Origin of the sequence: Ignavibacterium sp. (assembly GCA_032027145.1) — a bacterium.
GTDB lineage: Bacteria > Bacteroidota > Ignavibacteria > Ignavibacteriales > Ignavibacteriaceae > IGN3.
In genome coordinates, this window is sequence record JAVSMP010000001.1 from 346,029 (window position 1) to 461,371 (window position 115,343).

92 protein-coding genes and 1 tRNA gene (2 of these 93 cut by a window edge) are annotated in these 115,343 nt (G+C 33.7%); 56 read left to right on the forward strand and 37 right to left on the reverse strand.

All coding sequences use genetic code 11. The annotated features are described in order from the left end of the window. The 10 genes from ppdK to tpiA all read right to left on the reverse strand — a co-directional run. A protein-coding gene (ppdK, locus tag ROY99_01310; protein MDT3694996.1) for a pyruvate, phosphate dikinase crosses the window boundary here: on the reverse strand, positions 1-1,952 show its 5' portion. Its footprint begins 880 nt before the window's first position; the window shows 1,952 of its 2,832 coding nt (coding positions 1-1,952); its start codon is at positions 1,950-1,952; its stop codon lies beyond the left edge, outside the window. A 31-nt stretch (positions 1,953-1,983) separates the two neighbouring features. Further along, positions 1,984-3,039, reverse strand: coding sequence for a tetraacyldisaccharide 4'-kinase (gene lpxK / locus ROY99_01315; GenBank protein ID MDT3694997.1), 1,056 nt, complete (start codon positions 3,037-3,039; stop codon positions 1,984-1,986). Positions 3,040-3,043: 4 nt separating this feature from the next. Continuing rightward, positions 3,044-3,700, reverse strand: coding sequence for a lysophospholipid acyltransferase family protein (locus ROY99_01320; GenBank protein MDT3694998.1), 657 nt, complete (start codon positions 3,698-3,700; stop codon positions 3,044-3,046). Next, complete coding sequence (gene lpxB / locus ROY99_01325) at positions 3,681-4,832, reverse strand: lipid-A-disaccharide synthase (GenBank protein MDT3694999.1); 1,152 nt, start codon at positions 4,830-4,832, stop codon at positions 3,681-3,683. Before lpxB ends, ROY99_01320 begins: the two co-directional genes overlap by 20 nt. Then, complete coding sequence (locus ROY99_01330) at positions 4,832-5,431, reverse strand: isoprenylcysteine carboxylmethyltransferase family protein (GenBank protein MDT3695000.1); 600 nt, start codon at positions 5,429-5,431, stop codon at positions 4,832-4,834. The genes lpxB and ROY99_01330 overlap by 1 nt, the downstream gene beginning before the upstream one ends. Before the next feature lie 3 nt (positions 5,432-5,434). Beyond that, positions 5,435-6,157, reverse strand: a complete 723-nt coding sequence (locus ROY99_01335; protein MDT3695001.1) for an MtnX-like HAD-IB family phosphatase — start codon at positions 6,155-6,157, stop codon at positions 5,435-5,437. Continuing rightward, positions 6,157-8,085: a T9SS type A sorting domain-containing protein gene (locus ROY99_01340; protein MDT3695002.1), complete on the reverse strand. Its 1,929-nt coding sequence runs from the start codon at positions 8,083-8,085 to the stop codon at positions 6,157-6,159. Before ROY99_01340 ends, ROY99_01335 begins: the two co-directional genes overlap by 1 nt. Before the next feature lie 55 nt (positions 8,086-8,140). After that, complete coding sequence (gene smc, locus ROY99_01345) at positions 8,141-11,737, reverse strand: chromosome segregation protein SMC (GenBank protein ID MDT3695003.1); 3,597 nt, start codon at positions 11,735-11,737, stop codon at positions 8,141-8,143. Positions 11,738-11,742: 5 nt separating this feature from the next. Next, positions 11,743-14,340, reverse strand: a complete 2,598-nt coding sequence (locus ROY99_01350) for a glycoside hydrolase family 2 TIM barrel-domain containing protein (GenBank protein MDT3695004.1) — start codon at positions 14,338-14,340, stop codon at positions 11,743-11,745. A 280-nt stretch (positions 14,341-14,620) separates the two neighbouring features. Continuing rightward, a complete protein-coding gene (gene tpiA / locus ROY99_01355; GenBank protein ID MDT3695005.1) occupies positions 14,621-15,376 on the reverse strand; it encodes a triose-phosphate isomerase in 756 nt (251 codons plus the stop codon). Positions 15,377-15,667: 291 nt separating this feature from the next. On the opposite strand from tpiA, the gene queC reads away from it, so the two are divergent. The 4 genes from queC (at position 15,668) to murI (ending at position 20,610) form a co-directional block, all read left to right on the forward strand. Then, positions 15,668-16,360, forward strand: a complete 693-nt coding sequence (queC, locus tag ROY99_01360) for a 7-cyano-7-deazaguanine synthase QueC (GenBank protein MDT3695006.1) — start codon at positions 15,668-15,670, stop codon at positions 16,358-16,360. A 298-nt stretch (positions 16,361-16,658) separates the two neighbouring features. Then, positions 16,659-17,126 (forward strand): preQ(1) synthase, encoded by a 468-nt coding sequence (gene queF / locus ROY99_01365; protein MDT3695007.1) that lies wholly within the window; start codon positions 16,659-16,661, stop codon positions 17,124-17,126. Positions 17,127-17,138: 12 nt separating this feature from the next. Next, positions 17,139-19,712: an HD domain-containing protein gene (locus ROY99_01370; protein MDT3695008.1), complete on the forward strand. Its 2,574-nt coding sequence runs from the start codon at positions 17,139-17,141 to the stop codon at positions 19,710-19,712. A 73-nt stretch (positions 19,713-19,785) separates the two neighbouring features. Beyond that, on the forward strand, positions 19,786-20,610 hold the full coding sequence (murI, locus tag ROY99_01375) for a glutamate racemase (GenBank protein MDT3695009.1): 825 nt from the start codon (positions 19,786-19,788) through the stop codon (positions 20,608-20,610). 83 nt (positions 20,611-20,693) lie between these two features. Here murI and ROY99_01380 read toward each other — a convergent pair whose 3' ends face one another. After that, the gene (locus ROY99_01380) at positions 20,694-21,665 is read right to left on the reverse strand and encodes an asparaginase (protein MDT3695010.1); all 972 of its coding nucleotides are present in this window, start codon (positions 21,663-21,665) and stop codon (positions 20,694-20,696) included. Positions 21,666-21,815: 150 nt separating this feature from the next. On the opposite strand from ROY99_01380, the gene ROY99_01385 reads away from it, so the two are divergent. Together ROY99_01385 and ROY99_01390 are read left to right on the forward strand one after the other, a co-directional pair. Continuing rightward, the gene (locus ROY99_01385; GenBank protein MDT3695011.1) at positions 21,816-22,358 is read left to right on the forward strand and encodes a NifU family protein; all 543 of its coding nucleotides are present in this window, start codon (positions 21,816-21,818) and stop codon (positions 22,356-22,358) included. A gap of 62 nt (positions 22,359-22,420) precedes the next feature. Beyond that, a complete protein-coding gene (locus ROY99_01390) occupies positions 22,421-22,924 on the forward strand; it encodes a methylated-DNA--[protein]-cysteine S-methyltransferase (protein MDT3695012.1) in 504 nt (167 codons plus the stop codon). 3 nt (positions 22,925-22,927) lie between these two features. On the opposite strand, the gene ROY99_01395 is transcribed toward ROY99_01390, so the two are convergent. After that, positions 22,928-23,092, reverse strand: a complete 165-nt coding sequence (locus ROY99_01395) for a hypothetical protein (GenBank protein ID MDT3695013.1) — start codon at positions 23,090-23,092, stop codon at positions 22,928-22,930. Between the two features lie 145 nt (positions 23,093-23,237). Here ROY99_01395 and ROY99_01400 point away from each other — a divergent pair, with 145 nt between their 5' ends. The 3 genes from ROY99_01400 (at position 23,238) to ROY99_01410 (ending at position 26,531) form a co-directional block, all read left to right on the forward strand. Beyond that, positions 23,238-24,731 carry an aldo/keto reductase gene (locus tag ROY99_01400; GenBank protein ID MDT3695014.1) on the forward strand — a complete coding sequence of 498 codons (1,494 nt, stop codon included), beginning with the start codon at positions 23,238-23,240 and terminating at the stop codon, positions 24,729-24,731. 136 nt (positions 24,732-24,867) lie between these two features. Beyond that, complete coding sequence (gene plsY / locus ROY99_01405) at positions 24,868-25,527, forward strand: glycerol-3-phosphate 1-O-acyltransferase PlsY (GenBank protein ID MDT3695015.1); 660 nt, start codon at positions 24,868-24,870, stop codon at positions 25,525-25,527. A gap of 2 nt (positions 25,528-25,529) precedes the next feature. Then, positions 25,530-26,531, forward strand: coding sequence for an NAD(P)H-dependent glycerol-3-phosphate dehydrogenase (locus ROY99_01410; protein MDT3695016.1), 1,002 nt, complete (start codon positions 25,530-25,532; stop codon positions 26,529-26,531). Between the two features lie 42 nt (positions 26,532-26,573). On the opposite strand, the gene ROY99_01415 is transcribed toward ROY99_01410, so the two are convergent. Both ROY99_01415 and ROY99_01420 read right to left on the reverse strand, forming a co-directional pair. Further along, the gene (locus ROY99_01415) at positions 26,574-26,954 is read right to left on the reverse strand and encodes a GxxExxY protein (GenBank protein ID MDT3695017.1); all 381 of its coding nucleotides are present in this window, start codon (positions 26,952-26,954) and stop codon (positions 26,574-26,576) included. Positions 26,955-27,024: 70 nt separating this feature from the next. Beyond that, positions 27,025-28,401, reverse strand: a complete 1,377-nt coding sequence (locus ROY99_01420; protein MDT3695018.1) for a deoxyguanosinetriphosphate triphosphohydrolase — start codon at positions 28,399-28,401, stop codon at positions 27,025-27,027. Between the two features lie 265 nt (positions 28,402-28,666). Between ROY99_01420 and ROY99_01425 the strand changes: the two genes are divergently transcribed. After that, positions 28,667-32,281 (forward strand): C25 family cysteine peptidase, encoded by a 3,615-nt coding sequence (locus ROY99_01425; protein ID MDT3695019.1) that lies wholly within the window; start codon positions 28,667-28,669, stop codon positions 32,279-32,281. A 67-nt stretch (positions 32,282-32,348) separates the two neighbouring features. On the opposite strand, the gene ROY99_01430 is transcribed toward ROY99_01425, so the two are convergent. Then, a complete protein-coding gene (locus ROY99_01430; protein ID MDT3695020.1) occupies positions 32,349-33,092 on the reverse strand; it encodes a methyltransferase domain-containing protein in 744 nt (247 codons plus the stop codon). Between the two features lie 309 nt (positions 33,093-33,401). On the opposite strand from ROY99_01430, the gene ROY99_01435 reads away from it, so the two are divergent. From ROY99_01435 to ROY99_01455, 5 genes are all read left to right on the forward strand, one after another. Next, positions 33,402-33,782: a response regulator gene (locus tag ROY99_01435; GenBank protein MDT3695021.1), complete on the forward strand. Its 381-nt coding sequence runs from the start codon at positions 33,402-33,404 to the stop codon at positions 33,780-33,782. A gap of 5 nt (positions 33,783-33,787) precedes the next feature. After that, a complete protein-coding gene (nuoE, locus tag ROY99_01440) occupies positions 33,788-34,261 on the forward strand; it encodes an NADH-quinone oxidoreductase subunit NuoE (GenBank protein MDT3695022.1) in 474 nt (157 codons plus the stop codon). A gap of 9 nt (positions 34,262-34,270) precedes the next feature. Continuing rightward, a complete protein-coding gene (locus ROY99_01445; protein MDT3695023.1) occupies positions 34,271-35,506 on the forward strand; it encodes an NADH-ubiquinone oxidoreductase-F iron-sulfur binding region domain-containing protein in 1,236 nt (411 codons plus the stop codon). Next, positions 35,506-37,413, forward strand: coding sequence for an NADH-dependent [FeFe] hydrogenase, group A6 (locus tag ROY99_01450; protein MDT3695024.1), 1,908 nt, complete (start codon positions 35,506-35,508; stop codon positions 37,411-37,413). Before ROY99_01445 ends, ROY99_01450 begins: the two co-directional genes overlap by 1 nt. 78 nt (positions 37,414-37,491) lie before the next feature. Beyond that, positions 37,492-38,880 (forward strand): HAMP domain-containing sensor histidine kinase, encoded by a 1,389-nt coding sequence (locus ROY99_01455; GenBank protein MDT3695025.1) that lies wholly within the window; start codon positions 37,492-37,494, stop codon positions 38,878-38,880. 57 nt (positions 38,881-38,937) lie between these two features. On the opposite strand, the gene ROY99_01460 is transcribed toward ROY99_01455, so the two are convergent. Together ROY99_01460 and ROY99_01465 are read right to left on the reverse strand one after the other, a co-directional pair. Further along, positions 38,938-39,063, reverse strand: coding sequence for a hypothetical protein (locus tag ROY99_01460; GenBank protein ID MDT3695026.1), 126 nt, complete (start codon positions 39,061-39,063; stop codon positions 38,938-38,940). 39 nt (positions 39,064-39,102) lie between these two features. Then, positions 39,103-39,456 (reverse strand): amidohydrolase family protein, encoded by a 354-nt coding sequence (locus ROY99_01465; GenBank protein ID MDT3695027.1) that lies wholly within the window; start codon positions 39,454-39,456, stop codon positions 39,103-39,105. Between the two features lie 429 nt (positions 39,457-39,885). On the opposite strand from ROY99_01465, the gene ROY99_01470 reads away from it, so the two are divergent. The 5 genes from ROY99_01470 to ROY99_01490 all read left to right on the forward strand — a co-directional run bounded on the left by ROY99_01470 (position 39,886) and on the right by ROY99_01490 (position 47,514). Then, positions 39,886-40,515 (forward strand): hypothetical protein, encoded by a 630-nt coding sequence (locus ROY99_01470; GenBank protein ID MDT3695028.1) that lies wholly within the window; start codon positions 39,886-39,888, stop codon positions 40,513-40,515. Between the two features lie 241 nt (positions 40,516-40,756). Then, on the forward strand, positions 40,757-41,965 hold the full coding sequence (locus tag ROY99_01475; protein ID MDT3695029.1) for a T9SS type A sorting domain-containing protein: 1,209 nt from the start codon (positions 40,757-40,759) through the stop codon (positions 41,963-41,965). Positions 41,966-42,468: 503 nt separating this feature from the next. Next, complete coding sequence (locus ROY99_01480; protein MDT3695030.1) at positions 42,469-44,007, forward strand: PQQ-binding-like beta-propeller repeat protein; 1,539 nt, start codon at positions 42,469-42,471, stop codon at positions 44,005-44,007. A 534-nt stretch (positions 44,008-44,541) separates the two neighbouring features. Further along, positions 44,542-46,047 carry a PQQ-binding-like beta-propeller repeat protein gene (locus ROY99_01485; protein MDT3695031.1) on the forward strand — a complete coding sequence of 502 codons (1,506 nt, stop codon included), beginning with the start codon at positions 44,542-44,544 and terminating at the stop codon, positions 46,045-46,047. A gap of 972 nt (positions 46,048-47,019) precedes the next feature. Continuing rightward, positions 47,020-47,514 carry a hypothetical protein gene (locus ROY99_01490; GenBank protein MDT3695032.1) on the forward strand — a complete coding sequence of 165 codons (495 nt, stop codon included), beginning with the start codon at positions 47,020-47,022 and terminating at the stop codon, positions 47,512-47,514. Positions 47,515-47,575: 61 nt separating this feature from the next. Here ROY99_01490 and pncA read toward each other — a convergent pair whose 3' ends face one another. Together pncA and ROY99_01500 are read right to left on the reverse strand one after the other, a co-directional pair. Then, positions 47,576-48,196 carry a bifunctional nicotinamidase/pyrazinamidase gene (pncA, locus tag ROY99_01495; GenBank protein MDT3695033.1) on the reverse strand — a complete coding sequence of 207 codons (621 nt, stop codon included), beginning with the start codon at positions 48,194-48,196 and terminating at the stop codon, positions 47,576-47,578. 1 nt (position 48,197) lies between these two features. Then, the gene (locus ROY99_01500; protein MDT3695034.1) at positions 48,198-49,619 is read right to left on the reverse strand and encodes a nicotinate phosphoribosyltransferase; all 1,422 of its coding nucleotides are present in this window, start codon (positions 49,617-49,619) and stop codon (positions 48,198-48,200) included. 331 nt (positions 49,620-49,950) lie between these two features. Between ROY99_01500 and ROY99_01505 the strand changes: the two genes are divergently transcribed. The 10 genes from ROY99_01505 to ROY99_01550 all read left to right on the forward strand — a co-directional run bounded on the left by ROY99_01505 (position 49,951) and on the right by ROY99_01550 (position 59,066). Then, positions 49,951-50,277 (forward strand): ferredoxin family protein, encoded by a 327-nt coding sequence (locus ROY99_01505; protein ID MDT3695035.1) that lies wholly within the window; start codon positions 49,951-49,953, stop codon positions 50,275-50,277. A 25-nt stretch (positions 50,278-50,302) separates the two neighbouring features. Further along, entirely contained in the window at positions 50,303-51,403 is a 1,101-nt protein-coding gene (locus ROY99_01510; protein ID MDT3695036.1) for a 3-methyl-2-oxobutanoate dehydrogenase subunit VorB, read from the forward strand. A gap of 213 nt (positions 51,404-51,616) precedes the next feature. Continuing rightward, a complete protein-coding gene (locus ROY99_01515) occupies positions 51,617-52,393 on the forward strand; it encodes a thiamine pyrophosphate-dependent enzyme (protein ID MDT3695037.1) in 777 nt (258 codons plus the stop codon). A gap of 26 nt (positions 52,394-52,419) precedes the next feature. After that, on the forward strand, positions 52,420-52,983 hold the full coding sequence (locus ROY99_01520) for a 2-oxoacid:acceptor oxidoreductase family protein (GenBank protein MDT3695038.1): 564 nt from the start codon (positions 52,420-52,422) through the stop codon (positions 52,981-52,983). 25 nt (positions 52,984-53,008) lie between these two features. Beyond that, on the forward strand, positions 53,009-53,278 hold the full coding sequence (locus ROY99_01525; protein MDT3695039.1) for a hypothetical protein: 270 nt from the start codon (positions 53,009-53,011) through the stop codon (positions 53,276-53,278). A gap of 166 nt (positions 53,279-53,444) precedes the next feature. Continuing rightward, positions 53,445-53,517 (forward strand) — tRNA-Met (locus tag ROY99_01530). 165 nt (positions 53,518-53,682) lie between these two features. After that, positions 53,683-53,883 (forward strand): hypothetical protein, encoded by a 201-nt coding sequence (locus ROY99_01535; protein MDT3695040.1) that lies wholly within the window; start codon positions 53,683-53,685, stop codon positions 53,881-53,883. A gap of 317 nt (positions 53,884-54,200) precedes the next feature. Continuing rightward, positions 54,201-56,279, forward strand: coding sequence for an FG-GAP-like repeat-containing protein (locus ROY99_01540; GenBank protein MDT3695041.1), 2,079 nt, complete (start codon positions 54,201-54,203; stop codon positions 56,277-56,279). Between the two features lie 224 nt (positions 56,280-56,503). After that, positions 56,504-58,510, forward strand: coding sequence for a T9SS type A sorting domain-containing protein (locus tag ROY99_01545; protein MDT3695042.1), 2,007 nt, complete (start codon positions 56,504-56,506; stop codon positions 58,508-58,510). 346 nt (positions 58,511-58,856) lie between these two features. Continuing rightward, complete coding sequence (locus ROY99_01550) at positions 58,857-59,066, forward strand: helix-turn-helix domain-containing protein (GenBank protein MDT3695043.1); 210 nt, start codon at positions 58,857-58,859, stop codon at positions 59,064-59,066. Here ROY99_01550 and ROY99_01555 read toward each other — a convergent pair whose 3' ends face one another. Next, on the reverse strand, positions 59,067-59,456 hold the full coding sequence (locus ROY99_01555; protein ID MDT3695044.1) for a hypothetical protein: 390 nt from the start codon (positions 59,454-59,456) through the stop codon (positions 59,067-59,069). 157 nt (positions 59,457-59,613) lie between these two features. Between ROY99_01555 and ROY99_01560 the strand changes: the two genes are divergently transcribed. Then, positions 59,614-61,089: a DUF2779 domain-containing protein gene (locus ROY99_01560; protein ID MDT3695045.1), complete on the forward strand. Its 1,476-nt coding sequence runs from the start codon at positions 59,614-59,616 to the stop codon at positions 61,087-61,089. Positions 61,090-61,095: 6 nt separating this feature from the next. Here ROY99_01560 and ROY99_01565 read toward each other — a convergent pair whose 3' ends face one another. Together ROY99_01565 and ROY99_01570 are read right to left on the reverse strand one after the other, a co-directional pair. After that, positions 61,096-61,953, reverse strand: a complete 858-nt coding sequence (locus ROY99_01565) for a prolyl oligopeptidase family serine peptidase (protein ID MDT3695046.1) — start codon at positions 61,951-61,953, stop codon at positions 61,096-61,098. Continuing rightward, positions 61,950-62,603, reverse strand: a complete 654-nt coding sequence (locus tag ROY99_01570) for a glycosyltransferase family A protein (GenBank protein ID MDT3695047.1) — start codon at positions 62,601-62,603, stop codon at positions 61,950-61,952. Before ROY99_01570 ends, ROY99_01565 begins: the two co-directional genes overlap by 4 nt. 134 nt (positions 62,604-62,737) lie before the next feature. Between ROY99_01570 and ROY99_01575 the strand changes: the two genes are divergently transcribed. Next, positions 62,738-63,304, forward strand: coding sequence for a DUF192 domain-containing protein (locus ROY99_01575; protein ID MDT3695048.1), 567 nt, complete (start codon positions 62,738-62,740; stop codon positions 63,302-63,304). Positions 63,305-63,348: 44 nt separating this feature from the next. On the opposite strand, the gene ROY99_01580 is transcribed toward ROY99_01575, so the two are convergent. Together ROY99_01580 and ROY99_01585 are read right to left on the reverse strand one after the other, a co-directional pair. After that, complete coding sequence (locus ROY99_01580; protein ID MDT3695049.1) at positions 63,349-63,933, reverse strand: D-sedoheptulose 7-phosphate isomerase; 585 nt, start codon at positions 63,931-63,933, stop codon at positions 63,349-63,351. Between the two features lie 107 nt (positions 63,934-64,040). Next, the gene (locus tag ROY99_01585) at positions 64,041-64,799 is read right to left on the reverse strand and encodes a geranylgeranylglyceryl/heptaprenylglyceryl phosphate synthase (GenBank protein MDT3695050.1); all 759 of its coding nucleotides are present in this window, start codon (positions 64,797-64,799) and stop codon (positions 64,041-64,043) included. Positions 64,800-65,073: 274 nt separating this feature from the next. On the opposite strand from ROY99_01585, the gene ROY99_01590 reads away from it, so the two are divergent. From ROY99_01590 to ROY99_01610, 5 genes are read left to right on the forward strand one after another with little or no spacing between them, the layout of a single operon-like run. Further along, a complete protein-coding gene (locus ROY99_01590; protein MDT3695051.1) occupies positions 65,074-65,886 on the forward strand; it encodes a DUF3108 domain-containing protein in 813 nt (270 codons plus the stop codon). Positions 65,887-65,917: 31 nt separating this feature from the next. After that, entirely contained in the window at positions 65,918-66,856 is a 939-nt protein-coding gene (locus ROY99_01595) for a phosphatase PAP2 family protein (GenBank protein MDT3695052.1), read from the forward strand. Positions 66,857-66,868: 12 nt separating this feature from the next. Continuing rightward, the gene (locus ROY99_01600) at positions 66,869-67,873 is read left to right on the forward strand and encodes an NAD-dependent epimerase/dehydratase family protein (GenBank protein MDT3695053.1); all 1,005 of its coding nucleotides are present in this window, start codon (positions 66,869-66,871) and stop codon (positions 67,871-67,873) included. A 2-nt stretch (positions 67,874-67,875) separates the two neighbouring features. Beyond that, complete coding sequence (locus ROY99_01605) at positions 67,876-68,610, forward strand: CPBP family intramembrane glutamic endopeptidase (GenBank protein ID MDT3695054.1); 735 nt, start codon at positions 67,876-67,878, stop codon at positions 68,608-68,610. Continuing rightward, the gene (locus tag ROY99_01610) at positions 68,607-69,587 is read left to right on the forward strand and encodes an NAD(P)-dependent oxidoreductase (GenBank protein ID MDT3695055.1); all 981 of its coding nucleotides are present in this window, start codon (positions 68,607-68,609) and stop codon (positions 69,585-69,587) included. The genes ROY99_01605 and ROY99_01610 overlap by 4 nt, the downstream gene beginning before the upstream one ends. A 459-nt stretch (positions 69,588-70,046) precedes the next feature. Here ROY99_01610 and ROY99_01615 read toward each other — a convergent pair whose 3' ends face one another. The 3 genes from ROY99_01615 to ROY99_01625 form a co-directional block, all read right to left on the reverse strand. After that, positions 70,047-70,574 (reverse strand): NUDIX hydrolase, encoded by a 528-nt coding sequence (locus tag ROY99_01615; protein ID MDT3695056.1) that lies wholly within the window; start codon positions 70,572-70,574, stop codon positions 70,047-70,049. A 99-nt stretch (positions 70,575-70,673) separates the two neighbouring features. Further along, a complete protein-coding gene (locus tag ROY99_01620; GenBank protein MDT3695057.1) occupies positions 70,674-71,090 on the reverse strand; it encodes a YkvA family protein in 417 nt (138 codons plus the stop codon). A 2-nt stretch (positions 71,091-71,092) separates the two neighbouring features. Then, positions 71,093-73,123 (reverse strand): S9 family peptidase, encoded by a 2,031-nt coding sequence (locus tag ROY99_01625; GenBank protein MDT3695058.1) that lies wholly within the window; start codon positions 73,121-73,123, stop codon positions 71,093-71,095. A gap of 136 nt (positions 73,124-73,259) precedes the next feature. Between ROY99_01625 and ROY99_01630 the strand changes: the two genes are divergently transcribed. Both ROY99_01630 and rlmD read left to right on the forward strand, forming a co-directional pair. Then, entirely contained in the window at positions 73,260-73,973 is a 714-nt protein-coding gene (locus ROY99_01630; protein ID MDT3695059.1) for a methyltransferase domain-containing protein, read from the forward strand. Positions 73,974-74,112: 139 nt separating this feature from the next. Then, a complete protein-coding gene (gene rlmD / locus ROY99_01635; protein MDT3695060.1) occupies positions 74,113-75,564 on the forward strand; it encodes a 23S rRNA (uracil(1939)-C(5))-methyltransferase RlmD in 1,452 nt (483 codons plus the stop codon). Positions 75,565-75,636: 72 nt separating this feature from the next. Here the strand turns inward: rlmD and rsmI are convergent, their stop codons facing one another. Then, on the reverse strand, positions 75,637-76,311 hold the full coding sequence (rsmI, locus tag ROY99_01640; protein ID MDT3695061.1) for a 16S rRNA (cytidine(1402)-2'-O)-methyltransferase: 675 nt from the start codon (positions 76,309-76,311) through the stop codon (positions 75,637-75,639). Positions 76,312-76,614: 303 nt separating this feature from the next. Here rsmI and ROY99_01645 point away from each other — a divergent pair, with 303 nt between their 5' ends. The 9 genes from ROY99_01645 (at position 76,615) to ROY99_01685 (ending at position 91,304) form a co-directional block, all read left to right on the forward strand. Next, a complete protein-coding gene (locus ROY99_01645; protein MDT3695062.1) occupies positions 76,615-79,431 on the forward strand; it encodes a S8 family serine peptidase in 2,817 nt (938 codons plus the stop codon). A 14-nt stretch (positions 79,432-79,445) separates the two neighbouring features. After that, on the forward strand, positions 79,446-81,431 hold the full coding sequence (locus ROY99_01650) for an oligopeptide transporter, OPT family (protein MDT3695063.1): 1,986 nt from the start codon (positions 79,446-79,448) through the stop codon (positions 81,429-81,431). Between the two features lie 72 nt (positions 81,432-81,503). Next, a complete protein-coding gene (locus ROY99_01655; GenBank protein MDT3695064.1) occupies positions 81,504-82,760 on the forward strand; it encodes a M14 family zinc carboxypeptidase in 1,257 nt (418 codons plus the stop codon). 132 nt (positions 82,761-82,892) lie between these two features. After that, positions 82,893-84,596 carry a DNA repair protein RecN gene (recN, locus tag ROY99_01660; protein MDT3695065.1) on the forward strand — a complete coding sequence of 568 codons (1,704 nt, stop codon included), beginning with the start codon at positions 82,893-82,895 and terminating at the stop codon, positions 84,594-84,596. A 67-nt stretch (positions 84,597-84,663) separates the two neighbouring features. After that, entirely contained in the window at positions 84,664-85,560 is an 897-nt protein-coding gene (locus ROY99_01665; GenBank protein MDT3695066.1) for a DUF6588 family protein, read from the forward strand. An 11-nt stretch (positions 85,561-85,571) separates the two neighbouring features. Then, positions 85,572-86,117 (forward strand): hypothetical protein, encoded by a 546-nt coding sequence (locus ROY99_01670; GenBank protein ID MDT3695067.1) that lies wholly within the window; start codon positions 85,572-85,574, stop codon positions 86,115-86,117. Between the two features lie 68 nt (positions 86,118-86,185). After that, positions 86,186-87,313 carry a radical SAM family heme chaperone HemW gene (gene hemW, locus ROY99_01675; protein MDT3695068.1) on the forward strand — a complete coding sequence of 376 codons (1,128 nt, stop codon included), beginning with the start codon at positions 86,186-86,188 and terminating at the stop codon, positions 87,311-87,313. 43 nt (positions 87,314-87,356) lie between these two features. After that, a complete protein-coding gene (locus ROY99_01680; GenBank protein ID MDT3695069.1) occupies positions 87,357-88,580 on the forward strand; it encodes a dicarboxylate/amino acid:cation symporter in 1,224 nt (407 codons plus the stop codon). Positions 88,581-88,625: 45 nt separating this feature from the next. Then, complete coding sequence (locus tag ROY99_01685; GenBank protein MDT3695070.1) at positions 88,626-91,304, forward strand: M14 family zinc carboxypeptidase; 2,679 nt, start codon at positions 88,626-88,628, stop codon at positions 91,302-91,304. A gap of 70 nt (positions 91,305-91,374) precedes the next feature. Here the strand turns inward: ROY99_01685 and ROY99_01690 are convergent, their stop codons facing one another. Then, positions 91,375-96,402: an alpha-2-macroglobulin family protein gene (locus tag ROY99_01690; protein ID MDT3695071.1), complete on the reverse strand. Its 5,028-nt coding sequence runs from the start codon at positions 96,400-96,402 to the stop codon at positions 91,375-91,377. 259 nt (positions 96,403-96,661) lie between these two features. On the opposite strand from ROY99_01690, the gene ROY99_01695 reads away from it, so the two are divergent. Together ROY99_01695 and ROY99_01700 are read left to right on the forward strand one after the other, a co-directional pair. After that, positions 96,662-97,147 carry a septal ring lytic transglycosylase RlpA family protein gene (locus ROY99_01695; GenBank protein MDT3695072.1) on the forward strand — a complete coding sequence of 162 codons (486 nt, stop codon included), beginning with the start codon at positions 96,662-96,664 and terminating at the stop codon, positions 97,145-97,147. A 170-nt stretch (positions 97,148-97,317) separates the two neighbouring features. Next, on the forward strand, positions 97,318-98,367 hold the full coding sequence (locus ROY99_01700; GenBank protein MDT3695073.1) for a class I fructose-bisphosphate aldolase: 1,050 nt from the start codon (positions 97,318-97,320) through the stop codon (positions 98,365-98,367). Positions 98,368-98,487: 120 nt separating this feature from the next. Here the strand turns inward: ROY99_01700 and ROY99_01705 are convergent, their stop codons facing one another. After that, positions 98,488-98,841, reverse strand: a complete 354-nt coding sequence (locus tag ROY99_01705; GenBank protein ID MDT3695074.1) for a cytochrome c — start codon at positions 98,839-98,841, stop codon at positions 98,488-98,490. Positions 98,842-98,951: 110 nt separating this feature from the next. Next, a complete protein-coding gene (locus ROY99_01710) occupies positions 98,952-99,683 on the reverse strand; it encodes an SIMPL domain-containing protein (protein ID MDT3695075.1) in 732 nt (243 codons plus the stop codon). Between the two features lie 145 nt (positions 99,684-99,828). Here ROY99_01710 and ROY99_01715 point away from each other — a divergent pair, with 145 nt between their 5' ends. The 3 genes from ROY99_01715 to ROY99_01725 all read left to right on the forward strand — a co-directional run bounded on the left by ROY99_01715 (position 99,829) and on the right by ROY99_01725 (position 103,687). Then, positions 99,829-101,904, forward strand: a complete 2,076-nt coding sequence (locus ROY99_01715; GenBank protein ID MDT3695076.1) for a thioredoxin domain-containing protein — start codon at positions 99,829-99,831, stop codon at positions 101,902-101,904. 83 nt (positions 101,905-101,987) lie between these two features. After that, a complete protein-coding gene (locus tag ROY99_01720) occupies positions 101,988-103,550 on the forward strand; it encodes an RNA polymerase sigma factor (protein ID MDT3695077.1) in 1,563 nt (520 codons plus the stop codon). Then, positions 103,547-103,687: a hypothetical protein gene (locus ROY99_01725; protein ID MDT3695078.1), complete on the forward strand. Its 141-nt coding sequence runs from the start codon at positions 103,547-103,549 to the stop codon at positions 103,685-103,687. The genes ROY99_01720 and ROY99_01725 overlap by 4 nt, the downstream gene beginning before the upstream one ends. Before the next feature lie 48 nt (positions 103,688-103,735). On the opposite strand, the gene lpdA is transcribed toward ROY99_01725, so the two are convergent. The 3 genes from lpdA to aceE form a co-directional block, all read right to left on the reverse strand. Further along, complete coding sequence (gene lpdA, locus ROY99_01730) at positions 103,736-105,151, reverse strand: dihydrolipoyl dehydrogenase (protein MDT3695079.1); 1,416 nt, start codon at positions 105,149-105,151, stop codon at positions 103,736-103,738. 67 nt (positions 105,152-105,218) lie between these two features. Beyond that, positions 105,219-106,880, reverse strand: a complete 1,662-nt coding sequence (locus tag ROY99_01735) for a dihydrolipoyllysine-residue acetyltransferase (GenBank protein ID MDT3695080.1) — start codon at positions 106,878-106,880, stop codon at positions 105,219-105,221. A 264-nt stretch (positions 106,881-107,144) separates the two neighbouring features. After that, on the reverse strand, positions 107,145-109,817 hold the full coding sequence (gene aceE / locus ROY99_01740; GenBank protein MDT3695081.1) for a pyruvate dehydrogenase (acetyl-transferring), homodimeric type: 2,673 nt from the start codon (positions 109,815-109,817) through the stop codon (positions 107,145-107,147). Positions 109,818-110,379: 562 nt separating this feature from the next. Between aceE and ROY99_01745 the strand changes: the two genes are divergently transcribed. The 3 genes from ROY99_01745 (at position 110,380) to ROY99_01755 (ending at position 112,632) form a co-directional block, all read left to right on the forward strand. Beyond that, a complete protein-coding gene (locus ROY99_01745) occupies positions 110,380-111,012 on the forward strand; it encodes an NUDIX hydrolase (GenBank protein ID MDT3695082.1) in 633 nt (210 codons plus the stop codon). Positions 111,013-111,014: 2 nt separating this feature from the next. After that, positions 111,015-111,371: a hypothetical protein gene (locus tag ROY99_01750; GenBank protein ID MDT3695083.1), complete on the forward strand. Its 357-nt coding sequence runs from the start codon at positions 111,015-111,017 to the stop codon at positions 111,369-111,371. 301 nt (positions 111,372-111,672) lie between these two features. Then, a complete protein-coding gene (locus ROY99_01755; GenBank protein MDT3695084.1) occupies positions 111,673-112,632 on the forward strand; it encodes a tetratricopeptide repeat protein in 960 nt (319 codons plus the stop codon). A gap of 132 nt (positions 112,633-112,764) precedes the next feature. On the opposite strand, the gene ROY99_01760 is transcribed toward ROY99_01755, so the two are convergent. The 3 genes from ROY99_01760 to ROY99_01770 form a co-directional block, all read right to left on the reverse strand. Next, the gene (locus tag ROY99_01760) at positions 112,765-113,145 is read right to left on the reverse strand and encodes a hypothetical protein (GenBank protein MDT3695085.1); all 381 of its coding nucleotides are present in this window, start codon (positions 113,143-113,145) and stop codon (positions 112,765-112,767) included. 245 nt (positions 113,146-113,390) lie between these two features. Beyond that, positions 113,391-114,785, reverse strand: a complete 1,395-nt coding sequence (locus ROY99_01765) for an undecaprenyl-phosphate glucose phosphotransferase (protein MDT3695086.1) — start codon at positions 114,783-114,785, stop codon at positions 113,391-113,393. Continuing rightward, positions 114,782-115,343: the end of a glycosyltransferase gene (locus ROY99_01770; protein MDT3695087.1), read on the reverse strand. It continues 569 nt past the right edge of the window; the window shows 562 of its 1,131 coding nt (coding positions 570-1,131); the start codon falls outside the window, past its right edge; the stop codon is at positions 114,782-114,784. The genes ROY99_01765 and ROY99_01770 overlap by 4 nt, the downstream gene beginning before the upstream one ends.

Genomic DNA, 115,343 nt, shown 5'->3' on the forward strand with positions numbered 1-115,343 from the left:
AGCGTTCTGAATGTAACCGCAAATCCATCCATTGCTTCCAATGTTTCTTTAACATCCTTTTTAACAAACGGAAAAAGCTCATTCAGAGCGTTTATTCTTTCCTGTTGAGTATTTGAATGAATCATCTTACGAAGATTAAACAATGGTTCTTCAGAATTTTTACCATAGAACATGTGCTCTGTTCTGAAAAGACCGATACCTTCTGCACCAAAAGCTCTTGCTCTTAAAGCATCTTCTGGTGTCTCTGCATTTGTTCTGACTTTTAATTTTCTTACAGAATCACACAATTTCATAAATGCCTGAAAGTCTGGATTTTCTTCTGCAGATTTTTTCATTGGTAACTCACCCGAATAAACAGTACCTTTAGTTCCGTTCAAGGTAAGCCAATCACCTTCTTTAACTGTAATTCCATTAACCTGAAAAGAACGCTCTTCATAATTGATTTTAATTCCACCGGCACCAACGATACAGCATTTGCCCCATCCACGTGCAACTAAAGCAGCATGTGAAGTCATTCCACCGCGTGCAGTTAAAATAGCTTGAGCAGCTCTCATTCCTTCTATGTCTTCAGGGTTAGTTTCATCTCTAACGAGAATAACTTTCTTCCCATCTCTTGCCCAGGCAACGGCATCATTTGCTGAGAACACAACTTGTCCTGCAGCACCACCGGGCCCTGCTGGTAATCCTTTAGTAATTGGTTTTGTATTCAATTCAACTGAAGGATCAATAATCGGATGTAACAATTCATCCAACTGAGAAGGTTGAACCCTCATTATAGCTTCTTCTTTGGTGATAAGTTTTTCTCTATACATATCAAGAGCCATTTTTACTGCAGCCGGTCCGTTTCTCTTTCCAACACGACATTGCAGCATATAAAGTTTATCTTCCTGTATTGTAAATTCAATATCAAGCATATCACGATAATGCTTCTCTAATTTCTTTTGCATACCGTGAAGCTGTTTGTAAGTATCGGGCATTCCGGTTTCAAGTGATTGTAAATGGGCTGTATGTTCACTCTTTCCAACTTCATTTATTGGATTTGGAGTTCTGATACCAGCTACAACATCTTCACCTTGAGCATTTGTTAGCCACTCGCCATAAAAATAATTTTCACCAGTTGCAGGATTACGCGTAAAAGCAACACCGGTAGCAGATGTTTCGCCCATATTACCAAAAACCATTGATTGAACATTTACTGCTGTACCCCAATCATCCGGGATTCCTTCAATTCTTCTGTAAGATATTGCACGTTTACCCATCCAGCTTTGAAATACTGCAGAGATAGCTCCCCAGATTTGATCCATAGGATCTTCGGGGAATGGTCTGCCAAGAACTTCCTGAACTTTTGCTTTATAGATTTCTATCAATTCTTTTAAATCATCAGCAGTAAGATCTGTATCTGCAAGAACACCGCGGTCTTCTTTCATTTTGTGCAGTTCTTTTTCTAACTGTTGTCTTACTCCTTTACCTTCTTCAGTTTCGATACCGGCAGCTTTTTCCATAACAACATCAGAATACATTTGTATTAATCTGCGGTGTGAATCATAAACAAATCTTGGATTACCTGTTTTCTTTATCAACGCTTCCCGTGTTTGATTGTTCAGTCCGACATTAAGAATTGTTTCCATCATTCCCGGCATTGAAGCGCGTGCACCGGAGCGCACAGACAGCAAAAGTGGATTTTCAAGATCGCCAAATTTAGCACCCATTAGTTTTTCAACTTTAACAAGAGCTTCTTTAACTTGTTTATCCAATTCCTTTGGATATTTTTTATTGTTTTTATAATAAGCAGTACATACTTCGGTAGTTATTGTAAATCCTGCCGGAACAGGAAGACCGATATTAACCATCTCAGCAAGGTTTGCACCTTTACCACCTAACAAAGCTTTCATTTCAGCTTTACCTTCTGCTTTTTTACCTCCGAAGAAGTAAACATATTTTTTTTGAGCCATATTATCCTTTCCTCCGTTATAAGTTTTCTTTTTACGAAGCATTGTTTATTTTATTAATTAAATAGTGTTTGAATGATTCTTCATCATCCACTCTTAAATTTATTTTCAAATAAAAAATTTCAACATCATCCAATTCCCGTTTAAATCTGGAAAGCTTTACTGCATCTTTTTCTGTTGTTACAACAGAGTGGGAATTAGTTGAATAAAATTGTTTCCTTATTTTCTGAACTTCCTTAACAGTATAATTTTTATGATCGCTGAATATTAATCTGTTTTTTGTATTTACATGAACCTGTTCAAGTATATCAAGGAAGGATTGCGGATTTGCAATTCCGGAAACAACAAGACTATCTTGTCCTTTAAACTCTTCCAGAGAATACTCATCCTTTTTCATTACATCAACAAAGCTGATTGCTTTATAAAATGCAGTAAAAAGTTTTTTGTCCTCAAAATATTTTTTAAGGCTCTGATTTAATTCTTCCTGATCAAAAAACTTTCTGTTAAGCACTATAGCATCTGCTCTTTTTAATGAATCAAAGCTCTCTCTCAGATCACCAAGAGGTAAAAGATTATGAGTAAGAGCTGACTTATGATTAAGAAAATTCTGATCAACAACAACAAGATCAACATCACGGAAAATCCATCTGTGCTGAAATGCATCATCAAGAATAATCGTATCCACGTTAGTTTCCTTAATTAATCTTCTTACTCCTTTAACCCTTTTTTCTGAAACAGCCGCAGGTACCCTGCATTCCATTACAGTCTGCAATATCTCATCTCCGCAAATTTCAACCGGAGTTAATATCTCCTTTCCATCGGAGACTAATTTATAACCTTTTGACTTTCTTCCGTATCCGCGGCTTACCACTCCAACTTTGTAACCGGAATCCTTTAACAATCCTGCTATGTATATAACAAGAGGAGTTTTACCGGATCCGCCTATTGTAATATTTCCGACAGATATAACTTTTGCATCAACTTTTACAGATTTAAAAACAGAATTATCAAAGAACAAATTTCTAATTTTTATCAGTCCGCTGTATAAAAATACAAACGGTGAAAGCAGTATTTTTAATAACTTTATCAAACTCTTAAAATTTTTCAGCTTCAAGCTGAAGTTCATTTAATTTTTTTTCACACTCTTCAATAATTGTTGAAGTTTCATCGTAGCTTAATTTTTCATCAACATAAACTGGATCTGAGTACACTACATTTATTTTCGTAAATGGATTCGGAACCTGAAATTTATCCCAGCTATTTAACTTTCTTTTTGATTTGATTCCAACTCCCATCAACACAACCGGTACACCACTCTTTTTAGCAGTTATAACTGCTCCTGCTTTAAACTTATGAATCGGTCCTCTTGGACCATCTGGTGTAATAGCAATTGAATAACCATTTTTTGCATGATCCACCATAATACCCAAAGCTACATCTCCACCTTTACTACTGCTGCCTCGTACAACTTTGTACTTCCAGTGTTTTAATTGCTTAGCCAGCAAATCACCATCTTTACTTTTACTTGTTAGCGCAGCAAATCCATCATTTTTATGTAAGAACCAGGAAAGCAGCATTGTATCATGCCAAAACGCTAAAACATAATTCTGTTTTTGCTTTCTTAAACTATCTACACACTTCTTATTCTTATAGCTTACCTTTAATGTTTTGCACAATGCATCTAAACTATGTGTTAGAATCAGACTGCCTAAAAATCGCAGTGCATTTTGTTTAACTTGCTTTGTGTTCATTGATCATCGAATAAATACTTTTTGCTGCATTTCTTGGAGCATTTTTTTCACCAAGAATTTCCTTAATTCTTCCCAATCTTGTTTTAATATTTTCGTATAAATCCTCATCTGACAAAATATTTTTAGCTTCGTCATATATCTTATCAGCATTTGCGTTACTCTGAATTAATTCCGGTACAACCTGTTCATCCAAAATTATGTTAGTCATACCGATATTACTGATCTTAACCAGGGTTTTACCAATTATATATGTAAGCCAGCTTGTTTTGTAAACAATAACCATTGGCAGCTGCATCAATCCGGCTTCAAGTGTTGATGTACCGGATTTTATTATTCCGAATTTTGAATGCTTTAATAAATCATAAGTATGGTTTTTTATCACTTTAAAATTCTTCAGTCCAGTTAAATCATAAAAAATATTTTCATTAAGATTTTCTGCACAAGCCACTACAATCTGCATATCCAAATCATCAGAGATTTTTTCGGCTGCTTTTAAAGTTTCCGGAAAAATACTTTTTACTTCCTGTTTACGGCTTCCGGCTAAAATCAGTAAAATGTCCTTTGCAGGATCAAGATTAAATTTATTATAGAGCAGGTTTCTGGAAATAAAGTCATAATTATTAATCTCTTCAATCAATGGATGACCGACATATTCACACTGAACATTTTTTTCTTTAAAAAACTTTTCTTCAAAAGGAAATACAACCAGAACTTTGTCAAAATATTTTTTAATTTTTTTTACTCGTCCTTTACCCCATGCCCAAACCTGTGGAGTAATGTAATATGTGAGTTTAAGTTCAGGTAAAAGAGTTTTAATTTTTTTAGCGATACTAAGATTGAAGCCCGGGTAATCAATTAAGATAACGTAACTAATTTTCCTTCTTTTAACTTCATCCAGCAATCTTGCCTGAATCTTTTTTATAAATGACAGATGTTTGATTACTTCAACAAAACCTAAAAACGCCATCTTATCAATGTGATAGATCAGTTCCATTCCTTCAGCCTGCATTTTACTGCCGCCAATTCCAAATATTTTCAAAGAACTATCCAGTTTCTTTAACTCACGTATTAACGATGCACCGTGAAGATCGCCTGATGCTTCTCCAGCAATAATTAAGACGTTGTTACTCATTACAATAAATTATTATAACTTAAATACGATTTAATAACAATTAATAAAGCTGCTATTCCAAAAGCCTGCAGCGATCTTGTTTCAGATTTTAATCCTTTTGATAAAATAAACTCCGGTTGAGTTACTGAATTATTTTTATAAGGAGTAAACCTCCATCCAAATCTTGGAACATTTTTAAGATAATCCTGATAATCATCTTTAAACTTGGTTATTAAAAAATTTTCTTCTTCTTTAACAATCAGATAATATTGAAAATAAAAAAATACTGCGGCAATTATTTGTAAATACGGAAATAATGCCATAGACATAATTCCAATTCCAAGATAGATCAAAATATTACCCACATAAAGTGGATTACGAACATGAGCAAACGGACCGCTGATAACAAGAAAAGTTCCGCCAACACCGGCACCGGTTGTTCTAGTTTCACTGCCTGCCCAGCTTACTCCCCAAAGTCTGATTGCCTCTCCAGACAAAGCAATCACAAATCCAACAATAAAGCTGACTATTGAAGCATCGGCATAAATCAGCATAAGAATTAAAAATGGAATGGGGGTGTAACTTCTGTACTTAAATATTTTTGCTGCTATATTACTCATTTTTTATTCCGCTAAATAAGCTGACTTTCGTTTTAATTGAGCCTGATGTCTTTTTCTTAAATTTTTCTTATTCATTAACTCAACAAGTTTATTTTGAACATCATCGAAACTGTTGAACGGATAAAAGCTTATTCTCTCCATTGAGCAAAACCGTGCAAGATCTTTTTTAGCAAAAATAAAATCGCAGTATTGTGCAGCTTCTTTATCGGAGTTTCCATCGCCGATATAAACAGTATAATCTTCATCACTGCTGTGATTTATTATATGATTTCTTTTACAGTTTGCGCTTGTAGGCGAATCTGCATCATAATGCGGATATCCGGCTGATAAGCGTCCATTTCTTTCAATCTTAAGATTGTTTGAATAATATTTTAATCCTTTTAATCTGTACTTTTCAAACATTTTATCTATATAAAAATCAAAACCATCACTTAACACAATCATCTCAAGATCATTCTTATTACAAAATTCTGTAAACGTGATAAACGTTTTATCTATCTCCATTGTATTTACAAAATCAATAAGTTCATTCAGATCAACAGTACCGGCACTATCACACAACTCATCCCAACATTGTTTGGACGAAATTTTATCTTCCAACAGATTAGTTATGATCTCATCTACCTTTCGGGCATCTCCAAATTTATTAAAAATTGCCTCACCAATATCCTGCAGAGTAATGGTGCCGTCAAAATCGGCAAATATTTTTATCTCACGCTTCTTCATTAATCAGTAATGATCATTTTTTTTACATCAATAAATTTACCTGCTTTTAGCTTGTAGAAATAAACACCAGCGGGTAAATCTTCTGCTTTAAAAGTAATTTCATTTTTACCTGCTTTACATTCAACTCCTTCAACCTTTTTTATAGCTTCAATGTTGCTGTTAAAAAATTCAAAAGTTACTTCTTCACTTTCAGGTAAATAAAAATTTATAGTTGTACTGTCTGAAAATGGATTTGGAGAATTTTGTCCAAGCACTATCACTTCCGAATCACTGAAATAATTCACACATTCGATATTAGAATAGCGCGGTTTATTATTAATAATTTTTTGTATTACTTTATAATAAAGTGCACCGCTTTTATCGGGTTTATCAAAGAACTCATAATAGTTATTAGAAGATTGGTTTATCTTCTTTAATGAAGAAATCAATTCCCATTGGTCATCAGCAGCTTCTTCAATGTCTGATCTATAAATATCATAAACTACATCACTGTTTTCATTTGCAGCATACCAGCTAAGCTTAACTGAATCATCAATTACTTCTGCATTAAATCCAATCATTTGTGAAGCATAGGTACCTGTACTATAAATTCTCTGCCCATAAATTTCATTTTCCTTATTCAGCGTTCCTTTGAAAACAGCAATCGCACCGCCTTCGCCGTCAGAAATAAGATTTAAATAACTATTTTCTATCTCTTTTGACGATGAGATAGTTACACCTAAAGAATCCCAAAGTAAATTACCTTGCGCATCAACTTTTTGAATAAAGAGATTCGTGGCTGATGAGTTGGATTTTTTATCTATCCATGCTAAAATTATACTTCCTTTTTGATTGTGAACAATTCTTTGTCCGAACTGATTTCCTTTAATATCAATAATACGTTTTCCATTGCTGCCCCAAAGTCTTTTTCCATTTAGATCAAATCTTTGAATATAAACATCCTTAGATTTTTCAAATTCATTAGTCCAGCTGACAACAACAGTTGAATCAATAAATGCAAACTGAGGATTCGTCTGACTTCCGGCTTTGTGTGTTAATGATATACCCTCACTTCCCCAAAGTAATGTGCCGTTTGCAGAAATTAAATTCTGATAGATAATCTTATTTGTCCCCTGATAAGTATATGCCGTATAAATTCCATTACCAAGTTTTCCGACAGTATAATTAATAACACTGTTATTCTCTTTTGAGATGTTCAATGGTTTGTTTCCCCATTTTCTTGAACCAGTTGAATCAATGTACTGAGAGAAAAGCATCATTTTATTTTTTTGACTTTCAAGCCAGAAAATGTATTTACCGCCTTTATTATCCGGAATTATTTCTGTATCAGTTATCCTGTTTCCGGAATTATATAAACTACCCTTAAGCGAATCACTTAAAAATTTTCCATTTACATCCAGCGACTGATATTTTACAGTGTATTTTGCGGGAGAAGTATTTGTTTTACTGACATAACCAACATGTATATTACCTTTTTTATCAACACAAAGAGAATAACCTGATTTTTCCAATTTGGTTTCGGTTAACTGAATGCCTTCATTTTTCCAAAGTCTTAAACCAGTTTTGCTAAGTTTTTGGATGTATAATTCTGAATTATTTTTTTCTTTACCACTCCATAAGACAAGTGCATTGCCAAACGGTCCAACAACTGCAATTGGATTTTCTTTCACACCGCCTCTTGTGGAAATCGCTTTACCATCACCCCTGAAACGTACTTCACCTTGTTTATCAAATCTTATGTAGTAAATATCTTTATTATAAACACCCTTTTTATCTTCCCAAAAAACATATCCTCCGCCTTCTAAATCGCTGTAAGCAGTTATGTTTACAGGATCAACCGGACCAATAACAAGTTTGGTATTAGCTGAAGGATCGTTTACCCATTGAGCGTTAATATTCCCTGGAAAAACTAATAATAATGCTGACACTATGAGAAAAAGGGAAATATGTAAAGTATGATTCTTCAATAAATCTCAACACAAATTAATTATTCACAAAATCCAGATCTTCATTAAATTTTACACTTACTAATTTTGAAACGCCTTCTTCCTGCATCGTAACACCATACAATGCACTTGCTGCTTCCATTGTTCTTTTATTATGTGTTACTACTATAAACTGTGTGTTCTCACTAAACTCGTTAAGTATCCTCGTAAAGCGATCTATATTTGCATCGTCAAGCGGCGCATCAATCTCATCAAGAATACAAAACGGACTTGGTTTTACAAGATAGATTGCAAACAACAAAGCAATTGCAGTTAATGTTTTTTCTCCGCCGGATAAAAGTTCAATTGATGTTGGTCTTTTACCCTTTGGTTTTGCGATTATCTCTATCTTCGCTTCCAGCGGATCAGCATTCTCTTCAATTTTTAAATCAGCCTCATCTCCAGGATCAAACAATGTTCTAAAGATGTTTATAAAGTGACTTCTAATTTTTTCAAATGTTTCAGAAAATTGTGCCTGAGCTGTATTGTTAATCTCTTCAATTGTTTTAATCACATCTTTTTCAGATTCAATCAGATCATCTCTCTGCTTATGAAGAAATTCAAGTCTCTCCTTTTCTTCTTCAAATTCAGAATGAGCGACAAGGTTAATCGGACCCAGATTTTTTATTTTACTTTTTAACTCTGATACTTCATCAGCCCTTTGCTTAAAATCAAAAGATGATAAATCATCGAAATCTTTTTGTTCAAGAGTTAAAGAGTAATTTTCTTTTATATGATCAATCAGATTAGCACTTTTAATATTCAATTCCCTGATGGTTATATCCATATTATGAATAGTTTCAGAAACTGCTTCGCGCTCTTTGCGTAAAACACGCAATGATGACTCTTTACTGTTTACTTCCTCTCTTAATGTTTGATATCTTAATTCAACTTCGCCCAATTGGTTATTAAGAGTTGATTTTACAGATTCAAGTCCAGTCAGATTATGCTGTAAGTTTTCGAGTTCAGAACTAATCTTTTCAGTTTCAACTGAAACTGATTCAATATCTTCTTTTCTTTTAGTAATTGAGTTTGTAATTGATAGAATAGATTCGTCTGCACGTTTAATTGCATTTTCAGTATTTCGTTTTTCTCCAACTAATCTTTCGATATTAACGCTAAGTTCGTTTCTTCGGTTTAATATCTGATTATAATCTCTTTCAAATTCCTTGTATTCATTCTCAAGAGTTTGTCTTTTTCTCTCCTCAGAATCACGTAAAGCAATTTCTGTATTCAACAGTGATTCAAGTTTTATCTTCTTATTATCCAAAAGATTGGATTCGGCAGCGTGTTCTTTAATTTCACTCTGAATTTTTTCTATTTCATCTTCAGCTTTTTTCTTTTCAAATTCAAATTGTGCAAGTTGTTTTTCAACATTCGAAAGATCATTTACAAGAAGTCTTCCCTGTTCAGATAATATCTTCAGATCAATTGCATTAAGCAGATTTTCTTTATCAGTTATTGCCTTTTGAACTGAAATTAATTCAGATTCGTGTTTAGGAAATTCAATTGAAAGGCTTTCCAAAAACTGCTTTCTTCCAAACAATGAATCATCCGGTCTAGGTGCTGAGCCTGCTTCTACAACTCCATCTTTAGATACAAAATCTCCGTTTAGAGTAGCAAAACTAAATGACGGATAACGGGAAAATAAAGCAAAGGCTGTATCAAGATTTTTTACAATACAAATATTTTTGAGAATCTTTTTGAAAAATGGCATCCACTTTTCATTCGCTTTAATCGAATCGTCAGCCCATACAACAAATCCGGATTCACGTTCAAGTTTCTTCGCTTTCCTTTTGTCAGAAAATCGCTGAAGCTTATTGATCAAACCTTTTCCATTCAGTTCATCAAAGTGAGGATAATAAAATGAAGCTTTACCGATTTTATTATTATTTAAATATTCAATTCCTTTTTTTAATTCTTCCAAAGATTCTACAAGCACGTTATTCAGATTATTTTTAAGGGCGGCTTCAATAGCAAAGCGGTGTCTTTCATCAGAATCACCAATATCTGCAAGAATCATACTTCCATTTTTTGACCAGCTTTTATTATCAAGTAAAGCTTTAGCCCCTTTTGAAACTCCCTCAAGATTATCAATAAGATTCTGAATGAATACGATTTTATCTTTAATTGATTTTATCAGGCTTCGTTTTTCAAGTTCGAGTTCTTTCAGTTTAGCAATCTGCTGTTCAAGATTCTCTTTTTCTTTTTGTTGAATTAAGTATTCAGTTTCTGCCTGAGAAATCTTTTTTTGAATCTCATCTTTTTCACCCCCTAATTCTTCTATAAATCCAACTGTTTTGGCAATTGTATTTGTTAATACCTGAATCTTATCATTCAGTTTTTTGATATTAACCTGTTTGGATTCAAGTATAGCAATTGTATTCCGAAGTTCGTTTTCTCTTCCGGTAATTTCTTTAAACTTTTCAAGCAGCAGATCAGACTGTTCTTTGAGTACATTTTTTTTCTGTTCTAAAAATCCTAACTGCACTTCAACATTGTGATCGAGTGTCTTCTTTTCCTGTTCATTTTGAATAATCTGTTCGGCAGTATCTGCAATTGTTGTGCTTCCTTTTTCAATTATTGTCTTAGCTCTTTCTAACTGAGTATTTAATTCCTCAAGCTCAGATAAAAACCGTGCTTTGTTTTTAGCTAAAGAATTTTTCCGCTCGTTATTTAATGAAATAGAGTTTTGAACATTAAATATCTTTTCTGTCTGAAGTGTAATTTCGTTTCTTTTTTCTTTAAGCTCACTTTCTATGGAAATGAGTTTTTGACTGGCATCATTAATTTCATCTTCAATTTTTGAAATCTCAGATTCAAACTGAATTTTCTTTTTAAAGTTCTCATCCTTTGAAGCTTTTGATTCATTAATTCTGAGATTAAACAAAGCAAGCTCTCTTTCAGAAAGATCAACTTCTGATTCCCTGAGCTGAGAGGTTAAAACATTATGCTTATCTGCACGTTTTGCCTGTCTTTCCAGCGACGAAACTTTTCTTTCAACCTCCGACACAATATCATTAACACGCATAAGGTCTGCTTTTACATCATCAAGTTTTCGCAGTGCCAATCTTCTTCTTAATTTATACTTGTTAACGCCGGCGGCTTCTTCAAACATCGTCCTGCGTTCTTCTGCTTTGTTACTAAGAATTGTTTCAACCATTTTTAATTCTATAACAGAATACGCATTAGCTCCGATTCCTGTATCCATAAAAAGATTTGTAATATCTTTTAAACGGCAGATATTTTTATTCAGAAGATACTCGCTTTCGCCGGACCTGAAAATTCTTCTGGTAATAGTAACATCTGTGTATTCGGTTGGAAGTATTCCTTTTGTATTCTCAATAGTTAACGAAACTTCTGCCATACCCATTGGTTTGCGGCTGGCAGTACCATTGAAAATAACATTTTCCATTTTATCGCTTCTGAGAGTAGAACTTTTTTGTTCACCAAGACACCATCGCAATGCATCTACAACATTAGTCTTTCCACAGCCATTAGGACCAACAATAGACGTTACTCCATGATTAAAACTAATCTGAGTTTTTTGCGCAAAAGATTTGAATCCAAATATTTCAAGTTTTGATAAATACAATAATCTTATCCAAATATATTAAACTGTTTTAATGCCAGTCTTAAATACTGAAACACCGAGTTATTAACTTCGAAATAAATAAAGATAATTAATTTAATTAACGCAATTGTAAGCAGTCCATAAAAGTAGATGCCGCCGGCATTAATATCGAATATAACTGAGACACCCTTTAATAAACGATAGAGCATCCAAAATGAAAATAAAATCAAAAATATATAGATATAAATATTTCCTGCGCCTGCATTAAGTAATCTGTATAGGACAATACCAAGCGGAATTAATAGAACTGCCGGAAGCAACGACCATACAATTGTAAAGAAAACACTTGAGAGATAAACTTTTGTTCTTACAAAAAAGGATGATGCAGTTATTACTATTGTTAACAAAAACATAACACTAACTGAAATAACAAATAACCATATCAATGCTTTAACCGGATTCCATGCAAGATAGCTTACTCCCGCAATCAAATCAGCACTTCCAAAAGAAAGTATAATTCTTTCAAATAAAATATTGTTCCTTACATAATAAAATAAATTCGCAAATATTAAAGATATTACCAATGAAATTACTGCTCCTAAAAACAACGAATGATATGCGGAAATTATTCTTTGATCGCGAACATCCGCAAAAAAATTATACGGACGAAGAAGTGCGCGGGAAGCATCATCTCTGAATTTTCTTCCAGAGTTAACAAGTACACCCATCAATAAGGCAAGCACTAATCCGGTTATAATAAATATCATTGGTGCGTCATCTTTTTCGCTGCCTATTGGGATTGTAACCTTTTCAGCATTTTTCATTCGTGCTGAAAGTATCTTAAATGCAAGCCTTTCCTGATTTCTGTCTTCGCTGATCAGCCCAATGTTGTAAACATTTTCTGTATTATATCCTGAAACTATTGAACGGTAATCCCCCCTGATATCATACATTGTGTTTACAAAAAATCCGCTAAGATTATTTTCTTCATAAAAACTAAACATATCATCAAAAAATTTAGCCTGGGCTTCATACGAAAATTTATTTACATAACCATCTGTCTGCCCGATATTTACAATATAGGTTGCTTCGCCAATAAATAATTTACCACTACCAACTGATGTTTTAAGATTTTCAACTTCATCCTGAACATCATTTGGCTGCTTGTTGAGCAGTTCAATTCCGTAGATATCAAGATCATTTATTTCCTGATAACCAAAGTCAAAGAATGAAGCATAAGTAATAATATTTCTATTTTTCTTTACCTGTCCGGTTAAATTTGAGAGCAAAGAACGATGCTTGTCAGAGCTAAAAAGATAACCTGATCCAAAACCGATTCCGGCAATAACAGAACTGCTGCTATAAGCAGAAAGCAGTCCTGATAAATAGTTTTTACTTCTTTCAACAAAATTTTGTGATGCTGCCAGATCCTCTGGTAAATTGGATATTGGCAGTTCAACAAATGCTAATAGTCCAAGATTCTCGCATAGTCTTAAATAATATGGATGAGGAAGTTCGCGTGAAAATCTTACAGCATTAAATCCTGCCTGCTTAATTAAAGTAAGATCGCTTTCCATTCTTTCGTAAGAAGAAAGACTTCCGTATTGAAAATCCGATGCAGAATAAGTAACACCATACAGATGAAAATCTTTTCCGTTTAGAATAAAATTATTTTCAGATAATTGAAGATTGTAAAGCGCCACGCTCTTATCGCTTCTGTCCACTAATTTGTCACCCTGCCATAATTCCAATCTTACAATGTAACTAACAGGATTATCGGGTGACCATAAAACCGGCGAAGCAATTGTCAGATTGTTTTTAATTTCTATTCGTTTACTTGGGTCTAATCGAAAAGCATTTTGTTCAGAAGTTACAATAGTTATTCCATCTTTAGAGAGAATCTGTGCCTTTAATACAAAATCAGATTTTGAACCAAGTGAATCAGGTATCTTTCTGAACTCTTTATTATCAATTACCGTTTGTATGGAAATAAGTGCTTTATTGTTTTTAGTATCAATATCTTTTTTGAAATTAAAATCAGTTATACTGACATTTGGTGTCAGGTGCAGATATACATCTCTAATAATACCGCCTAAATTCTTAGGGAACAGAAATCTTTGCTTTAATGGAATTGTATTCAATGCATCAAGTGCGTAAAACAATTTTACTGAAATAATGTTTGCTTTATCAGACTTTAAAAGATCTCTTGGTATCGGAAGCGAGAAAGGAAACTCACCACCGGGATGACGGTAAATGATCGCATTATTTACAGAAATATCAGCAGAGTAATTAAGTCCAAAAAAGTTTAGTGAAATTTTGTGATTGTTTATTTGTTCGCTTGTTAAATCAAAACTCTTTTCAAAAACAAATTCACCTTTCCCTTCAAATACAGAAGGGATAGTAATCTTAACTTTTTCTTCTTTCTTATCATCAGCAGTATAAACCTTCCATATTCCATTTAATGAAATAATGTCTCTTGAACTGGATATATCAAATAAAAACTGATCGGAAGAATTAAGTTTATAATTTGGAAGATCTCTGAAAATAACCTGTGAAAAAGCTAAATGAGAAAAAACAGTTGCGAATATAAACAGATAATAAAATACACTTTTGTGGAAAATCATTCTTTGCTACAAAACTCCTCAAAAAATAAGTTACAAATATAACCTCAAAACGAAGGGATTGCAATGAAAGGAAGGCTTGATTTGAGCAAAAAATCGTGCATTTTAATATTGGAAAATGCTTAATAAAGCTCTTAATCTAAAAAAAATTTCATCTAAAACTCGCTTGTCTTAAAACGATTTTTCGTTATTAAACATTTACAAAGATTTAAATAAAGAACAATGATAACTTCTAATTGATTATGTAAAATTTAATAATTGCATTTTAGCAAATAAGAAATCTTTAAGTGCTTTTTATTATTCCCATAAACGAATCAGCTCTTAAGCAGGCACCGCCAACTAAAGCACCGTCAATATCCTTTTGTGAAAGAAGTTCCTTTGCATTTTCTGGTTTTACGCTTCCGCCATATTGAATTGTTACATCATTTGCTGTTTCTAAGGAGTAATCAATCTGAATTAAATCACGGATAAATTCATGAACTTCCTGAGCTTGAGATGGTGTAGCGGTCTTTCCGGTTCCAATTGCCCACACAGGTTCGTAAGCAATGATAATATTTTTCATATCATCTTCAGTTACACCTTGTAATCCGGTTAAAATCTGTCTTTTAATAATATCATTTGTTATTCCGGTTTCACGCTCACTCAGTAGTTCTCCCACACAAAAAATTGGCTTTAATCCAGCTGAGAGTGCTTTCCTAATTTTTTTATTCATTACTTCATCACTTTCTTCAAATATTGTTCTGCGTTCTGAATGACCAAGAATCACATATTCACATCCAACTGATTTTAACATTGAAGCAGATACTTCACCGGTAAATGCGCCGCTGTCTTCAAAATACATATTTTGGGCACCAAGTTTTATCATAGTTCCCTTTATAAGTTTTGATGATTCTGAAAGTGAAGTGAAAGGTGGACATATAATTACATCACAGTTTGGTTTTTCATTTTGCAATAGACTTATTAATTCAGCAATCAATTTTTCTGATTGAACTAAATCATTATTCATTTTCCAGTTGCCAGCTATTACATTTTTGCGCATTGCTTCCTCTGATTTTTTAATAAAGAATATATGCAAAATTAAGCAAGAATTAGTTTGATTAAAATATTATCCATTTTTGAAACCACTAAAAGGCTTGTTTAAATATGAATGTCTTTTTTACAAAAGAGCATATAATAGTTTTTCTTGATCTTGAAGATGCCAGAATAAATTCAGTGTAATTTTTGCACTTAACAAATAACAAAAAGTTACTCACAAAGCTTACACGGAATCAAAATCTTTTGTTCATTTTTCGTATTTTGTGATTAAAGTTTTCATTAATAAATATTTAAAATGCACACTGATAATAAAGATACTGCGGTTATTGCTGTAAGCGGAGGTATGGATAGTTGTGTAACTGCTGCAATTGCAAATATGGAATTTAATCTTGCTTTTGCACACATTAATTACGGACAGCGAACTGAAAAAAGAGAATTAAAAGCCTTTAATCAAATTGCGGATCATTACCGTGTTAAAGAAAGGTTAATAATTGATTTAACACATTTAGCAAAAATCGGCGGTTCATCTCTTACTGATAAAAATATATCAATACCCAAAGCAGATTTGAATAATAAAAGTATTCCTACTTCTTATGTGCCGTTTAGAAATGCAAACATACTATCTGCCTGTGTCAGCTGGGCAGAAGTTTTAAATGCAAAAGCTGTTTTTATCGGTGCTGTTTATGAGGATTCCTCGGGCTATCCGGACTGTACACCTGATTTTTTTTCTGCTTATAATAAAATGGTTGACCTTGGAACAAAACCAGAGACAAGTATAAAGATTACTACTCCGATTATTAATTTATCCAAGTCTGAAATCGTTAAAAAAGGTATTGAACTTGATGCTCCCTTACATTTAACATGGAGTTGTTATCAAAACGAAGATGAAGCGTGCGGTGTTTGTGATAGTTGTGCATTACGTTTACGTGGTTTTCAGCAGTCAGGATTTGAAGATCCGATAAAATATAAAATCAGACCAAAGTATTGATTAGAATGAATAAAACTTCAAAAATATATTTAGGAGATGCGAGAGCAAATTGACTTATCTTTCAAGAAATTTAAGAATCTTTAATTAGAATTTTCAAATATGAAAAATGAAAAAACATGAATTATTTTTCAGTTTAGATATAAGAGATATTTAGGGAATCGCTGACCAAGATCTGGAAAGAGAACTAAAAAGAAGAACTTAAAAAAAGTAATTGATATAGTTCCCCCATATATTAAATGGGATGAAGTTATCAGTTTTGCATTTATGTAATTACAACTACCAACAAATGACGAATTAATTGAAAAAGAAGAAAGAAATCAAGAAACCAATGAACAACAAAACAAAAATCTTAGAAACATTTGAAAACAAATATCCAGACAGAGATTATAAAGTTAAACACATTGCACCTGAGTTTACTTCTCTCTGCCCTAAAACCGGACAGCCGGATTTTGCAACAATAACACTTGAATATATACCCGGTAATCTTTGTGTGGAATTAAAATCATATAAATTTTATCTCCAATCTTACCGGAATGAAGGTATTTTTTTTGAAAGTGTTACCAATAAAATTCTTGATGATCTTGTTGAAGTGCTGCAGCCAAGATGGATGAAAATTACTGCTAACTTTCATACCCGCGGCGGTATTTCTTCGGTAATTGAAGCAGATTATGAAGATGAAGATTATTGGTACGAGGATGACTTTGATGAGGATGAGGATGATGATTTTGAAGATGGTGATTATAAAGATGATTTTCTTAAAAATTAAAATTTATTTTTTATGCCGCAGCTTTCCGAAATAAAAAAAGAATTTATAAATCAGCGGGATAAACTCTTTTCATCCTTTAATGCCCGATCTGATGCTTTCATCTTCAGCAAAAATTATAGCTTGCTTATTGAAAATGCTGTCAGAAAAATATTGGATGGAAAAACAATTCCTTTTGCTTTAGCTTCAGCCGGAAGTTTTAGCAGACGCGAGCTTTCTCCTTTTTCTGATATTGATCTTATGATTATTTCAGATTCAATTGAAAAAGACAATGAAGAAATAAAATCTTTTATAACCAACCTTTGGGATAGCGGCATAGAATCTTCCCATACAGTGCGTGATGTTTCAGATATTGAGAAATATCTTACAACTGATCTTCATACTTTTACTCAGTTTTTTGAAACACGATTAATTTCAGGCAATGTAGATTTATATAACTTTTGGAATACTACACTGCTTAACTCAATAAGCGATGATTCAAAAAGAATTCTTATTACAAATTATATTGAAGATATAAACCGGCGTCATCAGAAATACGGCTCATCACAAAAAATACTCGAGCCAAATGTTAAAATGTCAGCAGGCGGCTTGCGGGATTTTCAGTCAATCGAATGGATGATGATGATAAGCAGTAAACGCTTGTTAAATTCACAATACGAACAGACACAGGCTGAGATTTTTATTGATTACTTAAAAGAAAATAATCTTGCTATACCTGCAGAATGTAAAAGACTTTTAGAAAGTTATAAATATGTTTTAATGATCAGACATCTTTTGCATTTAACTACAAAAATCAAAACTGATAGATTCGAATTTTCTGATCAGATAAAGCTTGCAGCGCTTTTTGGTTTCTCTGAATCTGAACTGATGCTGTTTATGAAAAATTATTTTAGTGCAGCTAATATTATTTTTAGAGTATCGCATACATTAATCAAAAAATATAAAGTTCAGTATGTTAACCCTGTGCCGGATTCACTTTCATACGATCTTGACTCTGACTTTTATATTAAAAATAAGGTTATCTATCTTAAGAAAGAAGAAGAACCTACTTTGTCAGATATATTCCGGGTGTTTTATTACCGAGTTCGTTACAATGCTGGTTTTGATGATCATCTTAGGACAAAAATAATGGAGGCTGTGGAAAATGCTGAAGAAAACAATTGGCTGCAGCCAGATTCATCAGTTTTTTTCAGAGAGATACTTAAGTTTTCCAGACACGTCGGCTCAACACTTGCAATCATGAATGAACTTGGTGTTCTTGGTACCTTCCTACCTGAATTTGGAGAGCTGAACGGTTTTATGCAGCACGGTGTTTATCACTGCTACACTGCTGACGAACATACAATAATGGCAATTAAAAACCTGGAAAAATTAGCTAATGATAATTCACTGCTCGGCAGGATTTATAATTCAATAAAAGATAAAGAGATACTTAACTTAGCTTTGCTTTTTCATGATATTGCAAAACCGATTGATATTTCAGGACACGAAATAATCGGTGCCGAAATGGCTTCATCAATTATGATAAAGCTTGGTTATGAAGAAAATGAAATTGATACTGTCTGTTTCCTTGTTAAAAACCATATTGCAATGGAACAAGTAGCTTTCAGAAGAAATTTAAATGACCCAGAAACACTTGATTCCTTTGCAGCTAAATTCAATACAGTTGAAGAACTTGATTTACTTTACCTTATTACTTATGCTGATCTTTCAGCTGTTAATTCTGTAGTCTGGACTTCCTGGAAGGCGGAATTACTTTCTGAACTTTACAGTAAAAGTAAAAGAATGATTCAGGATAAAATATCCGGTGAAGAGCTTCTTTATTCAACAATTTATTCCACCCCTAAAGATATTTCCAAACATTCTGATAAGATCACTGAAGACCACGTTCAAGATCATATTGATTCTTTGCACGATGATATGGGATATGTAAACCATTTTACTGACGAAGAAATTGCTCTGCATACAGAAGAAATATTACGAGGAGACAGTGTTTCTGTTTTATTTAAAGATCTTGATGACTTTACAAATGTAACTGTAATTACAAAAGATTTCCCATCTCTTCTTTCAAAGCTTTGCGGTGTGCTTGCAATTAACGATGCTAACATTCACTCAGCAAAGATATTTACACGTAAAGACGGAATTGTAATTGATACATTTCTTGTTACTGATTTCAGAACCCACAAACATATTGATACCAATAAATACGAAAAGATAAAGGAAGATTTCTACTCTGTAATAAATGGTTTTTTAGAGCTTCATCAAGAGGTTGCTAAATTAAAAACACGATGGTGGAGAATTGAGAACAAGTTATTCAAACGAAGCGGGCAGATTAAAATCAATTTTGAGAAACATGACCGTTATACAATTATTGATATTCACTCACCTGACAGATTGGGTTTTTTATATCATATCACAAATAAAATGAATCAACTTGGACTGATAATTTACTATGCAAAAATCTCTACAAAAGGCGATGATATTGTGGATTCATTTTATGTGCTTGACAGAAACGGACATAAAGTATCGCAGAATGATTATCAATTTATAATTTCAGAATTAACTGATACAATTACACAAATTTTGTAGCTCATTATTCTTATCGTAAATCTTAAAAGTTTATTATTAAAACTTAAAAACTAAAGGCACAATTTTGAATTTTATGGAAAAGGAAAAACCTATCGGTGTATTTGATTCCGGTATCGGCGGTTTAACTGTGGTAAAAAGATTATCATCAGTGCTGCCGAAAGAAAGTATTGTTTATTTTGGTGATACCGCACGTGTGCCTTACGGTTCAAAATCAAATTCAACTGTTATTGATTACTCAATCCAGAATACTAATTTTTTACTAAGTAAAAATGTTAAGGCTGTTGTTGTTGCGTGCAATACTGCCTCATCAATTGCAATTCCTTCATTAAAAGAAAAATTTGATGTTCCGGTTATTGGCGTAATTCTGCCGGGCGCTGATATGGCAGTAGGCGAAACAAAAAACGGAAAGATCGGAGTTATCGGAACACGAGCAACAATATCAAATCAGGCTTATTCAAAGGCAATAAAAGAAATTGATGATCAAATTAAGGTTTACGAAAAAGCTTGTCCTTTGTTTGTACCGATTGCAGAAGAAGGCTGGATACATCACAAAGCCACTTATAATATAGCAGAAGAATATTTGGCAGAATTAAAAGCAAAAGATATTGATACGTTAGTACTCGGATGTACGCATTATCCAATTCTTGCCGATGTAATTCAGGATGTAATTGGTAAAGATGTTAAACTGATTGATTCGGGTATTGCCACTGCAGAAGTTGTGAGAAACGAAATAAACAGAATAGGATTTGAAACTAATTCTGCTGTTCCGGGAAATCTTGATTTATATGTGAGTGATATTCCAACAACATTTAAACAAGTTGCTGAATTATTTTTAGGCAAACAGATCAATGAAGTAGTTAAGGTTGATATAGAAGAATTGCTTAAGACTAAAACTTAATTCACTTGCAAAATATGTGACTGAGTGATCTGCTGAGTTAAAAGATTGCCTTACTCCAAAAGATTTGTTTGCAATAAACTTTTTTATTCAAAATACTTTTTTATCTCATCATATTTATTTGTTAAACCAAGAACGATCATAAGTTTAATTCTGGCTTTCTGACCATTCAGATAATCAGAGAAAATAACTCCAAGATCATGAAGATGTTTTCCTGCACCGGGATAACTGTAAATATCATCTGTTTCGCCTGCAGGGCATCGGGATGTCAGAACAATTGGGATCTTTTTTTCAACTGCGTATTTTATTCCTTCGAAGGCAGGCGGTGGAACATTGCCTACTCCGAGCGCTTCAACAACAATTCCATCAACACTGCTGTCAGCAGAAAATTTAAAAAACTTTTCATCCATTCCCGCATAAACAGTCAGCAAATCTACATTAGAATTTATCTTTTGTGTTTCAATTGTTTCAAGCCTTCTGGGTAAACGGTTAAATATTACCCTTCCATTCTGAACAAAACCAAGAGTACCAAAGTCAAGACTTTTAAAGGACTCGACTGAATCAGAATAAATTTTTGTTACTTCACTGGCAGCATTTATTTCACCATTCAGACAGACAAGTACACCAAGATTTTTTGAATTATCATTCATACAAATAGTTAAAGCATCAATTAAATTTTTTGGTCCGTCCCAATCCGGTTCAGAGCTGTTCTTCATCGCTCCGATAACAACAATTGGCACTTCTGTTTTAATAGTTAAATCTAAAAAGTAAGCAGTCTCTTCAAGTGTATCTGTTCCGTGTGTTACAATTACACCATCATATTTATCTGCTTTAAGTTTTGTATTTATTTTTTTTGACAGGTCTAACATTAATTCCGGTGTAACATGCGGACCGGGATATTTTCCAAAATCAAAGCATTCAATTTCCGCCAATAATTTTGCTTCGGGAATCATCGCGAGCAGTTCGTTTCCGGAATACTTTGGGACTGCACCACCGGTTTTTTCATCAATCATCATAGAAAAAGTCCCGCCGGTAAATACAACTAATATTTTTTTCATAAAATTCTCAAAATTTTCTTCTAAAAATAGCCTTAGTAAAACATTATAAAAAGAATTCTTTGTGAAATGTGATAACAGAATTAAACTGACTTGAAGAGTTTTAATTTAAAGGTTATTTTTCCGGTGAGATTTAATTAGAAAGGAACAACTATGTTAATGGTTCAAGATGTTGATTTAACTCCAAACCCTCATGCATTAAAATTTATATTGAATGAAAAACTATTAGATCGTGAAACCCGTCAATATGCAGATAAAGAATCTGCACAAAACGATCCATTTGCAACAGGTATTTTTGAAATCCCAGGTGTGGTTTCTGTTTTTTATATGGATAGATTTGTAACAATTGAAAAATCACCTGAAAATAATTGGGGACAAATACAAAGACCTTTCATTAATTTCTTGAAAACATTTGACAAAAATCTGATTCCTGCCGAGCAGGAAGTAAATGTCAGCAATGAAGAATCAAATGAATTGTTAAAGCAAATAAATATTTTACTAGATCAAAAAGTAAGACCTGCATTAGCCGGAGATGGCGGTGGTTTAGAAGTTTTAGGATTAGACGGTTATACAGTTATGATTCGTTATCAGGGTGCCTGCGGCAGCTGCCCGAGTGCTATCAGCGGAACCTTAATGGCAATCGAAGGATTACTTAAGCGTGATATAAACCCTGCAATAAATGTAATTCCGGCTTAATGAAATTTTCCTAAGAAATTTCAGGCTGCTTGATGCAGCCTTTTTTTATCTCAAGGATTAAAATGAATAAAACATATTATTCTGAAGAAACAATCGGCGGAATAAAAATAATTGTTTTGGTATCAAGAAAAGGAATAAAAAAACTATCCCTCAATCCGAAAGAAAATATTCCTGAATTATCTTCTTCAACAAAGCTGCATAACGATGATCCGTATTTATTCGGAGCATTTAACCAATTAAGAGAATACTTTTCAGGCGAAAGAAAAAAATTTAACCTCCCACTTGATTTGGAAGGAACAGAATTTCAAAATAAAGTTTGGAAAGAATTACAAAAAATTCCTTATGGAAAAACTATTTCTTATAAAACTCTTTCAGAAAAAATTGGTAATGTAAAAGCAATCCGTGCAGTAGGTAAAGCAAACGGACAAAATCCTGTTGCCATAATTATTCCTTGTCATCGTGTAATTGGAAGTAACGGAAGTTTAACCGGTTATGCAGGCGGGCTGGATATAAAAGAAAAACTCCTTCTATTGGAAGGAGTAATAAGTCCGGATTTGTTTGAATAAAGATTATTTAATGTCTGTTACTTTACTAACATCATTAAGCTTCACAAATTTTTCATTAAACTTGTAAGCACCGCCATTTGTCTTTACGCTTTTAATAACCTTTACAGTAACACTTTCAACTTTTTTCTTGCCCTTAGCTTTATCAGAAAAGGTTTGTTGTTTTGCCATTTTATTTTCCTGTTATTTTAATTTCTAATTTCGGGCTGTAAATATATAGCAATAATGCTTTAAAGAAAAGGTTTAATATATTTCTAAATCTTGAGAATCTTACATTTTTCCTTAGTTTTGAACATAACTTTTCAATCTTTGCATAATGGCTACAGTTGAAGGAACAAAAAAATATATTATTGAATATCCGGAAATAAAATCCAAAGTATTGGGTAAAACAGGGTTAACAGTTTCGATATGCGGGTTCGGCGGATACAGAATTGATAACGAAGTATTACAGCACAAAAATGCTTTAGAGCTTGCACTTACTTCGGGAATTAACTTAGTTGACACTTCATCAAATTATTCTGATGGCGGAAGTGAAATCCTTGTTGGAAAAGTTTTAAACAGGCTTGTATTAGAAAATATAATTGATTTAGGAAATATTGTTGTTGTTTCTAAAGGCGGATATTTACAAGGCTCAAATCTTAAGCTTGCAATAGATAGAGAACTATCGGGTAAGCCATTTAATGAAGTAGTTAAGTGTGGGCAGGATCTTTGGCATTGTATCAGTCCGGATTTTCTTGAAAATCAGATCACGCTTTCTTTGCAAAGATTAAACCTTAAGAAGATTGATGTTTATCTGCTTCACAATCCTGAATACTTTTTAACATACTCGATCATTTCAGATTCAAACAGAAGAGAGCGGGAATTTTATAGAAGAATTAAATCTGCATTTATCCATCTTGAAAAAGAAGTTGATAACGGAAGGATTTCATATTTCGGAATTTCATCAAACACTTTTGCCGAGAAACAATCAAAGCAAAACTTTATTTCACTTGAAAGGGTTGTTGAGATTGCAAATGAAATTTCTGATAATAATCATTTTGCTGTTGTACAGTTCCCAATGAATTTAATTGAAAATGGCGGGTTGAATATTTTAAATCAGGAAAATCAATCTAAGACTTTTTTAGATACAGCTGCTGAAAATAATTTAGGAGTGCTGGTTAATCGTCCATTAAATGCAATCAATAAAAATAAACTTATCAGATTAGCAGATTATTCTGTAACTGAAGACCGAAATGAACAAGAAATTTTCAATTTGATAGATGATTTAAACAAACAAGAAAATCTGATTATAGAAAAGTATATCAACTATATTGGATTAAGTGTAAGCGGGAAAAAAAATCTTATTGATTGTATTTCTGTTTCAAACATCTTAAAAACAAATTACAAAAACTTTGATGATCCCGGAAAATTCAGAGAAATTAAAACAACTTATTTGATACCGCGTGCTAATTATGCAATAAATGAAATCGGCAGAAATTATTCAAATGATGAAAATATTTTACGTGCACTAAGGAATTATGCTGTAACAACCAACATTTTGCTGGACTCAATATTCAGCAATCTGGCTAAGAATAAAAACAAAGAAAATCTCATTTTTCATAAAGCAATAGATAAATTTGCCAATATTGAGCAGCAAAAATTGTCTTTATCTCAAAAAGCTATATTATTAATTAATAGTGTACCTCAGGTTACAAGTACATTAGTCGGGATGAAAAGCGTTAATTATGTTGAAGATGTGAAAAAATCGATAAAATGTGAATATCTGGAAAAATACTCCGATTACTGGCATAATAATGGTTCAATTATTTAACAAATAAATGAATCTTACGATAATTATAAATATCTAACGCGGGAAAGATGAATTTTTTTATAAATATCAATTGTTTCTTTTCGTTGATTCTTTATTAAATATTGTTTAGGTTTTGCATCAACTTTAAGGTTTATTAATGTTTTTATTAGCAACAATCATAATTCTTTCTTACTTAGTTGGCTCTATACCAACAAGTTTAATTATTAGTAAATATTTTCATGGGATTGATATACGTGAACATGGCAGCGGTAATGCCGGCGGTACAAATGTTATGCGTGTGCTGGGCTGGAAGAAAGGATTATTAGTTATTATTCTTGATGCTCTTAAAGGAGCAGTTGCTGTAGTAATTGTTGCAAGATTACATTATGGCGGATTACCATTTCAAAACGTTTCTCCATTTGATGATTTTACTTTAGTTCAGATCATTGCTGGTATTGCTGCAGTTATCGGACATATCTGGACTGTTTTTGCAGGCTTCCGCGGTGGAAAAGGAATTGCTACTGCTCTGGGTATGTTATTAATGATCATCACTGTTGATATGCTTATAGCAGTTGGAATATTTATTCTTGTAGTTTCAATATCAAGATATGTTTCTTTGGGTTCTATTATAGCTGCATTATCAGTTCCGCTTACTCTAATATTCAGAGAAAATATTTTACACGATCACATTCAAAGTTATGGCACATTGCTTCCTTTTGTTGCCGGTGTTGCTTTACTTGTAGTATTTACACATAGAAAAAATGTTGTTCGTTTATTTAACGGAACAGAAAACAAATTAAGTTTTAAGAAAAAGTAATAATGAAAATTACGGTGCTTGGTGCAGGCGGCTGGGGAACTACACTTGGTATTCTTCTACACTATAACGGTCATCAGGTTACACTTTGGGAATACAAAAAAAATTACGTTAAGGAACTAATTAAAAAAAGAATCAACTCTCTTTACCTTCCCGGTGTGTCTATCCCTGAAGAGATTATAATCACCCATGATCTTGAAGATTCAATCCATCAAAAAAATATTATAGTTCTTGCAGTGCCTTCACAGTTTCTTCGTTCTGTTGTTGAACAGATTAAGTATTCTGAAATTAAAAATTCCATTCTTGTAAGTGTTTCAAAAGGTATCGAGAATAAACATCTAATGACAATGTCTCAAATGTTAAAAGATGTTCATCCTCAGTTAAACAAAAATCAAATTGGTGTTCTTTCCGGGCCCTCGCATGCTGAAGAAGTAAGCAGAAGAATCCCAACTGCGGTTGTTGCTGCATCAGTTGATCATGATACTTCCAAATCTATTCAAGCAGCATTTATGAATTCTTATTTCAGAGTATATTCATCTACTGATATTCTTGGTGTTGAGCTTGGCGGTGCATTTAAAAATGTAATTGCAATCGGTGCGGGAATAATTGACGGTGCCGGCTTTGGTGATAATACAAAGGCTGCAATAATGACCCGCGGTGTTGCTGAGATCTCTCGACTTGGTTTAGCAATGGGGGCAAAACCTGAAACTTTTGCCGGACTTTCAGGAATTGGCGATCTTATAGTTACTTGTATGAGCAAACATAGCCGCAATCGCTATGTTGGTGAACAAATTGGTAAGGGTAAAACTCTTAAAGAAGTTTTAAAAAGTATGGATATGGTTGCTGAAGGCGTTGAGACAAGCCGGTCTGCTTCTAAACTTGCTGATAAACATAAAATTGAAGTCCCTATTACTACAGAAGTTTATAAGATATTGTTTGAAGATAAAGACCCGGTAAAAGCAACAACCGATCTTATGACCCGCGATATGAAAACCGAAAGACATTAACACAAAATTCAATAGAACACGGATAGCGCAGATTACGCTGGTTCACACGGATTTTCGATCATTTGAAAATACTTTTCTCTTAAATTCTGCTTTCTTTCCAAAATTTAATAATAGACCGACTTCAAGATTTGTTGCTTTTAGATAATTGATCAGTTGAGCTTCATGTTCTTCACATAAACTTTCAGCAGCTTTTAATTCTACTATTACTAAATCTTCGACTATTAAATCTGCAAAGTAATCACCAACCTCAAACTCATTATAAAACACTTTGACATTTTTCTGCTGATCAACTTTTAGATTTGCTCGCCTAAGTTCAATCTTTAAAGCATTTTCATAAACCTTTTCTAAGAATCCATAACCAAGAGAATTATAAACTTTATAATAAGCTTCAATAATTTTCTTTGTAATATTTTCGTGCAGCATATAAATCCTCCTGTTTTTAATCTGTGCAAACCCGCGCAATCTGTGTCATCCGCGTTCTATTGCGATTCAGTTACTCTGTTACCCGACCACCCGGTAAAGAAATCCCTTTTATTTTCCGATAGATCGAAACAGCATAAGAATCTGTCATTCCTGAAATAAAATCAATTATGCGTAAAAGCCTCTGATAAAGTTCGGGATATTTTTTTTCTCCATAGAAAAATCTTTTGGGAACGAGATTTATTATTGCTCTATATTTTGGAGTAAGATTATGATTGGAATATTCATTATAGCCAGTGATAAAAGTATCGAGCAAACCGCCAAGAACTTCATATCCGGCAGCTTCACGTTCAACAACACTTCTATGCCTGTAAATTTTTGCAACAGAAGCTTTCTCAATTTTCTTAAGAGTATTTGATTTTGAAATTACTGTTACAAGCTCTTTCTTAAATTTTCCTGTAAGAATATCTTTTTCATTTTCCATAAAAGCCTCTGCAACAAGACTTACAAGATCACTAATAGCTTTTGCCCGCAGATAACCAACCTTTTCATTATCATCTCTCTTTTTGTAGCCTGATAAATCACTCTGATGAATTAATGGCAAAAGTAAATTTTCTGTTTCTTTAAAAGATAATAATCCCAGACGGAAGCCATCTTCAAGATCCATAATGCTGTAGCAAATATCATCAGCAGCTTCGACAAGAAAAGAAAGCGGATGACGATGCCATAAAAAATTTTCGTTTCTTTCAGGTTTTCCCAAACCAGTTTTCTCAGCAACGTGTTTAAATATTTCTTTTTCAGACTGGAAGAAACCAAACTTCTTGTAAATATTTTTATGTCCATTCCCATATTTAATTTCAAGATCTGTTAAAGATTCTTTTGGGTATTTATTTAATGCAGATAAAGTTGCATAGGTTAACTGTAATCCACCATCTACATCCTGGTTTTGTAACTTTGTAATTATTCTAAATCCCTGTGCATTTCCTTCAAAGCGAATCAGATCGTTCCATTTTTTCTCATCATTAATTTCTTCTTTAAACTTTTTACCATTTCCATTCTTGAAGTATTCAGAGATTGCATCTTCACCTGAATGACCAAATGGCGGATTACCAATATCGTGAGCAAGACATGCTGCCGCTACAATTTCTCCAAAATGGAATTGTGTAAAATCTTTTTTCAGTTTTGGATGTTTAGCAATTATTCTTTCTCCGACAAGATTGCCAAGCGATCTTCCAACAACTGATACCTCAAGACTGTGGGTTAATCTTGTATGAACAAAATCACTTTCCGGTAAAGGGAAAACCTGAGTTTTATCCTGCAATCTCCTGAAAGCAGGAGAAAAAACTATTCGATCAAAATCTTTTTGAAACTGACTGCGTCCATCTTTTTTTGATTGCTGATTTTTGTCAATGCCAAGACGGTCATCTGTTAAGAGTAATTTCCAATCCAAAGTAAATTCCTTTAATTAGTTATTTCAAAGCTAACTAAAATTACAAAAAAAATATGGAGGAGTATCTTATATTTATAAGAAATAGTTCTTTCTTGTTTTCATAATCAGATTCTCAAATAAATTGAGTTTGTTATTACAAAAAAAATCTAATTATATCTGTTAGTTAAGTAATCATTTTTAATATAATTTTACATATCATATTTTTAATTAATTAACTCACCTCAAACAGGGATTATTTTAACTCACTTAAAGCAGGGGCTTTATTATGAAACATTATTTTGGTTTTGTGTTTGTTGTATTACTTTCTGCAGCATTTTTTAACACAACACTTTTTGCTCAACCAGAGGGAATCTCAATCGTTAAAACTAATAACGGTTATAAGGTAAACTTTTCTTTAATGCCATTTGAATACAATCAGGTATTTGGTAATGGTAAAGAGTTTTTAGATATAAAAATTTCAGGTTATGGGGTTACTCCAGATGTTGGTTTACCGGCTTTACCATTAATATCTTTTAATTTGTTTATAGGTGATAATGAAAAATCACCTTCTGTCCGCATACTAAGTCAGGATATTAAAACTATCACTTTAGATAAACAAATTTATCCTAAACAAATGCCTTGGGAAAAGAACAAATCACTTGATGACAGACCTTTTACTATTAACCAGTCTTATTATAATTCAAGAGGTATTGAAAGACAGTTAGTTAGTTTATCCGAACCTTTTAATATTGGCGGTGTTTCCGGAATTATGATAACGATTTATCCCTTTAACTATAATCCAAAGGATAATGAACTTGCAATAACTTCATCAGGTACCTTTGAAATCATTTTAAACGATCCTGTTGAAACTGAAGCTAAGAAATCAGACTCATTCAATGACTTTCTAAAAGGCATATTTGTTAACTACCAGCCACAGCAAAGTATAAAGTCAATGAGAATGCTTATTATTACTGCACCGACATTTGAATCGGGGTTATCTTCATTTGTAACACATAAAGGTTCGCAGGGTTTTACTATTGATCTTTTTAATACAACTGCAACCGGAACAACTACAACTGCCATTAAAACTTTTATTCAGAACAGATACGATGATCCGGCAACAAGACCGGAGTTTGTTATTCTGATCGGAGATGTTCAGCACATTCCATCCTGGATTGGAAGCGGAACGGGAAGTCCGAATACTGATCTTAATTATGTACAGCTTGCAGGCGGTGATAAATTTGCTGATGCTTTTATCGGAAGATTTTCTGTTACAACTTTGCAGGAATTACAAAACGCACTTAATAAATCCATTTATATGGAAACTTATATCTCAACATTGCCTAAAAAAAATATCTGGATGGCATCAACTGATAATTATCAGTACTCTGAAGGAACACACAATTATTGTATCAACACTCATTTTCAGCCAAACAACTGGGTAAATCTGAAACTCTACACAGTTACTTACAACGCTACTACTCAACAATTGATTAATGCTTTAAATGATAATCAGCGGTTTGCAGTTTATTCAGGGCATGGAGCAGAAACATACTGGGCTGATGGTCCGCAATTAACGCAATCACAAGTTAGAGCATTAACCAATACAGGTATGTATCCATTTATTTACTCATTCTCTTGCGTTACCGGCTCTTATCAGATATCTGAAAGTTTTGGTGAAACCTGGATAAGAGCCGCAAACGGCGGATCAGGTTTTTATGGCTCATCTGTAAACTCCTATTGGGATGAAGATGATATACTTGAAAGAAGATTATTCGATGCGATGTTTATTGATGACATTACCCGTATTACTCCTATGTTTGATCAGGCAAAAATATATCTTGCAAATTATTACGGCGGTGTTACAGGAATGGTGTTAAGATATCTAGAAATGTATAACCTGATGGGCGATCCTTCTTTACCTGTTGTTAGACAGATTCCGCCTGATACAACTCCGCCTGATCAGATTACAGATTTATCTGTTGGTGATGCAACCTCAAATTCACTGTCATTAAACTGGACTGCTCCTTATGATTCGACTTTTAATGGAGTTACCTCTTATGATCTGAGATTTTCAACTAATCCGATTACTAATGATGATGATTTTAATAATGCTGAACAAAGAATATTAACTGGTGTTTCAGATACAGCCGGCACACCAAGATCATTTGTAATTGATGGATTAAATTTTAACACAACTTATTACTTTGCTGCAAAAGCAATGGATATGTGGAACAACAAATCAATTATGTCCAATGTGCCAACCGGTGTCACTCTATATACTCCGCTTGCATCAGTCAGTGCTGATTCAATACATTGTACTGCAATACCAAACACAACCTTTACAGAATATCTTGTGTTGTCAAATGCATCCTCACAAAATTCAACACTTGATTATTTGATTGAATTAAAAAACAATACTTTCCCGGATAATGTAATTGTAACTTTAACAGGTGTTAATGATCGCTTCGAAAACCAGATTAAATCAATAAAAGATTTTCCAAATGATCTGCCGGGATTAAGTTTTGAAGGTTTCGGTGGTCCCGATGCGTTTGGCTACAAATGGATTGACAGTAATGAACCTAACGGACCAGAATATATTTGGAACGATATCTCTACTACAGGGACATTAGTAACAAACTGGACTGCAACCAGTACTTTTAACCCGAAAGATGAAGGTTATGCAGGACCTTTTCCATTAGGCTTTAACTTTAAATTTTATGGAAATATTAAAACTCAGATATATGTCAGTTCAAATGGAGTAATATTATTTTCACCAATAACGTCTAACATCTATACAAATGCTACAATCCCAAGTACCGCAGTACCAAATGAATTTATCGCACCATTCTGGGATGATCTTGACGGTGTATCTTCCGGTACGGTTCATTATAAACAAGACGGCAACAGATTTATAGTGCAGTTTACCGGCTGGCACAGATATTCCAATCAGGGGTCTTTAACATTTCAGGTAGTTCTCTACTCAAGCGGTAAGATAATGGTTTACTATAACAATATGAGCGGAACACTAAACTCTGCAACAGTTGGAATTGAAAATGCTGCAGGCAATGATGGATTGATGGTTGCCTATAATGCTAATTATGTTGCAAATAATTTGGCACTTCAGTTTTCAGCAGAACCTGAATGGTTGGTGTTGAACAATTATTCAGGAACAATTTACGCGGGTAACTCAGTAAATATCGGACTGATGATAAATACTGAAGACCTTGAATTGGGTGAGTATTCAATGGATATAGAAATCAGCACTAATGATCCTGCAAATCAAATAATTGTTGTTCCTGTTTCAATGACAGTGCAGAATGAGGTTCCTGTAGAACTCTTATCCTTTATAGCAGAAATAAAAGATGAGAATGTTTTGTTTAACTGGAGCACGGCAACTGAAACAAATAATTCGGGATTTGAAATTCAAAAGATTAAGCCGGAAGACAAAAGCAAAAACTTTGATTGGCTGAAAGTTGGTTTTGTTGAGGGAAAAGGTACATCAACAGAAAAAACAGTTTACTCGTTTAAAGAAAACAATGTTACTCCGGGTTTATATGCTTACCGCTTAAAGCAAATTGATTTTGATGGTTCTTTCAAATACAGTAATGAGATTGAGGTAGAAGTATCAACTCCAAAAGAATTTGTACTGTACCAGAATTTTCCAAATCCATTTAATCCGGGAACAACAATTAAATTTGCCTTGCCAGTTAAAACAAACTTAAGTTTAAATATTTACAATACCATTGGTGAAGAAGTTGCAGAAATATTTAACGGTGAGATGGAAGAAGGCTATCATGAAATTATTTTTAATGCATCATACTTATCATCAGGAGTATATTTTTATCAATTAAAAGCCGGAGACTTTGTTCAGACTCGTAAGATGCTTTTAGCAAAATAGAATTGCTGCACTGATTTTATCGAAATATAAGTATATGTAATTTAAGGTACGGAAAAACCGTACCTTTTTATTTTTCTGCATATATAACCAGATCATTTGAAACTCTTGAATCAAATAAACTCTTATCTAATCCGCCAAACAATTGTATTTTATTAAAACCCGTTTTCTTAAACAACTGCTTTAATTCTTTTGATTTATATGGAAATATTTTTGTTGATATTAATTCCTTATCAAGAGTTTTATCCGCATTAAATTTTAAGATGTTAAAAGTTAAATCATTATTCCCAAAATCGTAGAACCGGATAAAGTATTCGTTATCCTTTTTTGTGATGTTTACTATTCGTTCTTTTCCTTTTAAAATCTTTTCGTAATTGAGAACCTGAATCAAAATTCTTCCATCAGCTTTCAGCATTTTATAAAATTTACCAAATGATTTTTCCAATTGATCCGGATTAATATTAGCAATTGTATTTCCAAGAGAAACAATTAAATCAAATTTGTTGAAAAAACTTTTTGGAATGTTTGCTGCAGAATAATTAAAGAACTGAATTTGTGCATTTGTCTTTTTACAATTCTCTTTTGCGGAATTTATCATCTCAATTGAAGGATCAAATGCAGTAACACAAAGCCCTGTTTGAGCCAGTGAAATCGAATCAACACCTGTCCCGCATCCAATATCTGCAGCTTGTTTTATTTTATCATCTATAAAGTTTACTAAAAGTGTTTTTCGTTTCTGTAATGCAGAATTAAAATCTATCATCTTATCGTAATAGACTGAAGCTGAGCTGTAAAAAAGATTATTTATTTTCATAACAGAATTATAATACAAATACGTTTTAACAATATGTTGTCAAATACCAATATTTAATCTTAAGTTCGCTTAGTATTTGTCATCATTTTTTGTTTAGCAAAAGCTAATAAACAGCATATCTTATTTGAGAAGTTATTGTTCTTAGTTATAAGAAAATTACAATACTAAAATATTTAATTCCCGCACTAATTAAATAAAAATAATTATTTACTATAAAGTAATATGGCATTTAATATGTTAATTGAGTAATGCATTATTTATTTACTAATTAACTATATCTTCCATCAATTTATCTGTAGGGGATAAACAATGGCCAAAATAGCAATAATAGACGACGATCCTGATATTGTTGATGCCAGTAGTTTGGTATTAACATCAAAAGGATACGATGTCATCACAGCATCAAATCCAACTGATGGTTATAAAATCGTTATGGAACAAAACCCGGATTTAATAATTCTGGATGTAATGATGATTGAACCTGATGATGGATTTTTCTTAGCTCAAAAGTTCCGTAAAATGAATGTTGACACACCAATAATTATGTACACATCTGTATCAAAATCATTGGGAATGGAATTCGGAGCCAGCGAAATGGTGCCTGTTGATGATTTCGTAGAAAAACCAATATCACCTGAAACATTGGTTGATAAAGTAGAAAAACTTTTAGCAATCCATTTAAAGGAGTAGAGTAAATGCTTGTAGTTGAAAAAAATGCTCTCTCCGAAGAGATAGAGGGCTATGTAAATAAATACGGAAATGACCGGTCATCTCTTATGCCTGTGCTTCAGGCAATCCAAAGAAAGCACAGCTATATTAATGATTTTGCACAGCAGGAAGTTGCAAGATTGCTTGATATTCATCCTGTCGAAGTTTTTAGTGTGATATCTTTTTATTCCTTTCTTCATTCTAAACCAACCGGTAGAAATATTGTAAGATTGTGCCAGACTATATCCTGCGATATGGCTAACAAATCAAAAATTGTTCAGGCAATTGAACGCGAACTGGGAATAAAATTTGGTGAAACAACCAAGGATAACAGAATAACACTTGAGTTTACAAACTGTATTGGTATGTGCGATCAGGGACCAGCTATGATAGTTAATGATCGTGTTTATACAAAACTTGATCCCGAAAAAGCTGTCAATATTCTTAATGAAATAAAGTAGGGAGAAAAAATGAAAACACAATTAGAAAATAGTATTATAAAAACTGAAAGAACCGGTCCTGTTCTGTTTTCTTCTTATAAAAAAGGAGAAGCAGTAAAAAAAGCAGTTAAACAAAAAAGAGAAGATATTCTTTTTGAAATAAAAGATTCAGGTTTAAAAGGAAGAGGCGGTGCCGGTTTTCCAACCTCTACTAAATGGATGTTAACAGCTGCTGCCAAAGCAGATAAAAAATTTATTGTATGTAATGCTGATGAAGGAGAACCGGGAACTTTTAAAGACCGGGTTCTTTTAATGGAATATCCTCAATTAGTTTTTGAAGGAATGGTAATCTGCGGATATACCATCGGTGCAAAAACAGGAATAGTATATCTTCGTGCTGAGTATGAATATCTGCTTGAACAGTTAGAAAACTATCTGGCAAATATGAGAGAAGATAATTTGTTAGGTGAAGGCATACTTGGAACAGATTTTTCTTTCGATATCTCTATAAGATTAGGATCTGGTGCTTATGTATGCGGTGAAGAAACTGCACTTATAGAATCACTTGAAGGACACAGAGGTGAACCGCGTAACAGACCTCCCTTCCCTGTTAATACTGGTTATATGGGTTATCCGACCTCTGTAAATAATGTCGAAACTCTTGCAGCTGTACCTCATATTATTACAAAAGGCGGAAGCTGGTTTAAGAAATTCGGAACAGATAAATCAACCGGTTCAAAATTATTTTCAGTATCAGGTGATTGTGAAAAACCCGGTGTATATGAACTTCCCTGGGGAACATCAATAAATGAACTACTTGAAATTGTAAACGCAAGAAACACAAAAGCAGTTCAGGTAGGTGGTGCTTCAGGTATTTGTATCCCAAAATCACAATTTGATCGTAAACTTGGTTATGAAGATATCCCAACCGGCGGCTCTGTAATTGTATTTAATGAATCAAGAAATATGCTGCATGTTCTTAAAAACTTTATGGAGTTTTTTGTGGAAGAATCCTGCGGGCAGTGTACTCCTTGCAGAATCGGAAATATAAAGCTCCTTGAAGGAGTAGAAATGATCGAGCGCGGTGAGTTTACATTTAAATATATCAATACACTTAAAGAGCTGGGAAAAACCATGCAAGTTGCTTCTAAGTGCGGATTAGGACAATCAAGCCCTAATTCTTTTCTCTCAATACTTGAAAATTTCAAAGATGAAATCTTTCACATAACAGGAAATAATGGATACAATGGAAAGGCAGGTAAGTGATGAAAGAAAAATTAAGAGCACCAAAATCTCAACAGCCGCTTGTAGTTGAAAAACCAGCATTAGAAGATGGAATCGGAAGCAAGGTTACAGTTGAAATTAATGAAAAGAAAGTACAGGTTTTTTTCGGACAAACAATACTTGATGCATGTAAAGAAAATCAGATCCACGTTCCGACTCTTTGCCATCATCCCGATCTTTGTATTGCAGGCAATTGCAGAATATGCGTAGTAGAAGTTGAAGGAATGAGAACTCTTCAGACAGCCTGCTCATTTCCGATAACTGCTCCGATTAAAATTAAAACATCAAGCCCGATGGTTCGTAAAGCAAGAAGACACATAATTGATCTTTTACTTAGCGAACACTATGGTGAATGTTACTCTTGTGTTAGAAATAATAACTGCGAACTTCAGACACTTGCCAAAGAATACGGGGTTGATTCATATACTTTTGGTCATGTTCAGAAACCTGTTTTTGAAATGGACCTTTCATCTTATTCTGTTGTCCGCGATATGAACAAATGCGTTAATTGCAGAAGATGCGTAAGAACCTGTATTGATTTACAGGAAGTTGGAGTTCTTGAAGCAATTGACCGCGGCGATAAAACACATATCGGTACATTTTTAGAAAAACCGTTAGCAGATGTTATTTGTATTAATTGTGGTCAATGTATAAACCGCTGTCCAACCGGTGCGCTAAGAGCAAATGATCCATCCGATGTTATTTGGAATGCCATTGACGATCCTACAAAGCATGTTGTTATTCAAACAGCACCATCACCGCGTGCTGCAATAGGAGAAGTGTTTGGTCTTGAACCGGGTAAATCTTTTACCGGCGAACTTAACACAGCTTTGCGCCGTATCGGTTTTGATGTTGTATTTGATACAAACTTTACTGCGGATTTAACTATCATTGAAGAAGGTACAGAATTAATATTAAGACTTTACAAAGCATTAGTTAAAAAAGAACAAACGGCTCTTCCGCAATTTACTTCTTGTTCACCCGGCTGGGTAAAATATCTTGAGCATTTTTATCCAGAGTACATTGATAATTTAAGCTCTGCAAAATCGCCTCAGCAAATGTTTGGCGCATTGATTAAAACTTTTTACGCACAGAAAAAGGGAATTGATCCAAAAGATATTGTATCTGTTGCGTTAATGCCTTGTGCAGCTAAAAAGTTTGAATGCAACCGCCCTGAAATGGTGGATTCGGGTTATAAGGATGTTGATTTCGGATTAACAACACGCGAACTTGGACAAATGATTCAGGAAGCAGGAATATATTTGCCTGAAATGCCTAAATCAAATTTTGATGATCCGTTTGGAGAAGCTTCAGGCGCTGGTTTAATTTTTGGTGCAACCGGCGGTGTTATGGAAGCTGCACTTCGAACAGTTATCGAACTGATAACCGGCAATAAAGTTGAAGATGTATTTGCAAATGCAGATATAACTCCGGTCCGCGGGTTTGAGGGAATTAAATATGCTGAAATACCAATAACAGAAGTTGGTCCTGTTCCTAAAATTTTGCAGCATTTGGTACCTGATTGGAATTGGCTGAAAGGAGCAACATTAAAAATTGCAGTTGCACACGGTACCGCAAATGCAAAGAAAATTATGGATGATATTAAAGCCGGCGGTAAATTCAGCGAATGTCATTTTATTGAATTTATGGCTTGCCCCGGCGGCTGTATTGGCGGCGGCGGTCAACCGATTCCTACTGATGAAGAGATCAGAAAAATGCGTGCAAAGGCAATCTATGATGAAGATAATTCACTGCCTGTAAGAAAATCTCACGAAAACAGACACGTTGCAGAAATTTATGATATCTTTTTAACCGATGGACCTTGCGGGCATATTTCACATAAGCTTCTTCATACACATTATATAAAAAGGGGCAAATACATAGCATAATTTCTTTTGTTAAATTGGCAGATGCTCATAATTGACATCTGCCTTTTTTATTTTTACATAGAATAATAAGAGACTGCAATGTTTAATCTTGTTCCACTCTGGGCAAAACACTACGAAGAATTCTGGTTAACAATACGAAAGAGAAATCTTTGGTTTATCAAACTGCGCTACGGTGCCGTAGCAATGCTGCTTTTCTTTATTATCTTTCCCAAATATTTTTTGGGTATCGTGCTTGATGCCAAACAACAAACTGCTTTATTAATCATTACGTTTTCAATCCTTATTTACAATTTTATTTTTCATTACTTAAGACAATTTCTTAAACACGATGCCGACAAATTTAATCCGCTCCATCTTTCTGTTCTTCAAATGATTTCGGATTTGTTAGCACTGATGCTTGTTGTGTATTTTACCGGAAGTGTTGAATCCCCTCTTCTGTTATTTTTTGTTATACATATGATAGTTGGAAGTTTGATTTTACCGGGGTTTGTTGTTTATAGCTTTGCTGTAATTATTGTATTGTCATTCTGGGGAATAACAGTCGGAGAGTATTACTCTATTATATCTCACAATCACATTGCCGGTTTTTTATCATATCCGCTTCATCAGCAGTTTAATTATGTGCTGGCAATAAATGCGAGTTTTGCTTTTCTGATTTTTATAATCGTCCTTATTGCAAACAAGATGGCTAATCAGTTGTATGTCCGCGAACAACAGCTGCTTGAATCAATTGATAAAATAAACGCTGCAGAAAAAGAGAAGCAGAAATATATTTCCGGAATTGTTCACGAGATCAAAACTCCGCTGGCTGCAGTTCATTCATATCTTGACCTTGTTCTTCAGAAATTTTTGGGTCCGCTTGATGAAGTTGTTGAAGAGAAACTTGTGCGGGCAAGAAGAAGATCTGAAGAAGCAATTGAACTTATCAATAATGTGCTGAAGATTTCAAAATTAAGATTAGAAGACTCCTTCAACAAAGAAGAAGTTGATATTGCATCAATACTGGCAAAGGCAATTAAAGTTGCAAAAGTTAATGCAGATGCAAAAGGAGTTAAGCTGACTTTAAATAACAAACGCAAGGGCAAACATAAAATTGAGGGAGACCCGTTTCTTTTGCAGATTGCACTATCAAACATTATTAGCAATGCAATTAAATACAATAATATGGATGGACTTGTTGAAATCAATGTTGAGGAAGAGAGTGCAAATCTGATAATTAAAGTTTGCGATAACGGAATTGGAATACCTAAACAAGATCTGCAGAAAATATTTACAGATTTTTATCGGGCAAGCAACACAAAACAATTTAATGTAGAAGGCTCTGGTTTAGGGTTATCTGTTGTTAAACAAATTGTAGAAAGACACAACGGCACTATTGATATTCAAAGTCCATCGCATCTTTCTACAAACAAATATCCCGGAACTTGTGTTAAAATTACTCTGCCTTTTTTAAAGCAGCAGTCTTAACAGGTTTTTTATCTTTAGGAATTTTCAGATCAATTAGTTTTGAAGAAACACCCTTTATCAAAGAAACTTTTCTTGCAAGCTCATCCATTTTTTTCTTTCTCCTGCAAGCTCAAGTGCTTTTGAATTTGCAAGACCAACGTGTCCGTCAATCCTGCTTACAAACACAGGAGTATTTTCAGACACAGGATCGATCAATTCTTTTGTCGGAAGAGATTTATCCTGTCAGAGTTCGTGGTCACATCTTCCTCCGGTTATCCAGGTTGAAATGGGAAGACTTCTTTTTATAATGTATGATTGAATTATTTCAGCAAACTCTTCCTTGCTGAGTGCAGGACGAAGATTTATCCCGAGCAAATAATTTCCGCCTGAGATAAAATGAAGATGACTATCATTAAAACCCGGCAGCAATAATTTACCTTCAAGATCAATCACTTCTGTATCAGCATCAATAAATTTTCTTGCTTCACTTGCTGAACCAACAAATTTTATCTCATTTTTCTCCGCTACAACTGCCTCTGAGTAAGGCTGCTTTTCGTTAACAGTAAATATTTTTCCGTTGATGAATGCTTTTTTCATTGTTTGTGACCAAATTTTAAAATTACAGAATTGCAGGATTACAAAATTGAAAATTATTAATAGGAAAAGTTTTCGGGATACACTTTGCATAATAAACCTTCATTGTTTGATACTGTGCAAATATAAAAATTATCCGCCTAAGGCGGAGAAGATGAGCGAATGCTTGCTAATTAACGATTGATTTTCAATTGTACCTGTTTTAAGTTTGAAATAAGTTTTTATTTCGATGGTTTTTGTAAGAACATTAAAAACAGTTATGGGTGTAAAAAGTCCGATAGATAACTTAATTTAGATTGGGTTTATAGCAAGCATAGAAATGAGTTTTTACAAAGTAAATAAACAATTTGCCGGTAGATATCATTCCAATAAATGATAAACACTGGCGGGTTAATTAATAGTTAGCCCTCAATAAATAAATGTGAGGTTTTTATGTATAAATTAATAATAGTATTCTCATTTATTTTAGTTAATTCTTCTTTTGCACAATTATCTATAAGTCTTTCTGCTGGAATAGACCCTAAAGAAATATCACTTTACGGTCATACAGCAACTAATGGATATAATGCTTACTGGAATAATGGGATTTCAATTGGAGCAAATATTGATTATTCAATTTCAGAAAAGTTTATAATCTCTGGACTATTTCATTATTCTAATTATAGCTTTGATAAATATGCAAATACCGGTGTTAGTTTTCCTGAAATTATTTTTCTCTATGCTGAAGGAGAAAACACAAAATTATGGCGAACATCAATTGAAGCTAAATATTTTCCTTTCCCTCAAAACAGATTCAAGTTTTTTATACTTTCCGGTCTCGGTGTAGTCGTTGAAGATTTGGGTACAATCAAAACGCAATACTTAAATATGATGCAAGGAAGTAATGTTACATACATCAGAGATTCACAAGTAAAAAATACATTTGTTCATTCACTTGGATTAGGTGTCAGAGCGGATATTTTATCGAATTTATTTTTAGATGTTTCTGGTTTGTACTATTCAAATTATAGTGAAAGATTCCAAACATTTTTTGGCGCAAGCCTTGGTTACAAATTGTTCTAGTCGTAAGGGCTAACCGGCCAATCAACCCGACCGCCTTTTCGCATTCGGTTATTCTAAAATCCTTGGGCTGGTTATTCCGTTTTAAGTTTGTTGTTCAATGTAGTTCTATTAATTAACATTGTTGCAAACTGCACTTGCAAAGAAAGATAAGTGCAGTTTGCTAAATTTTTGGCTTTGTCTTTTTAATCTGTATTGCTGTTATGGGCGGCGGGTTATTGGCAATGCCGTTAGGCATTTCATTATGAAATTAAAGTTATTCATAGTGTTGATTTTCATTTTATCCTTCCGCAGTAGTATTCTATATTCACAAACCTGGGAAAGAATTTATGAATACGAATTCACAGGTCATATTTACGGTCTTCAGTTCGATTCATTTGGGAATTTTTATGTTGCTTCAGATAGTGGTTTACTCTGCTCAACTGACAGAGGAGTGAACTGGAAAAATTTATATCCTACCATTGGTTTTAATACATACGTTTCTAATGTTTTACCACTTGGTAAGAATGAATTGCTTATCAGTTGTACTGATGGAATACTATATACAAATGATGGTGGACTTGCTTGGAGCGGAGATTCTTCAAACATCGGAATAGATTTTTTAGTTATGGATAAAGATGAAAATATATATGCTGGTTGGGTTGCTGTTCATAAATCAACTGACAAGGGCAAAAGCTGGAGCAAATTAAAAGATAGCCTATACATATGGTCATTTTATATTACTTCAGAAGGCAATATGCTCGCGGGTACTCATTGTGGTATATTTTTGTCAGAGGATAACGGTTACAATTGGACAAGAACCGGATATTTTGATTGTGGAGACATAACATATATTAAAGGTACAACGAATGATGAAATAATTTTCATCGTTGGTGCGGATAGATTTCGAGGTATTCGTTATAGCACTGATGGCGGATATAATTGGAAATATGTAAGTAATTCAGATACTATTAGATGGGGAGCATCCATAATTCCAATAAATGATAATGAGGTTTACTTTGGTTCACAGTTTTATGGTGTATTTAAATATAATATCCAGGATTCCAGTTTAACAGGCGTTAATGACGGTTTAGAATTTGGTGTTTCAGCAATGGCATATGACAGTCTTGGTTATTTGTATGTAGCCTCCGATGGAATTTACAGATCAAAAAACACACTTGACTCGGCTAAATATTTAAGGAATAGTGTTTATAATTATTCACTCGCACAAAATTATCCGAACCCATTTAATTCAATTACAACGATTGAATATAGTTTAGAATTTCCCGGGCAAGTTTATATCACAATATTCAATCTTCTTGGCGAAAATGTTGGTGAGATATTGAATGAATTTAAAACCAAAGGTAACTATCAAGTTGTCTTTAATGCTAGCAGATTAGCAAGTGGAATTTATTTTTATCAAATGAGAGTAGACGATTTCACACAAGTAAAAAAGATGATTTTGTTACGTTAAATGCCTAACCCGCCAATCAAGCCGAACGCTTCATTGGGTCTTAACATTGGCAGTTTAAAATGGTTAAGTTTTTTAAATCATTGTTCTTAGTTATTAACATTATCAGTTAATCAATTTATTGTAGTCGTAAACCGTTCAGCGCCGCTTATCGGCAACGGCGTTAGGCATTTGGCTTAACGGCGATGCGCCAATGTTTAGCTCTAATTTGTAAAGCGTTACCAAATTAAAATTAGGAGCAATCTGAAAAAGTTACAATCAGGTTATTTGATATTTTAGGAAGGGAAGTTGCAGAACTTGTAAATGAGCAAAAAGAAGAGGGGACATATACAATTAAATTTGAAGCAATAAATTTAACGAGTGGAATTTATTTTTATCAGTTAATAGCAGGCAAATACTCTGAAACAAGAAAATTAATGTTACAAAAGTAATCGTTTCTGTTAACGAAAGATTATCCCGAATCCGGGATAATCTTTCAATTATTTACTTTAGAGTTAGGAAGAATTATGATAAAAAAAATAATGATTATACTTTTATTAACAGCATTAAATTATGCTCAACAACAAACTGATATACCCTGGCCAACACTTGCAAATACCGATTGGCCGATGATAAAACACGACCCACAGTTTACAGGCAGATCACCATACAAAGGACCACAAACACCAACCGTTATTTGGACAAAAGATCTGGAAGATGGTATTTTTTCAGGTCCTGTAATTGGGGATGAAGGATATTTATATTTTGGTACTTACTATGACTACCCCATAATTCAAGCATTTTCAGATTATTTCTATTGTTACGACTCTGCTGGAAATTATGTTTGGGAATATAATCTTGGTAGAAATCGTCCACCTCAATCAGGAATTTTAATAGATTCAAGCAATACAATATACTTTGGTTCTCTTGACAAATATTTATATGCACTAAATCCGGACGGAACACTTAAATGGGAGTTTGAAACATCTGCACCTATAGTTGAATTAGCGATTCCAAATATTGATTTACAAGGCAACGTTTATATAACAAATGGATTAGGGCGATTGTATTCTATAAAACATAATGGCACTTTAAACTGGGATACAACTTATGAAAATGGTTTTTTTCAAAAATCACCTGTGTTCTCACCTGATGGGAATACTATATATATAGCAGGAAGAGATTCAAACCTATTCGCATTAAATCTTGATGGAAGCTTAAAATGGAAATTTAGCTGCGGAAATATTATAAAGGCACCTTTAGTTGATACGTATGGGAACATTTTCTTCTCAACTCTCTCTGGGGATTATTATTTTTATTCAATCTTTTCAAGTGGTCAATTAAGATGGAAAAAAAATGATATTTATTTTACTACTAGAACTGTTCCTACGATAGACAAAGAAGGAAATATTTATACTATGGCAATTGATACTGCTTGCTGTCCTTATTATCCAGCATTAGCATCATTCACTAATACTGGTGAATTCAGGTGGAAATATCTTTTGGATGATGAAGAAAGTGATGATTTCTGGCAACCACTCATTTGTGATTCAGAAGGAACTGTCTATGTCGGTTCTACATTTGGATATAATTATTATGCTATCTCAAGTGATGGAACACTTAAATGGCAGTTGCCTTTGGAATTCAATAGCCAACAAGTTGATAACACTGGAGCAATAAGTAAGGATGGTACACTTTATCTTGGTGTCCATAATATCTCTCTAGTTACAAATCAAACTAGGACATTAATAGCTATTAAAGATACGGGGGCTGTATCAGTTTATGAAAATAATATTATAATTAAAGACTACTCACTTTCACAAAATTATCCTAATCCATTTAACCCGACTACAACAATATCATATCAAATAAAGAAGGGAGGATTAGTTCAACTTAAAGTTTATGACGTATTGGGAAAAGAAGTTGCAACATTAGTGAAAGAAGAACAAACACAAGGTAATCACTCAGTTAAATTTAATGGCAGTAATTTACCAAGCGGAATGTATGTATATTCTTTAAGAGTAAATGGAATCATTGAAAATAAAAAGATGATTTTGCTGAGATGAGGAAGTAAGTATAACCCGCCAATCAAGCGGACGCCGTATTCGCATTTGGCATTTTTGTAATTATTGGCTTTGTAGTTCCGTGTAAAGTTTCTTGTTCAAAGTTGTTCTGTCAAATAATTTTTTTAATAAATAAAGAGTTGTTGGTATAGTTCGGCACTCTTGTTATGGGGCCCCGCTTATCGGCAACGGCGTTAGGCATTTGGCTTAACGGCGATGCGCCAATGTTTAGCTCTAATTTGTAAAGCGTTGTCAAATTAAAGTTAGGAGCAATCTGAAAAAGTTACAATTAAAGTATTTGATGTTTTGGGAAGGGAAGCTGCAGAACTTGTAAATGAGCAAAAAGAAGCGGGGACATATACAATCAATTTTGATGCAACAAATTTAACAAGTGGAATTTATTTTTATTAAATTCAGGCGGGTAAATATTCTAAAACAAGAAAATCATTATTGCAAAAGTAATCGTTTCTTTTAACAAAAGATTATCCCGAATCCGGGATAATCTTTCAATTATTTACTTTAGAGTTAGGAAGAATTATGATAAAAAAAATAATGATTATACTTTTATTAACAGCATTAAATTATGCTCAACAACAAACTGATATACCCTGGCCAACACTTGCAAATACCGATTGGCCGATGATAAAGCATGATCCCCAATTTACTGGAAGATCGCCTTATAGAGGACCGCAAAGACCAACTGTAATATGGACAGTTGATATGCCTTATGGAATCTTTTCAGGGCCAGTTATAGGAAAAGAAGATAATTTATATTTTGGTTCATATTATTCTTTTGCTGATAATTTTTATTGCTATACTCAAGATGGCAATTTAAAATGGGATTATTCACTTGGAAGATCAAAATCCCCTGCTTCAGGTATTTTAATTGACTCAACAAATACGATTTATTTTGGATCATCTGATAATTATTTATATGCACTTAATAGCGATGGTACATTTAAATGGGAATACGAAACTTTGGATTTTTTTGGACCTACTTTAATGAATATTGATCTTCAAGGAAATCTTTACTCAACTAATAATGGTGGTAAGCTATTTTCGTTTAATCCTTCAGGTGATCTAAATTTTAGTGTAACTTATGAAAGTGGATTTAACCTGAAATCTCCGGTATTATCAACTGATGGAAATACAATTTATATCGCTGGCAAAGACTCTAATCTATTTGCATTAAATTTAGATGGAACTATAAAATGGAAATTTGAATGTAGTAGAATACTGACTGCGCCTATGGTTGATTCTTATGATAATATATATTTTATAGATGAACAAAGTTTATTCTCAATTTATCCTAATTCTGATATTAGATGGGAGTTCTCCTATTTTTATTTCGGTTCCTATTCAATCCCAACTATAGATTATGAGGGAAATATTTATGCTATAGCAACTGATACAATACCTCCATATTACAAATTATTGATTTCTTTAGATTTTAATGGAAATTATAGATGGAAATATTCTTTTGATGATGAAGAGAGTGATGATTTCTGGCAACCACTCATTTGTGATTCAGAAGGAACAGTTTATGTAGGCTCGACACTGGGCTATAACTATTATGCTATTTCAAGTGACGGAAAACCTAAATGGAAATTACCTTTAATTGAACAACAACAGCAAGTAGATAATACTGGTGCGATTTCAAAAGACGGCACTTTATATTTAGGTGTTCATGATGTTTCTCTCTTACCCGGGCAGCAAAAAACATTAATTGCTATAAAAGATACCTGTACGGTATCAGTTGATGAGGGAAATTCCGAAGTAATGAATTATTTCCTTTCACAAAATTATCCTAATCCATTTAACCCGACTACAACAATATCATATCAAATAAAGAAGGGAGGATTAGTTCAACTTAAAGTTTATGACGTATTGGGAAAAGAAGTTGCAACATTAGTGAAAGAAGAACAAACACAAGGTAATCACTCAGTTAAATTTAATGGCAGTAATTTACCAAGCGGAATGTATGTATATTCTTTGCATATAAATAATTTCATTCGAAATAGAAAAATGATTTTATTGAAGTGAGCCGTAAGTATAACAAGCCAATCAAGCCGAACGCTTCATTGGGTCTTAACATTGGCAGTTTAAAATGGTTAAGTTTTTTAAATCATTGTTCTTAGTTATTAACATTATCAGTTAATCAATTTATTGTAGTCGTAAACCGTTCAGCGCCGCTTATCGGCAACGGCGTTAGGCATTTGGCTTAACGGCGATGCGCCAATGTTTAGCTCTAATTTGTAAAGCGTTACCAAATTAAAATTAGGAGCAATCTGAAAAAGTTACAATTAAAGTATTTGATGTTTTGGGCTCTGAAGTCGCTACGCTCGTAAATGAGAATAAGGAGGCTGGTACTCATTCTGTTATGTTTAATGCGGGGAGGGATTACCAAGTGGAATATATCTTTACAAAATCGAAGGTGGTAGATTTATTGAGAATCGTGAAATGATAATCCTAAAATAAAAATCTTTATCCATAACCTGACTTGTAATAGGCAGGTTTATTTTTTTAAGTTCAAAACATTTCAAATTTCAGTATTCTTTTCTTAATAATTTTATTTTGTTTCAACTGCAACAATTAAAGATACCTTTGATACAACTATAAAATTATTCCTTCTAAAAATTTTATTTTCTTCCCCTGTAATTCTTTTAATAATATAAATCGGCAGACATTTTAAATATAATTGTCGTAACTTTGATTAGTCAAAAATGTCAAATTATTAAAAGGCAGTTTAAAATGACTTCCGCAAAGAAAAATTTTCTGTTCTCTGAATTTCCAAATCTACATAAGAAAAGAATGCGGATAGTTTTAACAGCACATCCTGAATCACTCTGCTCAAGAATAATCCGAGTACATCGTGGAGGTTTATCTGTTGAGTAGAATTTCTTAATCTTAATTTAAACTATAGTAATTAGTTCAATTCCGGGTTTTTATTATTCTGTTAAAGTAAACATCAACTGTAAAATCCGGAAATTAACACATCAGAATTAAGGAGGATTTATGTCAGAAAATGTTTTGTGCGAATATTGTGGTGCGAAAATATCCAAAGAAACCGAGTTTTGTTTAAAATGCGGAACAATTTTTATTGATGATATACATTGTTTTAACCATCCTGATGATAATGCCAGAGGTGTATGTGTAATTTGTCAACAAGCATACTGCAAAAAGTGCGGGTTACGGGTTAATGGCGTTTTTCTATGCGATCAACATTCCAACCATGAAATTTATGAAGGTATGGCTCGTGTATTCGGCTCTTCGGACGAACAGCAGATAAATTATTACAAATCTATACTTGAAGAAAATAATCTGCATCCGTTTATTTATACAAGAAAAACTACTCCGTTATCAGTTGGCGGCGTTGATTATTCTTTGTTCAATGCAAGCAGTGATACCCGGGGAAAGTTATTAAATGAAATAAAGCTTATGGTTCCATGTTCTGAATTCTTACAGGCAGAAATAATTATTGATGAATTAGAACAATCAACTGAGCAATAATCCTAAATAGTTTTTTATGTTATAAATCTTTCAATTCTGACAGATGAAAAAAATTATTTAATCAACTGCTAATATCAGCACTGTTAATAATAGAAATATTTTTATCAATTAGATTTTTTTTAACAACTTTTTCAAAATTACTTTTATCAATTGAGCGTACTGCATCTTCAATGAAGTAAGTTTTAAATCCATAATCAGCAGAATCTAAAGCAGAAAAATAAACACAAAAATCACCGGCTAATCCTGCAAAAAACACTTCGTTAATATTTCTTCCGTTAAGATAGGCAGCAAGTCCTGTTTCCTTCCTTTTACCATTGTCAAAAAATCCGCTGTAGGAATCAATTTCCGGATTCATACCTTTTCTGAAAATTGCTTCAATCTTTTTTGTATCAAGCTTATCGGAAAATTCAGCACCGCTAGTTTCCTGAACGCAGTGATCAGCCCAGAGTATTTGTTCTAAACCGCCAAGTAAAATCTTATCAAATTGTTTTCTGCCTGGATGATTAGAGGCAAAACTTCCGTGATTTTGAGGATGCCAGTCTTGTGTTGCAGCAATCAAATCAAAATAATCAGCACCCTGAAGTTTGTTAATAACCGGAATTACTTCATCACCTTTATTTACTGCAAGTGCACCGCCTGGCAAAAAGTCATTTTGAATATCAATAATTATTAATGCTTTCATATCAAGTCTGTTTATTGTTTGTAAAATTATTTTTTAATTCTTCTCTTAATTTCATAAGTTTTTCGCTTATACCGACTTTATAAATATGCGGGAACTCAAATCGTTTATATTCTTCCGGCAGTTTTAATAGATTCTCCTTTACTTTCTCTCTGATTAATTCTGCACTTTCAATTTTGATTTTGATATTCCCGTTTTCAGCAACAAGCTTAGTAAGATTTTCTTCATTCAATCCGGTCAGGTTTTTGGTTTTATCTTTATCAAACGGATGATACATCTTAACAATATTTTCTTCATCATTTAATGCAATTACATCTGCCTGTATAAATCCGTTATTATCAGTATATCTGATAATCTTTTTTAATCCTGGTAAAGTAACTTTTTTAATGTTCTCGGATATTTTTAATCTTGGTTTATTATTACACATAGAAAGTTTAAAAACTCCATCCAATGCAGAATCCGGATTACCAGTAACTAAATTTGTTCCCACTCCAAAAATATCAATTGGTGCCTGCTGTTCTAAAAGACTTTTAATTACCCGTTCATCTAACTGATTTGAAACAACAATTTCGACATAACTTAATCCCTCTTCATCAAGTTTTTTTCTAACTGCTTTTGCAAGATATGCAAGATCGCCGCTGTCTAATCTTATCCCTTTTAATTTATAACCGGCTTTTTCAAGTTCCTTAGCAACGATAATTGCATTCGGCAAACCAGATTCTAAAGTATTATAAGTATCAATAAGCAGCACAGTTTTATCAGGATTTGATTCAGCATATTTTCTGAAAGCAGTTAACTCATCATCATAACTTTGAATAAAAGAGTGCGCCATTGTTCCAACAGGAATAAGATCAAACAATTTAGCAGCAAGGACATTGGAAGTAGAATCAAAGCCGCCGATAATTGCAGCCCGGCTTGCCTGTAAACCGCCGAATCCCTGTGCACGCCTCAATCCAAAATCACTTAGGATTTTATTTTTCGCTATCAATCTAATTCTTGCTGCTTTAGTAGAGATTAAAGAATTGAAGTTTAGCGTATTGAGTAAATAAGTTTCCAAAAGCTGCAGCTCAGCAAGTTTTCCTTCAACTGTAACAATCGGTTCATTCGGAAAAACGACTGTGCCTTCTTCAACTGAGTAAATATTTCCAGTAAATGCAAAATCCTTCAGGTAATCTAAAAAGTTAGCATTGAATTTCTTTTTGTGAAGATAATCAATGTCATCTTTACCAAACTTAAACTCACTTAAACTCTCAAGCAGCTCTGATAATCCGCTGAATACAACAAATCCGCCTTCATAAGGGATCTTTCTGAAAAAATAATCAAAAGATGCATGGCAATTATGTTTTTCTTCTTTGAGGTAGGTATCCATCATAGACAGCTGATACATATCCGTATAAAGTCCAAGATAGTCTTTTAATACTTTCATAATCTTTCTTCTTGAATAATGATTGAAGAATTAGTTAACAAAGAACCTCTTGCAAAATAAACAATTATTTAATTTTTAATGATCTTAAAATTGCTGTGTTAAAAGTTCAATTGTATGATTGATAAATTGATAAATACATCTTCATACTTCAGAAATCAAAAAACCAACAGCATACTGATCATCAAAATACATTATGATTTTATTACCACAGGTTATTCACGTATAACAATCATTCAATAATTGCTAACTATCAATACCTTCTCACAAATAAGAATAGCTGCACTTTATGACTTCCTAAATCTGATAATGCTATGTTAAAAATTGCTTTTATATGATTTATCACTCACTAACAAATGGCACTAAGATTGAGATTTTGCAGCAAATTACATATTCCAAAAATAACTTCAGAATTTTTATGATAAGAGGAACAATAAAAGTTGACACTAAAATTTGCAAGGGATGCGAGCTTTGCATTGTTGCCTGCCCACAGGATGTGCTTGCATTATCTGTAAATTTTAACGATAAAGGTTATCGTTTTGTAGAACTAATCAGCAGTGCATGCACTGGATGTGTAAACTGCGCATTAGTCTGTCCTGAAGCAGCATTAACTGTTTATAGGGAACCTAAGCCTGCAAAAAAGACTAAGACTAACGTTTAAATAATTTTTAATAAAAGGTTTTAAAATGGAAAAAGAAATCAGGAAAGAAGAACCTCGCTTGATGAAAGGAAACGAAGCACTTGCTGAAGCGGCTATTAGAGCAAACATAGATGCTTATTTCGGTTATCCGATAACTCCTCAATCAGAAGTTATTGAGTATCTTATGCTTGAAGTACCGAAAAGAAAAGATAAAAAAACTGTAGTGCTTCAGGCAGAAAGTGAAGTTGCTTCAATCAATATGGTTTATGGTGCTGCCGGTGCAGGAGCCAGAGTTATGACTTCTTCATCTTCACCGGGAATAAGTTTGATGCAAGAAGGAATATCCTATATTGCTTCTGCTCAGCTTCCTTGTTTAATTGTAAATGTTGTTCGTGGTGGTCCGGGTTTAGGAACTATACAACCCTCACAAAGTGATTATTTTCAGGCTACAAAGGGAGGTGGTCATGGAGATTACCATCTTATTGTGTTAGCTCCATCTTCAGTGCAGGAACTTGCTGACTTTGTTTTTGATGCTTTTAAGTTGGCAGAAAAATATCGCAACCCAGCGATGATTCTTGCTGATGGAGCACTTGGGCAAATGATGGAAAAAGTTGTATTACCTGCTGAAAACAGTCTTCCAAAAGTTGCTAAATCCTGGGCTACTACCGGTAAAACTAAAGACCGTGAACGGAATATTATTACTTCACTGTTTATACAACCTGAAGTTATGGAAAAAGTTAATCTTGAGCTTCAGGATAAGTATGCTGCTATGCAAAGTGAAGTAAGATGGGAAGAGTTTAAGACCGATGATGCTGAAATATTATTAGTTGCATTCGGACTATCAGCCCGCATCTGCCAAAAGGTTATGGACCTTGGAAGAGCAAAGGGAATAAAGATAGGATTGTTAAGACCGATTACTCTTTACCCGTTTCCTTATAAACGTATCTCAGAGCTTTCAGAAAAAGTAGATTTTATACTTGATGTTGAAATGAATGCCGGACAAATGGTTGAAGATGTTCGTCTTGCAGTTGAAGGAAAAATTCCTGTTCATTTTACAGGAAGAATGGGCGGAATGATATCAACGCCTGAAGATATCCTTAATAAGGTTGAATCGATTCAGAAATCACTAACTACAGCTAATGTTTAAGAGAAAGTGATATAAAAAATAGTTAACTCTCTTGGTAAGGAAGTAAGAACTCTTGTAAATGAAATTATATCTGCAGGAAATTATAAAGTTGAATTTAATACATACGATTTACTCTGCGGAATTTATATAAACAGTATTTAAGCTGGAGAATTTACTTCAGCCAAGAAAATGATTATAATCAAAATAAATTATTCTTAAAGAATAGGTTAACAAATGAACGAAAAATTAATACTTGATGATGGAATTGAATTAGAACAAGTCTATCGCAGACCTGAAACCCTTACTGATGTTCCATACCATTACTGTCCGGGTTGTTCACACAGTGTTGTGCATAATGTCCTGATGGAAGTAGTTGCAGAAATGAATATTCAGGAACAAACAATAGGTGTTGCTCCTGTTGGATGTTCTGTATTCGCATATCATTATATGAATATTGACATGCAGGAAGCTGCACATGGCAGGGCTGGCGCTGTTGCAACAGGGATTAAACGGGTTATGCCTGATAAACTGGTGTTCTCTTATCAAGGCGATGGTGATCTTGCAGCTATCGGTACCGCAGAAACTATTCACACTGCAAACCGGGGAGAAAACATTCTGGTAGTTTTTATCAACAACGGAATTTATGGAATGACAGGCGGACAGATGGCTCCGACTTCTTTACCTGGAATGGTTACTTCAACTTCACCTTATGGCAGAGATGTTGTAATGGCTGGCTATCCGTTAAAAATAACAGATTTGATCGCGCAATTACCAGCTACATATTATGTTACAAGACAATCTGCTCATAATCCAAATGCTGTAAGAAAACTTAAAAAAGCAATTACAAAATCTTTTGAATATCAGCAGCAGAAAAAGGGAACCTGTTTTATCGAAGTTGTTTCAAACTGTCCTTCGGGCTGGAAGATGACACCTGTTGAAACAATTAAATATCTCGAAGAAGTAATGTTTCCTTATTATCCGCTTGGTGACCTTAAAGTCCCAAAAAATTAAAATGAAATAAAAAAGGAATTTTAGAAATGACTAAAGAACATGAAATAATTTTTGCCGGATTTGGAGGACAGGGTGTGCTTTCTATGGGCAGGTTAATAGCTTACGCAGGGATGATAGAAGGAAAAGAAGTAAGCTGGATGCCTTCGTATGGGCCTGAAATGAGAGGCGGAACTGCAAATTGTATTGTTATTGTTTCTGACTCAAGAATCAGTTCACCAATTGTTACCAAGTTTGATACTGCAATATTATTAAATCAGCCATCAATTGATAAATTTGAAAATGCTGTAAAACCAGGAGGTCTATTAATTTATGAACAGTCAACTGCTGTTAAACCTCCTACAAGAACAGATATTGATATTATCAGTATTTCCGGTATTGAAGAAGCAAATAAACTTGAAGTAAAACAAGTTGCTAATATGTTTATGGTTGGTGCGTTTTTAGAAAAACGTCCGATATTAAAGAATGAAACAATTGTTGAAGCATTAAAAGATGCTTTACCTGCACGAAGACATAATCTGATACCAGTAAATGAGCAGGCATTGTTACGTGGAAGAGAATTGGCAAAACTTGCTGATCAGGTTTCAGTATAATTAATAATTATTATTTGAGGAAGTTATGACTGAATTGGATATAAAATGCCAGCACGCCTGTAAAAACACCTGTGCAACTTTAAATGAAGCATTGCGCAGAGAAACTGCAATGGTAAGATATTATGAAAGCACTTTGGACGAATGCAACATCCCGGAAGTAAACTCATTTATATCTGGATTAGTTGAAGATAAACGAAAAGTTATCCTGAGTCTTATCCAGAAACTGAATGAAATACACGTTCGTTCGCAGACATTAGATGGAATTGCGTCAAGCTTTAATAATATTGACGGTTAGGTTAAGTAACTTGCATACGCTGGCTTGATTAACTATATTTGTGCATCAAATTTTGAAACTGAGTAAGTTCTAAATACTTAAAGAAATAATGAACGCGGGGCGGAGTCCCAATAAATCGGGAGTAACTCATATCGGACTCATAACCGCTAAATAAAAAATATTACATCGCGGGGTGGAGCAATTGGTAGCTCGTCGGGCTCATAACCCGAAGGTTGTAGGTTCAAGTCCTGCCCCCGCTACTAGATAAGGTTGAAAATGAAATGTTTTCAACCTTTTTTGTTTTAAAGACTAGACTCACTTTAGTCAGAAATTTCCAGATTTCTGACTAATCTATCAGAAATTTAGTCAGAAATTTTCTCTACTCTGATCAAGCTCTGAATGAATGACTTTTGAAAGGAATTACAATGCAAAAGTTGTTCATCTCAAAACACAAAAATAGTTACTACTACATTTACTATAATGATGATAATGATAAACAAAAGAGCATAACAACTACAATCAAAACAGAAGCATTAAAAGAAAAACAAAAACAATCAGAGCAGGAGCTGGAAAATCTTTTTCAGAGCTTAATGCAGAAAGCGTTTAAAGGGGAGTTGGTAATTTGAACTCATCCTAAATCCTTCTCTTAAAAAGAGAAGGACTTGAAGAAGTTATCATAAAATATTTTCTGCCGATAGAAATATTAATGTTAAGTTCTATGATGACAATAAGCCTCTCTCTTAGCAAGAGAGAGGTTGGAGTGAGTTCGAACCATCTACAAACTTTGGTAAGGATAAATTTGACAGATTAAAAAAATTCTAATTTGAAAAAATCGTATATCTTAATCCTGTTGATAGTTACTCATTAGTTTCTTCCCGTACTTTCATTTCATTTTATTTAAGTTTATCATACGTTAACAATTTTAACTTATTAGGGTGATGAAATGAAAAACAAATTATCACTGGTTCTTTTCCTACTCTATCCATTTATTTTACTATCGCAAGAAGATATAAAAACTTTCAAAGACATTTCACCTGACGGAAAAACAACTTCAACTTATACACACAACGGAAAGTTTTTATCCGGTAAGGTAATTACTTTAAATGACGATATTCCTTACGGTACTACTCCGGATTGGAGTTCTACTCTGGAAAGACAAATCGGAGGAATTGCCTGGGGTGATTATGATAATGATGGTGATCTCGATTTAGCAACCGGCTGTTATTTTAGTCAGTCTTATCCGCCAATTCCTGATTATGAAGTGCTGATTTATAGAAATGATAACGGAGTTTTAACAACAACACCTGTCTGGATTTCAACAGATATGAGATCAACTACTGATCTGAAGTTTGCTGACATTAATGCTGATAACAAACCTGAATTGATTGCTGCTAATGGCGATCAGTCATTTGCTTCGTCTGTAATTTATTTTAACGGTGAAAGCGGATTAAGTAATTCACCCGGATGGATTTCGCAGGATAATAACTGGACAGTTGGTGAAGCATTGTGTGATATTGATGATGACGGCGATCTTGATCTTGCTTTCGGTAATCAGGGAAACACCAGTAACCCGACAAAACCTATCTGCATTTTTTACAACAATGGCAGTACATTTCCAACTACACCAAACTGGCTTTCTGCTGATGCAATGATTACAAATTCCGTTGCATTCGGAGATCTTGATAATCAACAGTTAAAATATAAATTCCTCGAATACTACGGCGATGGAACAAGATCTGTTTTTGCGCTTCCTTTGTTTCCCGTTTATTCTATTGATACTGTTTTGATAGATGATCAGCCCTATAATGCTTATTGCTACGATCCGGTAAGCGGATGGATTTCTTTAGGTACCAAACCGCAGGCTGGTATAACTATTAAAATTTCCTATCGTTACATCGCAAAAGGAGACCTTGCCGCATCAAAATGGGTAAACTATGAAAGCGGTGTTTATTTTAATAACAATGGTGTGATTAATACTTTACCGGGATGGACTGTTGGTAATACTCAAAGTCAGAAAGGTATTGTTTGGGCAGACTTTGACAAAGATGGTTATCAGGATCTTGCAATTTCTGGAAGCGGTACTCAGGCTGTTATTTATAAAAACCAGAACGGTGTTTTAACCGGTCCAATCTGGACGTCTAATTCTCCAACTACTTCTGCACAGGAATTAATAACTGGTGATATTGATGGAGATGGTTATCCGGAACTTGCCGTTGTTCATTTCGGCGGCGGAAGAGTTGAAATATTTAAAAACAGAAACGGTGTGTTAGATGTTAATCCAACTTGGGTTTATGTTGCCGGCTCATCTGCTACTGCAATTGCATTTGGAGATCTTAATGGCGATGGCGCCCTTGATTTAGCTGTTGGAACAGCAAGAGCTCCCGTTGTTGTATTTCTGAATCAGAATCCTATACCGGTTGAAATGATTTCTTTTACTGCTTCAGTAAATGAAAAAAATGTGCAGCTAAATTGGATTACTGCAACAGAAATAAATAATCAGGGATTTGATATTGAAAGACGAATAATGCAAAGTGATAAAAGTAATGAGTGGATAAAGATTGGTTTTGTTCCCGGATTTGGTTCATCAACGGAAAAACATTTTTATTCTTTTAATGATGAAAATCTTTTGAAGGGAAAATATCAGTACAGAATCAAGCAGATTGATTTTAATGGCAGCTTTAAATATTCTGAGACAATTCAAGTTGAAATCATTTCACCTCTTGATTTTTTGTTAGAGCAAAACTATCCCAATCCTTTCAATCCTTCTACAAAAATCCGCTATCATATTTCAAGCAGTTTGCATATTACGCTTAAGGTATATGATATCCTTGGAAATGAAATTGCTACACTTGTTGATAATTTCAGAAATGCAGGAAGTTACGAGGTTGAATTCATTGCTAATTCTGATGATGGTCTTAAACTATCAAGCGGTGTTTATTTTTATCAGCTGCGGGCTACCGGTACTGAAACAAGCTCGGGCAAAGGTTTTGTTGAAACAAAGAAAATGATATTGATAGAATAGTCTTTTGAATTTCTTATTTGCAAATCCACTATCAAAAACATTGATGGTGGATTTTTTTTATAGTTACTAACTAAAAATTAAACCATTTCAAAAAAATTTTTTCTCTTTTCAGATTTCTGACAATCATAATATAGTATAGCATACTATATCCATTCAGAAATTCGAGCCTCATAAATCTTTTTTGTATCTTTGTATATACATTAAAAAAAATTTCGGAGTACATTGTGAAAAAATTTCTTCTTCTTGTTGTTTTCTTTATATCATCAAATCTTTTTGCTCAAAACTGGCTTTATGTAGATTCTGTTTTTAATGTATCAGGTGTAAGTGTTAGTAATTTTTCTGCTCCTTTTTTTGCAGATCTTAACAATGATGGATACCTGGATATTATTTTAGGCAGTATTGATGATAAGGCTGAGTTTTTTTGGAGCAATCCACACACTTTTCCAACAACATTTACAAAGGATAATTCTGTGCTGGAAAATATTTATGCAGGCGGAATTGCCGGAACAAATGCTGATTATCCGGTCTTATTTGATTTAGATGGAGATGGGGATCTTGATCTCGTTATTGGCGGTTATAATGGACTTTTATATTATGAAAATACAGGCACTATTTACGCTCCGCAGTTTGAAGCTGGAGATACCATATTTGCAGGTGTTAATTTGCTGATTGGAACCGATCCTAAACCAGCATTTGTTGATATTGATGATGATGGTGATCTTGATTTGTTTGTCGGAATTGGCGAATCAATTTTAGGCGGTCCTGAAGCCGGAATAACTATGGGTTTCAGAAATACCGGAACCGCTACAAATCCGGTGTTTACTTTGGATAACTCTCTTGTTACCGGGATTGGTGATATTGGACTAAACTCCTATCCAACTTTTGCAGATATTGATGGCGATGGGGATTATGACCTTCTTTTGGGAAGAGACCTTCAAACTTTAGTTTATTTTAGAAACACCGGAACAAAACAAAGTCATGTTTGGACTATAAACGCAACTTTATTTGGCGGAGTAGAATCAAACACTTATTGGAAACAGCCCGCTCTTGCTGATATAGATAATGATGGTGACTTTGATTTGGTTTATGGTACTGATAATGGAATATTATACACTTATCTCAATACAGGAACTGCAGCCGCACCTGCGTTTCAGTACTATCCCGATAATTTGAAAGTCATTAAGATTAATGCAAGCGGAGGTACAGCATCCTTGGCAGATTTTGACGGGGATGGTGATAATGATCTTATTAGTGGTAACTGGGATGGCAAATTCTTTTACTTCAGAAATGAAGGAACACCGGAACTTCCTGTTTTTAAACAAGTTACTGCACCATTTTCAAATATAGACGTAGGCTCTTACAGCACTCCTGTTTTTGTTGATATTGATAATGATGGAGATTATGATATCGTATCTGGTGCGATGGATGGAAAAGTTTATCTTTATATAAACAATAACGGTACCTTTACACAAAACACTACTATGTTTGGTACAATTGATATTGGATGGCAAAGTATCCCGTCGTTTGCAGATCTTAATGGCGATGGTCATCTTGATCTTCTTGTCGGTGCTGAAACTGGCAGTCAAACAAAATTTTACTTAAATGACGGCAATAATGTATTTACTGAAAACACAACTATGTTTACTGGGGTTACTTTCCCAAATTACGGCAGACCAACTCTTGCAGATATTGATAATGACGGCGATTTTGATTTAATAATTGGTGATAACTGGGGCACTATCAGATATTATAGAAACAATGGAACAGTAACCAGCCCTGAGTGGGTCAGAGAAGATTCATTATTTACAGGTATTGAGGTTCAACAAGGAACACATCCTGCATTTGCAGACCTTGATGGCGATTTCAGAAAAGATATGGTCATCGGCGAGTATAACGGAAACTTCCATTTTTATAAAAATCTGTTTTCACCTCTTACCGATGTTGAAGATCTGTATTCAGAATTACCATTTAGTTTTATCTTAAACCAAAATTTTCCAAATCCGTTTAATCCTGTTACAACAATAAGGTTCCAGATTACTGAGAGTGATTACACAACATTAAAGGTTTATGACATTCTTGGAAAAGAGATTGCAACACTTGTAAATGAATATAAAACTGCCGGCACTTATCAGGTTTACTTTGATGCAAAACAGCTTTCAAGCGGTACGTATTTTTATACATTACAAAACGGAAGTCAATCAATAACAAAACAGATGATGCTGATTAAATAATTTTCTAAACAGCTTATTTATTTCTTTGAGCCGTTAATATGACTATTAACGGCTTTTTTTAATTCTTACTTTTGTTTATTCACAAGCAACTAACATATATAACAAGCCTTCCACGATTATATAATTATTATGCCGCTTACTTCCCTATTTAATACCTAAACAATTCGGGTAAGTTTTGTGCATTAATAGCGGAAGATTGTTTTATAGTTTCCAAAATTCAACTTCATCAATCTTATAAGCAGAATTTCTGAATTTGTGTTTCCAATTTTATTAGTTTTGATTGAAACTCTGATTTTAACTGTTTAAATTAAGGTTGTAAGAAGTATTCAGTAATCGTAAAAACATTATGAAAGAGTTCTTCAGCGTTCAGGAAGTAGCAAAACTTCTGGACTTGAGTCATTCGGGAGTTTTGTATCATATAAAAAGCAAGAAGTTAAAATCCTTTCAGGTTGGAAAGATTTATATTATTAAAAGAGAGGATTTTGCTGACTTTTTAAAAGATCAAAAAAAAGAAAAGAAAACTAAAAAGAAACCCGAAGAGCCGCAGTTGTTTTAACTAATGCTTCGAATAATCAATCAACTTCTGTCTGTAGATTTCTAACTCTGTTTTGTCTGTTCCTGCAAGTTCTTTTATGCAATAACAATAAGCACCTAATACCGGTATAATAAGATTCTCATCATCCAAATAAAATTTATCCAGCTTTCTAATAACTGCGTCAAGATCAATCCGAGCAGATAATGGTGATTTTGAGAGGTTAACTATATCTTCATCACAATTGAATAAAGCAGGTGATTTACCTCTAGATAATCTCCGAAGTTTCTGATTATCAAGAATCGAAGCGAGATAATTCTGTTTGTAATCTACAAGCTTTTTTATCGGCTGCGAAAGAGACGTCCATGCATATCCGTTATCATAGCCCTTAGTTAGATGAATTTCTTGCGCCAAATTCAATGATTGAAAGCAATACAACAGGACAGGTATTAAAAACAGGAGTCTCATCTTTATAAAATTAAATAATCTCTTTTAAATAAATAAACTATCAAATACTTATGGTTTAAAATATTAAATTATTATCTGACAATTATTATTGCTTGGAATTATAATGAGTTCACATCTTCTCAGTAAATCTTCTTTTATACGCGGCGTTCAATGCGAAAAACATTTATATCTTTACAAATACCATTACAGCAAAATGGATCCGGTTTCTGAAATGCAGAATGCAGTATTTAACCGCGGGACAGATGTTGGGAAGCTGGCACAACAGCTTTTCCCTGATGGAATTGATGCTTCACCAAAAACTATAGTTGAATATCACAAAGCAATAGCACAAACTAAAGAGCTGATACAGAATAAACAAAAAGTAATCTATGAAGCTTCATTTAATTTTAGCAACGTCTTATCCATAGCTGATATAGTTATTAATGAAGGAGATTCTCTCGAAATATTTGAAGTTAAAAGTTCCGTTTCAATTTCAGAAACTTATCTGCAGGATGCGGCTCTGCAATACTGGGTAATTTCCAACAGCGGTTATAGCATAAAAGATTTTTCCATTGTTTATATAAATAATAAATATGTAAGGAATGGAGAGCTTGACTTAAATGTGCTTTTTAAGACTGAATCAGTTTTAAATACAATTTTATCAATGCAGGATTGGGTGGAAGAAAAAGTTAATCGCTTTAAGGAAGTATTGAGAGAAACATCAATCCCTGATATAGATATTGGAGAGCATTGTCATATACCCTATATCTGTTCATTCTTTCACTATTGCAGAAAGCATATTCCAGATAATTCAGTGTTCGATCTTTCCGGTTTGCATCTGGATAAAAAATATGATTTATACAGAAACGGAATAATAAAGCTTGAAGATATTCCCGACGATGTAAAACTACCCAAATCAGCCCAGCTACAGCTTGATGTTTATAAGAGCAAAAAAAGTATAATTGATATTGATGCTATTAAGGATTTCCTATCCGGACTTAACTATCCAATTTACTTTATGGATTTTGAAACATTTCAGCCTGCCGTTCCGATGTTTGATAATTCAAAACCGTATATGCAAATACCTTTTCAGTATTCTGTTCATTATAAGAAAAGTAAAAAAAGCAAACCTGAGCATTTTGATTTTTTAGCTGAGGCATCAACTGATCCGAGAATTAAATTCATTACTAATCTCTTAAAAGTAACCAAAGGCAAAGGAGATATAATTACTTATAATAAAACATTTGAGATTACCCGGTTAAAAGAAATCGCAGAAACTTTCCCTGAGTTTAATGATGAGATTCAAGATAGAATCAGCCGCATAAAAGATTTAATGCTGCCTTTCCAAAAAAAATATTATTATTCAAACGATATGAAAGGCTCGTATTCAATTAAATATGTTCTGCCCGCGCTAATACCGGAATTAAGCTATGAGAATTTACAAATTAATGAGGGCGGACTTGCATCAATTAAATTTGAAAGTTTATTCAAAGAAACTGATTTAATGAAGATTGCTGATATCCGGACAAATCTTCTTGAATATTGTAAACTGGATACTTTTGCTATGGTCAAGTTGTTAGAAAAGTTAGAGTCATTTTAAATTTAATTACTCAAACTTTAAATACTTCTCAAACCAGTTTCTCTTCATATCATCAACTTCTTTTCTGTGGGATTTTAAAAAGTGATCTCCATCCTCAAGCATAACCAAACGATAAGGAATTTTAAGCTCCAACAACTTATAAGAGAGGTCTATTGAATCATTTGGAGTAACCTGCTCATCGTTATTACCGTGAATAATCAGCAATGGAGTGGTTTGCGGAAGTTTCTCCGGAAAATTAATTATTGATCTTTTCTCACAACTGCTTTTAAAATCATTTTCCTTAAATTGTTTTGAAGTCTGCTCATACAGCCTTTTCTTAAATTTACTTTCTTCGCCACTGCACCTTAGATTTGCAATTCCTCCGATGACAACAGCAGCTTTGAAAATATTTGTTCTTGTTAAAGTAAGATAAGTCATCATTCCGCCGCGGCTCCAGCCTTCAATTCCCCAAATCTTAGTATCAGCTTGTGGAATTTCATCAGCAATAGATACCAGATTAAGGACATCATTCAAATCATCACCGCCAAAATCATCATGCCCCTCTCCGCCGTCATTACCTCGGTATTGAGAAGAAAAAACACAAAAGCCCCAGCTTGCTATTTGTCCAAACATACCGCGTGCAGTAAATTTATCAATCGCTCCGGAATTGCCAATTCCCCCGCGGCACCAGATAATACAAGGATATTTTTTTAAGTTATCTTTTGGATAAGCAATGTAGCCTTTTACTTTTAATCCGTCTGACCAATAAGTGATTTTTTCGACTACAGTTTTTGTAAGGACGTCTTTACCCCAGCCGCTCTCAATCATTAATTCCTGCTGAGCAGTTGGTGAAATTATTTTTCTTTCAAGAATTCTACTTTTCATTTTTTCTTAATTGTATTTGTTATACTGTCGGGTGTTTCCCTGTGATATATATATGTCGGAAAACTAACTTTTTCAACTTTAAATATTTTATTAACTCTTTCAAGAAATTCTGAATCCTCACTATAGCGTATATCTTTGAATCCGTTTAGTTCAATAAAAACTTTTCTTTTACCAAAAAAGGTTGCGCCGATTGTGCATTGAGAAAGATGGATAAGTTTTGTTGTGTCATTTTTATCTGGGACAAATTCATTCCCAATTACTTTAACACCGCCTCGTAATAAATCAATCTGAGGATTTTCAATTAAATAATTTACTCTTTTCAAAATATGATCAACATGGTATTCGTCATCACTGTCCAGAAAAGTAATATACTCTCCTTTAGAATTTTTGATACCGTTGTTTCGTGCTGCCGGAAGAAATTGATGCTGCTGATATATAACTTTTATTTGTGAATTGTTGGTTTTATAATTTTCTAACAGTTTGGCTGATTTATCTTCGCTTCCATCGTCAACTGCTATCAATTCCCAGTTTTTATAACTTTGATTCAGCACAGAATCAACAGCTCTTGGGATATAATCTTCTCTGTTATAAACCGCCATAATAATCGAAACCAGAGGGAAAGTTATGTTTTGATCCGATAAAGCGTTCATTTTTTATGCAGTTTATTTATCTGTATGAATTAAACCATTCTAACTTAAACAAAATATATTATGATTAAATATATCTTCATAAAAATAATATTGATTCATTATATTTGCCCTGCACAAATATCAGGAAAATGATAATGGCTAAAAAGCAAAGCAAGCGTCAGATACAAAAATCATCCGATATAAAATTAAAATTACCAATACAAAAAATTATTATCGCGGTTATTGTTCTTGCAGTTATAGGTTATTTTATAATTAATAACTTTGTTAACAAAGAGCCCAAAATGGAATATTATACTTTTACAAAGGAAGGTGAACTTATATTTACTGATTCTCTCGGTACATTAAAGGCAAAAATAGATTTGGAGATAGCCGATAATGATTATGAGAGACAACTTGGTTTAATGAACAGAAAAGAGATGTCTGAAAATCAGGGAATGCTTTTTATTTTTCCTAAAGAAGCTTATCAATCTTTCTGGATGCGGAATACTTTTATATCGCTTGATATGATATTTGTTAATGAACAGAAAAAGATTGTAACAATTCACAGAGACACAAAAATTCTTACAGAGCAAAGCTATCCGGCATCCGAGCTTTCAAAGTATGTTGTTGAAGTAGTAGCGGGTTTTTGTGCTAAACACAATATACAAATTGGTGATAAGATCAATTGGATGGGCACGCGTCTATCAAACAATAATAAATAAGATTGAATAAAGATTTTTCAATTCTGGATTGTGCTGTTTAAAAATTAGCTGCCATAAAGCCTATCTTCTACAAGCTCGCAGATAATATGCGCAACAGTGATGTGTCCTTCTTGTATTCTTTGAACATTTGATGATGGAATAATTATCGGTAAATCAACAAGTGATTTTAATTCTCCACCGTTACCGCCTAAAAACCCTATTACTTTCATCCCCTTAGAATGAGCCTTTTCAACTGCTTTAATAATGTTTTTGGAATTTCCGCTTGTAGATATCGCAAGTAAAACATCGCCGAGTGAACCAAGCCCTTCAACATTTCTGGCAAACACATTCTCGAAACCGATATCATTTCCGCCTGCAGTAAGGTTTGATGAATCAGTTGTTAGCGCAATCGCTGGTAAAGCCGGACGTTTAATGGTGTGATTTAACCTTATCATAAATTCGGTTGCAATATGCTGACAATCTGCAGCACTTCCTCCGTTACCGCACAATAAAAGTTTGTTGCCGTCTTTATATGATAAGACAAGTATATCAACAGCTTGTAAGATTTTTTCAATCAGCTGATCTCTTATCTTTAATTTTGTCTCTGAACTTTCGTTGAGAGAATCAATAATAAATTTCTGTGGTTCCATTTTTTAAACCCATTAAATATGATTGTCATTGCGAGGAGGGCTTGCCTGACGAAGCAATCTGCAGATTCCTTCGTTCCAATAAATTGGAACTCGGAATGACATTTGTATTAAACTAAAATACTTTGCTTAATATGTACAGCAGTAGCAAAATCCTTAATCAGGTTCCAGTTTCTTTCATCTTCAAAATAATTTCCTGTTACAATAACCGAAGCACCGTTTTCAACTTTTTCTCGTGCAGTTTGCGGAGTTCTGATTCCGCCGCCAACGATAATCGGAATGCTGCACTGTTCATTTACAGCTTTAATCATTTCATTTGGAACTGAATTATCAGCACCGCTGCCGGCTTCAAGATAAATTAATTTCATTCCGAGATATTCAGATGCAAGTGCAGTTGCCGAAGCAATCTCGGGTTTATTTCTTGGAACTGGTAAACTCCCGCTCATATATACTGCTGTTGTGGTTGAACCTGATTCAACTAATATATAGGCGGTGGATATTGGTTCAACTCCTGCTTTTTTTATTGATGGTGCTGCGAGAACATGCTTACCTATTAAATGTTCAGGATTTCTTCCGCTTACAACCGAGAGAAATAAAATTGCATCGGCAAATGATGAAACCTGTGTAATACTGCCGGGAAAAATAATAACAGGTAAGTTAGTGTTGATCTTTACTTTTTCAAGGAAAGATTCAAAATCACCATTAATCATCAAACTGCCACCTACTAAAAAGCCATCAACTCCGGATTTTAGACAATGTTTTAAGAAATCACTTAATTTATTTTCTGAAAGCTTATCAGGATCAAGGAGAATTAAATAGGCAGCTCCTTTTTCCTTTATTGTATTTAGCAGGTGATCGTAAATCTTCATAATTATTGAATTAATGTTGATTTAATATAGGAATTTAGGCTTTTAGATAAAAGATAGAGTTGTTAAAGATTCACATTATTGTGAATATAATAAATCCCAACAACTGTTTTAGCATCTTTGATTTTAACAGAGATATTCCTCTTTACAATTTCTTCCACGGTCAATTAAAGGCAAATGTTAATTGTTTTACTTTCTTTTGACAATTAAATGACAACTAAACAATCAAGATTCAATAAGCTTACAGTAGTTCAAATCAGAAATTATAAAAACAATTATGAAAACAATTATAAAAATATTATTGATTGTAGCCGGTTTTAACTCTTTTGAGCTTATTTCACAAACATCACCAGTAAATAATGGAATTTTTTACCCTAGTGAAACTCTTGTTTATAAGGTAAAGTGGACATTTCTCAGAATCGGAACAATCACAATCAAAACAATACCTTACGAAGGTAATGCTGATTGTATTAAAGTCAGTATGCTTGTGGAATCAAATCCTTCAATTCCATTTGTAGATATTAGAGAATACAATGAGAGCGTTATAGATCGTGAGTCATTAATGTCCAACTCATTTTATGGTTTTTATAGAAACGGCAGTGATGAAGTAAAATACACAACTGAATACGATAAAGAATCCAAGACATCTGTCTCGAAAGTTTTTGATGTAACTAACCATCGCCTGATTGATTCAGTTAAGATAAATAAATGTCCCCGCTATTTAGATGGTCCATCATTATTCTTTTTTACCAGAGCTAATTCAAAACAGATTAAGGTTATGAATGTTCCTACAATAATTGAAAGCAAAATAGAAAACACAAAATTAATTTTTACCGGTAACAAAGAAGAAATTGAAATTGATGCTCTTGATTATCCTGTGATGTCCAATCAGTATTTTGGATTTGCTGATTGGGAAGGTGGAACTTCGCAAAACTTATCCGGTGAATTTATGGGGTGGATAAGTAACGATGAAGCCGCAATCCCGCTTTATGCCGAAGTTAAAGTGCTTCTTGGCAGCTTAAAGATTGAATTGGAAAGCTGGAACAGAGGTAACTGGCACAAACAATTAAGTGCAGATGGTACAAGATAATTTCTACTAATAATTAAAAGAAAGATGTGTTATGAATACTCAATTATTAAACAGAAACAATGTTTATTCAAACATTAATTTTCTGATCATATCTTTAATAGTTTTTTATTTGGGATTAGGAATTTTATTTAATTCTTCAATCTCTAATTTCAACTCAGTTTTCATAGAGTTATTCATTCTCTTAATAGGTGTTTTTATTGCCTTTAAAACAATTGCCTGGATAAAGGGAAAGGCTTTGCAAGCAGCTTTACAAACATTCTTTGTTTTACTGTTCTTCGCTTACTTTTTTGGATTATCATCCAACTTTCAACTGGTCTTTCATCACAACTGGCTTGATGCAAACCTTATTGCTTTTGATAAAATGGTTTTTGGAAATGAAATGTCATTAATACTAGAAAATATCATTTCACCCTATTTAACAGAAACAATGATGTTTGCTTATGTATCATACCTTCCATTGCTGATAATTACAGCCGCTGTTGCTTATAAAAGCGGAAAAGAAAAAGGAGCTGCAGAATACCTTTCGGTAATTTCTCTTTGTTATGTATTTTGTTATTTAGGCTTCATCTTGTTCCCGGTTGCAAGCCAAACTTATTTTATGCCAGAAAAATATTCTGTTCCGCTTTCTGGTGGTATGTTTACGTACACTTCTGAATTAGTCAGAAATAATTTTCATTTCCCCGGAGGAAGTCTCCCAAGCCCACACTGTACGGCTGCTACGGTTATTCTTTGGGCTTGCTATAAGTACAATAAAAATGTTTTTTTTATCATTCTCTTCCCTGTAATCCTTTTATATATCTCAACTGTTTATGGAAGATTTCACTATGCGCTTGATTCATTAAGTGGAATAATAACCGGCTTTCTATCAATAAAAACATATCCGCTTGTTATCAGGATCATAAACATTATAAAGAATTTCTTTAATAATATTCTTCATCCGGTATCTGCACAAAATTCATTAAGTGAATAATGGTTAATAATTATGAATGCTAAGATGAAATGTATGGTAACCGGCGGATCAGGATTAATAGGTAACAAGCTAATCGAAAAATTATGCAGTGAAGGTTATACAATTCATGCATTATGCAGAAGCACATCAGATACCAGCAGCTTGACTCATCCAAATATTAAAATTTTTATAGGAGATATTCTTGACAAAACAAGTATTGAAAAAGCAATGTTTGGATGTGAAGCAGTATATCATCTGGCAGCGTACGCCCGTAGTTGGGCTAAAGATCCGAATATTTATTATGAATATAACACCCAAAGCTTGATAAATATTTTAGATATATCATTGAAGTACAATCTTAACCGCGTGCTGTTTACTTCTTCAAGCATAGTATTGGGTAACTCAAATGGTAAACCTAATGATGAAACAAACTTAAGATCTATCCCTCCTTTAACTGTCTATGAAGATTCAAAATTAAAAGCTGAAAAAGTTATTGAACAATATTTAAACCTTGGGATGGATATAATTAGTGTGTATCCGACAAGACCATTTGGACCCGGGTTATTGGTCGAAAGTAATGCATTATGCGTTTTAATTGATCTTTACTTAAAAGGTAAATGGAGAGTAATACTGGGAGATGGTAATGCAATTGGCAATTATGTTTTTTTAGATGATGTTGCAAGCGGAATGATAAACGCTATGAAGCTTGGTAAAAAGGGAGAAAGATACATTCTTGGAGGAGATAATCTATCACTAAATAAATTCTTTTCTTTAGTAACTGAAATTTCAAACAAAAAATATCGAATGTTTCATGTTCCTGAAAAAGCTGCTTTGCTTATCAGCAAAATAGAAGAATACCGGGCAAGAGTTTCAAATCATTATCCTTTGATTACACCAGGGTGGGTAAAAACTTTTTGTTTAGACTGGAGCTTCTCATCGGACAAGGCAATTAAAGAAATTGACTATAAAATTACACCATTTGAAGATGCTCTTAACAAAACTGTTATGTGGTTAGTATCAAAAGAAATGAGACATTAGTTATGAATACATTAAACACTCTGAATTTAAAGCGCGTCATCTCAAATGATGAATTAAAACCAATAGTTGTTTTAATTGTTTCAGTTTTTATTCTGGCGATTCATAAATGTTTCGGAACAGTTCAATTCATAACAAAAAGTTTTCCGGATATATCAGAATACAATTCGGTTATAAGCATGTTTGTATTAACTTTTATACTTCTGGCTATCATTCCTTTACTCTTGATTAGATTCCTTTTTAAAGAATCTTTAAGAGAGTATGGACTGAATATCGGTGATTGGAAAAAAGGGATTAAATCAATAGCTGTCTTTTATCCTTTAATTGCTGCATTTGTTTTGTACCCATCTATTTACGATGAAGAATTGTTGAACTTTTATCCTCAATCAAAAGAAATAGCTGGTTCAACATCTGTGTTCATAAAATTTGAAGCCATCAGAATTTTACTTTTTTATTCAGGCTGGGAAATTTTCTTCAGAGGGTTTATGCTGTTCGGTTTACGAAAGTACGTTGGTGATTCAATAGCAATCTGCATACAGATTATCCCCTCTTGTCTTTGGCATATTGGGATGTCAAACGGAGAAATTTTTGCTTCAATTTTTGGAGGAGTATTATTTGGATTTATGTCTTTAAGAACAAAGTCTGTCATATATCCATTTATACTTCACTCTTTAATCGGTCTTACTCTTGATTTATTTATTGTTCTTAGTGTGATACAACAGGAAGGAGTTCTGAAATGAAAGCACTTGTAACCGGTGGAACTGGATTTATCGGAAGCCACTTGATTGAAAAATTATGCTCAAGTAATATTTCTGTTAAATGTATTTCGAAGGATTATCTTAATTCGGATCAATTAATGCATTTAGATATTGAATTGATTATAGGTGATATTGAAAATGGCTCATTGTCAGAAAATATTCTGGATGGCATTGATATAATATTTCATGTCGCAGGTGTTACTCATGCTAAATCAAAAAATGATTATTATTCCGGCAACTATCTTGCAACAAAAAAACTAATTGAATTTTGCGCAAACAGTAATCATAACATAAAAAGATTTATTTATATAAGTAGTTTAACGGCAGTCGGACCATCATTAACTGGAACTGAAGTCAATGAGAACACTCCATACCACCCTATTTCTGATTACGGAATCAGTAAAATGATGGCTGAATATGAAATTCTTAAATACCGTAACAAAATTCCAATAACTATAGTGCGACCATCGGCTGTTTACGGTCCGAGAGAAAGAGGCTTTTACAAGTATATGAAATCAATAAATCATGGAATCCAACTCCAGATAGGTTTAAACAAAAAATATCTGAACCTGATTTATGTTGATGATCTTGTTGACGGTATTACATTAGCTGCTCTAAAAAATCAGGCAGAGGATGAAATTTATTTCCTTGGGTCTGACACTTCCTATCCCAATGAAACAATTGGTAATACAATTGCTGAGATTTTAAATAAAAAGCCATTGAATATTCATCTTCCTCATTGTATTGTTTTTGGGATTTGCAGTACTACTGAGCTGATTGGCAATTTATTTAATAAGCATGTTTTACTTAACCGGCAGAAAGCAAGAGAGTTGACTCAGAATAGCTGGGCGTGCTCAATCGAAAAGGCAAAAAAACATTTGGGTTTTAATCCTAATACTTCACTGCATGAGGGATTTTTTCAAACATATTGCTGGTATAAAAAAATGGGATGGCTATAAACAAAATTGAAAAATAAATTAGATGTCGCATTGAGCAAAATCGAAATATAGTATCAGGCTTCAACTACGCTCAGACTGACAAATGGGTGTCACGTTGAGCGAAGTCGAAACGTGACTTTAAGATGAGAATAATTAGTATCAGGCTTTGTCTCCGCTCAGACTGACAAATGGGTGTCACGTTGAGCGAAGTCGAAACGTGACTTTAAGATGAGAATAATTAGTATCAGTCTTCGTCTCCGCTCAGCCTGACAAATGGGTGTCGCATTGAGCGAAGTCGAAATGCGACTTAACATTTAATAGAGTTTACAGAAAGCTGTTGTTAAATAGATTCAGGACTTAGTGTTTGTTACAGAATAAAAATTAAATGCTCCTTAATTATCATCCTTCGCTTTTAACAGATCTAACTCTAATCAGGAGAATAAAAAGAGATACTTGTTTAAGGTCTTAATGGTTATTTAGTTATTTGATGTTGGTAATGTAGTAAATCCCCGCGATTGTCTTAGCGTCGTTAATTTCACCAGAGCCAATCATTTTAACAATTTCATCCAGAGTCAATTCTAATATCTCCATTCCTTGTTCACCTTCTTCACGATGAGTATTACCAGGGATTAATCCTTTTGCAGAATAGATAGTAAGAATTTCTGTACAGAAACCCGGAGTAGTAAAAATCTGTCCGAGTTTTTTAATCTCACTTGCTTTATATCCGGTTTCTTCTTCCAGTTCTCTTACTGCACAGTTTAATGGATCCTCGCCTTTATTTAATTTACCTGCAGGAAGTTCAATCAGGACTTTTTGCAATGGATAACGAAACTGTTTGACAAAAACAATTTTACCATCATCCTTAATTGGAACAACTACTGCTCCGCCGGGATGAACAGCAATTTCTCTTACACTCTTATTCCCGCTGCTATATTCAATTTCATCAACCTGATGATCGAATACTTTTCCTTTATATAAAATATCTGATTTGATTAATTTGAAGTTCATAGATTTTCATTTTATCATTGCGAGGAATGGAATAACGAAGCAATCTGTTGTGTAATAGATTGCTCCACCCGACTTAGTCGGGACCGCAATGACTAATTATTAACTCCTGTATTTAGCATCATAATATGGAACAAGCTCGCTGCCCAAAAATTTTATTAGCGCAGCAATAACACCAAGGTCATCAAGATAACCAACTAAGGGGGCAATATCAGGAATTGTATCGATTGGCGATATAAAATAAATCAATCCCATAACAACAATAGCTTTACGATGCCAGCTTACAAATGGGTCTCTCATATAACTATAGAGAGCCATTATATCTTTTGCAAAAGATATTTTTTTACCGACACGTTGTACTTTACTCCATAAGTTTTCTTCAACATAAGCCGTTCTGTCTTTATAATCCTCTTCAACTTCACGTTCGGTTTTACCACCGGTTCTGAATGCCCCAAGATCACCAAGGTTTTCGAAGATCTCATCATCGGGCGCAACTATTTCATAATCTCTTTCTTTCATTACTACTCCTGTTTTTGATGCGATTTAAACCAATCAAACACTGTATTCCACCACAACTTTGCATTTTGAGGTTTGCTTACAAAATGTGTTTCATCCGGGAAATATAAAAATTTACTTTCAACTCCCAATCTTTGTAAAGTTGTAAATAACTGAAAAGCCTGTTCCTCCGATAACCGGAAATCATAAGCGCTGTGTACAATCAGCATTGGTGTTTTAAAATTTTCTGCATAACGATGCGGTGACCATTTTTCATAAGCTTCACGGTTTTCCCATGGGGTGCCGCCAAGTTCCCATTCAGGAAACCAAAGTTCTTCTGTTGTTCCCCACATACTTTCAAGATTAAAAGTTCCATTATGACAGAACAAAGCACTGAATCTATCAGTATGTCCTTCAATCCAGTTTATCATATATCCGCCGTATGAAGCACCGGAAGCAAAAGTATTTTTGGGATCGATAAAAGAAAAATTATTAATTGCGTAATCATAGCTGTTCATTAAATCCGTATAAACTTTACCGCCCCAATCCTTAGAAATTTCATCTGTAAATTTTTGTCCGTAACCAGTTGAGCCGCGCGGATTAGGTGCAACAACAACATAACCAGCACCAGCAAACATTTGCAGATTCCAGCGATAATGGAAATTATCTTCCCATGCTCCTTGTGGTCCACCATGGATTAAAAACATCATTGGATATTTTTTATTTGGATCAAAGAAAGGCGGTTTAACTAAAATTGATTGAACTTTATCTCCATTTGCTCCTTCACACCAAAATGTTTCTACAGGATTCATTTCAAGTCTTGATAAAACTTCTTCATTAGTAAATGTAATTCGCTTCAATGTATTTTTTCCATCAGTGCTAATTGAAAAAATCTCAGTTGGCAAATCGGTTTTTTGTTTTAAAAAATAAATTGTTTTTCCATCTTTAGAAAGCTGAATGCTTGTGTTAAAATTTTCCTTGTGCAGCATTTCGGTTTTATTGGAGTTGACATCAATTTTATAAATTGAATTATAAATCTGATATGGAGAAATAAAATAAATTGTTTTCGAATCTGGTGACCAAACGAATTCTGAAACTGAATTTTGAAAATCTCCAGTAAGATTTTTTATCTCACCTGTTTTACGGTTAAACAAAACCAAATCGAGTTTATCAGCTTCAAATCCCGCACGCTTCATTGATGTCCAGGCAATCCACTTGCCATCTGGTGAATACACTGGCTGGCAATCTACACCCTTACTTGTTGAAATTATTTTTGGCGCAGATGGTGGAGTTAAACTTGCAAGATAAATTTCGATGTTTGTACTTGTTGCCTTAGTAAATTCAGGATTTAACGAATAAGCAACTTCATTTCCATCAGGCGAAAAATTAAAATCGTTTGATGAGCCTAATGCTGGGGGAGGAACATCTTCTTTATTGCTTTCAGTTAAGTCTTTAAATTCGCCGGTTGCAACATCAAGTAAAAACAAATGGCTGCGTTTATGTCCGCGCCAATCATTCCAGTGACGATACATTAACTCCGTAAAAATTTCTGCTTTAACTTTACTTTCTTCATAAGCTTTATCTTTTTGTTCATTGCAATCCTGAGTTGTACATTCGGGATAAACTGAAGAAACAAATAACATTTTCTTTCCATCTGATGACCATTCAAAATCAGAAGCACCCGTGTAAATGTTTGTTAATTGTTTTTCATTAGATCCATCAAGATTACATTGCCAGATTTGTCCGCCGCGTGTAAATGCAATTGTTTTTCCGTCGGGAGAAAATTTTGGTTCACCTTCATTTTTATCAGAATTTTTCAAAGCCCGTAAATTTTTTCCATCAGCATCAACTAAATAAATATCTGTATTACCTTTGTTTGATTCAAAAGAGTAAGAGGTTAAAGTGTATGCGATTGTTTTTCCATCAGGTGAAATATTATAATTGCCAATTCGTTTCATTGCCCAAAGATCATCAACGGTAATTGCTCTTTTTGTTTGAGTAAAAGTTGATACTGACAGTAAGATTAAGAGTGAGATTAAAAACTTAGATTTTAACATTGATTCTCCGATGTGTACAAATTGTTTTATCAAAAATAAGATTGTTGTAAGATAAAGGCAAAACAAAGAATGATACCAAAGAATTAATTCAATCTTAAATCGTTTATAATTAACTTTGTTACAAACTTTTTACAAAATGAAACAAGAAAATCAACAAATACTCTTACCCGGCGGATTCAAGCAATTCAGGATTTTAAAATCTAAGTATGATATTTCAGCAAAAGATGTTTTAATTATCGGGTCTAACAGCGAAAAGATTGCAGAAAAAATGATTGAGAACGAAGCGAAATCTGTGAAGATAATTGTAAATGATTATGATTCGCTTATGAACTCAAGATTAAATCTTGACAAAGATTCTAATGTTGTTGTTAAGATGATGGATTTTGTTAATACAGATTTCAGGAATGAAGAGTTTGATCTTGTTTATGCACAAGCCTCAATATCACTTACCAACAGAAATAAAATTGTTAAAGAAATAAAAAGGATTCTTAAACCTGACGGAACTCTTTGTGTAAGTGAGATTACAGCTTTTGCACAAGAATATCCCACATTTGTTAAAAACATTTTTGATGCTTCAGATATTTTACCGTTAATAAATGATGAATGTACCAAGTACTACAAGGAAAGAAAGTTTTCTGTTTTGTACGATGAAGATCTTTCATCATCATTAACAAGTTTTTATGAAAATGCTGCTACAGCTCTTAATGAAAGTTCCAATCATTTAACAGATAAAGAAAAGAGTTATTTCAAAAAAATATTAAATAAGATCAGTCACGAATCAAATGCATACCTAAAGCTTGGAGCTGATAAGTATATCGGATTTAAGATGATGATATTGAAGAAAACCTAGTATGTCATTACGAGGATGTCATAGCCAGACGAAGCAATCTATTGTACTCTTAAAAATTCATTTAAGAAAACTTATAATTATTTAGCAGATTGCTTCACCGGCTATAGCCCGACTTGCAATGACAATCAAAGAAAGAAAAATGAACATAAAAAAAGGCGAAATAGTAGAACTTCAAATTGAAAAGTATGCGTTTGAAGGAAAAGGAATTGCAAAAGTTTCTAAAAATGATTTGCTTGGTTTGAGCGAAGAAAACGGTAATGAAAAAAATTATGTTGTTTTTGTGCAGGGTTCATATCCCGGTGATAAAGTAAAAGCAAGATTATTAAAAATAAAAAATTCATATGCCGAGGCATTAACAATTGAAGTTATTGAAGCATCAAAAGAAAGGATTAATGCAAGATGCAAATACTTTGGAACTTGCGGCGGATGCAAACAACAAGATCTTAACTATGAAACCCAAACATTTTACAAGCAAGAGCAAGTAAAAGAAATTTTTAATAAACTTGGCGGGTTTTCCAACTTTGAAATTGAGTCAATCATTCCATCAAAAAATGTTTTTCATTACAGAAACAAAATGGAGTTTTCATTCAGTGATAAACGCTGGTTAACTCGAACTGAAATTGCAGATGAAAAAACTCTTGATAAAGATTTTGCTCTTGGTTTACATATTCCAAGAATTTTTGATAAAGTACTAGATATAGATGAATGCTTTCTTCAATCAGAAAACGGAAACAAAATTTTAAATTTTACCCGTGATTTTTTTAAGAACATAAACTCTTCAATCTATTCCACAAAAACTCATACTGGCTTTTTGCGCAATCTCGTTATTAAGCAGTCATTCCATACAAATGACTTGATGGTTAATCTTGTTACATCTGAAGAGAACCATAAATTGTTAGATGAATATTCTAATGAAATACGAAGAGAGATACCTGAAATTACAACTATCATCAACAATGTAAATAAAAAATTTGCTGCTGTTGCTGTTGGTGATTATGAAAAAGTGATTTATGGTTCGGGTTTTATCTGCGATGCAATCGGAAAATATAAATTCAGAATAAGTGCAAATTCATTTTTCCAGACAAATACTTTGCAGGCAGAAAAATTATATCAAACTGCTATGGAGTACGCAGAGTTAACCGGGAATGAAATTATATATGACCTTTATTCGGGCGCAGGAACAATTGCTATTTATGTTTCTGATAAAGCGAAACAAGTTTATACATTTGAATCTGTAGAATCGGCAATTGCAGATGCACACGTTAATGCTGAGTTAAACAAAACACAAAATGTAAAATTCTTTTCAGCAGATCTTTTTAAATCTTTTCTTCCGATTGTTAATAAAAATAAATTAGCTAAGCCCGATGTAATAATCATCGATCCGCCGCGGAGTGGAATGCATCCCACAACAGTCAATGATGTTATTGCTTTATCTCCTGAAAAAATTGTTTATGTAAGCTGCAACCCTGCAACACAGGTCCGGGATATTAAGTTAATGGTTGAGGCTGGCTATAAACTCATTAAGATAAGACCGGTTGATATGTTTCCACATACCTATCATATTGAAAATATAGCACTATTAAGGAAATAGAACACGGATTGAACTGATTAGACTGATTTAAACTGATCTGTATTAAGCTGTTTGCTCAGCTTAATCAGTGTGCTATTGGTTTTTAATTATTAATACAAACTCACCCTTTAATTTTTCTCTTTCAATAACATTCAAGATTTTACCTGTATTGCCACGATAAAATTTTTCTTTTTCTTTAGTCAACTCAAATGCAAGCACACAAGGAACATTTGCACCAATAAGTTTTACAATATCTTCCATTAAAGATTTTAATCTGTACGGAGTATCAAGCAGAACAATTGTTTCTTTTCTTTTTCTCAGATCCAACAACTGCTTTCTCCTTATATCTTTTTTTGGAGAAAGCCAGCCGTAGTAGTAGAATTTTTCAAAATCAAATCCGCTGCCAACTAAGGCTGTTAATAAAGAACTCGCACCCGGAACTGGAACAACATCAATCCTGTTTTGTAATGCGAGGGCAACGAGTAAATGTCCAGGATCAGAATATAGTGGAGTGCCGCAATCAGAAATCAATGCTGCTGATTTTCCCTCTAGTAATTTCAAAATTAAATCATTAGCAGCTTCATTTTCATTATGCTCATTAAGTGAAAACAGCTCTTTCTGAATTTTATAATGAGCTAATAATCTTCGTGCTTCTTTAAACTCCTCACAAATAACAAAATCACATTCTTTCAGAATCCGCAAAGCACGCAAAGTTATATCTTCATAATTACCAATTGGAGTTGATACGATGTAAAGTTTTGATTTCATAATTTAATTATTTAAGTCACACTTCAATTTTACTAAGAGTGACGGTCTAAAAATATTTTCGATTTGGATGAATCCCCGATTAAGAAATCTTACACCTTATAATAAATCAGATTTTCCCCTTCCGTCGAAGAGGCAGTTATAATAAAACACTTAACAAATTGTTTGAAAAATCTGGTTATTTGTGTGTAAATTTAAACATAAATTTTATAATTAAATTCAAATTTATGAAGCAGCTTACATATTACTTCATACCTAATTCTCTCATCACAAAAAATTATTATATCTTAAAATAACGGAATTATCATGAAAACCAGATTATTATTCTTCTTTGCGCTGTTATTTACTTTAGCAATTTTTCCTCAGGAAGAAGGACAGACATTTCTTTCACTTAAAGATACCGGAGTCGAAGAATTCATCAAACTCCATCCAGAATATGATGGCAGAGGTACTATAATTATAGTCCTTGATACAGGCGTTGATATGGGAATTGATGGATTATTAAAAACATCTACCGGAGAAGTAAAAGTAATTGACGTGCAGGATTTTACCGGTCAAGGCGATATGCCGATTGTTGAAGCTAATTTGACCAGCAAAGACGGGAAAGACTTTTTTGAGAATACAGACAAGAGTTATTCGGTGTTTGCTGATAAAAGTAAAATGTTAAAAAGTGCAGACGATGTTTACTGGATGTCTGTCCTGAATGAAACTCATCTTTTAAATTCAGGTTCTGGCGCACAGGATTTGAACGGAAACGGAGTTAAGGATGATAAATATTTTATGGTAACATATAAAACAACCGAAGGTTATTGGGTTGTTTACTTTGATACAAACGGCAATGGTGATTTATCTGATGAAAAACCTTTAAGAAACTATAAGGAAAATTTTGATGCATTCACAATAAAGAATCAAAAGGGGTTAACTCCTCTTACAATGGCTTTAAATATTTTTCCTGACGAAAAAATTATATCACTGTTTTTTGATGATGGTTCACACGGAACACATTGTGCAGGGATTGCCGCAGGATACAATATTGGCGATGCAGGTATAAACGGTGTAGCTCCTGGTGCCAAAGTTATTGGAATTAAGTTAGGAAATAACAATTATCCCGGAGGTGCAACAGTTACTGAATCTATGAAGAAGGCGTATCTTTATGCAGATAAGATTTCTAAAGAAATGAAAACTCCCTGCATTGTTAGTATGAGTTTTGGTATCGGAAGCGAGATTGAAGCACGATCCGAAATAGAAAAATTTCTTGCTGAACTGCTGAGTAAAAATCCTTACCTATATGTTTCCACCAGTAACGGCAATGAAGGTCCGGGAATATCAACCTCAGGTTTACCATCATCAAGCAGTTTTGTCTTTTCATCTGGTGCGGTTTTAACTGATGAAATTGCCCGCGATAATTATGGAAATATTTTACCAAAAGATATTCTTTTGCACTTTAGCTCCAGAGGAGGGGAAGTAAGCAAACCGGATATTATTTCTCCGGGAGCTGCAACTTCTACTGTGCCAAATTTTTCAATGGGCGATAGAATGTGGGGAACAAGCATGGCTTGTCCTTATACTTCAGGTGTTATGGCACTTTTATTAAGTGCTGCTGAAAAAGAATTTCCGGGAGTTAAGATTCCTTCACAGCTTCTATACAAAATAATCAGAGAAGGTGCTGTAAAATGGACTGATTATACTATCTTAGATCAGGGTGCCGGTTATATAAATGTTATGAATGCTTATGATGTGCTTAAAAAATATTTAAAAAATAATGAGATCTCAAAATTTGAAACTTACACGGTTTCATCTTTCGCACCTAATCAACCGGATAACAAATCAAGAAATCTATACATTCGTGATGGATCATTTTTAACAGGCGATGAGGTATTTGCATTTAATATCAAAAGAGAGAATACTATTAAATCTGATAAGTTTTACAGAGTATTTAATCTTAAATCAGATGCAGAGTGGCTGAGGCTTGTTCAGAAAAAAGTTTATATACGAAATGATCAGTTTGCAAATGTTAATGTTAAAGTTGATAAATCAAAAATTAAAGAACCGGGGCTTTATACTGCGCAAATAACAGCTTACAGAGATGATGCAAGCAAAACACCTGAGTTTAATATGATTGCAACTGTTGTTATTCCATTTGAGTTTAACTCAACAAATAATTTTAAAATGCAATGGAAAGATCAGGTTGTTCAGCAGGGTATGATAAAAAGATATTTTGTTAGTTTGCCTGCCGGACAAAACAGTATGAAAATTACACTTAGCAGAGATGCTTCCTCTAATAAATATTCCAGATGCAGATATTTTCTTCATAATAATAACGGAATACAGGTTGATATTTCCAGCGTTCTTTACTCAGTTAATAGAGATGAAAAAATAGAAAATTATTATTATGATCTTGAACCCGGCGTTTATGAAATTGATATTGATGGATTCTTTCTTGCTGCAGAACCATCAACTTATAATCTTGCAGTTGAGTTTTTATCAATACATACTGTTGATTCAAAAGAAGTGTCATCTACAGATAAACGCATTGAAGTTGTTAATTACTTTAACGAAGTAAAAACTTATAATATTGATGCTGAAATGTTCGGCTATCAGAGAAAATATAATCTTACTGTTGATGGAAATGGAACATACAAAATGCCTTTTACATTAAACAAAGGTGAAGCTTCAAAGGAATTTTCATTTGAAATGACAAAAGAAGATTATGGCAAAGTAACTGACTTTGCAATTCAGATACTTGATGAAAATGGTAAAGCATTGAGCAAAAGCGGACTTTCTTACAGAAGCGGCGGAAATCTAAGTATCGAAATGCCCAAGAATAAAGAAACTGCAGACTATACACTTGAAATAATCCCTGCATTTGCTCATAAAGAGTTATCTGCTAATCTTAGTGTTGAGGAAATCACTTTCCTTCCTGAACCTCAAACAGTAAGTGTAAAACATAGTGGAAGGGCTTTACTAACACTTTATCCAAACAGTATTAAATACATTGATATTGATTTCAGTAAACCAGAACTGACAATTCCTGCAGATGCTGAAGGTTATGGCAAAATTTATTTTAAATCGCCCACAACTGAAAAAGCAGAATATGAATTACCAATTAACTTTAAATTCTAATAGAGGAGAATAAAATGAGTGAAGACCACGGCGGACAAATAAAAGGACTTCCGGAGAATGCTTATAAAGAGCTTGGACCGGGTGAGACTTATAAACCTTTAATGCCTGCTGAATCAGTTCCGCAGGAAATTACCCCCTATTCTGTTATTATGGGATTGCTTATGGCAATTCTGTTTTCTGCGGCAGCTGCTTATCTGGGATTAAAAATCGGACAAGTCTTTGAAGCTGCAATACCAATTGCAATTATTGCTGTTGGTGTTTCAACTCTCTTAAAGAAAAAGGGCTCTCTTGGGCAAAATGTAATTATTCAATCCATCGGGCAGAACTCAGGGTTAATAGTTGCGGGAGCTATTTTTACAATACCTGCACTTTATATCTTAAATCTTCAGGCATATTTTTTTCAGATATTTCTTGCTTCTGCATTTGGCGGAATTTTAGGAATACTCTTCCTGATTCCATTCAGGAAATATTTTGTTGCAGAAATGCATGGAAAATTTCCCTTCCCTGAAGCAACTGCAACTACTGAAATTTTAGTGGCAGGTGAAAAAGGTGGTAAACAAGCTCTTGTACTTGTTGTAAGCGGATTAATTGGTGGAATTTATGATTTTATAATTGCAACTTTTGGATGGTGGAGCGAAGTATTTACTACAAGAGTTTTCGGATTTGGTGAAATGCTTGCGGATAAATTCAAACTTGTATTCAGATTGAATGTTGGTGCTGCTGTAATGGGTCTTGGTTATATCGTTGGATTAAAATACGCTGCAATTATCGCCGCCGGTTCTTTTGTTTCGTGGTATTTATTAATTCCTGTAATATCATACATCGGAGGCGGATTAACTGAAACTTTCGGAACAGGTGCTACAAAATTAATTTCTGCTATGAGTGCTGAAGAAATTTTCAGACAATATGTAAGACATGTTGGTATTGGCGGAATAGCAATGGCGGGTATTATCGGCATTATCCGCTCATCTAAAATTATCCGTGATGCAATTTCTCTCGGCTTCAAAGAAATTTTTCATAAAAAAGATGGTGCAAATAAAACAGTAAGAACTCAGATAGATCTTTCGATGAAGATAATTGTAGTAGGCTTGATTATTACCGCAGGCTTACTTTTACTTTTCTTCCATCTTGGTGTAGTTAATAATTTGGGATGGGCATTAACTGGATTATTAATTGTCCTTATCATTTCCTTCCTGTTTACAACTGTGGCTGCAAATGCTATAGCAATTGTCGGAACGAACCCGGTTAGTGGTATGACATTGATGACACTGATTCTTTCTTCAATTATTCTTACTTCAGTCGGATTAAAAGGTGAATCAGGAATGGTTGCTGCTCTGATAATCGGCGGTGTAGTTTGCACAGCACTCTCAATGGCAGGCGGATTTATTACCGATCTTAAAATTGGCTACTGGCTTGGTTCAACTCCATTAAAACAGGAGCAATGGAAATTTCTTGGTGTCCTGGTTTCATCATTAACAGTTGGATTTGTTATTATGATCCTTAATGAAACTTATGGATTCGTTGGTGAAGGCTCACTTGTTGCACCGCAGGCAAATGCAATGGCAGCTGTAATACAACCGCTTATGGATCAGCAGCCCGCACCCTGGACGCTTTACATTGTAGGTGCAATTTTAGCATTAGTGCTTACAATGATAAAAGTGCCTGCACTTGCTTTTGCACTTGGTATGTACATCCCGCTTGAACTTAACACTCCGCTTTTAGTTGGCGGGTTAATTGCACATTATGTTTCAACACGCAGTAAAGATGAAAAGATAAATAATGCAAGAAGAGAACGCGGAACATTAATAGCATCCGGATTTATCGCCGGTGGTGCATTGATGGGCGTGATAAGCGCTATTTTAAGATGGCAGGGATTCAACTGGGTAAATCCTGAATGGGCAGAATCACACTCAGCTGAACTGCTTGGTTTGGTTATTTTTGCAGTTATCTGCGTTTATATGATCTGGGATTCTTTAAGAGGTAAACCGGATACTGAATAAGTTAGTTGTTTAAGGCTGTTATAATGATTAATAACAGCCTTGTGTTTTTATTAATAATCGGAATTATAAGCATTGAAGCAAGTTATTAAACAGATAATATTTTTAATAATCATTCTTAACATTTTATTAATCTCTCAGGACAGGTACAAAACTATTAATGGTAAAAATGTAGAGGTGGATAAATGCGGCTTTCCTATTGATGAATCTTTTCAGGAACAAGTTTTATCAACTGAATATATGGGCTACAGTTATGATAGTTTATTAGCTGATCTGAACAAATGGCGTTTGAGTGAATATGTAAAGATTGATTCGATTGGTTTAAGTGTACAAGGCAGACCATTGTGGCAGCTTACTATTGCCGATGATCCGGATAATATTTCAGGAAAAAGAACAGTACATATTCATGCAAGAACTCATCCGCAGGAAACTGAAGGATTCTATGTTACAAGAGAAATTATAAAAATACTTATTTCGGAATCTGAATTGGCTCAGACTGCCCGGGGTAACTGTGTGTTTTATGTTATTCCGATGATTAACCCTGATGGAGTTGTTTTAGGTTTACCGAGAAGAAATGCAAACAATGTTGATCTTGAAAGCAACTGGAATACTTTTCCTCATCAGCCGGAAGTTGCAGCTTTGAAAGCCAGATTTATTCAGCTGATGGCATCTGAAAATCCAATTGAAGTAATGCTTAATATGCACTCTTCATCTGATTGCAAAAGATATTTTGTTTATCATCATGAAAACGGCACATCGCCTGCTTATGCAGTACTTGAACAGAATTTTATAAATGGTGTAAGATTTTATTATCCTAATGGAATTGAACCTTTTAATTTTTTTGTCAGCTGGACAGGCGGCACCGCACTTCAGTATCCGGAAAGCTGGTTCTGGATAAATCATGGAGAAAGTGTTATGGCAATTACTTACGAAGATATGTATCAATGTTCACAAACAGGCAATTTTGATATTACTGCCAATGCAATTTTAAGAGGCACTCTTGATTACATGAATATCGCTACAGATTTAAATGATGCGGTATTTGTTCAACCGGATAATTTTGTGCTTTACCAGAATTATCCGAACCCGTTTAATCCAACAACCAGTATTCAATATACAATAGGCAGTAGACAATTTGTAACCTTAAAGGTTTATGATGTTCTTGGAAATGAAGTTTCTGTTCTGGTTAATGAAGAAAAATCAGCCGGAGAATATGAGATTGAATTTAATAGTTATTCTGCCGGAGGTAATAATATTGCCAGTGGTATATATTTTTATCAATTACAAACCGATAACTTTATACAAACGAAAAAAATGATTTTAATTCAGTAAATCGGGTTTGATTTTATTTGAAAATAAAAGACTTTTACGTTAAGCAGATAAAACAAACTTATATTTTTGATACTGCCTCTCGCTCTTAATCTTAATCTTGCTTATTTTTCACACCATAATTTTGTAATTGCGATGCTCAAATCATTAGAAATAAAAGATTACGCACTAATTGATCATACCCAAATCGAGTTTGGCAAGGGTCTAAATATAATAACCGGTGAAACAGGCGCCGGTAAATCAATTTTGATCGATGCAATGAGTCTGCTGCTCGGTGAAAGAGCTTCAATTGATGTTGTGAGGAAAGGTGCACAGAAAGCTTTCGTTGAAGGTTTCTTTGATGTAGAGTCAAATAAAAAAGTAAGGTCTTTATTAGAAGCAAACGAAATTGAGTTTCAGCCAGATTTAATTATTCGGCGCGAGATTTCACTAAAAGGCTCTAACAGATGTTTTATAAACGATACCCCTGTTGCATTAACTCTTATTAAACAGCTTGGTGATTTTCTTGTTGATCTTCATGGTCAGCATGAACATCAGTCATTACTACGGGTTGAAAGTCATATTAGTTTTCTTGATGAGTATGCGGGAAATTCTAAATTGATTGAGGAATATCAAGCTCTTTATAAAGAATTAAACAAAAAAAACAGTGAGCTAAAGAATTTAAAGTCAAAGGAAGAATCAATTAAAGAAAAAAGGGAAATCTATGCTTTCCAAATCAAAGAAATTGATTCTGTTTCACCTTCTATCAGTGAAGATGATGCAATTTTAAATGAACTTAATATTCTTGAAAATTCAGAGAAACTGTTGGAACTTACTGAAGAGGTTTATACAAAATTATATGATGCAGAACCATCTGTCATTGATCTGCTGGGTGAAACTAAACACAAATTAAATCAACTTTCCGGAATAGATAAATCATTTCTTGAATCTGAAGGCGAGTGTGACTCGGCTTTAACGATAGTAAAAGAATTAGCTGACTCATTAAGATTATATAAATCAAAAATTGATGTTGACCCAAAAGAGATTGAATACAAGCGTGAACGGCTTGGTACAATAAATTTGTTAAAGAAAAAATACGGCGGCTCAATTGAAAATATTATTGAACACCGGAATAAAATTGGAAAAGATTTTGAACTTGCTGATAATTTTTCAGATGCAATTAATAAAATTCAGAGTGAAATAAAAACTCTTCAAAAATCCACAGGTGAAGCGGCCGAAAAAATCTCCTTGTCAAGAAAAAAATCCGCAGCAAAAATTGAAAGCGAGGTAATTAGATCATTAGCTCAGCTTGGTATTTCAAATGGATCATTCAAAGTTAGAATAAGCAAAACAGAAACAGACGGTGTTGATTTTATTTTATTCAATAATAAAAAATATAATTATTCTGATTCGGGTTTTGATGAAGTCGAGTTTTACATAAGCACAAATACTGGTGAAGATGTTAAACCTTTGGCAAAAGTAGCCTCCGGCGGCGAAGTATCCAGAATAATGCTTTCATTGAAAACTATTCTTGCTGAATCTGATAAACTCCCGGTATTGATATTTGATGAGATTGATACCGGTGTAAGCGGAAGAATTGCTCAAAAGGTCGGTACAGCATTACGGAATCTTGCATCTTTTCATCAGATAATTGCTATAACACATCTCCCGCAAATTGCCGGCATGGCAGATTATCATTACTCGGTTGAGAAAAAACAAATTGATGACCGCACTGTTAGTTCTATCAGACAGCTTGATGATAATGAACGAATAAGCGAAGTTGCAAAACTTGTAAGCGGAGAAGTTTTGACAAAAGAAAGTATTGAAAGTGCAAAGCAGCTAATCTTAAACAGACAATAGCAGTGAATGTATTTTGTAAATATTTTTAAGATTTTATAAAAGTAATAGTATAGAAAGGTAACTGAAAATGAGAAAAAATTTATCTGTAATTATATTTTTGATTTGCTTTTTCCCTATTCTCGTAACAGCACAAGTTGGAGTTACTCTAAACAAATTTACTCCTGATGAAGCTTCAAATTATTTAAGACCTTTGTCAACCTGGTTTGGTACTTACTTAAACTCAGGTACTTATTATAGTGCAGATGTTGATAATATTTTTGGATTTAAGTTTAGTATAATAGGAATGTGGACAATAATTCCAGACGACCAAAAAACATTTAAACCAAATCCTAAAACTGAAGTTATTGGTGAAGTTGAACCAACAGCAACTGTGTTTGGAAACAGGAATGGATACTTTTTAAGCAGCACAGGATTTTTTACTTACCCAACAGGTCTTTCTTTAAAAGCTGTTCCAATGGGCATTTATCAACTTTCCGGAAGTTTATTTAATACAGAATTGATGGTTCGGTTGTTTCCCAGATCAAACTTTGATGAAGTTAGGCTTGGTTTATTTGGTTTTGGATTAAAGCACGAAATCAGCAGTCACATACCGCTTTTGCCTCTCGATATTTCTGTTCAGTTCTTATACAACAATTTTTATTTTGAATATATCGGCAAAAAAACAGAAAATTTTACTAAAATTAATTCTAATAATATTGCATTTAATGTACACGCAAGTAAAACCTTTGCGGGAATACTAATTGCCTACAGCGGTTTACAATATGAATCTTCTTCAACTGACCTTGACTATTATTATGAAAGCTCAGTAGCTGCAGATAAAATTAATTATGTTCAGATAGATGGAGATAATCATTTTAGATTTACAGTTGGCGGTGCTTTGAAACTCGGATTCTTTGTAATCAATGCCGATGTAAACTTTACTAAGTTTACAACATTTACAACCGGTCTTTCATTAGATTTTTAAGGAGCAGGAAAATGAAAAAACATTATAGACATATATTAATTTTAAGTGCCTTTGCTTTATTGTTCTTAGTAAACAGTTGTAATCCTTTCGATGATATTTATTTAAATCTTGATATGGATACTGAATTCAATATCACCGCAGCAGGTTCAGAGATATCAATTCAGAAAGATTTTTGCTTGTCCGATTTTGAAGATTATGGGGATAATAAAGATCATCTTTTAGAAATTCGCTACATATCATCGGCATATTTAACTATTAACTCTACACCGGGATTACAAGGTAGTAATCTTGTGCTTACACTTTATCAGGCTGACGGTTCAACAGTATTGTTTAAATATACCGTTTCTCCATTTATTGCAGGTAACTATAAAGGCAATCCGTTAAAGATAAACCTTACTCAACAGGAAATTGACAACATAAATCTGTACCTTAAAAACCCTAAGGTAGATAAGTGCTTTGTTGCAAAACTTGAGCTATCAAATGTAACTGCATCAGCAATGCCTTATCAGTTAGAATGTAAAACAGAGTTTTTAGCGGAACTTAAGATTGAACCTTAGTTAAATAATAATTGATTAATATAAAGATGTAATTCCCTGAAAGGATTACATCTTTAAATAATTACAAATTGAATAATTCAGCAATTTATATTCACATCCCTTTTTGTGATCACAAATGTATTTACTGTGATTTTTATTCCATTATTACAACTGAAAATATTCAATCCTTTCTTTCTGCATTAAAAAAAGAAATCAGTTATTACTCGTCTTACAGTTTTGATAGAAATATTTCCTCTGTTTTTTTCGGAGGCGGTACTCCATCGTTAATGACTCCTGATTATATTGATGAAATTCTTAATTGTCTTAAAAGTAATTTTAATATTGATAAAGATGCAGAGATTACTTTAGAAACTAATCCCGGTACTGTTGATAAAGAAAAGTTAAAAGCATTTAAAGATACAGGAATAAACCGGATAAGCATTGGTATTCAATCTTTCGATGAGAATGAACTCAAATTTTTAACCAGAATTCACAACAGCCAAACAGCTGCTAATACAGTTTATGACGCTGCAGAAGTTGGTTTTGATAATATCAGCATTGATTTAATTTTTAACCTGCCAGATCAAACAAAAGAAAGATGGAAAAACAATCTTAAAACTGCTGTTGAGCTTCCGATTAAACATTTATCTGCTTATAGTCTTATTCTGGAAAAAGGAACAATACTTAACAAAATGGTTTTGGACGGCAAGGTTACAATTCAGGATGAAGATTATGATGCCGATCTTTATGAAACAACTATTGATTTCCTATCATCCAAAGGTTTCCTTCAGTATGAAGTTTCTAACTTTGCCAAACCGGGTTACGAGTGTTTACACAATAATGCTTATTGGCAGTACAGAGATTATTTGGGATTCGGACCTTCTGCACACTCATTCGTTCATAATAAAAGATGGTGGAATTTTACAAGTCTGAAAAAATATATTGAAGAAGTTTATCAAAAGAATAATGCATTAATGAATTTTGAAATACTTGGTAATGATCAGCAGCATGAAGAATATGTTATGCTTGCATTTAGAAGCTCGGGATTAAAACTAAAAGAATATAAAAAAAGATTTTCTGATGAGTGGATTACTAAGAACAAACAATACCTGATGAAGTTGAGAGATGAAAATTATTTACAAATAGATCCGCTGGAAATTAAACTTACACCTAAAGGTTATGCTGTTTGTGATGAAATATTAAAAAATATTCTTTAATAGCTTGATTAAGACTTTAATTTTTTAACAATATTTTACTGCTATGCTTAAACTAAAACTTCATTGGCAAATCCTTATCGCTTTTATTATTGCTGTTCTATTAGGACTGTTTTTCCCTCAGTCTTCCGAATATGTAAAGTGGCTTGGTGATCTTTTTCTGCGAGCACTAAAGATGATAATTGTTCCTTTAGTCTTTTCATCTATTGTTTCGGGAGTGGTGAATCTCGGTAGTTCAAGCAGCCTTGGAAGATTAGGCGTAAAAACCATGACATACTATATTACTACAAGCCTTGCAGCAATAATAACTGGTTTGATCCTCGTGGATCTTATACGCCCGGGTGTTGGAGCAGATCTTGGATTCAGAATGGAAGTACACGATCTGACCTCAGCTGCTGGCTCACTGAATGATATAATTTTAAGAATCGTTCCAACAAACCTTTTTGAAGTTTTTGTTAAAGGTGATATGCTTGCAATAATCTTCTTTGCATTGCTTTTCGGATTTTTTATTCCAAGAGTCTCAGAACAATATTCAACTCCGCTGATTAATTTTTTCAATTCTGTCTTTGAAGTAATGATGAAGCTGACATCATTTATTATAAAGTTTGCACCAATAGGAATATTAGGAATTGTAACGGGCATAGTTGCTGATCAGGCTTCAGATAAAGCTAAACTTGTTTCTATGATAGAACATCTGGGAATTTACATGTTAACTGTTCTTGTCGGACTGGCGATACATATGTTTATCACGCTTCCGCTGTTGTTAAAAATTTTTGGGAAAGTGCGTCCGTTTCTGCATTTTAAAGCATTATCTCTGCCTCTAATAACTGCGTTTTCAACTTCATCCTCTTCTGCAACATTACCTCTAACAATTGAAGCAGTTGAAAATAATGTCGGTGTATCAAATAAAATATCAAGCTTAGTGCTTCCTCTTGGAGCAACAATTAATATGGATGGCACTGCACTTTATGAATGTGTGGCAGCAATGTTTATTGCTCAGGCTTATGGAATCGAATTAAGTTTTATTCAGCAAATGATAGTGGTTGTAACCGCATTACTTGCATCTATTGGTGCTGCCGGAATTCCGATGGCAGGATTAGTAATGATGTCAATTGTGCTTACTGCTGTTGGCTTACCTTTAGAAGGTGTTGGTTTAATATTAGCTATTGACAGACCGTTAGATATGTGCAGAACTGCTGTTAATGTTTTTAGCGATACTTGCGGAGCAGCGATTATTGCCAAAACAGAAGGTGAAATTCTAAAAGTTTAAAAGTATTTTTATATAACATATTTTACTGTTTAAGGAGCTTTTGCTATGAGAACTATTTTTACTGTTCTTTTTTTTCTTCTATCTATAAATATCTTTTCTCAAAACTATCAAAAGATAAATATCAGCATCACCTCTCCGAATGATTTTATCAGATTATCCGAAGCGGGAATCAATCTTGAAGGTTCAAAATTAAGTAAAGAAAATGAACTTACCATCTTTGTGAATGATTATGAATTGGCTGCAATTAATTCTATAGGAATTCCCTATAAGGTATTGATAGCAGACTGGCAATCTCACTATAACTCAATGCCAAAGCTTAATGAAAAAGAAAGACAGCTTGTTGTTTCAGACAGCAAAAAAGAATTCAATGTTGACGGTTTTGGTTTTGGTTCAATGGGCGGTTATTATACTTATGCTGAAATTGCTGCAAACCTTGATTCAATGTATGCAAATTATCCTAATCTTATCACTCAAAAGTTTTCTATTGGCACAAGCCATGAAAACAGAACAATCTGGGCAGTAAAAATATCCGATAATCCAAATATAAGTGAAAACGAACCAGCAGTTGGATTTGATGCTTTGATACACGCACGTGAGCCTCAGTCAATGGCAACGCTTATGTATTATATGTGGTACCTGCTACAGAATTACGGAACAAATTCAGAAGTAACTTATCTTGTAGATAACAGAGAAATATATTGTGTTCCTTGTTTCAATCCAGATGGATATGAATACAACAGAAGCACAAATCCAGGGGGCGGAGGTAACTGGCGAAAGAACAGAAGAAACAATGGCGGTGGATGGTACGGAGTGGATCTTAACAGAAATTTCGGATATGCATGGGGCTATGATAATTCCGGTTCAAGCCCAGATCCTAGCGTAGAAACTTACCGCGGACCTTATGCCTTTTCTGAACCTGAAGCTCAGGCAATCAGAGATCTTGCAATACTTGCAAATTATAAAACACAGTTTACTATGCACTCGTATGGTGAGTATATTTTATATCCCTGGGGATATATTGATATGGAAACTCCGGATTCGCTTATTTACAGGGAATTTGCCGCGCTGCTCACTTCTAAAAGCGGATATGAATATGGTTCAGGCGGACAGCTTTTAGGATATAATTCTAATGGAAGTGAAAGAGATTGGATGTATGGCGAGCAAACATTAAAAGAAAAAACTTATGGTTATACAATTGAGATCGGTGATGATTTCTGGCCTTATCAATCTCAGATATTTCCGATTGCACAACAGAATCTAAGTACAATGCTCTATCAAACTCATCTTGCAGGAGCTTATGTTCAAATGATTGATCCCGGTTACAGTGAACCATTTATTGATCCGGGCGATAATATTTCTATGAACAGTATTTTCAAAAATATTGGTCTGTCAACCGCTTATAATCTTGATTTACAATTAACTTCACTCAGCCCATATATAACAATAACATCCGGCACTGCACAATTTGATTCTATTGAAGCAAGAGCCACTGCATCTTTAACAAATCCGCTTGCATTTTCTGTATCTCCATCAGCACCTATAGATGTTACAGCTAAATTATTACTTACTTCAAGCTTTAGCGGAAATGTTGTTAAGAAGGATACAATAAGTTTCATTCTTGGTACACAGATGTTTGTATTTGCTGATTCAACAAATGATCCTTTAGTATTATGGGATGTTACAAGCACACCATCTTCAAGCCCAAAATGGGAAGCAACAACGCTTTCTTATCACTCTGCTCCAACATCTTTTACAGATAGTAAAATCGGAAATTATATTATTAATGCAACTGTAACTATGACATTAAAAAATGCAATAGATCTTTCCGCATATTCCAATCCAAAGTTAAAATTCTGGACTAAATATGAAACAGAGTCCGGATTCGACTATTGTCAGGTAAAAGCCTCAACTAATAATGGTTCAACATGGATTCCTCTGCATGGTAAATATACACAGCTCGGCTCAGGTTCACTGCCAAGCGGACAGCCATTATATAGCGGAACTCAAAGCACCTGGGTTGAAGAAGTAATGAATCTCGCTCCTTATGCCAGCAGTCAGTTCAAACTTAGATTCGAACTGAAGTCCGATTATGCTATTAACAAAGATGGATGGTATGTTGATGACATTGGAATTTTTTATTACGGAATTGTTCCCGTTGAGCTTACTTCATTTACAGCACAGGTAATTGATGGTAAAGTTAGTTTAAAATGGCAAACAGCTACTGAATTAAATAATTCAGGGTTTGAAATTCAAAAAAAGAGAGCAGATGAAAAGAATCAGAATACTGAATGGAATAGAGTTGCGTTTGTTAATGGAAAGGGCACGACAACTACCGCTAATAATTACTCTTTCATTGATAATGAATTATTTAATGGAAAATCATTATACAGACTTAAACAAATAGATTTTGACGGAAAGTTCTCATACTCAAATGAAGTAGAAGTTGATTACAAAGCCCCTGTATCATATTCACTTGAGCAGAATTTCCCAAATCCATTTAATCCCGAAACAGAAATTTCTTTTGCACTTGCAAAGTCTGATAATGTAATATTAAAAATCTATAACATACTTGGGTCAGAAGTGGCAACACTTGTTAATGAATTTATGGATGCTGGAAAACACACAATTAAATTCAATGCTTCTGATCTAACATCGGGAGTGTATCTTTACACAATTAAGTCAGGTAATTTTACAGCAACCCGAAAGATGGTTTTAATGAAGTAAACTTAGCAGTTCTGTGTCTTTGCGTGAGAAATAATTTCACGCAAAGACGCCAAGTTGCAGAGAGCTTACTTTAAATATCTTCAACTACAATATCTACAACATCGCTGAAACCATTTAACTCCGGATAGTACATTAAGTAACCCTGTGCGGGCATAATTTTATACTCACCGGGAATCTGAGCTTTAATAATATAAGAGAATTCCATCCCTTTCTGACTCTTAGTTACAAAGAATGCAACCTTTTCATCACGGTATTCTCTTTCGGCAAAGTGCCAGCGCCAAGGCATATAATCATATAAATAATCACTGTATGTATTGTAGTTGTTTTCACCATCAATAAAATATCTGTCCATTTCCTTTACAACCTCAAAGCCCGAAGGAATCATATCTTCTAAAATAAAATAATCAAGATTATCAGATTTCGATTCAACAAAAGTCTTTACGAAAATATCCTGTCCGCTTTTAACTATTCCATCAAAGTCTTTCTTATAATAAATTATGTGTCCATCTTTGCTGCCTGTTTCCAGTATGTAATACTCTCTTCTTATCTTAAAACCATTGTCATTCTTAACAGATGCAAGCTCAGTTGTAAAGTATTCGTTGAATCCGGAAAAATACAAAGCACCCTTACCTGATTTTTCTATTCTAATCCTGTTCCTGCCCTTTCTTAAAATCTTTTCTTTATCATCAGATATTTTGATTGTCTTCCCTTCATTAAATACATCATCTTTATCAAACTTTGCTGAATAAACTTCTTTATCATTTACGAAAACCTTTGCAGTATAATCAGGATCAAGTTCCTTTGTAATTTTCAAATAATCAGTTAACGCAAACAACACAACAGCGGTTTCCTGTGTAGAGCGCCAGGAGTATCCTTGTTTTTTTTGTATCAGCCATTTAACTGCTTTTTCTATCAATTCAGAATTTCCTTCAATATTAAGAATAGCCTTAACTGCAAATGCAGTTCCCTGTACATTATCATTCTGCCAGTTGTAATGCCATCCTTTGCCGCTCCAAAAGGCAAATGATTTTTCTTCATTAACTTGTTTTAGAATTTCAGCAGCAAGTTCCTTTGCCTTTGAAGTTTCATTCATATTCTTTAATGAAATTGCAAGCAAAGAAAGCGGATAGGACTGAAGGTCTTTTCTTAAAAGAATATTAATTATCTCAAGATAATTTCCTTTATCATATTGTTGGTTTTTTAAAGCAGTACTTAAAGCATAAATCATATATGATAGAGTTGTTTCGTCAATATCTGCTTTAGCATTAATAATTTGATTCTTAAGGTTGTTCAATCCACTCTGATAAACATTTTCATTGATATTATATCCGGCTTCTTTTGCAAGACCCATTCCATAGATAACATAAGCAGTCATATATGGGTTAGAATTATCATTCTTCCACCATCCCCATCCACCATCGGAATGTTGATGTTCGTAAAGACGCTTTAGACCTGCTTCGACAAATTTAGGCAGCTCTTCTATCGTTTTTGATTTTAACGGGACTTTAATTTCATTAAATGTATTTGAAACAATAATTGTTGGCAGAAATCTGCTCATAGTCTGTTCAACACAGCCATAAGGATAGCCGGCAAGGTCATCAAGAGATTTTAAAATAGTTCCGGCAATTGATGGAGCTACACTAAAAGAAAGCGTAGCTGATCTAAGATCAAAATTATTCGGTAAATCAAAATCGAATGTTTCATTAACATTGTCATTGGTATAATTTTTTACAATTGGCTCAATCACCTTAACACCATTCGGTAAAACTGGAACTTTAACTTCCATTGCATCTGATTCTTCATTTGTAAGCGCCGAAGCTTTTAATGTTGCTTCCCCGGTTGGAAAATCAACTTTAACTTTCCAATCAATTCTTAACTCTGAATTAGCAGCAATCTCAACTTCATAAACCTTTTTAACCGAAAACTTTTCCGCTTCTCTACCGCTCTCATTAATCCTTGAACCTAACAGTTTCAGTTTGTCGGAGTTAAACTCAATTTTAGTTTTTTTCTTAGACGTAAGGTAGTTATGTACAATAGTTGAGATCACAACTTCATCGCCCTGCCTGAAAAAACGCGGAGTTTCCATCCTAATAAGAAGATCTTTTCTGCTTATAAATTTATTTGTGCTTTGTCCAACATCGGTCTGTTTTGTAATACCACGAACAGTTGTTCGCCATGTTGTTAAATTATCAGGAATTTTGAACTGTACTTTTGCTTTTCCATTATTATCAGTTACAACATGTGCTTTCCATATTAATGCATCAACAAAGTTTGTTCGGATATCTGCCTGCAAGTAAGAGGATTTATCATTAGTTTCTTTTTGCTTAAGTATAAGCGATGAAGGCATTTTTTCATCTTTTGATGATTCAATGCTCAGCTCATCTGCAGTTTCATTTCTGGATTGTCCGCTGGTAATACCTTGGCTACGCATCCTTTCAATTTGCTGATCCTGTTCTTCAGTAAAAGTAATATCATACTTTTTTTCAACATCTATTTTAACATCATCAATTAAAAGCATTCCGCCATATCCTGCAGAAACAAAAAGCTGATAATTACCTTTTGCAATATTTTTTATCTCATAATAACCGAGTGAATCGACTTTGGCAGAGTAGTAATATTTCTCACCGGTAAGCATTACAAATAATCCATCAGGAATTTTTTCCTGTCCCGGGATAATAATTTTTCCATATAACCTGCCTTTGTAAGTTTTATCATCCTTCTTATAAGAAAAATAATTTTTATCAATATAGGTAGCTGTTCTGCTGTAAGTACTAAAGTAACCATATTGCAATGAATTATTAGTCGAGATAAAATAACGTTGCGGAGAATAGAAAAAAGTTTCTATGGGTTGAGTGTCATCTTCTTTAATTGCATAAATGCTTTCATCAATAATTCCGAAACTTATTTCAGTATTGTTAACAGGATTGCCCAGATAATCCTTTACAGAGATTTCGTAATCAGCTTGCTCACCGGGCTTATAAATATCTTTAGATGGAGTTAGAGCAATATTTAAAAACTTATCTTTCGCAAGAACACCTATCAGTTTGGTTGTTTGATACAGCATTCTGTCCTTTATAAAACTTATCGAAATATTAAAACTCGGGGAAAATTTTTCTGTCAGTTCTTCTCTTATCTCAAAACTATTTTTTACTGGTTTAAGTTTTTTATAAGAGAGAATCTTGTCAGTTTCATAAGAAAGTAAAAGCTCCTGATCCGGATCTGGAATAAATACATAGGCTATTAAAGAGTCTCCCTTTTCATAAGCTTCTTTATCCGTTATAATCTCTAAGCCTGCATTAGTTCTTTGATAATAATAATTATCAACATCTCCGACATAAAAAGAACTTGAAGTTTCAATCTCTCTTTCCTTCTCGTCAAAGGCAATAATCGTATAACTAAAGTAACCGGTTACATCCCTCTTTGGAAAAAACTTTACAACTGCTGAACCGGCTACATTTGTTTTTGCCCATATAGTATCTGTATAAGACGTTTTATTTACATATCTGGAATCACCCGGATAATAAACGATTACTCTAAAGTCGGTTTGAACAGGTTTATCTGAAAAGTCAGAGGTATTTACTTTTAGTTTTACTTCTGAACCTTGCTTAAAGAACCATTTCTCAGGTGAAGTTGAGATTGTAAAAGACCCTCTGGTAACAAACGCTTCGGTAAAACCATTTATTGCCCTGCGTGAAGCATCTGTAACCTGTGCAACAATAGAATATTGATAATCACCTGAATTATCCGAATTATCTGAACCAATCTTATACGATAATTCATATTTCCCATCTTCATTTAAAGTTCCCGACTCCTGAAAGATTAATTCCTTCTGACTGCTGATATATCTGTCTGATTTAAAACCTCCATAAAACCATGACCATTCACTCCAATACCACCAGGGTCTCCAAAAGTATTGTTTGTAAATACTAACTTGAACATCAGCATTCTTTACAGGGGAACCAAAATAATAATCTGCTGTTACTGTAGCAGTTAATTTATCCCCCCTCGAATACTGCTTTCGATCTGTAACAACATTTACTTTGAACTCCGGCTTTTTATATTCCTCAACTGAAAAGGAACCATAATATGCTTGTTCATCTTTTTTTAATATTATCGAATAGTAGCCAAGGTCTGCATCTTCGTCCAGAAAAAAGCTGCCTGACAAGGTGCCAAATTCATTTGTTGTGGCTTCACCTGAGTAAACTTCTTTATCTTTTGATGACTTTACTGTTATAGAGAATTTTTGTTCAGGAATATTTTGGTATTCATTTCCTGCTTTGTTCCTGAAAATAGCTTTGAAGTTTATCTCTTGTGCAGGTCTGTAAACTGGCTGTTGAGTGTAAATATAGGCAGTCAGATATTCATTTTGTCCCTGATTAAAATAAAAGTATGGGTCGGATAATAATATTTCATCATCTGCATACCCGAAAAGTTGAATAATCGAATTATCAGCACTTTCAAAATCTGTCAACTTTACATACATAACTCCATCTTTGTCAGCTCGTCTTGAACCGATTAACTTCCCATTCTGCAAAAAATCAAACTTTGCAGATTTATTGAATTGCCCTGTTTTTGCATCAGCAATATATGCCAGGATTTCCTTCTGGTTATTCTTGTATACCATACTAAGATTAGTTACCACTATTGCACAATAACCAACCTTATCTTCTCGGATTGCCTGAACAATATAAATTCCGGGTTTTTCAATCTTCCCAACATTGATCTCGTTATAGCCATACTGAGCTTTTTTATCTGGCTTAATCTCCCATTGTTTAATAAGTGATGTATATTTTAATAAAAGAACATTATCCTTTCCCCATATATCAAACGAATAATGACTGTAGTTTTGATCAAGAAGGGAGAAAAAAGTAACCGGATCGTTGATCTTGAGTAGTTTAAGTTGAAATTTCTCGCTTATTTCGGCATAGGTATAAAGATTTAATTTTACTATGTCGCCAGGGGCATAAGAAGAATTATTTGAAATATAGAAATTATTGTTTTCCTCCAGGAGCTGCAATCTTGTCGAACCGCCAAAAAATAAAGTTGTAATAAAAATAATAATCAGTAAAAAAATCTCTTTAATGAGTTTCACTTTCATGTTTTCTCCAAAATTTTGAGTTTTTATACAAACATAAAAAATAAAAGTGCCAATTCCTGCCTTTGTTAAGTTCAGAATCTCACTGAACAAGGTATTTCGAATACTATCAAAACAGAATAATCGACTATTAAACCAATATAGTTGAGTAATCTGGATTTTTATATGAGGCTCTCAGAACAAAATAAAGTATTGGATGGTCTTACTGACCGGATTAATTTTGAATCAGCAATCTGATATGTTTAACTAATCTGAGGTTTTATTGAGATCATTAATTAAGATAGTCTTTGTTCTTTTATTTATTGCAATTGTGGGATTTACACTGGTAGTTAATGAAGAAAAGACAATTGAACCGACAATGTCCGAGAATTACACTGCTCCAGAGGAAGCAATAACTGCTGACAGGTCATTAGTCGAATTTACTGACAAAGGAACTATGAAAGCCAGCTGGTATGGACCAGGTTTTCATGGTAAAAGAACTGCAAATGGCGAGATTTATGATCAAATGTCATTTACAGCTGCTCATAAATCGTTGAAATTTGGCACTTTATTGAAAATAACAAATCCCAAAAACGGAAAGTCTGTTATTATCAGAATAAACGATAGAGGTCCTTATATTTCAGGACGGGATCTTGATCTTTCAAAAGCTGCTGCACTAGAACTTGGGTTGATGCGAAACGGTGTTGGTAGAATGAAAGTTGAAGAAATCAAGATCGCTGGATTAGAGGGAAACTCAATGATGTACTAAGAACAAGTCATCATTATTAAAGAAGTAAGCCCGGTTTAACCGGGTTTTTCTTTTTTAAAGACTAATTTATCACACTTCAATATTATAAATTGAAATACTATAAAGCTTATCTTATTTTAGCATTATCAATATGAAGATCTTATCAAAACAATTTATAAATAGGTGAAATAATGTTAAATAAAATTAAAGAATTGCTGGGCAATGAAGCTGATTCATTGTTATCATACAAAGCTAAGTTTCCTAAAGAACAACTAAATCTACCTGGACCTGATTTTGTTGATAGAATTTTTGCACAAACCGATAGAAACATCAACGTTTTACGAAATCTACAATGGATTTTTAAGTCAGGCAGATTGTCGGGAACCGGTTATTTATCAATCCTTCCTGTTGATCAGGGAATTGAGCACAGCGGAGGAGCGTCATTTGCACCCAATCCGGAGTATTTTGATCCTGAAAGTATAGTTAAGCTTGCAATTGCAGGCGGGTGTAACGCAGTTGCATCAACACTTGGTGTACTTGGAATGACAGCAAGAAAATACGCTCATAAAATTCCATACATTGTAAAAATAAATCATAACGAATTACTTACTTATCCCAATAAATTTGATCAGATAATGTTTGCAAGTGTTGAGCAGGCTTATGATATGGGCGCAGCCGCAGTTGGCGCAACAATTTATTTCGGTTCCGAAGAAAGCGGAAGACAAATTGTTGAAGTTAGCCAAGCTTTTCAGTATGCTCACGAACTTGGAATGGCAACTGTATTGTGGTGTTATTTAAGAAATCCCGCTTTTAAATCTGACAAAGATTATCATGTATCTGCAGATTTAACCGGACAGGCAAACCATCTTGGTGTTACAATTGAGGCTGATATTATCAAACAAAAACTTCCTGAAAATAACGGCGGATATAATTCATTAAAGAATTTTGGGAAAACCAGTAAAAAGGTTTATACTGATTTGACAACTGATCACCCAATTGATCTTACACGTTATCAGGTTATTAATAACTTTATGGGACGTGCTGGATTGATTAACAGCGGCGGAGCCAGCGGCGAAAACGATTTTGCTGAAGCAGCTAAAACAGCAATTATAAACAAACGTGCGGGTGGAATGGGATTGATTTCCGGTCGTAAAGCCTTTCAGCGTCCGATGGCTGAAGGAGTTAAATTGTTAAATCTTATTCAGGATGTTTATCTTGAAAAAGAAATAACCGTTGCTTAGGCTGGTTTTCAAAATATTTAAACTTAACAAACCCAGTTTCTCTAAGAAATTGGGTTTGTTTTAGATATTACTTTAAAAATTAGTCTTAAACATTTAGAATTGATCTATCGGGGTTTATTTTTACTGCGTTAGCAGATAATCAGCAATCTTTCCCAAATCTTTTACATCTTTATTATTATACGGAGGCATTATTGTGCCGGGATATTTCTCCTGGTAATCTTTAAATCTATCCGAATCCATATAAGAGTTCGGATTTCGTAAATAGTTGATAAGATTATCTCTGCTGCTCCAGTATTGTTTGATATCTTTAAGGGATGGTCCTGACTTAGAACCTGCTAAATCATTGCCATGGCAGGTAATACATCCGAAAGACTGGAATAATCTTTCCCCGGATATTTCGGCTGTGTTTTGTTCACTTAAGTTTTGATTATTCAGATTAGAAAAGTCCATAGAGGATTCTTCCTTTGATGTCATTCTACCTAACAGAAGGAGAATAATAAATAAAAATAAGAGAGCCGATACCCATATTTGAGGTTTAGTCATATTTCAATTAATAGATTATTTTCAGAAAATTATTTTTGAACTTATTCAATCTCGAAGGAAGCATTTACAACACCGACAATTTCTTTCTCAATCGAACTTAAATCATTAATACCGTAATCAGAGATTGCATTTGAAAATTTTGGTGTAATTTGAAGCACTCCCATTCGGGCATTTCTCATTGGACCCAGCGTCCGGTTTGTAGCTTCAGCAATTTTTTGAGCTCTGATCATAGCATCTTTTGCCGCTTCAGCTTGTATTTCAATTTTCAAATCAGCCATTTTTGTATAATGGTACTCCGGCTGCTCAACCTGAAAACTTACTCCCCTTTCAATTAAAGAGGTAATATCCAATGAAATCTCTTTTATTTTGTTAACATCTGATGATTGAATTTCTATTCGCTGGCTATATACATATCCTATTATTCTTCCGGTTTGATAACCTTGTTCACTCATTTCATAAACAGGATAATTATTGATTGTAAAAAATTCAATCTTATCTTTCGGAAATCCCTTTTGTTCTAAATAGGAAATTAAAATCGGCTTTTGTCTGTTCAATTCAGAATAAGCCCTGTCTGAAGTTGAAGACTGAACTGAAATTGAACCGCGTAAAAAGCCAAGGTCTGAGACAATCTCTTTTTTAGCAGAACCAGTAACATTTATTGTTTGATTCGCACTTTGATTTGACTTCCAGGCGCTTGTAAAAACAAAGACACCTATTATAAAACTAATTCCAATTACTATTGCCGGAATAAATAGATCACTCTTCTTTTCCATATTATTAACTACTTTACTCTTTAAATCAATTAAATTGTGTGGCAACATATTAAAAAACAGTTATTTTAACAACACAATTCAAATCAGTTAAGAGTCCGGACACTAGAAGAATTATAAGATATTGCAATCAAAAGAAATTGATATTATGAAAAAACCAAATAGACTTGTCAATGAAAAAAATCCTTATCTGCTTCAGCATGCTTACAATCCGGTTGATTGGTATCCCTGGTGCGATGAGGCGTTTGAAAGAGCCAAAATTGAAAACAAACCTGTATTCCTTTCGATTGGCTATTCAACATGCCATTGGTGCCATGTAATGGAAAAAGAATCATTTGAAGATGACCAAGTTGCTAAGCTTATGAATGATTCTTTTATTTCAATTAAAGTTGATAGAGAAGAAAGACCGGACATTGACGGAATATATATGTCTGTTTGTCAAATGATTACCGGCAGCGGCGGCTGGCCCTTAACAGTTGTGATGACTCCGGATAAAAAACCATTTTTTGTCGGAACATATTTTCCAAAACATCAAAGATTTAATAGAATCGGTATGATGGAACTTATCCCCAAAATAAAAGACATCTGGACAACCAGAAAAGATGAAGTACTTAAATCTGCTGAAGAAATTTCTTTTTCAATTAACAATCAGGACACTATCCAAGGATCTGTGAGCATTAATGAAGCTATTCTTGATAAAGCGTATCAGGAACTTAGCGAAAATTTTGATGATGAATCTGGAGGATTTAATACTGCACCCAAATTTCCATCTCCACATAATTTGATGTTTCTTTTAAGATACTGGAAAAAGTCTGGTCATAGCAGGGCTCTTGAAATGGTTGAACTAACTCTAACACAAATGAGACTTGGCGGCATATACGATCATATTGGATTTGGCTTTGCACGATACTCAACCGATAGTAACTGGATAGTACCGCACTTTGAAAAAATGTTATACGATCAGGCAATGCTGGTAATGGCTTATACTGAAACTTTTCTTGCAACAAAAAATCAATTTTATAAAGCAACTGCTGAAGAAATCCTGGAATATGTTCTAAGAGATATGACCAATAAAGAGGGCGGATTTTTTTCAGCTGAAGATGCTGACAGCGAAGGCGAAGAAGGTAAATTTTATTTATGGAATACTGATGAAATCAGAAACATATTAAGTAAAGATGAATCAGATTTAGTGCTAAAAGTTTTTAACATTAAGGAAAATGGAAATTGGATTGATGAATCAAAGGGAATAACAAACACAACAAACATTTTCCATCTTAAAAAACCAATTAAGGAAATCTCAGATGAGATGAATCTTGATCTGGATGATTTCTCAGAAAGATGGGACGTAATTCGCAGAAAACTTTTTAATTACAGAGAAAAAAGAATTCATCCTCACAAAGACGATAAGATTTTAACCGACTGGAATAGTCTGATGATATCAGCTTTGTCAAAAGCATACCAGGCATTTAACAACGGAGTGTATCTTGATACTGCCGAAAAATCATTTGCTTTTATAGAAAACTATCTAATAAAAAAAGATGGTAAACTTCTTCATAGATACAAGGATGGAGAATCAGCGGTCGAGGCTTTTATTGATGATTATGTTTTTCTGATAAATGCACTTCTGGATTTATTTGAATCAACTTTTAACTACAGATACTTGGAAAAAGCAATAGAGCTTCAATCAATTATTGATAAAGAATTTTGGGATGATATGGGCGGTTATTATTTTACATCTGCTCAAAATGAAAAACTTATTGCAAGACAAAAAGTTGTTTATGATGGTGCAGTTCCTTCAGGTAATTCTATAGCTCTGCTAAATTTGATAAGACTTTTTAAAATTACTGCTGATTTAACTTATCAAACTAAAATTGATGCAACAATAAAGTTTTTTTCAGGACAGATTTATAGAATTCCTTCAGCTTTTAGTATGTTTTTATGTGGATTAGATTTCTTGTATAGTGATTCAACAGAAATCATCATAGTTTCTAAAAGCAAAGATGATATTGACAGTAAAGCATTAGCTCTAATTAGAAATACTTTTAGTCCGAACAAGATTATTATATTGAAACTTACTCAGAAAGAAGAAAATTTTAATATATTTTTACCCTACACCGAAGGAATGAAATTACTGGACGGTAAAACCACATTTTATGTTTGCAGTAATTATTCCTGTAAACAACCGGTAAATGAGTTGAGCGAGCTGGAAAAACTAATAACCTAAAAACTTATTCATATTGAAATATAGATATTTAATATTTGTTGAAGTAATTTTGCAAAACGGTCTAGAATATAATCGGAGAAATCGTGAGTTCAGATAATAAATTCGTAAGGTCATTAATTGAAAGTGCCAAGCTTGGGAACAATGCAGCTATTGAACAGCTTTTTCAGATGAATCTTGCCAAAATATATGCCTTTGCACTTAGATTAACCGCTAATAAATCATTAGCCGAAACAATTACCAAAGACACTTTTATTGAAGCCTGGAAAAAAATCAATCTCGTTCGATCTGATGCCTCTCTGCTTAAATGGTTAAATTCAATCACTGTTTACAAAACAATTGAAGCATTTAGAAGTAAGAAATCAAAAAACAAAACAGACCATCAGGATCTTAAAGAACTTGAATCAAAATGTGAGCTGGATAAATATCTAATTACACTTCCTGATCAGGAAAGAATGACCTTTGTTCTCAATAAGGTTGAAGGATATACTCTTGAGGAAATTTCGGATATGATGGGAACAAAAAAAGATCAGGTTCAAGCTCAGTTAAATATTGCAATTGACAAGCTTACAGAAAACATCCCTTCAATAAAAGATGAAAATATACTTATTGAAAAACTTGCACAATTGCAGCCTGAAATCCAACCATCAGCAGAGGTAAGAGATGGTATATTTTCTTATATAATGGATGAAAAGATTCGTGAGAAAAGGGAGTTGGAAAAAATTGCTTCTGCATTAGCTGAAAAAGAAAAAAGAGAAAATCAGATAGATGAGTCTGAAGAAACCAATGAATTTGTTCCGGAACCAGTTGTTGTAAAACCTAAAAAAGATTTTAGTATTAATTTTGCTGTTATAAAAAAAATTCTGTATGGCATTATTGCTGTATTTGTATTAATAGTAGCCTATATGTTTATTACTGCACCGTCCGGGGGATGGCAAATTATATCAATGACAGGACAGCCAAAATTAAATAATAATGATATGAGTAAGAATGATGATTGGTCAGCTGATGATGTTATTCAGACTGATGAGAATTCATCAATTACTTTTGCAATCCCAAAAATAGGGAGATTACTTATAGATCCTTTAACCAATATAAGCAGAACAAAAAATGATCAGCTAAAACTTGAAACAGGACAGATTAAAAAGTTTGAAGGGGATGCTACTGATGTTTTAACAGTTATTACTCCTTTAGCAAAATTTACGGAGTTGTATAAAGGCAGTGCGTTCAGATTAAGTGTTGCTGCCGACGAAGTGAGTAAATTGATTGTTGAGAGCGGATGGATAGTGGTAAGTGTTAAAGAGTTTGATTCTTATGTACCGAAAAATTTTGGCTGTTTGGTGATGAGGGGAAAGTACGCAATGCCATATCCATTGGATACAGCACCTCAACTGATAAGCTTACTTGAAAACTTTTCAGGAGTTACTGACCCTACAATTGGAACTGTATTATCTCTGGCAACTAAAAAAGAATCACTGACTCTATGGCATCTTCTTCAGTTAGTAAGCAGCGAAAACAGATTTCTTGTTTTTGATAAATTAAACGAATTAATTCCTGCTCCAAATGGTGTAACCAAGGCAGGAATCCAAGGGTTAAATAAGGATATGCTTTTAAATTGGCGTCAGGAAATTGAACTGAAAATGGATTGAACCGAGAAAATCTTGCTGTAAGCAAGATTTCTGTTTCAAAAGTAATACTTGGGGATATAGAAAATAAAAAGCAGCACGAATTAAACAAATTACTTAGTCTTCTAATCCATTGCATTCTTTACGAAGAATGTTTTTAGCATGGTTAATGCAAAGATTGCTAAGAGTTTTCGATTATCTCAATAACATCATCTTTTGGGTTTATAATAGTGTGCGCTTTGTCCAAAGAAAACTTCTGCTGCATCCATTATTGTTTCTGATAAAGTTGGATGTGGATGAATTGTCAATTTCAAATCGGTAACATTCGCACCCATTTCGATCGCAAGAACTCCCTCGGAAATCAACTCACCCGCACCGGGTCCGCAAAGTCCCATTCCTAATATTCTCTGTGTATCAGGATCAACGATCAACTTTGTAACACCATCATTTCTATCCAACGTTACTGCTCGCCCGCTTGCAGCCCAGGGAAATTTTGCGACTTCGTATTTTATTCCTTCTTTTCTTGCATGCTCTTCCGTTAATCCTGCCCAGGCGATTTCCGGATCAGTAAAAACAACGGCAGGAATAGCAAGCGGTTCAAAATATGATTTGTGTCCTGCAATCACTTCAACAGCAACTCTTCCTTCGTGTGATGCCTTATGTGCAAGCATCGGTTCACCAGCTATATCTCCGATTGCAAAAATGTTAGGATCGGTTGTTCTTAATTGTTTATCAACTTTTATCCAGCCGCGATCAGTTAAACTTACCTTAGTATTTTCTAAACCAAGTCCTCGCGCTTCCGGTTTCCTTCCAATTGACATCAAAACATAATCGTAAATTTTGTCAGAAATATTTCCTTTATCATCCTGTATCTTAACACTTATTCCATCTTTGACTTCATTCATTTCAAGAACTTTACTGTTTAACATTACTTCTGCAAAAGATTTTTTAATCCGCATTGAAAGATAATTTACAAGATCACGATCTGCACCCGGCAATAATCCGGGCATCATCTCAACAACAGACACTTTAGTTCCAAGTGCCTGATAAACAGAGCCAAGTTCAAGCCCGATATATCCTCCGCCAATTACTAATAGTGATTTTGGAATCCCAGGCAAATCAAGTGCAGAGGTTGAGTTAAGTAATCTTTTTGATTGAATATTTAATGAGGGGATTGAAGTAATAACAGAACCTGTTGCAACAATAGCTTTATCAAATGATTGTTCAATTGTTTGCCCATCAACTTTTTCGATCTTTAAAGCTGATGAGCTAATAAAGCTTGCTCTGCCTTGTATGAAGTTTATTTTTCTTTGTTTTGATATCTGTCCAAGCCCGCCAGTAAGTTTGTTTACAACATTATCTTTAAAATCTCTTAATTTGTTTATATTAATTTGCGGCTTGCCGAATTCTATTCCCCAGTTTTTAGCATCTTCAGCTTCGTGAATAAGCTTAGCAACGTGAAGCAATGCTTTAGAAGGAATACATCCGCGATAAAGACAAACACCTCCTGGATTTTTTTCAAGATCAACAAGAGTAACATCCATACCAAGATCAGCGGCAAGAAAAGCAGCAACATATCCGCCGGGTCCACCGCCTATAACTGTTAATTTTATCTTTTCACTCATTTTATATCCTTTAAAAATCAGGTGCAGTTATTAATCTGCAAAATCGGTTTATTCTGTTTCCGGTTAACTATAATAATCTAAGCGGCTGTTCTAACGCCTCAACCACAAATCTTAAAAATCTAATTGCGTCAGCACCATCAATAATTCTATGATCATAAGATAAAGACAATGGAAGCATCAGCCTTGGTTCAAAAACCCCATATCCATTCCAAACCGGTTCAAAAGCTCCGCGCGATACTCCGAGAATAGCAACCTCCGGAGAATTAACAACCGGAGTAAAATATGTTCCGCCAATTCCACCAAGATTTGAAATTGAGAAACATCCGCCTTGTAAATCGTCCAATCCGATTTTTTTACTTCGTGCTTTTTCTGCTAATAAATTAAGCTCAGCAGAAATTTCGGATAAAGATTTTTTATCTGCATTTTTAATAACCGGAACAATTAATCCAAACTCTGTATCAACTGCGATACCGATATTAAAATAATTCTTGTAGATAATTTCCTTCTTTTCCATATCTATACTGGAATTTACCTGTGGAAATTTCTTAAGCGCCTCTACAATTATTCTTACAAGAATAGCGGTAACAGTAAGTTTGGTTTTAGAATTCTGATTTAATTCTTTTCTTGATTTTTCAAGAAGAGTGATATCAGCTTTATCGAATTGAGTAACGTGTGGAATTGTTGCCCACGCATAACTAAGATGCTCGGCTGTTTTCTTCCGGATGTTTGTCATCTGAACTTTTTTAATTTCGCCAAACCGTGAAAAATCAGGCAATGTTTCAGCTTGGATATTTAATCCAAAACTGCCGCCTTGTGAATATGATTCGTGTAGTTTTTTTGAAAAAGCTTTGACATCATCCATTGAGATCCTGCCGCCAGAACCAGTACCTGGAACTTTATTTATATCAACACCAATTTCACGGGCTATTCTTCTTACTGATGGAGCTGCAGGAGCAGCACCTTTTAAAATTGGTGGTTGTTTATCAGGTGCTTCCATAGCTTGAGTTAATGGGCGTTCACCTGTTTTCACTTCTGATTTAACTTGCTTGTTCTCTTCTTTTGATAATTGTTCTTTCTCTGTTTTATCTTTATCAACCGATTTGGTTTCTGTTATAGTTAAGCCAGCTGTCTCAACTCTAATCATTACAGCACCGACTTTTGCTTTTTCGCCGGTTTTGATTAATACTTCAACAACCTTTCCTGCAAGGGTTGAGGGGACTTCAATCGTTGCTTTTTCGGTTTCGATTTCAAGCAGTGCCTGATCTTTTTCAATTACATCACCAACTTTAACAAGCACATCTATTACATCTGCCGATTCAATATTCTCGCCAAGTTCAGGCAAACGGAATTCTCTTATTTCTTTTTTCCCTGATTGTCCGGTTTCAACTGAGGGCTTTTGTATATTTTGTGATGTTGGCTTTGTTTCGGAGGCTTTTATTTCAGGCTTACTTTCGCTTGCGCTTTTCTTTGTATTACTCTCAGCAGTTTTACCAATTTCTTCAACAACTAAAATTACTGCACCAACCTTTACTTTATCGCCGGTTTTAACATTGAGTTTTGTTATCTTACCTTCAACTGTTGAGGGAACTTCAATTGTTGCTTTCTCAGTTTCAATCTCAAGCACTGCCTGATTTTTTGCAATTGTATCCCCTTCTTTTACAAGAACATCTACAACCTCAGCAGATTCGATGTTCTCGCCAAGTTCAGGTAGTATAAATTCTTTTGTCATCTTAATATCCTGATTATTGTCTGCTGTTTCTGACTAGTGACTCTTACAGAGATAATCTATAAGAATCCACTCAGATCAACAGAGTTATAAAATTTATCTATTAATATTTTCTTTAAATCTTACTCATCAAAGTAAGTCAATAAACTAATCTGCTCGTAAACATTAATTGTTAAGCTAATAATTACGTCAGTTAAATCTCTATTTAGCTTATATGCGTTTCTTGATACTCTCTAATCAAATCTCAATATATCTGGTTTACTTAAATCAGCTATTCAAAGGATTTCTTTTATTTGGATTTATACCGAGTTCTTTTTCAGCCCTATCCAACACTTTATCCTGTATCTTGCCTTCTTTGAACAATGCAGTTAATGCTGCAAAGGCAATATGTTTAGCGTCCACTTCAAAAAACTCACGAAGCATTGCTCTTGATTCGCTTCTTCCGAAACCATCTGTTCCCATAGAATACAAATATCTCGGGAACCACTTTGCGACTGAGTCAGGCAGAGCTTTTACATAATCAGATGCAGCTACAAAAACCCCGTCTTCTTTTTGAAGTGTTTTTTGGATATAATTTTGTTTTTGCTCTTTAGTTGGATTCAACATATTCCATCTTTCTATCTCAAGAGCATCGCGGCGTAATTCCTTATAACTTGTTACACTCCATATATCACAAGCAACACGATAATCTTCTTCTAAAATTTTTGCGGCTTTAATTACTTCGTTAAGTATCGTTCCGCTTCCAAGTAACTGCGCCTTTAATTTAAAAGTCTTTTTATCAGAAGCCTTAAACTTATACATACCTTTTAAAATTCCATCTTTAACGCCCTTAGGCATTTCAGGCATTGCATAATTTTCGTTCATTAAAGTAACGTAATAGAAAATATCTTCCTGATCTTCAAACATTCTTTTAATACCATCTCTGATGATAACAGCGATTTCATAAGCAAACGCTGGATCATAAGTAACAAGATTCGGCACCGGATAAGCAAGCAGATGACTGTTTCCGTCCTGATGCTGTAATCCTTCACCGGCAAGTGTAGTTCTACCCGCAGTTCCGCCGAATAAAAATCCTTTAGCACCCATATCAGCAGCAGCCCAAACCAAATCGCCAACTCTTTGTAATCCAAACATTGAGTAATAGACAAAGAAAGGAATCATATTTATTCCGTGTGTTAAATATGCAGTACCAGCTGCCATAAAAGATGACATAGAGCCGGCTTCTGTAATACCCTCTTCAAGTATCTGACCATCTTTAGCTTCTTTGTAATACAGCAAAGAAGCTGCATCAACGGGTTCATACAATTGTCCGGAGTGTGAATAAATTCCAACTTGTCTGAATAAAGCTTCCATGCCAAAAGTTCTGGCTTCATCCGGAACAATAGGAACAATAAGTTTTCCTATTTCTTTATCCTTCAGCAATTTTGCTAAAATTCTTACAAACACCATCGTTGTTGATACTTCGTGTCCTTCTGTTCCTTTATAAAATTCTTCAAATAAAGATTCAGGCGGGGTTTTAATTGGTCTGATATCTGTCTTTCGCGAAGGCAAATATCCGCCAAGCTCTTCTCTTCTTTTTTTAATGTATTGAATTTCTTCACTGTTATCATCTGGTTTATAAAAAGGATCATTAGCAATTCGCTCATCAGAGATTGGAATTCCAAATCTGCTTCTGAACTCTTTCATTTCATCTTCATTTAATTTTTTCTGCTGATGAGTTATATTTTTTCCTTCACCTGCTTCACCAAGTCCATATCCCTTTATTGTTTTTGCTATTATAACTGTTGGTTTACCGACATAGTTTACAGCTTCTTTATATGCAGCGTAAACTTTTTCCGGATCGTGCCCGCCGCGCTTCATCTTGAATAACTCTTCATCGCTCATCTGCTCAACCATCTTCAGCAGGTCTTCATCTTTCCCAAAAAAGTTCTTCCTGATGTATGCTCCACCTTCAACAGAATATTTTTGATATTCACCATCAACAACTTCCCCCATTCTTTTTACAAGTTTTCCTTCATTATCTTTTTCCAGCAATGGGTCCCAATCGCCTCCCCAAACAACTTTAATAACATGCCATCCTGCACCTCTGAATATCGCTTCAAGTTCCTGAATAATTTTTCCATTTCCTCTCACTGGTCCGTCAAGTCTTTGCAGGTTTGCATTGATAACAAAAATCAGGTTATCTAATTTCTCTCTTGAAGCAAGAGTAATAGCTCCAAGTGTTTCTGGTTCATCAGTTTCACCATCGCCGAGAAATGCCCAAACTTTTCCGCCTGGTTTTTTTAATTCACGATCTTCCAGGTATCTGTTAAATCTTGCACGATATATAGCCTGAATCGGACCAAGCCCCATTGATACAGTTGGGAATTCCCAAAAATCAGGCATTAAAAACGGATGAGGGTACGATGTGAGTCCGCCTCCGGGAGCTAAATCTCTTCTAAAATTTACTAATTGCTCTTTAGTTATTCTTCCTTCAAGAAAAGCTCTTGCATAAAAACCGGGTGAAGCGTGTCCCTGAAAATAAATCTGATCACCTTCATAACCTTCACCTCTTCCACGAAAGAAATGATTAAATCCGATTTCATATAAAGTTGCCGCAGATGCATAAGTTGATATATGACCGCCAATTCCATGTTCCTGTTTATTTGCTTTAACAACCATAGCCATTGCATTCCAACGAATCAGACTTTTAATTCGTCTTTCAATTTCTCTGTTACCCGGGAATGGTGATTGTTTTTCTCTTGGAATAGTATTTATATAAGGTGTGTTTGCACTGAAAGGGATATGAACACCGGCTTTATAAGCACGAACCTGAAGTTCTCTTAAGAGTTCAATTACCCGTTCAGGACCGCTATGTTCAAGAACGTAATCAAGCGAGTATAACCACTCATTGGTTTCAATCTCTTCGATCTTTTTATCTTTTTTAATCTCTTCACTCATAATAACTTCCTTTTTTCTTGATCGCTATGTCAATGGTTTTTGTGATAAATATTTTATTGTCTGAGGATATCTTGATTCATTGAATAGCAAAAAAAATTATAATTCTTAATAAAAATCATAATTTTGAGAAGAGCTATATCTTAATATTGTTTATTTTCTAATAAAGCTATGCTCAAAATTGGAATTAAAATATAAAGTAAATGAAACTGAATAACAAGAATTTGTAAGTGAGTAAAAGCAAAGACTTTATGTAACAGCGATAATGAGATTTAGATCAAGATTATTTGTTTAAATTTTCTTTCTCGTTATCATCATCTGTAAACTGGTGCCAGCAATTATTTTTATCTTTTCTAAAGTTCAGGTAGTGTATATTGTTTATGTGTTGTATTACTTTTGTTTGAATTAAATTGGATTAAGTGAGCATAAAAGAATCAAGACTTCTTATTATCAAAGATAGTTTAAGTATGTTAAAGCAACTTCAGGGTTCTAAATTAAAACACAGTAAAAGTTAAAGAAGAAATTTATTTATTATCAATTAACACAAAATGATCTCACAACAATTATGAAAGAAGATAATTCAGAATTTAAATGGCTTGAAATCGCAAGAGAGATACAACAGCTTTCTCAAACCGGATTAGCTTTTGCAGTTACAGAATATGAAAAGAAGAGATATAAACGATTAACAGAAATAACTGCAGAAATAATTGAACATCATACAACACTTGGAAAAGATTCTGTTCAAAAAGTTTTAATGGAACATCCCGGTTATGCAACACCGAAGATTGATGTTCGTGCGGCAGTAATTAAAGATGAACAAATATTACTTGTGCAGGAAACAACAGACAATTGCTGGGCAATGCCCGGCGGCTGGGCTGATGTAGGAGATATTCCATCCGAAGCAGCTATCAGGGAATGCAGAGAAGAAAGCGGATATAATGTAAAACCAGTTAAAGTAATTGGAGTTTTTGATGCTAACAGAATAGGCAGGCAGCTGGAATTATTTCATGCTTTTAAAATTATATTTTTATGTGAACTGATTGATGGTGAAGCCAAAATAAGTGACGAAACAACTGCTGTGAAATTTTTTGATTTCAATAATCTTCCTTCATTATCTTTGAATCGCACAAACAAAAAACATCTGAAAGAAATCAAACTTCATCTGGAAGACCCTGATAGAAAAACTTATTTTGATTAGTTATGACAAAAGTTAAAGATCTTATATACACTATAGCTTTGTCTGAGTTACGAGCAGGTGAACAGGCAAGCAAGATTGGCAATATCGGGCAGGCTCGTGTCTGTGCAAGAAGGGCTTGTGGTATGGCTATTGAATATTGGCTTAAGTCTAATTCTGATAAAGATTGGGGCGCTTCAGCAATAACTATGCTTAATAAACTTCAGGAAGATTGCAGCATACCTAAAAATATTCGTGAAGCAGCTTTCAGGTTGACTAAAAAAGTTGATAGGAATTTTGAAACAGGTATTGAAGAAGATCCTTTAATAGACGGTGAAATGATAGTCAAATACTTTTTAGACTCTTTACAAACAAACGAATAAATAAATTTATTTTGTTTTTAGATGCGATTAACTCCGGCTTACAATAATTCTTTTTTCAATCTCTTTACCAGACATTGTCTTTGTTAAATTGACCTGCACTGACAATCCCATAATATTATTCTGATAACTGTTTTTGTTTTATGATTTACCAGAAGCATCAACAGTATTTCCTTTATTAGCAGTAATTATTAGTGTATCAATCAGTTCTTTCTTATTTCAGAAATATTACTAATGTAAGACTAATTATTTGCATAAATTATTTTTAATCTTTTAAATTGAAGGTACAATTTTAGTTTTATTTATGAATTTCAAACTAATTCTCAATTACATTGTTTGGTCTTTAATGCTTATTGCATGTGCGGCAAAACTTGATATGCCCCAATACATTGATGCACTTGAGGCATATAATGAAGGCAGATATCAAACTACGTTAACACTTATCAATCAGGCTATAAGTATTGAACCTGAAGTTGCGGAATTTTACCTCTTAAGAGCCAGAGCAAATTATAAACTCAATAATAAAGTATCTGCGATGAATGATTTAAATAGTTCGCTTAAATTAGAAGAATCATTCTCTGCTTTTTATTTAAAAGGCAGGATATTTTTAGAACGCTCTGAGTTTTCTAAAGCCAAGACAAATTTCAGAAAATCATATAAACTCAATCCGACATCTGCCGAATTACTTTTTGACTTAGGCTATCTTGAATATTTAAATGGTGAAAACCAGCTTGCTATCGATTACTATCTTAAGGCAGCAAAATACGATTCAAGAAATCCTGCAGTTTATGTAAACATCGGTAATCTCTATGGGATAATGGGTAATAGCAAACTGGCTATTGATAATTATTCAAAAGCTTTAGTTCTTGATACAACAGACGGCATTCCATATTACAACCGCGCAAATGAAAAAATGATTTTAAATGATATTAACGGAGCTATTGAAGATTATAAAAAGTCACTCGAAATAGATTCACTTAATACAAATACAATGTTTATTCTTGCAGAAGCACAGAGTAAGATCGGGGATTTCTCAGGAGCAATTGTTAATTATAACTCCATTTTAAAAATTGATTCTACATCTGCAAAAGTATTTTATCTGCGAGGGCTTTCGTTGCTGTCATTAAATGATGATAAAAACGCTTGCATGGATTTTAATAAAGCTGGAGAGCTTGGTTATTTTGATGCTTATGATATGATAAAAAAATATTGTGATCCCAAAAAACTAAAACAAACAAAAAAAAGTAATAAGAAAACAAAGTAGTAACTCAAAACATACCATCTTATTATAGACAAGTAGGCTTAACGGTTTATAATAACTTCACTTTTTTCATTAATCCCCAGCTAAATTAGTAAAATCTTTTCAATAGATGAGGATGCATAATACTTAAACATCTTATTTGCTTTTTGTTTTAAGCACAGGCACCTCATTGACTTCCAAAATGCTAATAATATTTCTAAACCTTGGAAGCCAGGGAATGTAAACACCGACAACCTTAACTTTATATGTACTGCCGGGATATATCTGCAGATTTAATTCATCGGCATTTTCTTTATTCTGATAATAATTATCAGAATTACTGAAAACTTCATCTTCAGTAAAAACAAAATACTTACCTCTTTCTTTACCGAATTGAGCTTTATTAATTACTTTTATTGTTACTGTATCTTCTGTTAAATAGGGTTCAAAAAAGAGATAACCAAAAAGTATTACTAATAAGATAATAATAAAACCAGCCAGTGCAGATAATCTGAAAAAACTCTCACTTAAAACCATAGTTCATCTCCATAAATTTAGTGTCAATTAATAATCCAAACTTAATTCTGATTTTGTTAATTAAAATCTCATCTTTCAAGCGTTTTAAATATAGTTTAAACCTGATTGTATTTAATTTAATCAAAAACTATGCAATGAAAATTCCAGCATAAATCCCCTTTTTGCACTTATAAGATGTAATAATAACATCAACTTAATTACAGTTGTAAATAAATTGCAGCTAATCAAATACTTATTTTTATTTACTAAACAGCATTAGCATCACCTTTAATCGCTTGCCACATTGTTATCAGGATTATCTGAATATCCAGCTTCATTGACCAGTTTTCAATATACCATAAATCATATTTTATTCTTTGTATTGTCCTTTGGCGATTTAATTCTTCATCTTTTACATCACCCCGTAAACCATTAATTTGTGCCCAACCTGTAATGCCGGGTTTTACATTATGGCGAAGTTTTATTTCTTCGAAAACCTGTCCGTACATATTTTGATACGGAATAGCATGAGGTCTGGGACCAACAACAGACATATCACCGATCAGCACATTAATAAACTGAGGCAGTTCATCAAGACTTGTTCTTCTAAGAACTCTGCCAAGTTTTGTAACTCTTTTATCACCTGCAAGAACTGGTTTGAATTCTTTAGATTTATTTTCATCTGTTATCATAGTTCTGAATTTAAAAAATTTAAACTTCTCGTTTTTTGCTCCGATTCTTTCTTGAACAAATAAAGCCGGTCCACGTGAAGAAAGTTTTATCAAAACAGCCATAATCGGAAACAACCAGCTTAGAACTAAAATGATTACAAGAAGTGAAAAAACAATATCGAATGTTCTTTTAACGAACCTTTTGTTAACCTCTTCAAGAGGTTCATCGCGTGCTGTTATAATTGGAAAATTTCCTATAGAACTTACCTGAAATCTGCCTGAAAGAAATCTGAAATAATCGGGAATTATATGAATTTTCACTGCGTTGATATTGCATATTCTAATTATTTCATCAAGTTTTTGCGTGGATTCATTTTGTAAAGCGATTACAACTTCGTCTATGTTTTTTTCAATAATTATTTTTTCCAAATCATTCACACGCCCAACCACACCTGATTCGGTTAAATTGTCATCCAGAAATCCAACAAATGAATAACCAAAATCAGGATTATCAATAATTGTTTTTTTAAAGTTCCTGCCAATATCTTCTGCGCCGATTATAATCAGGCTTCTTATATTTTTACCTTTTTTTCTGAGAGCCTGCAGAATTTTTTTAAACGCAACTATCCTCAAACTAATTGTTATAAAAAGTAAAACTCCAAAGAAGACAATAAAATTCCTGGTAAATAAATCTTCTTTCATTAAAAAGATAAATAATACAGCGGCACTAATTTGTATAATGGTGCTTTTGGCAATGTTAAGTAACTGAGTTGCAATTGATCTAAAATAAAATTCATCATAGAACTCTGTAACAGCAGCATAAAAAAACCAAAGAATATTCAGAATCAACAACAGAATAAACATATAGTTTCTATCAATAAGAATATGATATGGCTGTGCAAGAATAGCTGCAATAAGAAATGAAATGTTCAGAAGGAACAAATCGGCAATTAACCTTTGATAATAAATTGATTTTTTATTTACGATCATTTTCTAACAGAATTTGTATTGAATAATTTTATTTTTTCGTCAACATAATTTTTTATGTTTTTTTCAAATATTTCTCTACTGAATTTTTTAGCGTGAATTTTTACTTCACTGTAATTAATTGATTTTGCAATAACATCAAAGCTTTTAACCGCCTCAATAATTGAATCAACAGTTTGCTCTGGAAATAGAATTCCGGTTTCCTTATCAACCACAGATTCAGTTGTTCCTCCAAAGTTACCAGCAATAACCGGCGTTCCGCAAGCCATTGCCTCAACAACAATTATCCCAAAGTCCTCTTCAGCAGCAAAAACAAACGCCTTTGCTTTCTGCATATAGCTTTTAAGACTATCAAATTCCTGATAGCCGATAAGACTTATGTTTGCTGATGCTTTTGTTTTAAGTTTTTCTTTCTCAGGACCACTTCCAATAATGATAAGTTTTTTATCCGGCATACTGGCAAATGCATCTATAATTAAATCGATTCTTTTATAAGGGACTAATCTTGAAGCCGTTAAATAAAAATCTTCCCTTTCAGTAAGAAGAGAAAATTTTTCTACA

Bases quoted from the DNA above. Each gene is read 5' to 3' on its own strand.
- ROY99_01320 (MDT3694998.1), bottom strand. From the start codon at position 3,700: ATGAACACAAAGCAAGTTAAACAAAATGCACTGCGATTTTTAGGCAGT.
- lpxB (MDT3694999.1), bottom strand. From the start codon at position 4,832: ATGAGTAACAACGTCTTAATTATTGCTGGAGAAGCATCAGGCGATCTT.
- ROY99_01330 (MDT3695000.1), bottom strand. From the start codon at position 5,431: ATGAGTAATATAGCAGCAAAAATATTTAAGTACAGAAGTTACACCCCC.
- ROY99_01335 (MDT3695001.1), bottom strand. From the start codon at position 6,157: ATGAAGAAGCGTGAGATAAAAATATTTGCCGATTTTGACGGCACCATT.
- ROY99_01350 (MDT3695004.1), bottom strand. From the start codon at position 14,340: ATGATTTTCCACAAAAGTGTATTTTATTATCTGTTTATATTCGCAACT.
- tpiA (MDT3695005.1), bottom strand. From the start codon at position 15,376: ATGCGCAAAAATGTAATAGCTGGCAACTGGAAAATGAATAATGATTTA.
- queC (MDT3695006.1), top strand. From the start codon at position 15,668: ATGCACACTGATAATAAAGATACTGCGGTTATTGCTGTAAGCGGAGGT.
- ROY99_01370 (MDT3695008.1), top strand. From the start codon at position 17,139: ATGCCGCAGCTTTCCGAAATAAAAAAAGAATTTATAAATCAGCGGGAT.
- murI (MDT3695009.1), top strand. From the start codon at position 19,786: ATGGAAAAGGAAAAACCTATCGGTGTATTTGATTCCGGTATCGGCGGT.
- ROY99_01380 (MDT3695010.1), bottom strand. From the start codon at position 21,665: ATGAAAAAAATATTAGTTGTATTTACCGGCGGGACTTTTTCTATGATG.
- ROY99_01385 (MDT3695011.1), top strand. From the start codon at position 21,816: ATGTTAATGGTTCAAGATGTTGATTTAACTCCAAACCCTCATGCATTA.
- ROY99_01390 (MDT3695012.1), top strand. From the start codon at position 22,421: ATGAATAAAACATATTATTCTGAAGAAACAATCGGCGGAATAAAAATA.
- ROY99_01395 (MDT3695013.1), bottom strand. From the start codon at position 23,092: ATGGCAAAACAACAAACCTTTTCTGATAAAGCTAAGGGCAAGAAAAAA.
- ROY99_01400 (MDT3695014.1), top strand. From the start codon at position 23,238: ATGGCTACAGTTGAAGGAACAAAAAAATATATTATTGAATATCCGGAA.
- plsY (MDT3695015.1), top strand. From the start codon at position 24,868: ATGTTTTTATTAGCAACAATCATAATTCTTTCTTACTTAGTTGGCTCT.
- ROY99_01410 (MDT3695016.1), top strand. From the start codon at position 25,530: ATGAAAATTACGGTGCTTGGTGCAGGCGGCTGGGGAACTACACTTGGT.
- ROY99_01415 (MDT3695017.1), bottom strand. From the start codon at position 26,954: ATGCTGCACGAAAATATTACAAAGAAAATTATTGAAGCTTATTATAAA.
- ROY99_01425 (MDT3695019.1), top strand. From the start codon at position 28,667: ATGAAACATTATTTTGGTTTTGTGTTTGTTGTATTACTTTCTGCAGCA.
- ROY99_01430 (MDT3695020.1), bottom strand. From the start codon at position 33,092: ATGAAAATAAATAATCTTTTTTACAGCTCAGCTTCAGTCTATTACGAT.
- ROY99_01435 (MDT3695021.1), top strand. From the start codon at position 33,402: ATGGCCAAAATAGCAATAATAGACGACGATCCTGATATTGTTGATGCC.
- nuoE (MDT3695022.1), top strand. From the start codon at position 33,788: ATGCTTGTAGTTGAAAAAAATGCTCTCTCCGAAGAGATAGAGGGCTAT.
- ROY99_01445 (MDT3695023.1), top strand. From the start codon at position 34,271: ATGAAAACACAATTAGAAAATAGTATTATAAAAACTGAAAGAACCGGT.
- ROY99_01450 (MDT3695024.1), top strand. From the start codon at position 35,506: ATGAAAGAAAAATTAAGAGCACCAAAATCTCAACAGCCGCTTGTAGTT.
- ROY99_01455 (MDT3695025.1), top strand. From the start codon at position 37,492: ATGTTTAATCTTGTTCCACTCTGGGCAAAACACTACGAAGAATTCTGG.
- ROY99_01465 (MDT3695027.1), bottom strand. From the start codon at position 39,456: ATGAAAAAAGCATTCATCAACGGAAAAATATTTACTGTTAACGAAAAG.
- ROY99_01470 (MDT3695028.1), top strand. From the start codon at position 39,886: ATGTATAAATTAATAATAGTATTCTCATTTATTTTAGTTAATTCTTCT.
- ROY99_01475 (MDT3695029.1), top strand. From the start codon at position 40,757: ATGAAATTAAAGTTATTCATAGTGTTGATTTTCATTTTATCCTTCCGC.
- ROY99_01480 (MDT3695030.1), top strand. From the start codon at position 42,469: ATGATAAAAAAAATAATGATTATACTTTTATTAACAGCATTAAATTAT.
- ROY99_01485 (MDT3695031.1), top strand. From the start codon at position 44,542: ATGATAAAAAAAATAATGATTATACTTTTATTAACAGCATTAAATTAT.
- ROY99_01490 (MDT3695032.1), top strand. From the start codon at position 47,020: ATGTCAGAAAATGTTTTGTGCGAATATTGTGGTGCGAAAATATCCAAA.
- pncA (MDT3695033.1), bottom strand. From the start codon at position 48,196: ATGAAAGCATTAATAATTATTGATATTCAAAATGACTTTTTGCCAGGC.
- ROY99_01500 (MDT3695034.1), bottom strand. From the start codon at position 49,619: ATGAAAGTATTAAAAGACTATCTTGGACTTTATACGGATATGTATCAG.
- ROY99_01505 (MDT3695035.1), top strand. From the start codon at position 49,951: ATGATTTATCACTCACTAACAAATGGCACTAAGATTGAGATTTTGCAG.
- ROY99_01510 (MDT3695036.1), top strand. From the start codon at position 50,303: ATGGAAAAAGAAATCAGGAAAGAAGAACCTCGCTTGATGAAAGGAAAC.
- ROY99_01515 (MDT3695037.1), top strand. From the start codon at position 51,617: ATGAACGAAAAATTAATACTTGATGATGGAATTGAATTAGAACAAGTC.
- ROY99_01520 (MDT3695038.1), top strand. From the start codon at position 52,420: ATGACTAAAGAACATGAAATAATTTTTGCCGGATTTGGAGGACAGGGT.
- ROY99_01525 (MDT3695039.1), top strand. From the start codon at position 53,009: ATGACTGAATTGGATATAAAATGCCAGCACGCCTGTAAAAACACCTGT.
- ROY99_01535 (MDT3695040.1), top strand. From the start codon at position 53,683: ATGCAAAAGTTGTTCATCTCAAAACACAAAAATAGTTACTACTACATT.
- ROY99_01540 (MDT3695041.1), top strand. From the start codon at position 54,201: ATGAAAAACAAATTATCACTGGTTCTTTTCCTACTCTATCCATTTATT.
- ROY99_01550 (MDT3695043.1), top strand. From the start codon at position 58,857: ATGAAAGAGTTCTTCAGCGTTCAGGAAGTAGCAAAACTTCTGGACTTG.
- ROY99_01560 (MDT3695045.1), top strand. From the start codon at position 59,614: ATGAGTTCACATCTTCTCAGTAAATCTTCTTTTATACGCGGCGTTCAA.
- ROY99_01565 (MDT3695046.1), bottom strand. From the start codon at position 61,953: ATGAAAAGTAGAATTCTTGAAAGAAAAATAATTTCACCAACTGCTCAG.
- ROY99_01570 (MDT3695047.1), bottom strand. From the start codon at position 62,603: ATGAACGCTTTATCGGATCAAAACATAACTTTCCCTCTGGTTTCGATT.
- ROY99_01575 (MDT3695048.1), top strand. From the start codon at position 62,738: ATGGCTAAAAAGCAAAGCAAGCGTCAGATACAAAAATCATCCGATATA.
- ROY99_01580 (MDT3695049.1), bottom strand. From the start codon at position 63,933: ATGGAACCACAGAAATTTATTATTGATTCTCTCAACGAAAGTTCAGAG.
- ROY99_01585 (MDT3695050.1), bottom strand. From the start codon at position 64,799: ATGAAGATTTACGATCACCTGCTAAATACAATAAAGGAAAAAGGAGCT.
- ROY99_01590 (MDT3695051.1), top strand. From the start codon at position 65,074: ATGAAAACAATTATAAAAATATTATTGATTGTAGCCGGTTTTAACTCT.
- ROY99_01595 (MDT3695052.1), top strand. From the start codon at position 65,918: ATGAATACTCAATTATTAAACAGAAACAATGTTTATTCAAACATTAAT.
- ROY99_01600 (MDT3695053.1), top strand. From the start codon at position 66,869: ATGAATGCTAAGATGAAATGTATGGTAACCGGCGGATCAGGATTAATA.
- ROY99_01605 (MDT3695054.1), top strand. From the start codon at position 67,876: ATGAATACATTAAACACTCTGAATTTAAAGCGCGTCATCTCAAATGAT.
- ROY99_01610 (MDT3695055.1), top strand. From the start codon at position 68,607: ATGAAAGCACTTGTAACCGGTGGAACTGGATTTATCGGAAGCCACTTG.
- ROY99_01615 (MDT3695056.1), bottom strand. From the start codon at position 70,574: ATGAACTTCAAATTAATCAAATCAGATATTTTATATAAAGGAAAAGTA.
- ROY99_01620 (MDT3695057.1), bottom strand. From the start codon at position 71,090: ATGAAAGAAAGAGATTATGAAATAGTTGCGCCCGATGATGAGATCTTC.
- ROY99_01625 (MDT3695058.1), bottom strand. From the start codon at position 73,123: ATGTTAAAATCTAAGTTTTTAATCTCACTCTTAATCTTACTGTCAGTA.
- ROY99_01630 (MDT3695059.1), top strand. From the start codon at position 73,260: ATGAAACAAGAAAATCAACAAATACTCTTACCCGGCGGATTCAAGCAA.
- rlmD (MDT3695060.1), top strand. From the start codon at position 74,113: ATGAACATAAAAAAAGGCGAAATAGTAGAACTTCAAATTGAAAAGTAT.
- rsmI (MDT3695061.1), bottom strand. From the start codon at position 76,311: ATGAAATCAAAACTTTACATCGTATCAACTCCAATTGGTAATTATGAA.
- ROY99_01645 (MDT3695062.1), top strand. From the start codon at position 76,615: ATGAAAACCAGATTATTATTCTTCTTTGCGCTGTTATTTACTTTAGCA.
- ROY99_01650 (MDT3695063.1), top strand. From the start codon at position 79,446: ATGAGTGAAGACCACGGCGGACAAATAAAAGGACTTCCGGAGAATGCT.
- recN (MDT3695065.1), top strand. From the start codon at position 82,893: ATGCTCAAATCATTAGAAATAAAAGATTACGCACTAATTGATCATACC.
- ROY99_01665 (MDT3695066.1), top strand. From the start codon at position 84,664: ATGAGAAAAAATTTATCTGTAATTATATTTTTGATTTGCTTTTTCCCT.
- ROY99_01670 (MDT3695067.1), top strand. From the start codon at position 85,572: ATGAAAAAACATTATAGACATATATTAATTTTAAGTGCCTTTGCTTTA.
- ROY99_01680 (MDT3695069.1), top strand. From the start codon at position 87,357: ATGCTTAAACTAAAACTTCATTGGCAAATCCTTATCGCTTTTATTATT.
- ROY99_01685 (MDT3695070.1), top strand. From the start codon at position 88,626: ATGAGAACTATTTTTACTGTTCTTTTTTTTCTTCTATCTATAAATATC.
- ROY99_01690 (MDT3695071.1), bottom strand. From the start codon at position 96,402: ATGAAAGTGAAACTCATTAAAGAGATTTTTTTACTGATTATTATTTTT.
- ROY99_01700 (MDT3695073.1), top strand. From the start codon at position 97,318: ATGTTAAATAAAATTAAAGAATTGCTGGGCAATGAAGCTGATTCATTG.
- ROY99_01705 (MDT3695074.1), bottom strand. From the start codon at position 98,841: ATGACATCAAAGGAAGAATCCTCTATGGACTTTTCTAATCTGAATAAT.
- ROY99_01710 (MDT3695075.1), bottom strand. From the start codon at position 99,683: ATGGAAAAGAAGAGTGATCTATTTATTCCGGCAATAGTAATTGGAATT.
- ROY99_01715 (MDT3695076.1), top strand. From the start codon at position 99,829: ATGAAAAAACCAAATAGACTTGTCAATGAAAAAAATCCTTATCTGCTT.
- lpdA (MDT3695079.1), bottom strand. From the start codon at position 105,151: ATGAGTGAAAAGATAAAATTAACAGTTATAGGCGGTGGACCCGGCGGA.
- ROY99_01735 (MDT3695080.1), bottom strand. From the start codon at position 106,880: ATGACAAAAGAATTTATACTACCTGAACTTGGCGAGAACATCGAATCT.
- aceE (MDT3695081.1), bottom strand. From the start codon at position 109,817: ATGAGTGAAGAGATTAAAAAAGATAAAAAGATCGAAGAGATTGAAACC.
- ROY99_01745 (MDT3695082.1), top strand. From the start codon at position 110,380: ATGAAAGAAGATAATTCAGAATTTAAATGGCTTGAAATCGCAAGAGAG.
- ROY99_01750 (MDT3695083.1), top strand. From the start codon at position 111,015: ATGACAAAAGTTAAAGATCTTATATACACTATAGCTTTGTCTGAGTTA.
- ROY99_01755 (MDT3695084.1), top strand. From the start codon at position 111,673: ATGAATTTCAAACTAATTCTCAATTACATTGTTTGGTCTTTAATGCTT.
- ROY99_01760 (MDT3695085.1), bottom strand. From the start codon at position 113,145: ATGGTTTTAAGTGAGAGTTTTTTCAGATTATCTGCACTGGCTGGTTTT.
- ROY99_01765 (MDT3695086.1), bottom strand. From the start codon at position 114,785: ATGATCGTAAATAAAAAATCAATTTATTATCAAAGGTTAATTGCCGAT.